The organism is Brucella sp. IR068, from assembly GCF_049065885.1.
GTDB classification, from domain to species: domain Bacteria; phylum Pseudomonadota; class Alphaproteobacteria; order Rhizobiales; family Rhizobiaceae; genus Brucella; species Brucella intermedia.
This window is the reverse complement of sequence record NZ_JBAKHE010000006.1, coordinates 115343-228441: the sequence shown is the minus strand read 5'-3', so window position 1 is coordinate 228441 and position 113099 is coordinate 115343. Positions and strand designations below refer to the sequence as shown.

Sequence of the window (113099 nt, the reverse complement as noted above, 5' to 3'; positions counted from 1 at the left end):
CTTCGGGCTGGTCCTGCTCATTCTGGAAATTCTGGCGCCCGGTTTTTTCTTCATCTGGTTCGGGCTTGCGGCTCTCGTGACAGGCGGCCTCGCCTTTCTCCTGTCTTCAACGGCGGCATTCGGCTGGCAGTTTCAGACCGTGGTGTTCCTTGTTCTGGCTGTCATCTTCGTGCTGGCGGGGCGCCGTTTGTTCGGCTCGCGCAGCACCGATGCCGACGAGGCCTTCCTCAATCGTCGCGGGGAGCAGTTGGTCGGCCGGCGCGCCACATTGACGGAACCCATCATCAACGGGCGTGGACGTATCCGTATCAACGATACGATGTGGCGTGTGAAAGGACCCGACCTGCCAGCCGGCACGAAAGTCAACGTGATTGCCTTCGATCCGCTGTCGCTGGAGATCGAAGTTGCCGAGTAAGACGGCACCGGCGTGTATCCGCCCGTCGAAATGCACTACGACTTGACGGTGCGATTAAGCATCTCCGTGAAATAACCGTGGAGATCGTTGTTCGCCTGCCTTTCGAACTGGAGACGTTCCCGTTCGATCTGGGCTTCTTTCGGCGTCATGTCGAAACGCGCACGAAAGCCGCGCAGTAGTTGGTTACCGCTCGAAAACCCTAAACTATAGGCAATCTGGCTGACCGAACGGGACTGCTTGGACGGCTTGGTCAATTGCTTGAACGCTTCATCCAGCCGCCGGTCGCGAATGATCTTCGCCACGCCGCCATCCTCTGCAAACGCACGATAAAGATGGGAGCGCGAAACCCTGAGCTTTTGCTGGATATGCTCGGGAGACAGCTCCTGCTCACCAATATTCTGATCTATGAAGGCCAGAACTCTCTGACGAAGAGCTATGCTCATGGAAGGGTAATCGTCCAGGGACTCGGGCGCGTCCCCTTTCAGGGCTCCCGCCAGAAGCGCGATCAGTGCTTCCTCCGATGCGAGAACCTCCACCGGCGAAAGGGAGTGTTCAAGAGACCGTATCCCCTTGACGTAGGTTGTGATCAGTCGGGTCATTGGCTGGTCCCGGCGCAGGACGACCCCGTGGAGGCTGCGTGGCCCGACCGCCTTTTCAAGATCGCGCCGGGAGATTGCAAGCGAAAGCCTGGAACCCGCAGCGGCCTCGCTCTTGAAGGCCTTCGCAAGGTCAAGAAAACAGATATCGCCAACGTCAGCGTGCACGCCGAGACCATTGAAATCGCCGTTCATCTTTCCCGATGTAAAGACCTGGATAAGATAATAATCCAGACCGCTGTGCACGATCGTGCGGTGATCGCGGATATATCTCTGGCTGTTGAACGATGTCGACCCGATTATCATCGAACCCAGCGGACGAGAACTTATCGTTCCCTCCAACGGTTCCTTGCTGTCTGGTGAAAGTGGTGAGGTGTCGAATACGGGCCGAGTCGCCTCGCGCCAGAAATCACTGCGCGCGTCGACTTCCACCATAGCGGTCGAGATAAAGGTTTCGTTACTCATTGCCCCTGCCATCATGCAATGCGCCGCCAAGACACCGATAACAGACCGTAACGCCAGCCGACGCTCATTCCCGGCGCGGGATGAGAGCAAAGCCTTCGTTCGCACGCGTGACCGCTAAAACTACAAATAGCGGGCACTTATTTATGCAAGCGCAGGCACGTTAAAGCACACTCGTGAGATAAAATGAAGAATAAAATGAGACGTCACGTCGTGAGAACTTCTTCTAACTGATACAATTGCTTGTTTTGTTATGAGATGAAATCCAAGGACACCCAACCGAGCGAAACGCTTTCGCTTAATGAGGGAGGTGTCACCGCGGGCAACACGACAGCCGAGGTTCGGCACAGACAATCAACCGGACACCCACAACGTCTTATCCACATACAATGAGGACTAGTACAAATGATGCAAAGGCGAGCCTTTAAAAAGTTTACGTCCATCGCCGCAGCCTGCGCCTTGATGCTGGGAAATGTAATTCCGGCAGCTCAGGCGTGCACCGGCATCAGGTTGATCGCGGCAGACGGCAGTGTCGTTTACGCACGAACCCTCGAATTCGGCCTCGACCTCAAGTCAGAAATCATGATGGTGCCGCGTGGCTTTTCGCGCACCGGCACCACCCCTGACGGCAAGGGCGGCCTGAAATGGACTGCCAAATACGCATCTGTCGGCATGAATGGAGCGGGCCTGCCCGACCTGTTCGATGGCCTGAACGAAAAGGGACTGGGTGCGGGAATGTTCTATTTCCCCACTTCCGCAGGTTATATGCCCTATACGGCTGAGGTTTCTGACCGAACAATTTCCCAATGGGAATTCGTGTCTTATGTCCTCGAAAATTTTGCTACCGTTGATGAAGTTAAAGAAAATATCGGGAATATCGTGGTAGCGTCCTCGGTATTTTCCCAATGGGGCTTTGCCCCGGAAGCACACTATATCGTGCATGATGCTACCGGTAAAAGCATCGTCGTTGAATATGTCGGCGGCAAGCTGAATGTCTATGACAATCCCCTCGGCGTTATCACGAATACACCGGGCTTCGATTTCCATATGAACAATCTGCGCCAGTACACGAACTTTTCCATGACGGGAAAGCCTTCGATCAAGCTCGGCTCGGTTGAAATTGTCCCGACGGGTCAGGGCTCGGGCATGCTTGGCTTGCCCGGCGATTTCACGCCGCCATCGCGCTTCGTTCGCGCGGTTGCATTCTCACAATCGGTATTTCAGCCAAAGACAGAACAGGACGCCGTCCTGCAGGTCTTCAAGATTCTCAACCAGTTCGACATTCCTAGAGGCTCGTCGCGAGACGGCGAAAAGGATGCGAACGGCAATGTAATGGCTGACTATACGATCTGGACAGGCGCCAGCGATTTGAAGAGCAAGCGCTACTTCTTCCGCACTTACGACAACAGCCAAATCCGTTCTGTTGATCTCATGAAGATGGATATCGACGGGAAGGACATGGTGAAAGTGTCGATCCAGGGCGATGAGAAGATCGAGGACGTTACCCCCGCAGGCCGTCCCTGATCTTGGAACCATCGTCGCCCCGTCGGCTTGCTGGCCGGGCGACGAATGCGGATAGTTCCCAAAAATGAGCCTCTATGAGGCTCGCAAATCGACCTTCACGCAATCCGGCTATCGTTTCGATGGCCGGATTGCGGGCCGCATTGGCGCGAAAATAAACGGCTTGAACGCCTTGTCAGGCTGCGCCTATCCGCAGCAGATCGTGGAAATGCACGAGCCCGATCGGGCGACCGGCCTCGACGACGATCAGCGCACCGATGTGATTTTCGTTGATCGTATTGAGGGCTGCGGTCGCCAGCATGTTCTGGTCAACCGTCTTCGGCTTGCGCGTCATGATTTCATCGACCGACAACGCGGCAAGGTTGCGGCTCAGATTGCGCGAGATATCGCCATCCGTGACAATGCCGGCCAGATCGCCGCCATCATCCACAACCACCACGCAGCCAAAGCTCTTCTGGGCCAGTACCTTCATCGCATCGGGCATGGAGGTGCCCATCTTTACCAATGGCAGGCGCTCGCCCCGATGCATGATATCGCGGATATGGATCAGACTTGCACCCAGGGAGCCGCCGGGATGAAAAGTCTTGAAGTCGCTCGGGGTAAAGCCGCGCGCTTCCAGCAGCGCAATTGCCAGCGCGTCGCCGATCGCGAGCTGCATCATCGTCGAGGTCGTGGGCGCCAGACCATGCGGACAGGCCTCGGCGGTCTTCGGCAGCAGCAACACGACATCCGCCGCGCGGCCGAGGGCCGAATTCTCGCCTGCAGTGATCGCGATCAGCGGAATACGGAAGCGCTGCGAATAATTGACAATGCCCTTCAGTTCCGCCGTTTCGCCCGACCATGAGATGGCCAGAATGACATCATCGCGGCCGATCATGCCGAGATCACCGTGATTGGCTTCTGCCGAATGCACGAAAAATGCCGAGGTGCCGGTGGAGGCAAAGGTGGCCGCAAGCTTGGAACCGATATGGCCGCTTTTGCCGACGCCGGTCACGACCAGGCGTCCGCGCGAAGCGACGATTAGCTTCACCGCTTCGACGAATGGGGCGGAAAGGCCATTGTTCAGCGCGTCTTCCAGCGCGGCGAGACCCGCATTTTCGGTTTTTATGGTACGCAACGCTGACGCGATGGCCGCTTCTGCGTTTGCCGGAGGGGTGATCTGATCGAGCTTTTCCATGGTCGCAAGGGTTAGCTTCTTCGCAGGCGCTTGTCCAAACATTTGTGTGGCCGGAACCGTCGTGATGCGGGCCGCAGCAACCAAGAATTAACCATGTGCCTTTACCGTTCATCCACCACGTTGCGACGGTTTGAAAACACGACATGCTTTTTGCCAAGGCCCCATCTGGCGGTTCGACGCCCATTGCCCGCAGGCTGCGATGCCTGTTTTTGTCGGGCGTGGCGCTGGCACTTTGTCATAATTCTGCATTTGCCCAGGAAGCCTATCTGCGCGGAAGCGTTGCTGAGGACGTGCTTTCAGCCTCTTCGCCGGAGACACTGGCAAATCGCGGACTTGCCGCGCCGGGAAATGATGACGGCGCTGGCGAGACGACCTACAACGACAGTTACACCCCGCTTGAAAACACCACGGCGGCTGACCCCGCCACTACAATCCAAACCGTTCCAACGGTTCCCGTGCCGCAGGACCGCCAGCCCATTCCACCTGACAACATGCGTGTCGGCTCGGTCGATACCGAAGCGGGCGAGGAAACGGGCCGGGCACAGCGCGAAAACCTGCGGCAGTTGCCCGAGCAGGGGCGCGGTTCTACACAGGACGCCGATCCGTTCGCACCGCTCGGCATTCGCACCGGTTCGTTTGTCCTGCGACCGTCGCTCGAACAGGGTATCCGGGCAACCACCAACGGTGACAATAGCGCTGCCGGTTCCAGCGCCGTTCTCAATGAAACAACATTGCGGCTCAATGCGCAGTCGGACTGGGCGCGCCATCAGGCAACGCTCGACGCATCGGGTACGTGGTCCAAGTCCATTTCGGGAGAAGACGTTTCCGAACCGCGCGTTGATATTCAGGGTAAGCTTCGGCTCGATCTCGGCGACCAGACGACGGTCAATACCGGTGCCGGTTATCAGTTGCGTCGTGAAAGCGCGTCCAGCCCGAATGGGGTGGTCGGCGCGCTGCAACGCCCGCTGGTTCATACCATCAATGGAAGTCTCGGCATCGAACGCGATATGGGCCTGCTCTTCGGCAGCGCCACGGGGCGGGTCGAGCACAATATCTATGGCGACGCCGAACTGTCGTCCGGCGGCACTGTCAGCCAGAAGGACCGCGACAACACCTATGCCAGCATTACGCTGCGCGGCGGCTTCAGCCTGTCGCCGGCGATCAAACCCTTCGCGGAAGTCGAATTGGGCAAGCGCGTCTTCGACGAGAAAGTGGACAGCAACGGCTATGAACGCAGCGGATCGCAGTTCGCACTGCGCGGTGGCCTGATGCTCGATATGGGCGAAAAGCTGAGCGGCGAGTTCGCTGCCGGATACATGCGCGCCAACAGCGATGATTCCCGTCTCGGCGACATCAGCGGTCCGTCTGTCAATGCTGCGCTCAACTGGTCACCGCTGCGCGGAACCGATGTGCGCCTTTATGCCCAGAGTACGGTCGATACTTCCACCACGCCGGGTATTGCCGGGTCGCTCCTGCATTTCGCAAGCCTGGAGGTGAGCCGCCGCATACGTTCCGACCTTAGCCTCAATGGCAGGCTCGACGCGAATATCCGGCAGAACAAGGACGGGACCGGCACCGACTACACCCTCGGCGCGCAAATTGGTGCAACCTACTGGATCAACCGGTTCGTCGGACTGGATGCGCGCCTGCGTCACGAATTCCTGACGAGCCGGATCTCCGACCGTGAATATAAAGCCGACAGCGTCTATCTTGGCGTAAAAGTTCAGCGCTAGAAAAGAGAACGGCATCCCTTCCGGGATGCCGTGTCGTGGTGCGTTCAGGCGAGCCAGAACAGCAAACAGGCGATGCCGAATCCCAGAAGCCCTATAAGGGTCTCCAGAACTGTCCATGTTTTCAGCGTCGTCTTCACATCCATGTTGAAGAAACGTCCGACCAGCCAGAAACCGGAATCATTGACGTGGGACAGCATGACAGAACCTGCGGCAAGGGAGATCACCATCGCCGCGGTTTCAAGCCCGTGATATCCGGCAGCCTGAACCGCAGGCTGAACAAGCCCGGCAGCAGTGATCAGCGCCACTGTCGCCGACCCTTGTGCTACACGCAGAATCGTCGCGAGCAGGAATCCCGCCACGATGACGGGCAATCCCGTATTCGCGAACGCGGTGGACAAGGCATCGCCAATGCCGGAAGCACGCAGGACGCCGCCGAACATGCCGCCTGCTCCCGTGATCAGGATGATGGAGCAGACCGGGCCCAGCGCAGAATCGAGAATGCGTTCCACGCTGGCTGCATCCGTGCCGCGCCGTGGTCCCAGTACGTAGGAAGCCACCAGCACCGAAATCAGGAGAGCAACCGGCGTCGATCCAATCATGCGCGCCAGCTGATACCAGTTTGCATCGGCGTTGACCCAGCCTTGCGCGCGGGCGAAGTCGAGACCCGTATTGATGAAAATGAGGACCAGCGGCAGAAGAAGAAGCAATACGACCAGACTGGAACTCGGAGGGTTCGCCGCCTCTTCCACGTCCCTCCCGGCATCGAAATTGTCGGGGATGGGAAGATTGATTCGCTTGCCGATCCACGCACCGAAAAGGTGCCCGGCGATAAACCAGACCGGGATGACGACGACGATCCCGACGAGAATGAGAAGCCCCACGTCAGCGCCCAGAAGCTCGGATGCCGCTACCGGACCCGGATGCGGGGGCACGAAAACATGCATCACCGAAAAGGCTGCGGCAACCGGGATACCATAGAGAAGCAGGCTTCCCTTGAGGCGCCGCCCGACCGTGAAGACCACTGGGAGCATCACGACCAGCCCCGCGTCGAAAAAGATCGGAAAGCCGAAAATCAGCGATGCGATGCCAAGCGCCATGGGTGCGCGTTCTTCGCCGAACCGTCGGATGAGATCATCGGCGAGCGCCTGCGCGCCGCCCGATATTTCAAGCAAACGGCCCAGCATCGCGCCAAGGCCGACCAGAAGCGCCACCCCGCCAAGGGTAGATCCGAAGGCCGATGTGATGGTGGTCAGGATGTTGCCCGCCGGGATGCCGGTCGCGAGCGCCGTTAAAAGGCTGACGATCACAAGCGCCACGAAAGCATGAACGCGAAACCGGATGATGAGCAAAAGCAATAAGAGGACAGCGCCAACCGCTATCGAGATGAGCGCACCCGCACCCATCGTCTGCTGGAATTCCTGCATGCTTTATTCCTTATGTGGGGAGGAGCCCGTTTATCATTGCGCCCAAAAGGTGTTTCACACTTTTTGGGATGCATACTAGGCAAAATACCTACTATCGTCGTCCGGAAAAGCAAATTTCACGAAATAGTGCTCCAATCACAAAAAACGCCCCCTTTTCAGGGGGCGCGACCAGAGTCCAGACCGGATTTAATCACGCTGGCTTGATTGTATTCAGCAGATGGCCGATCGAGCCTTCTACCGAGGGGCGAATATCGTTGCGCCACAAGGCGAAAGCGACATTGGCTTCGATGAAGCCGGCCTTGGAGCCGCAGTCGAAGGTGAGACCCTGATAATTGAAGCCGAAGAATTTCTGGGCGTCAGCAAGCTTCAGCATCGCATCGGTCAGCTGGATTTCATTGCCGGCACCTTTTTCCTGCTTGCTCAGAAGCTCGAAGATTTCCGGCTGCAGGATGTAGCGGCCATTGATGTAGAGATTGGATGGCGCTGTGCCCTTGGCTGGCTTTTCGACCATCTGCGTGATCTCGAAACCGCTGCCGATGGTTTCGCCCTTGCCCACGATGCCGTATTTATGCGCCTCTTCCGGATCGCATTCCTGCACGGCAACGACATTGCCGCCGGTCTTTTCGTAAAGCTCGACCATTTCCTTCAGGCAGCCCTTCTTGGACTGCATGACCATATCCGGCAACAGCAATGCAAACGGCTCGTCGCCGACGAGTTCGCGCGCGCACCAGACCGCATGGCCAAGGCCGAGCGGCACCTGCTGGCGCGTGAAGCTGGTCGTCCCCGGCTGCGGCTGGATATCCTGGAGATGCTCCAGTTCCGCCGTCTTGCCGCGCTCGGCGAGCGTGGAATAAAGCTCCACCTGCGCATCGAAATAGTCTTCGATAACTGCTTTGTTGCGTCCGGTGACGAAAATCAGATGTTCGATACCAGCTTCGCGCGCCTCATCGACTACATACTGGATGACGGGCTTGTCGACGACCGTCAGCATTTCTTTCGGGATCGATTTGGTGGCGGGCAGGAAACGGGTGCCAAGACCTGCGACAGGGAACACGGCCTTGCGAATTTTTCGGATCGAACTCATTCCTCTCCTCGATTTCACTATTTCAGATTTGCTATCAAAGCATTGAAACGACTGAATTTCAAATAAGGCCTTTTCATTAAAGAACGACGAAATTGCGGGACCGATCCCATCACATTCAATGACCCGCCCTTAATGTTGCTTGATTCAAAAATTTTTCGAAACTTCGGGCAAATTCTTACCTGAATCGGCGATGGTAAACCAATTGCTAACCGACAGGTTCTAATTTGAACGTTCAACGGTTCGACCAGGAATTTTCCGCTGGCTCAAATTCAACACAGGATGGTATTAATTGATTAATGCAATCCGGGGCGAGCAGAATCCAGGTCGAAGGGAAACGCGCCGGTATCGGCTAAATTTGATTGCAGAAGGGAAACACAGAATGCTGCGATTTCCATTCACGGTGAGCCCGTCAATGAAGCTGAAAGCTGCAACGGTTGCGATAGCTGCGCTCGCCTCAACGCTTACAACCGGTTCTGCACTGGCTGATGCGCAATTTCGCCAATGGGTCGCGAGCTTCCGTCCTGTCGCCATAAAGGCAGGTGTTTCGCCTTCCACGTTCGACCGCGCATTTCGCGGTGTGGATGCGCCGGACCCGGTGGTGCTGCAGAAGGCGCGCTATCAGCCTGAATTTACCGAGCCTGTCTGGAACTACATCGACAATCGCGTGAACGAGCAGTCGGTCTCCGTCGGCCAGAGCATGGCCCGCAAATGGGGTCCGTGGCTCCAGCGCATCGAGCAGCGTTTTTCGGTTGACCGCAATATCCTGCTTGCGATCTGGTCGATGGAAAGCAATTACGGCGAAATCCTCAAGCGCGACGACGTCATGCGGGATGCAGTGCGTTCGCTGGCAACGCTTGCCTATGCGGACCAGCGCCGTGCCAAGTACGGCCGCACGCAGCTCATTGCCGCAATGAAGATTCTCCAGACCGGGGATATCGACCGCGGCCATCTTTCCGGCTCGTGGGCCGGTGCGCTCGGCCACACGCAATTCATCCCGACCAGCTACCAGGCTTATGCCGTAGACGTGGACGGAAACGGCAAGCGTGACATCTGGAACTCGGTTCCCGATGCGCTTGGTACGGCTGCGAACCTGCTGCATCGCAATGGCTGGCAGCCCGGCCGCACCTGGGGCTACGAAGTCGCCCTGCCGCAGGGACGCAAGTTTCCCAACGGATCGCTCTCGATTGCCGAGTGGCAGCAGATTGGTATTGTCCGGGCCAATGGACGCCCGTTCCCCGATCCCAATGAAAAGGCGACATTGAAAGTTCCCGATGGCCGTCAGGGGCCAGCTTTCCTGATGACGAAGAACTTCTTCGTGTTGAAGCGCTATAACAACGCCGACAAGTATGCGCTGGCCGTGGGCCTGCTCGCGGACCGTATCGGCGGCTATCAGGGGCTTCGGCAGGACTGGAACCGCCCGTTCACGCCCATCTCCATGAATGAGCGGCTGGAATTGCAGACCCATCTGAAGGCGCTCGGTTATTATGACGGCAATATCGACGGCAAGATCGGCTCCACCTCCCGGGCCGCCATCGAAGCCTTCCAGCAGCGGAATGGACTTCAGCCGGACGGCCATCCGAGCAAGGAAGTTCTGTCGGTCCTGCGCCGCCGTTAAACTGGCAAACTGATCAAATGGGCGCGCTTCAACAGAAGTGCGCCCATTTTGTTTTTCAACATCGTCGAGCTAATATACAGGCATGAAGGCGAGACGAATGCACGAAAGTCGAAAGTTGCGAAAGCTGATGAAAGCTGCTGGCATGGTGCTCGCGCTGGCAGCGCTGCTGTTTTCAGCCGTCGCCACCGCCTCTGCCCAGGAGCGCCCGCGCACGCTTTTCGATCTGTTGTTCGGCCCCCGGCAAGCGCAACCGCAGCGGCAATATCAGCAGCCTGCTCCGCAGCGTGCACGGCCTAAACCGAAACGACCAAAGGCGGCATCGCCCGCATCACGCCCGACACCGCCGCCAGTGGCGAGCCCCGCTGTCGAATTCGTGGACAAGAAGCCGGATGCCAGGAAGATTCTGGTTGTCGGAGATTTCATTGGCAATGGTCTTGCGGAAGGGCTCGACCTTGCCTTCGCTTCGGACCCCGATCTCAAGGTCGTATCGCGCATAAACGGCTCTTCCGGCTTTGTCCGCAATGACCATTTCGACTGGCCAGACAACATCGGCAAGATACTGGATGAGGAGAAGCCTGCTGCCCTTGTCGTGATGATCGGCTCCAATGACAGGCAGGCAATGACAGAGAAGGGCGTGAGCCTGCCGCCCCGGTCACCCGAATGGAACGAAGAATACCAGAAGCGCGTCGCGGCTTTCATCAAGGCGATCGGTGACCGGCACGTCCCGTTCGCCTGGATCGGCCAGCCGCCTTTCCGCCCGAAGGGCATGTCGCAGGACATGCTGGCGCTCAACGAAATCCACCGCACCGCCACCGAGAAGGCGGGAGGCAAATTCGCCGATGTCTGGGATGGTTTTGTCGATGAAGAAGGCAATTTTACCCAGACCGGCTTCGATATCAACGGCCAGACCGCGCGCCTGCGCGGCAATGACGGCATCAACATCACTTCGGCAGGCAAGCGCAAGCTTGCTTTCTATGCCGAAAAACCGCTTCGCGCCTATCTCGGCGGGGCGAAGGAAGAGGATCAGCCCCTGCCCGCGGCAGGCGCCCACGATCCGTCTAAACCGGTTGATCGCGTAGCCCCGGTCAGCATTCGCGATATCGACAAGGATGAAAGCGGCGTCCTGATGGGGGGCAACCTCGCAGCGCGCCCGCAAGCCGCACGCCTCCCCCGAAATGACGGCAAGCCGTCCCCCGGTCGGGCAGATGATTTTTCCTGGCCGCAGAAGAGCGCAAATCCCTAATTTCTGCACCCATACCAGTATGATTGAACTATCCCCCAACTGACAGCCAGCGGCTTCCTCTACCCAATATGATTCTAATTGCTACATTCCGCGCTGTTTCCAGAAGCGTCTGCATCGTCTATCAGGAGGCACCGTCGGCCTGAAAAGGCTCAAGGGAGGGCGCAATCACTCGCGTGAGCGGGGAATTGTTCTTGGCGTCCGTCAGAAAACAAGAGGCGTTTGAATGAATATTGCATCAAAGCCTTCTGTCGATCCACATCGGGAGGAGGAACCCCATCTTGCACGCAATCTGTCCAACAGGCACCTTCAGCTGATTGCCATTGGCGGGGCCATCGGCACCGGCCTTTTCATGGGCTCAGGCAAGACCATTTCGCTGGCGGGCCCTTCTATCCTGCTCGTCTACGCGGTGATCGGCTTCATGCTGTTTTTCGTCATGCGCGCACTGGGCGAAATCCTGCTGTCCAATCTCGAATATCGCTCCTTCGCGGATTTCGCTGGCGATTATCTGGGGCCCTGGGCGCAGTTCTTCACCGGCTGGACCTATTGGCTTTGCTGGATCGTGACCGGCGTGGCCGACGTTGTCGCCGTTTCGGGCTATGTCTCGTTCTGGTTCCCGGAACTGGCGCTCTGGATACCGGCCCTCGGCCTGATTTTTACACTTCTGGCGCTCAATCTGCCAACGGTGCGCAATTTCGGTGAAATCGAATTCTGGTTCGCTCTCATCAAGATCGTTGCCATTGTCGGCCTGATTATTGCCGGCGTCTACATGCTCTCGACCGGCTTCACCCTGCCGAACGGCAGCCAGGCATCGGTCGCGCATCTTTGGAACCATGGCGGGTTCTTCCCCAATGGTTTCCTTGGCTTTGTCGCCGGTTTCCAGATCGCGGTCTTTGCTTTCGTCGGCATCGAACTGGTTGGCACCGCCGCTGCGGAAACCAAGGACCCCGTGCGCAATCTGCCCAAGGCGATCAATTCCATTCCGATCCGCGTGGTGCTGTTCTATCTTGGCGCGCTCTTCGTCATCATCACTGTCATTCCCTGGGATCAGGTCGACCCGAGTTCAAGCCCGTTCGTCGCCATGTTCTCGCTCGCTGGTCTCGGCATCGCCGCCCATGTCGTGAATTTCGTCGTGCTGACTTCCGCAACGTCGAGCGCGAACTCGGGCATTTATTCGACGTCGCGCATGATCTACGGTCTCGCCACGTCCAAACTCGCGCCAAAGGCGTTCGGCAAGCTGAACAAGCGAAAAGTACCGGTCAACGCGCTGTTCTTCTCGTGCATTTTCCTGCTCGCAGGCGTGGTGCTGCTTTATGCTGGCCAGAGCATCATTGAAGCCTTCACCATCGTCACGACGATTTCGGCGTTGCTCTTCATCTTCATCTGGTCGGTCATTCTGGCGTCTTATCTTCAATATCGCCGCAAGCGCCCAGACCTGCATGAAAAATCCACCTTCAAGATGCCCGGTGGACGCGCAGCCGTGGTGATGGTTTTCGCCTTCTTCGCCTTCATTCTCTGGGCATTAGCACAAAAGCCGGATACTGCGGCAGCACTGAAAATCACCCCGGTGTGGTTCGTGCTTCTCGCCGTCGCTTATCTGGTGATGAAGTCACGACGCAGCCAAAGTTAAAAGCAAAAAGCCCGCCAATCGGCGGGCTTTTTCAATTCCATATTGTCTTATCAACGTGGTAAGACCGAACTCCCCATCAGATCGGCATCGATGGCGTGTGCTGCCTGACGGCCTTCGCGGATGGCCCAGACGACGAGCGACTGGCCACGGCGCACATCGCCCGCCGCATAGAGCTTGTCGACATTGGTGCGGTAATCGCGTTCATTGGCCTTGACCGACTTTGAACCACGGCGGTCGGTGGCAATTTCAAGCTTGTCGCCCAGTTCCTTGACCACGCTGTTTTCTGCCGGGCCGGCAAAGCCGATCGCGATGAAGGCGAGGTCGGCCTTGATGAAGAACTCAGAGCCAGCAATGGGTTTGCGCTTTTCATCGACCTGACAGCACTTCACATGGGTCAGACGGCCGTCTTCGCCGATGAATTCCAATGTCGCCACCTGAAACTCACGCGATGCACCTTCCGCCTGGCTGGAGGAAGTGCGCATCTTGGTCGCCCAATAGGGCCAGACGCTGAGCTTGTCTTCCTTTTCCGGGGGCTGCGGGCGAATGTCGAGCTGGGTGACGTTGACCGCGCCCTGACGAAACGCGGTGCCCACGCAATCCGAAGCCGTATCGCCGCCGCCGACCACCACGACGTGCTTGCCGCCAGCCAGAATAGGAGCCGAAGCCCAGGCGACGGATTCGATATTTTCGCGGCCCACCCGGCGGTTCTGCTGCACCAGATAAGGCATGGCATCATGCACGCCTTCCAGATCAGCCCCCGGAATGCCCGCCGGACGCGGCGTTTCCGAACCGCCCGAATAAAGCACGGCATCATAGGTATCGAGGAGGCCGCGCAGCGGCTTGTCCACGCCGATATTGACGCCGCACAGGAAGCGGACGCCCTCGCCTTCCATCTGTGCGATGCGGCGGTCGATCAGGTGCTTTTCCATCTTGAAATCGGGAATGCCGTAGCGCAGCAGGCCACCGGGACGGCTTTCGCGCTCATAGACATCGACCATGTGACCGGCGCGGGCCAGTTGCTGCGCGGCCGCGAGACCAGCCGGGCCGGAACCGATGATGGCGACCGACTTGCCGGTCTTGTTGGCGGCGGGCTGCGGTACGATATAGCCCAACTCATATGCCTTGTCGCCCAGCGCCTGTTCGACAGTCTTAATCGCAACCGGCGTATCTTCAAGGTTCAGGGTGCAGGCTTCCTCGCAGGGCGCAGGACAGACGCGACCCGTGAATTCCGGGAAATTATTGGTCAAATGCAGGTTGCGGATCGCCTGATCCCAGTTGTTGTTATAGACAAGATCGTTCCAGTCCGGAATCTGGTTGTGCACCGGGCAGCCCGTCGGCCCATGGCAGAACGGAATGCCGCAATCCATGCAGCGTGCCGCCTGCTTCTGCACTTCACCATCCGTCATTGGAATGGTGAACTCGCGGAAGTGACGGATACGATCCGACGCTGGCTGGTACTTTGCCACCTGCCGGTCGATTTCAAGAAAACCAGTTACCTTACCCATATTATTCTCCTCTCGCTGTGCGAGGCTCGCCGTGCCGTGCGCCATTCCAGGCGCACAAGCACTGCGTTTTAACGATAGCACTTACTCAGCCGCGACACCGATCCGCATACGCTCCATCTCTTCCAGAGCGCGGCGGTATTCGACCGGCATGACCTTCACGAATTTTGGGCGATAGCTCTCCCAATTGTCGAGAATGTCCTTCGCCCGCGTCGAACCGGTGTAATGCAGGTGATTGGCGATCAGCTGCACGAGACGTTCCTCGTCATGATGGGTCATGTTGGCGGAAACGTCCACACGGCCCTTATGCATGAGGTCGCCGCCATGGTGATGCAGCTTTTCGAGGATGTCGTCCTCTTCCGGCACAGGCTCGAGCTCAACCATCGCCATGTTGCAACGCTGGGCGAAATCGCCTTCCTCGTCGAGCACATAGGCGACACCGCCTGACATGCCCGCCGCGAAGTTGCGGCCCGTCTGCCCGATGACCACGACAACGCCGCCGGTCATATACTCGCAGCCATGGTCGCCTACGCCTTCGACAACCGTCACCGCGCCAGAGTTGCGCACGGCAAAACGCTCGCCCGCCACGCCGCGGAAATAGCACTCACCTTCAAGCGCACCATAGAGCACCGTATTGCCGACGATGATGGAATCTTCGGCAACGATACGCGTGTCTTCCGGCGGACGGATGACGATGCGACCGCCCGAAAGACCCTTGCCGACATAATCATTGCCGTCGCCGATCAGCTCGAACGAGATGCCACGCGCCAGAAACGCGCCGAAGGACTGGCCAGCCGTACCGCGAAGCGTAACGGCGATGGTGTCTTCCGGCAGACCCTTGTGGCGGAAGCGCTTGGCAACTTCGCCGGAAAGCATCGCACCGGCAGAACGGTCGACATTTTTGATCTCCACGTCGATCTTCACCGGCTGGCGGTCTTCCAGCGCTGACATGGCCTCGGCAATCAGCTTGCGGTCAAGAACATCCTCGATCGGGTGATGCTGGCGTTCGGTCCAGTGGATTTCGTGCTTCTCCGCCTCGGGCTTATAAAAGATGCGGCTGAAATCCAGACCCTTGGCTTTCCAATGATCGATCATGGCCTGCTTTTCGAGCAGCTCCGTTTCGCCGATAATCTGTTCCAGCCTGGTGAAGCCCATTTCGGCCAAAAGCGCCCGCACCTCTTCCGCCAGATAGAAGAAGAAGTTGATGACATGTTCCGGCGTACCCTTGAAGCGCTTGCGCAGAACCGGATCCTGCGTGGCCACGCCCACCGGACAGGTGTTCAGATGGCACTTGCGCATCATGATGCAGCCAGCCGCAATCAGCGGTGCGGTCGAGAAACCGAACTCGTCGGCACCGAGCAGCGCGCCGATGATGACATCGCGCCCGGTACGCAAGCCGCCATCCACCTGCAATGCCACGCGGGAGCGAAGCCCGTTCAGCACCAGCGTCTGGTGGGTTTCGGCAAGGCCGATTTCCCAAGGCGAACCAGCATGTTTGAGCGAGGTCAGCGGCGAGGCACCCGTGCCGCCATCATATCCCGACACGGTGATATGGTCGGCGCGCGCCTTGGCGACGCCCGCGGCAACAGTTCCGACGCCTACTTCCGACACCAGCTTGACCGAAATATCAGCAGCCGGATTGACGTTCTTCAGGTCGTAGATCAGCTGCGCCAGATCTTCGATGGAGTAGATGTCGTGGTGCGGTGGCGGCGAAATGAGACCGACGCCCGGCGTCGAATGTCGGGTCTTGGCAATGGTCGCATCAACCTTGTGACCCGGCAACTGACCGCCCTCACCGGGCTTTGCGCCCTGTGCGACCTTGATCTGGATCAGGTCGGAATTGACCAGATATTCCGTGGTCACACCGAAACGGCCCGATGCCACCTGCTTGATTGCAGAGCGTTCCGGGTTCGGCGTGCCGTCGGGCAGCGGATAGAAACGATCCGGCTCCTCACCGCCCTCACCCGTGTTCGACTTGCCGCCAATGACATTCATGGCGCGGGCCAGCGTGGTATGCGCTTCACGCGAAATCGAGCCGAACGACATCGCGCCGGTGGAGAAGCGCTTGACGATTTCCGCCGCCGGTTCAACCTCATCGATGGAAACCGGCTTCAGACCGCGTTCTTCGGCGAAGCGGATATTGAACAGGCCGCGAATGGTCTTCGCCTGCGCCGACTTGGAGTCAAGCATGGAGGTATACTCGGTGAAGGTCTCCGGGTTGGAGGTACGCACCGCATGCTGCAACCTTGCCACCGCATCCGGCGACCACAAATGCGCCTCGCCGCGCATGCGGTATGCATATTCACCGCCCACTTCCAGCGCGGTCAGCAGAACCGGGTCGTTGCCGAACGCGTCGGTATGACGACGAACGGTTTCTTCCGCGATTTCTTCCAGACCAACGCCTTCGATGCTCGTTGCCGTGCCGAAGAAGAACTGATCGACAAAGCGTGTCTGCAAACCGACCGCATCGAAAATCTGGGCGCCGCAATAAGACTGGTAGGTCGAGATGCCCATCTTGGACATGACCTTGAGAATGCCCTTGCCGATGGACTTGATGTAGCGCTTGACCACTTCATGTTCATCGACTTCCGGCGGAAATTCGCGGCGGCGATGCATGTCGAGCAACGTGTCGAAGGCGAGATATGGGTTGATCGCTTCCGCACCGTAACCTGCAAGGCACGCGAAATGATGCACTTCGCGCGGCTCACCTGATTCAACAACCAGACCAACCGACGTACGCAGGCCCTTGCGGATCAGGTGATGGTGCACAGCAGCCGTTGCCAGCAGAGCTGGGATCGGAATGCGATCCGGGCCCACCTGACGATCCGACAGGATGACAATGTTGTAACCGCCATGCACGGCAGCTTCCGCACGGTCGCAAAGGCGCTCAATCGCACCATGCATACCGGCAGCACCTTCGCCAACATTATAGGTAATGTCGAGCGTCTTGGTGTCGAAGCGATCTTCCGTATGACCGATGGAGCGGATCTTTTCCAGATCGCCATTGGTCAGGATCGGCTGACGCACTTCCAGACGCTTGCGGCGCGACGTGCCGACAAGGTCGAAGATGTTCGGGCGCGGGCCGATGAAGGAGACAAGGCTCATCACCAGTTCTTCGCGGATCGGATCGATCGGCGGGTTGGTGACCTGCGCGAAGTTCTGCTTGAAATAGGTGTAGAGCAGCTTCGACTTGTCGGACATGGCCGAGATAGGCGTGTCCGTGCCCATCGAACCGATGGCTTCCTGACCGGTCGTGGCCATGGGAGCCATCAGTATCCGCGTGTCTTCCTGTGTGTAGCCGAAGCTCTGCTGGCGGTCGAGAAGGCTTACGTCCTTGCGGAGCGCACGCGGCTCGACCGGGTTCAGCTCTTCCAGAATGAGCTGCGTATTGGCGAGCCACTGCTTGTAAGGGTGCTTCTGCGCGATCTGCGACTTGATTTCCTCATCCGAAACGATGCGGCCTTCTTCCATATCGATGAGCAGCATGCGGCCCGGCTGGAGACGCCACTTCTTGACGACCTTCTTTTCCTCCACCGGCAGCACGCCTGCCTCCGAAGCCAGAATGACGAAATCGTCGTCGGTGACGATATAGCGTGCGGGACGCAGGCCATTGCGGTCGAGCGTCGCGCCGATCTGGCGACCATCGGTGAAGGCAACGGCGGCGGGGCCGTCCCACGGTTCCATCAGTGCTGCGTGATATTCGTAGAATGCGCGGCGCTCATCCGACATCAGCTTGTTGCCGGACCATGCTTCCGGGATCAGCATCATCATCGCATGGGCAAGGCTGTAGCCGCCCTGATGCAGGAACTCGAGCGCATTGTCGAAGCAGGCCGTGTCCGACTGGCCTTCATAGGAAATCGGCCACAGCTTGGAAATGTCGTTGCCGAACAATTCCGAGTCGACAGAGGCCTGACGCGCCGCCATCCAGTTGACGTTGCCGCGCAGCGTGTTGATCTCGCCATTATGCGCAACCATGCGGTATGGATGCGCCAGACGCCAGGATGGAAAAGTGTTGGTGGAGAAACGCTGGTGCACCAGCGCCACCGCGCTTTCAAAACGCGGGTCCTTCAGATCCTGATAATAGGCTCCGACCTGATAAGCGAGGAACATGCCCTTGTAGACGACCGTGCGGGCCGACATGGACACGACATAGAAGCCCTTATCGTCGCCGTCGTTTTCCTGATAGATGCGGTTGGAAATGACCTTGCGCAGAACGAACAGGCGGCGCTCGAAATCGTCATCCGTCTCCAGCATCGGATTGCGTCCGATGAAGACCTGAACGTGAAACGGTTCGGTTGCGGCGATGTCAGGCGCCTTGGAGAGCGATGAGTTGTCGACAGGAACCTCGCGGAAGCCGATGAAGGTCTGGCCTTCGGCAGCGATCACTTCCTTGACGATCTCTTCAATATGGGCGCGCAGTTGCGCATCGCGCGGCATGAACAGATAGCCGACGCCGTAGTGACCCGGCTGCGGCAGATCGATGCCCTGACGCGCCATTTCCTCGCGGAAGAAGCGATCTGGAATCTGCACCAGAATGCCAGCGCCATCGCCCATCAGCGGATCGGCACCGACCGCACCGCGATGGGTGAGGTTTTCCAGCATCTGGAGGCCGCTTTCCACGACCTGATGCGACTTCTTGCCCTTCATATGCGCAATGAAACCAACGCCGCACGCATCATGTTCATTGCGCGGATCATAAAGTCCTTGCGCTGCGGGCAAACCCGCCGCTTTCGTTTTTCGCGTCGTTCGGTTGGAAGCGGTCGTCGCAGCTTTGACCGTTCCGTTCTGTACGTTGTGAGAAACCACAGTCGATACAGATGGCGTCAAATGCGTCATCGTCATTCCCTCCGTTTGGCCCTCATCATGAGGTGCGCGATCAGTATATACCGAGATGGTGTGACAACCATCCCGCCGTTGCTTTGCATATAAAGGAAGCCTTATCGACAAGGCGTTGGACGAGGTTCCGGACGAGCGGCAAAGCCGATGCGAGGAACGATGTTTAGCGCCTTATTCTCATCAGGCTTGGACAGACGACACCCAGCCCGCCGGAACGGCGCACTCGAATTCCTCCTGTCGCGGTCGGGGCGCCTGTTACCGCCAAGCGATCTGCCTGCCGGTTCCGGCGCCTCTTTCTGAAACTTTCGGAGAGCGTTGCGTCGCTTCCGTTCGCATCAGCTTCTAATTGGACAGCATTGCTGTCCTAATTACGTATGACAGAATTCAAATTGCCTCACAAGATGGAAACGCAATTTTTCTCGGCAACTTCCGTAATAAAATATCAAAAGCGGTGATTTTGTGGGCTTTAAATTGCGTTTGGCGCCTTTTGCGTCAGTTTGGCCCCACGCAGTTTTCTTCTTTGATGCCTAAAAAATAGGCAGAGTGACGGCATTTTTATCACAAGCAGACCCAATCGTTGTCGCGGAACGTTGCGCGCCCACGGATACGCTCGAGCGCAGGAACCCAATGAAATCGGCGCGTCGTGCTTTCCGAAAAGTGATTCCGATTCTCCAAACGATGCTGTAGACAGCCATAAACACGAGGGCTGGCGACAGCCTGATTGAACGCATCCGGAGGAACACGTGCATTTTGCGTCAGACAACTGGGCAGGTGCCCATCCGAAAATCGCCGAGAGCCTTTCATTGCATGCTGCGGGTTTTGCGGCAGCCTATGGCGCAAGTGAAATCGACAAGCGCGTCGAGCAACGGTTCAACGAACTGTTCGAGCGTGAAGTTGCCGTATTCTTTGTCGGAACCGGCACCGCCGCCAACTCGCTGGCGCTTGCCAGCGTCAACCGGCCCGGCGGCGTTTCGCTGGTACACCGCGAGGCACATGTGATCGAGGATGAATGCGGCGCGCCGGAATATTTCACCGGCGGGGCCCGTCTGCATCCGATTGACGGCGCACATGGCCGCATCGACCCCGAGCTTCTCAAGCGCGAACTGAAGCGGTTCAATCCGGCCTTCGTTCACGCCGGGCAGCCCATGGCCGTCAGCATCACGCAGGCGACCGAAGTCGGCACACTCTACCAGCCCGAGCATATCGCCGCCATCTCCAATATCTGCCGAGATGCAGGCCTGCCACTGCATATGGACGGTGCCCGCTTTGCCAATGCACTCGTTTCCCTGGACATGACGCCTGCCGAAATGACCTGGAAACAGGGTGTGGACATTGTTTCCTTCGGCGGCACGAAAAACGGTTGCTGGTGCGCCGAAGCTCTGGTCTTCATGGACCCTGCACGCGCCAGGGACCTGCCGTTCATCCGCAAGCGCGCGGCGCAGCTTTTTTCCAAGACCCGTTTCGTGGCCGCCCAGTTCGATGCTTATCTGCAAGACAATCTCTGGCTGGAACTGGCGCGTCATTCAAACGCGCTCGCAACGCGCCTTGCCGGCCATATCAATGCGTCGAGCCAGATGCGCCTTGCCTGGAAACCGGAAGCCAACGAGGTGTTCGCCATCATGAAACAGTCGGTCTATGACCGCCTGCGCAATGCCGAAGCGATTTTCTACGACTGGAACCCGCCGCATTCGGAAGTGAACCGCATCAGCGACGGCGAGATTTTCGCCCGTTTCGTCACGAGCTTCGCCAATACGGAAGAAGACGTGGACCGCTTCGCCGAGTTGATTGCCTGACGCTTTCCAATAAGCATGAAAACAAAGAAGGCGGCGCTTTGAGCGCCGCCTTTTTTTGTACTCAGCTGGAAATGCTTTAATGCGCGGTTTTCGCCTCGATCTGCTGGGCGCTTTCCGAGCCAGCCTTGGTGACTTCGATCTTGCGCGGCTTCATCTGCTCCGGGATTTCGCGCTTGAGATCGATGTGCAGGAGGCCATTCTTGAGGCTCGCACCGGCGACTTCCACGAAGTCGGCAAGCTGGAAACGGCGCTCGAAAGCACGTGAAGCGATACCGCGATAGAGAACTTCACCGATATCGGAAGCATTCTCATCGGCCTTCTGACCCTTCACGGTCAACTGGTTGCGATGTGCTTCGATTTCGAGTTCGCTTTCGGAAAAGCCCGCAACCGCCATGGTGATGCGATAGGTGTTTTCACCCGTGCGCTCGATATTATACGGCGGGTAGGACTGGTTACCTTCCGGCGAAGCGAGCGTATCAAGCATGGTGAAAAGACGATCGAAACCGACCGTGGAACGATAAAGCGGGGAAAAATCTACGTGACGCATGTATTAGCCCTCCTTTAGAGCGACAAGATGCTTGTTCAGCATGATCTCTTCCGAACAGCGCCAGACGCGTCCGGGATCATGCAGGGCGGCGAAATTCCCTTATGGCGAATTCCTTGTTGCCGGCGGCCCCTTCCAGGCGACCGCAAAACTCATTTGGGAACGGTTCTTTTTCATTTCAAGACCAGTAGCGCGCGAAGATTCACGAAACACGGGCTGTCACGCTGCGTAATAACTCCTGATCGATAGGGGGCTACATTCTTGAGGATTCGCCGCACAATGAACCCAAAATGAACATCATCTTTGGCGAGCGTTCAGCCGCTTGGGGCTAATGTCCCACCATGCCTGCTGCAAAGCGGGTTCATCAAAGGATCACGGTTATGAAAAAAGCTGTTCTTGCTTTTGCCGCACTTGCCACCTTCGCGACCGGTTTTGCGACGCCCACCCTCGCAGCCGATAGCGGCCTGCGCGTTCAGGTTCAGTATTACGATGATGACGGCTATCGTCCGCCGCGTCCTTATCCGGGTCCCCGTCCCGGTTGGGATGGTGGCCCGGACCGCCGCCCGGGCTGGGGCGATGACTACGGTCGCCGCGACATCATGAGCCCGCGCCGTATCGCGCGCTCGCTGGAACGCCGCGGCTATGATGTCGGCGATATGCGCCTTAACCGCGACACTTATTTCGTCCGCGCCACGCGGCCAAATGGCCGTCGTGTCATCGTTATGGTCGACGCCTATTCAGGCCGCATCGTCGGCGAACGTCGTCCGGGCGGTTACTGATCTCTCTCTATGTTTCTGAACAGATCAGCTGGCGTAACGTCCCTTGCACTGGCTGTTCTTTGAACCGGAAGTTCGCTCTCGAACTTCCGGTTACTTTTTGTCATCAATTGCTCCATTATGCTGGCAGCGCATATCCCAACCGAACAGAAAGGCCCGCAATCGGATGTCGGAACTGCTTTTCGAAACCGATGCGAATCCCGTCCCGCATGGGATAAGAGCCGGACTGCTTGAAGCACATGGGGGCAAGACGCTGCGCTATGCCATCTTGAAAGTCGAGACAAGGCCGATGCGGGGAACGGTGCTCCTGCTGCAAGGGCGCAACGAGTTCATTGAAAAATACTTTGAAACCATGGCCGACCTGAGTGCTCGCGGTTTCACGGTCCTGACTTTCGACTGGCGCGGACAAGGCGGCTCGACCCGACTGCTGAAGGATCGCCAGCGTGGCTATGTCCGCAGTTTCGACGACTATTCCGACGATCTCGATCTGATCCTGAGCCAGATCGCTTTGCCTGACTGTCCGCCGCCCTTCTACGTCCTCGGTCACTCCGCAGGCGCGCTCGTGGCGCTCGCTTCAATGGGCAGGCTGACATCCCGTGTCAGCCGCATGGTGCTCTGTGCACCCTTCATGGGGCTCGATGGCCAAAAACTCAGCGACGACAACGTGCGCCGCATCGCCTCCGCCTTTCGATGGCTCGGCCTCGGGCGGGTTTATGCCTCCGGCGGACGCAGGCTTGCTTCCCGCCCCTTTGCAGGCAATCCGCTGACCAGCGACCCGGAGCGCTTCATGCGGAATATGGAAATTCCACGTCTTCACCCCGACCTTGCGCTTGGCGGTCCGACAGCCCGCTGGCTCTGGAGCGCGCTCGAAACATCGCGGCGGATCAACCAGCCCGATTTCTACGAAGGACCAACGGTGCCGGTTCTTATCGTCGCCGCCGGCGCGGATCGTGTGGTTTCCACGCCGGTGATCGAACGTTTTGTGGCGCGAACGCGCAATGTCTCACTGACGACGATTGCCGGCGCACGTCATGAAATGCTGCAGGAAGCCGATTTTTATCGGGAGCAGCTGTGGGCTGCCTTCGATGCGTTCATTCCCGGATCGTCGGAAGTCGAGACCATGCCGGAGACCATTGAACCCGTGGCCTCCGGTATTTAGCTAGCTGTTGAGCAGATCGAGCGCTGCCCTGTGCAGTTCGGGAGAAGCGGCGGCGACAATGTCACCGCCCTTTTCCGCCGGGCCACCATCGCGTTGCGTCACCACACCGCCCGCCTGTTCAATCAGCGGGATGAGGGCAACGATGTCATAGGGCTGCAAACCGGCCTCGACCACAATATCGGCAAAGCCGCTTGCCAGCATGGCGAAGGCATAACAATCGACCCCGTAACGCGACAGACGGACAGCATTTTCCAGCCGGTCGAAACCTCTGCGGTTGTCTCCCTTGAAGAGAGCAGGTGTCGTCGTGAACATCGTCGCATCGGCCAGGGCGGCGTTCTTGCGCACCGACAAACGGCGCGGCACATCTTCACCGCTGTGGCGGGCGAGATAGGCGCCATTGCCGTCGCTGTAGAAAAGTTCGCCGGTAAACGGCTGCGACATCATTCCCGCCTTGGCATCGCCGTCGACGGTGAGGCCCAGAAGCGTGCCCCACACCGGCAGGCCAGAAATGAAGGCGCGGGTTCCATCGATGGGATCGATAACCCAGACATGGCTGCGGTCGGTATTCTCCGGTCCGTATTCTTCCCCCAGAATGCCATGGTCTGGAAAAGCCTCGCCAATCACCGCCCGAATCGCGCGCTCCGCTGCGCGATCTGCTTCGGTCACCGGATCGAAGCCAACGCTATATTTGTTGTCTATTTCCGTCAGTTGGCGAAAACGCGGAAGCGTTTCAGCAGCCGCAGCAGCAGCCACTTCGGAAAAAAATGCCTTGTCGATCAGCAACCCCGAACTCCTGTTTCCAATGCATGGCGCGCGCTTGTGCAAACCATGCTAATTTTGCCTATATAATGAGCATGATAAAATCAGCTCAAAAAATATGCTTGTTTTCTTGACGTTAGCGCCGTTCAGACGTAATTTAAATTCCTGACAGGTTTTCCTGTCTATGCCTTTCGGGGCATTTCCTCCCTAGTCTTTGGCCGCGCTCGTATCGTTCGGGCGCGGTTCTTTTTATCTGCGAGAGGAGCTTAAAGGAACGGCTTATTCCGCCGCCAGAGGAGGCGCGACAAAGAGATCATCCGGCAGGGATGTCAGGTCGCTCAGAAATCCATAGAGATCGGTGCAGAGCGTTTCAAAACCGGCAAGCTTGTGCAGGCTCTGTTCATTCACATAGAGGCTTCGGTTGATCTCGATCTGGAGAGCATGGCAAGCGGTAGCTGGCCGTCCATAATGCTCGGTGATGAAGCCACCCGCATAGGGCTTGTTGTGCGCAACCGTGTAACCCAGGTCCTGGAGGAGATCGATGGCAGCCTGCGTCAGCCTTTCGCTGCACGAACGGCCGAAACGGTCGCCGACGATAAAATCCGGTCGTGACCCGACTTCACCGGGACGTGCGCCGCCCGGCATGGAGTGGCAGTCTATCAGCACCGCATAACCAAAACGCTGGCGCGTGGATTGAAGCAAAGCATCAAGCGTCTGGTGATAAGGCTTGTAGAGATCTTCAATGCGGTAAAATGCTTCCGCGAGGGAAATTCGGCCCGGATAAATCAACTGGCCCTCGCCGACCAGACGGGGCACCGTGCCAAGCCCGCCAGCGACGCGCGCCGACTGGCTGTTCACGAAAGGCGGCAACGGCTCGGCGAACATGCGCGGATCGAGCTCATAGGCTTCACGATTCACATCCAGAAAAGCCCGCGGGAAATGCGCCTTGAGCAGGGGCGCCCCGAGCCGCACCGCCGAAGCAAACAAGTCATCGACGTAACAGTCTTCCGAATGGCGAATGCTCAAGGCATCCAGACGCGACGCTTCGATGAAGGAATGCGGGTAATAGCGCCCGCTATGCGGGGAATTAAAGACGAACGGAATGCGCTGTTCCGCCGGAGCGCATATCTCGAAGGGCGGTATCAGACTAAAATCGCGCTCCAAACTCATTCTTCACCCGTTCTCGACCGCAATAGTCAGGCCATTCGCCAACGATCCACGTTAATAACGTAACAAATTACGTCAGACAGCCCATGCGCGCAAATGGCCGGAAGACGAATCTTTCGAACCCTTCCCGGTGTCCATATGCGACAATCCTGTCACACTGAACAGCTTGTTGCCAAATACGCGCCATAACAATTAACATTCGTGCGAGCATTCATTCCATATTTACCAAAGAAGCGTTTTCTACGGTGGATATTGAGTCGTTAAGGGTCAGCTTTTGAGCGATGAACACGACACAGAATTCGGACGGAACAATGAAGAGAATCCTTCTAGCTGAAGATGACAATGATATGCGCCGCTTCCTCGTCAAGGCGCTGGAAAAAGCCGGTTATCACGTGACGCACTTCGACAATGGTGCGAGCGCCTATGAAAGATTGCAGGAAGAGCCCTTCTCGCTTCTGCTGACCGACATCGTCATGCCGGAAATGGACGGTATCGAACTGGCGCGCCGCGCGACAGAAATCGACCCCGACCTGAAGATCATGTTCATTACAGGCTTTGCCGCTGTCGCGCTCAATCCCGATTCGGACGCACCGCGCGACGCAAAGGTGCTCTCCAAGCCGTTCCACCTGCGCGATCTGGTGAATGAAATCGAAAAAATGCTGATCGCCGCCTGAGGCGATCCGGTGGATTTGCGGCCCTTTGTTTTGTCATCAACAAAAAGACGAAAAAACTTCATAAAAGGGCATTGACGGGCGCAACGCGATATGGTGTATGCGCCACATCGAATGGGCGTGTAGCTCAGCGGGAGAGCACTACGTTGACATCGTAGGGGTCACAGGTTCAATCCCTGTCACGCCCACCATTCGAACTCCAAACAAATCAATTGGTTATGGAAAAGTAGCGCTGCTGATATGTAGCGCACTTCAGGTTTGTCGACCCTGAAATGAACCTATTGGTTATTCGACCAAATCCACACGCCCAATAGCTTCAACCCATGCCCGCATGATGTGGTTCGCCTCCATCAGGGAACGCTGTGGACCGCGCGGTATGCACCGCGAATGGGTGTTGGGGGGCGCCAAGCCGCCCCTCGAGCTTCAAGGCCAATCAAAATTGGCGGATCGTCTCACGCACCTGTTCATCAATAAGATCCGTGACTTTCTGGGCGGCTTCGCGCTTTTCAACAGCCCGAGCGATACTCGTTTCGCTCTCTTCAAGAATTTTCAGATACTTGGTTTTCAAGTCGCTATTTTCAGGGACGGCACCGATGTTTTCTCGAATGCGCTCCTGCTCTCCAGCAAGGCGTTGGATATCTTCACTGGATTTTTCCAATTCCCTGTGCGCATCGACCTGCTTCCTGCGTGCCTCGGCAAGCTGTGCAAGCTTTTCCGCCACCCCCTTGTCGCTGGCGGACGACGACCAGCCCAGCAGAACGTCCGGTTCCGCGTCAGCCAGTGTGTAGCTGTTACTTAGGAGTAGTTCGTCTACCGCGGTGATGGAAGCTTCGCCCCCCGCTTCAACATTTGTCTGCAACCGGTGATGCGTGGCGGTTCGACCGTTTTCTGCCTGCGATACAAACGACCAGCCCTCACGAACCGGATGCTCGATCACGATTGTCCGTTCACCATCCAGAGCACCCGAAATCGTATAGGTCGTGGTTTCCAGCAGTTTTTCTGTCGTGCGGATCGCCCCATCCACGACTTTGATATCCACGATCTTCTGCGTTGGCTTGCGATCCTCGGTTACGGTCACTTTCCGGTCCGTGGCAAAACTTGCCATGCGTGTATCGCCCTTGGGCAAGCCCGCGAGTTCGGCATCACCAATATAGCCTGCATTGGCATCATAAACGGTCAGGATACCGCCCGTCATGCTTGCGCCCGTCGAATTGCTGATCTTGATCGCCGCAATCGGATGGCGCAGCTTGCTTCCCGCGGTATAGACAGAAACCATCTGTGCCTCCACCGAGGCATCCGCAATAGGAACCGAGAGGGTATCGCCATTTGTCAAATCGTAGCTGCCGGGCAAATCGAAGGTGGCTGAAGTGTCGCTTTCGGTGGCAGTTGCGCCAGTCTCCGCCTCCCCTGTCCCACCACCATAGTCCGCGGGAGCCGGCGCTACTGCCGCCTGCTCCGCTACAGTCTCCATGGCTGGCGCCATCATGGCTTTTTTATCGGAAGCGGCGCGCGTCCGAACTCGATTTAACAAGTTGCCTGTATCGGGTGCCGCCACATTATCCGACGCCGTGTTGACGACGACTTCTGACCGCTCTTTCCAGTAGAGCTGATGCAAGCGCTGTTTCAACGTAACGGGATCGGCCGAGGACAGCGCGATCTTCACACCTTTCCAATCTACTCCGCTGGCATTTTCAAGTATGGCCCACGCCTGAAGACGAGCCTTGGCGTCCTTGCCGACAACCACCCGATAGGCTGTCTTCCAGATCGGCGCGGCGATCACATAGTTAAGCCGGACTTCTTGTCCACCAGTTCCGGCAATATGCACATTAACGACACGTGCACCGTCATTCTTTGCGCGTCCCGTCGCCGCAACGGCGTCGGCCAGTTTCTGGCGCATTTCAGGATCTTCGACTGTCAACGCGGCATCGTCGCCAAGTTTGAGTGTGTCAATCCGGTCGTCCTTGCCAAGCACTGTCAGCAGTGCACGTTCCGCCGTTTTCTCGCTGTCGCGCGTTTCCACGCCAAGAACCTTGCCCGTCACTGTTTTTCCGCCACTCGTGACCGATACTACCGTACCTTGCATGGACGCGAGAAGTGCAGGCGCTGACGCTAAAGTTTCAGGCGTGAACGGCAGGCCCTTGAAAGTTTCCTCGAGAGGCCTTGGTCCGGCGAGCGATACCCGATCGATCGTTCCAGCGTTGCCATTCAAGACCAGGCTTTTCAGAATGTCGTCGACCTGGTCGAAGGGCACTTCGATCTGTATCGTTCCGTCAGCCGTTGGGACGGCTTTTCTGGAAATTTCCGCCAATCCGCCAGAGGATAACCGGATCGCGTCGATCCCACCGCCATCACCCGCTACGGCGATACCGGAAAGTGCAGTACCAAGGAGCAGTGCGGCAGCCCCGGCTACATGGATGCGTTGGAACACTGTAAATCTCCTCAGAACAGAATCGGCGCAGGACCTTATCGTTTTCGGAATTTCGGTCAAAACTTCGGCTTCGTCGTGGCTTTTTAAGCCATACAGACGTTAATCATCCATTTGATCCTCGGATAGGAAGCCTGCACAGCCATCCACAAGTGTCTTATGGAGGATGGCGAAGCAGTCAGCGAATGATCCCTCTCCGGCCCGGCTACGACGGAAGGCGGGACGGGCGACCTTGTTGGTTATGCTTTCAGCATGATCGTGTGCACAGTCGCAGACCACTCCACCGGCTTCTCTCCCATCAATGACACGCATTCTGCCCAGCAAACGCTTCATCTTTCCTCGTGAAGCTGTCAGAGACAGGTTACCGAGTACCGAGATTTTCGACCATCAGCGGTCGATTAGTGGCTAAAGGTGAAATCGCTCGCATTCGCGCCCTTCCAGCCCAGTTTCGGCGCGTTGCATTTTTCCTTGAAAGTTTCACCATGCCCTGCAAGAGCACATTCTGCAACGGAAACGTCTTTTTGCCCGGAACTGACGCAGCCAGCTGCGAGTACCACCACAGAAACAAGTAAAAATCCTCGGACGACCTTCATCATATTTCAAAACTCTTGTTTTCTATTTTAAACGCGGAACAGGTAAGTTCAATTTCGACACTTTATCGCCGAAATATTATTCACGTTCATTGTTGTTGACGATTTATACAAAATATGTGAGTGTTTACTCGCATTGTCTACTCGCATTAGGAAAATCGAGGATATGAGCAAGTTCAGCGCCACAACCCCCAGAAAATCGGCCTCGCAAGAGAGATCACGGATGACTGTCGAGGCGATACTGGATGCCACTGCTCGCGTTTTGGTGCGCGAAGGATACGCTCGAACCAGCACAAATCGCGTCGCCGCCGTGGCAGGCGTGAGTATTGGATCGCTCTATCAGTATTTTCCCAACAAGGAGTCGCTTGTGGCTGCGCTCGTCGCCAGACATAATCGTGAAATCCTGGCTCTGTTGGGAAACGCGATGCAGGCATGCGCCTCAGACGACCTGAACAGCGCCATGCGGGAGCTAATTCGCGCGATGATCGCTGCACACCGCGTCGACCCGGATCTCCACCGCATCTTCAAGGAAGAAGTGCCCAGAATTGGAAAACTCGCCGAGGTGGAAGCCATCCGAAAGGATACGCTGGATTTGGTTCGGCATTATCTCGAAAAATGCAAGGACGACATTCAGCTCAAAGATCTGGATACGGCCGCATTCATTTGCGTGACTACTGTGGAGACGTTGACCCATGCCATCGTTCTCAATGACTGCGGCCACTCCCTTTCCGATGAAGCGGATATTGTGGAACATATCACCCGGATGGTTGCCGGATATCTCGGCACAGCACCCCAGCCTATCCGCGCAATTTTAAAAGAAGCAGCCTGATCTCAATGGTACAAGGCGCGCTTGAACCGAGCGCTGCCGTGAACTGTAATGGCTGTCTCGCCAGAAGCGAGTTCGGTCCCCGGCCGATGCGTCTACCTCGCCGAGGTGGTCAATCACAGTTTTCCGCACGCGATCGAAATCAGCCTCGGTTGGCAGCCTTTTCTGTACTTACGAGATGGCCAGGCTGGAACGCCACCCGGGCGGTCGTGATCGGGCCCAGCGCGTTCCAGGTCGTGCGGTGCATGATCAGCAATGCCTGCCCCGGTTCAGTCTGCAGTAATCTGGCATCGCGGCGATTGGCATTTTCGGCTGAAAATGTCAGGTCAGCTCTCAAATAAGGCGCGTTGCGCACCAACCATTCATTGGCATTCAGTTGCCAGAAGTCGGCCTTTTCAAGTTCTGGTGACGCGCGCAGATTGACCCAGCGGTCCTCCAGCTGGAAGGGCTGGCCATTGCCGTAATGCACAGCCCTCATATGAACGAGAATTTCCCCTTCCGGAAGACCGAGCCGCGCCGCAACCTCTGCCGGGATCGGACTTTTCCGCTGCGCCACGACGCGATAACTATAGACCATGCCGGCCTGTTCAACCTGTTCACGCACAATCGAGATTGAGACTGTCGCCTTGCGCACCGGATCAATCGCGATACGAGTACCGGCTCGGCGGCGGCGGTCCAACAATCCTTCGTCAGCCAGCAGCTGCAATGCCTTGTTGACGGTCGCTCGCGCGGCGTCAAACTCGATCGCAAGATCGGCCTCGTCCGGAATTCGGTCGCCCTGACGCCATTCAAGTTCAACGATGCGGCGCCGCACTTCGCTGGCAATTTTCTGTGCTTTTGGAGACGTTGAGCCCAGATGGCCGCCAGATCGCTTGTCGATCACATGCACTCCTGCAATCCGCCGATAGAAATCAGGTAATCAGCGATCATACGATCATGGTCAAGATGCATGCCATTTCGCACCCCATGACGCCTCGCAGTCCGGACGTCGCTGGCTAGCCTGTTTGGCATCGAATTTACGTCCTGCAGCCGTCGCTCCTGCATCAATCCCCAGGACACACAGCAGCAATTCAACATGCTCAGCGCCGAACGATACATGTCCATTCCGACTTTCGCAATACGAACACCCACGCCGTGTCCGCCAGTTTACCGCATCGATAAGTTTAAACATATAAAGAAATAAGTTTAGACATATACAATTTTTTATGATTAGCTCACAAAAAATAGCGAGGCTTTCGGGAGCAAGCCCAGATGCAGATTTTGAAGCATGCCACCGCGCGTATGGAGGGAAAGCAGAGGAGCTGTCTCCCTGCAGAACGTACTTCCATCATTATCGAAGACGATCGAATCGAACGGATCGAAATCCCGGGCCAGGAGTGGAAAATATGAGCGGCCCGCTGACGGGAATCCGGGTGCTCGATCTGTCCCGCGTTCTCGCGGGGCCGTATTGCACGGCACTGCTCGCCGATCTGGGCGCGGAAATCATCAAGCTGGAACCGCTTTCGGGCGACGACTATCGACATGTCGGGCCGTTCAAGGAGGGTGAAAGTGCCTTGTTCACGCTCAACAATCGCGGCAAAAAAAGCATAGCACTCGATCTTAAAAACCAGGCTGACCTTGAACTGGCGCAGACACTCGCAGCCCGCGTGGATGTAGTCGTTGAAAATTTCCGCCCGGGCGTTGCCGCCCGGCTTGGACTTGGCGCAGCCGCCTTACGCGAAGCCAATCCCCGGCTCATCTATTGTTCCATTTCCGGTTTCGGGCAGGAGGGGCCGTTCAAGGACCTTCCAGCCTATGACCTGGTAGTGCAGGCCATGTCCGGCCTGATGACAGCAACCGGCGAAGAAGGCGGCGCGCCACTGAAAACCGGCGAAAGCATCGCCGACCTGATCGCGGGCCTGTTTGCCAGCTGGTCGATTATGGCCGCACTGGTTCAGCGCAATGCGACGGGGCATGGCGCGACGCTCGATGTTGCCATGTATGACGCGCTGTTTTCGATGTTGACCACCAGTCACGCCCAGCATTTCTACAGCGGCGTTCTGCCAAGCCGTGTCGGCAACCGACATCCGATATCCACGCCTTTCGGCTGTTTCAAGACAAGTGACGGAGAGGTGGTAATCGCAGTGCTGAACGGAGGGCAGTTTGGAAAACTGGCAAAACTCATGGGCAAACCGGAGATTGCGGACGATCCGCGTTTTGCCAGCGACAGCAGCCGTACCGAACACGAACCGGCTCTAAAGGCATTCATCGAGGAATGGTCGGGCAGCATGACCACTGAAGATGCGGTGACGGCGCTGGCGGCGGAAGGCCTGCCCGCGGCGCCAATCTGGAACATCGCACAGGCAGCTGATAACGAACATGCGACCGCGCGCGGCCTTGTTACCCAGCTTGCCCATTCGGTTCTGGGCCAGGCGCCAGTGGTTGGACAGCCAGTTCGTTTCGATGGACACAAGCCCGTCGCTGCGACCGCCGCACCACGGCTTGGCGGCGACATCGCCACGGTGTTGAAGGAATTCGGACTGAAGGAGCGCGCATGACGCAGATCAATGATCCCTGGCATATGCTGGCCGAAGAAGAGAGCATGTTCTGCGATGTGCTGGAGCGGATATGTGCTGACAAGATTGCGCCGCTGGCGGCAGAAACCGACGAGACATCGCGCTTTGTCGACCGGCAGATCGCCACACTCGGCGAAGCGGGCATGATGGGAGCCAACTTGCCGGAAGCCTATGGCGGCAGCGGCATTTCCGCGCCGGCCCTGCTGCGAGCCGTGTCGATCGTGGCGGCCGCCTGCGGGTCCACGGCCTCGGCACTGACAGCGCATTATCTGGCAACCGATTCCATCCTGATCGGCGGCACGGAGGCTCAGAAACAGGAGTGGTTGCCCAAAGCTGCCAGCGGCGAAGCGCTCGCCGCCTTCGCGCTCACCGAGCCGACGGCGGGCTCCGATCCTGCGGACATGAAGACACGTGCCAGGCGAATAGAAGGCGGCTGGCATCTCAAAGGCACAAAGTGCTTTATTTCGAACGGCGGTGTGGCCGACTTCATTGTGGTTTACGCAGTGACTGATCCTGAAAAGGCGCATCGTGGCATTTCTGCTTTCATTCTGCCGAAGGATACGCCTGGTTTCGAGGCGGGTCCGGCGGAAAAGACAATGGGGCTCAAAGGCGGCCATGTCTTCACGCTCAATCTGGACTGCACGCTTCCCGAACATGCTTTGCTCGGTGAAGAGGGCAAGGGCTTTCGAACTGCCATGCAGGTGCTCGACAATGGCCGCATTGAAGTGGCCGCCCAATGTCTCGGCCTTGCTGGCGCGGCGATGAATGCCGCCATCGCCTACGCGAAAGAACGCATCATCGGCGGCATGCCGCTGTCGGAGCGGCAGGGCATCCGATGGATGATCGCCGATATGGCCCTTGCATATCATTCTGCACTTTTGCTGTCGCAGGAAGCCTCGCGCCAGCGCGATCTGGCGCATCACCAGGGTGGACGCTTCTCGCTGGCAGCATCCATGGCCAAGCTCGGCGCTTCCGAAGCAGCCGGGAAAATAGCCGATATAGCGCTGCAAATACACGGCGGTTACGGTTACACGCGTGATTTCCCCATAGAGCGGATCAATCGCGACCTGCGCATCATGCGTATCTATGAGGGGTCCAGCGAAATCCAGCGCATGATCATCTCCGGCAATATGCTGGCCTGACGGGTTCGGTTATCATCCCGCTCGACTTTTCTGTGAGCGGCCATATCCGGCGCCGCGTGAAATGTGCTTAATAACGTTCTGTAGGGCGAACATCGCCACGCAGTTTATCTGGGAGAAAATAAAATGACGTTTTCGGGAACATTGAAATCCGCCCTCCTCGGTATCGCAGTGCTGGGCTTGACCATGCCTGCAATGGCCGACCAGCTGTCGGATATCAAGGCTAAGGGCAAGATCGAAACAGCTACCGATATGCACTATGCGCCGTTCGACATGCTGACCAACGGCACGTATGAAGGCATGACGAAGGATCTCTTCGACGGTGTCGCCAAGGAACTCGGCGCAGAGCCGGTTTACCAGGATATTCCGTGGACTGCGGAACTTCCCGGTCTCGAGGTCAAGAAGTTCGATATCGTGATCGCGCCCGTCACCATCACCCCCGAGCGTCTCGAACGCTACGCCTTCAGCCTGCCGATCGCCGACGCCACGGTGGCGCTGGTGCACGCTGCCAGCAACACCGAACTGAAGAAGCCAGAGGATATCAAGGGCAAGACCGTCGGCGTCCAGCAGGGCACCGCACAGTTCAAGCAGTTGCAGGCCTTCGGGGAAAGCCTGGGCGGCGTCAACGTCAAGGAATACGGCACCACCGACGAGGCTTATGCCGACCTGGCGGCCGGACGTCTGGATGCCGTCGCCGGCTCCTTGCCCAACCTCACCTATCTGGTGAAGACACGGCCGGAAACCTTCGCGATGTTCGACAAGCCGACCTTCGGCAACCCGACCTACTTCGCCTGGGTCGCTCGCAAGGACGCCGACAGTGCAAGCTTCATCAAGGCCGTGAATGACGCGATCCTCAAGATGACGGATGACGGCCGCATCAAGACCATTCAGGAGAAGTGGCTGGGCACCTATACCGAACTGCCTCGCGAAGTTCCGACCAAGTGATACGACATGCGGGCAGGAGAAATCCTGCCCGCCACCAAACGGAGCAGCGATGTTTTCCACCTCGACCTTCCTGGCCAGTTTCGGGCCGCTCTTCTGGGCGGCGCGTTTCACGCTGCTGATATCCCTGCTGGGTATCGGACTGGGACTGGTGATCGGCGCGCTGATCTGCGCGGCGGCACTTTCCCGCAGAGTCTGGCTGCGCAGGTTTGCTGCACTCTGGGTTAGTTTCCTGCGCGGTGTGCCGCTGCTGGTGCAGCTTCTGCTTTGCTATTATCTTCTGCCCGTCATCGGCATCAATGTTCCCGCGCTGGTCGCCGCCGTGGTTACGGTCGGCATCTGTTCCAGCGCCTATGTTTCGGAAATCTGGCGCGGTGCGATCATCGCCCTGCCGCCCGGACAGGCAGAAGCCGCAACCGCCATCGGCATGGGGCCGCGCGATATCTGGACCCGGATCATCCTGCCGCAGGCGGCCAGGCTTTCACTGCCAGCCCTTGTCAATGAGATGATCCTGCTGGTCAAGGCTTCTTCGCTGGTTTCCGTGGTCGGCATACTGGAAGTCACACGCGCCAGTCAGGCACAGGCAGCAACCACTTTCCGTCCTCTGGAAGTGTATGTTGCAGCCGCGTGCATCTATCTGCTCATCAATCTCTGCCTCGCCGCAGTGGGGCGCTATCTCGAACACAGGATGAGCGCCACATGAGCCTGACGATCCTGGAACAATATTGGCCTATCCTGTCGAACGGCTTTGCGCTGACGATCCTGTGCTGGGCGCTGGGTACTCTCTTTGGCATGGCGCTGGGTCTTGTCATTGCGCTCGTGCAGCGCTACGGGCCGCGCCCGGTGTCCTGGCTGATCCAGGCCTATATCGAGATCATTCGCGGCACGCCCTTTCTGGTGCAGCTCTTCGTCCTCTATTATGGCGGCCCGCTGATCGGATTGCGGCTCGAGGCGCTGACTGCCGGGCTTGTAGGCCTGACGGTTTACGGCAGCCCCTATTTCGCCGAAATCTTCCGCGCCGGCTTCCTCGCCGTGCCGGCGGGACAGCTGGAGGCCGCCCGAGCCATCGGCATGTCGGAACCAACCATCGTGCGTCGGATTCTCCTGCCGCTCGGCCTCGTTTCGGCCCTGCCCGCACTGGTCAATTTCTCGATCATTCTGACCAAGGAAACAGTGATCCTGTCGATCATCACGGTGCCTGAACTCATGTATTCAGTGCAGCGCATGTCCACGGAAACCTTCCGCTATCTCGAAGCAAATCTCGTGCTGGCGCTGTTTTTCTGGGCACTGGTCGAGACAATCTCACGCGCCGGCCGTTGGCTGGAAGCGCGCATAACGAAACATCTGGTTGAAAGGACGTAAGATGCTCGCCGCGTCATCCGTCGAGATCCGCAAGGTCAACAAATTCTACGGCCCCTTTCACGCGCTGAAAGATGTGAACCTGTCTATCCTGCCCGGCAAGGTCACCTGTCTGATCGGGCCGTCCGGCTCGGGCAAGTCCACATTGCTGCGCTGCATCAATTTTCTGGAGGAATATGATTCCGGCGAGATCAGCATCGATGGGCAGATGATCGGCTATGTCAGCCCCGGCGGCCGCAAGATGCCGGGCAGCAAGCTGCGGGAGATGCGCCGCTCCATCGGCATGGTGTTCCAGCAGTTCAATCTGTGGCCGCACATGACCGCGCTCCAGAATGTCGCCGAGGGACTGCTGCGCGTGCGTGGCCTGCCGAGGGCGGAAGCAGAGGCGCGCGCTGCCGAGGCATTGAGAAAAGTGGGATTGTCTGACAAGACAGCGAGCTTTCCTTCCCGCCTGTCCGGCGGCCAGCAGCAACGGGTGGCCATCGCCCGCGCCATCGCCATGGAGCCGCGGCTGATGTTATTCGATGAGCCTACATCGGCGCTCGATCCTGAACTGGTTGGTGAAGTGCTGAGCGTGATGAAGACGCTTGCTGCCGAAGGCATGACCATGGTCGTGGTAACCCATGAAATGGGATTTGCGGCCCATGTCGCCGATCAGGTGGCCTTCATGGAAAAGGGCGAACTGGTGGGCGTGGACGCTCCTGCCAAAATTCTGCATCAACCTGAAGACGCCCGTATCCAGAGCTTCCTGCGCACTTATCACGAACGTAACAGCTTCTGATCTCGGTTCGTACATCTCAGAGACGCGGCATGACTGCGATGCGCGTGTCGAACGAAATTACCGTTCGACACGCTCCGCACCAATTATACGCGAATGGTGAAAACATACCTTCCGGAGATGTCTAGCTCCCTGTCTGTTCGTCAGGAGCGCTGACGGGCTTGGATTCCGGCGAACCTTTTTCGCGCAGGAAGATGGAGAGGACTACAAGGACTGCCGTGGATAGGAATTCCGACTGCCAGTTCTGGAAGGATTCAAACCATAATTCGGCGTCCAGCAAATATTGCAGGTAACCTGTCGAAGCGGCACCGTGGCGAGCCATATCCATTTCCGACGCACGAGCACTGCCGAACCAGTGCAGCAAAAAGCTGGCAATAAACAGCCCGAACAGCGTCAGCCCCAGCGAATGCGAATAAAGAAAAGACGGCTGCCCGATCCGCTCCTTCTCCGGCTTTTCCTCGTCCGGGTCACGCGATTCCGCCGAACCGCGCTGAAAGAGCCATGCTGTCAGCACAACATAGACCCCCATCTGCAAAAACTCGCTCTCCCAGTTTTCAAAAAGGGCCGAAAGAAATTGTCCGCTTATCAAATATTGCAGGAGGGGGAGAGGAGCCTCTCCGTGTTTTGCAAGCTCTTCGTTGTAGCTTGCAAAGCCTGCCGCTGCCATGCCGAGGATCGATATGCCGAAAAAAATGGCGAGCGCAATCGTCAATCCGTTGTCTCTGAGAAACGAACGCATTCCATTCCTCCATTGGACTAACGGTCCTGCTGCAAGCCCTGGTGTGTCGTATTGATCCTGGTGTTGGCCTGCTGGCCTTGTTTTCCGGATTTATTATCCTGGGGCGACAGGCTGCTTTTCAGCGGAACATGTTTCTGTTCGCCGGTGCCTTTTCCGCTGCGGTTGCCTTTGGGTACAGGGGGAAGCTTTGTGCTCATTGTCTATCTCCTTTGATAGACCTAACTGCGGAGCATCAAATCTTGTTCCTCAAAGGAGATTGAACCGCCTGCCGCGTTCTTGCAGATACGCCGCATATCCAAGCGAAATGGACGGAGACGCTCGCCGGTTCAGCCAGAGGCTTCACTTCTTGGTCGCGGGATTGTGCGTATGGTGGATGTCCCTTTCTCCGCCACCGCCGGAAACCTTGCTGCGGCGGCCTTTGGTTTCCCCATCGGCTGGCGGTTTGGTAATCTTCAGATCGTTTTTTGCATTTTCATGAGCGGCTCCGGGGCCGCCCTGTCGGATCGTGTTTGGAGATTTCGTTGACGTAGACATATTTATGAACTCCGATTAGGCCCCTCGCCGATGGTTCAGTCGGGTGGATCGGTCTGCAGGGAATGCGGTGGGCTCTGCCCATTGTCCGCACCCGGACCAATGCCACGCCAAAGCGCCCCCGCCACCAGCAGGAGCACTATTCCAATAACAATCATGAAAACGGTTCTCATCGACATCACCGCAATGAAGCGCCTCCGGTGCTCTCCACCCTCGGGTCCACATCGGCCGCGCGCGCCGGGTCGGTTTTGACGTTGCCGCCGGATGCCTGGCCTCCGTTGGAAGCAATCTCGCGCTGCTTGTCAGCGCTGGACGCAAAACTGCAGTTCGCCGTCTGATTAGCCATTGGGCTTCTCCTTTGCTTGAGGTTTCCCCTTTCGAACAATGTTCGCAGAAGGGTGTTCCCCAAACTTTTTATTTTTCGAAGCCCTGTCGAATACAGCGACAAGACGTTCGAGGATTAACGGCAGGGGCTATCTGAATAGAGATCGAAAATTCCAAGTTCAGAAAGCGGAACAATCGCGAGTTGCCTTTGTTACGACGCGGTGGGGCTGAAAACGGAGGAAGATAGATGAACATTCCAGCTATTCTATTGGCAAGCGCACTCATAATTGTTCCAACTGTCGGCAGCGCTCAGGATGCGACGACGACGCCGAACACGCCATCCACCAATGCGCCTGCGCCCAACGCCAATGCGCCTACTTCCGCTACGCCGACGACACATGACGACAAGGCGCCCGATGCAGGCCAGAACAGCTTCACCGAAGAGCAGGCCACCGAACGCTTTACCAAAGCCGGCTATACCGGAATTTCCAATCTCAAGCTGAACGACAAGGGATTGTGGGAAGCGTCAGCCATGAAGGGGACCGAGACCGTCATGGTAACGCTCGATGCCGACGGCAACGTAACGGCGCACTCCATGTGAGTGCCAGTTCGGCAGAAGCATGCCGGAACTCAATCGTCAGCAGCTCTTTCTTGGCACTCGCGGCAGAGGAATTTGCCGCGAGTACGCGACGAAACAACATCCTTATCAAGGGCGACCGGGCTGGCAGCTCGGGCCCGGCTGCAAGAGCACAGCCCTTACAGCCCATGGAGGTAAAAATGGAATATCGGGACAAAAATGTTTTCACCGAATGGAAAGAAACGCCGGACAGCGGCGTAAAGGTCCAGACCGATTACCAGTGCTATGCCTTTCTGCTCATTCCCTCACCGGGAGACGACAATGAGCTTGCTCCCAAGCATGGAACGGCTCTGGTTTCTGCCCGCTCCGAGGCCGATGCGAGAGTAGTCGCCAGCCAGGGAGAGACGGAGGCCTTCCGGGGACAGGTAGCAATAGGGGATACCGACCTTACGACCAACGATTTCAGTGCATTTCGCAACGAGAAATCCTATCAGGTGCATCGCGTCAGTGACGAGCCGATAGACACGCCACGAGGCGTCATCACTATGGAACGAAACGGCTCCAATGACTGAATCAGCATTGCTGCTTTTGCCGGGCGGGGGCTCGCGATCCGCATTGCATTCGGCATCGCCATATTGAGCGCCGCACGCCGCCAATCGCGAGCCCTTCCCGCTTATTCGTTGAGTTCTTCGCCATTTCGAGATGATGCTCCAGCGCGGGCCGGGTTGCATTGGCCCAGGCCCGCAGGTCGGCATTCTCGCCGCCTTCTCCATATCGCTTGAACAGATCGACAGCGTCTTCGTGCACCTCTTCCTGATCGCTTCGATACTGCTTCGTGAAATCCTCGCCTTCGAGCCCCTTCAGCTTGTCCAGCATTTCCTGATGATCATCGGAAAGCGCGGTCGGGGCCTTCACCGAGTTCACTTTCGTGCTCAGGAGCGCTTTCAATTCCTCGCTGGTCTTTTGATGATCGGTGATCATCTGCTGAGCAAAGCTCTTCGTGGTGGGATCGGCCTTTGCGAGCGCGAGTTTGCTCGATTCAATCTCGAACATGTCGCCGCTTCCGCTCAGTGTCACGAAATCCTGGGTGGACGGCGCTGATCCGACGAGAGAATTGATCCCTGTCTTTTCGCTCGTCGACTGGGCATATACCGGAGCCGACATGAGAAGAATTGCCGAGAAGGCAAGCAATACTGTTTTCATGATCCTGTTTCCTTTCCCTTGAAAGAAATTCGAACCCACGCCGGAGAATTATGTTCCGGCCCATCGCGCGCAGGCAATGGAGGGACAAGCTTCATGGGTTCTCAAAGATAGCGAACGAGCAAATCCGCCTGTTCCCGCAGGGTTTTTGCGGCGTCCTGCGGCGTTTCGGTGTCGAGCAGAGCGCTGATTGCTGCTTCCAGTATCAGCATATTGCGGGCTCGTAGGTAGCGAAGGCGCGCCTTTTCGGCGATGATATCCAATTCGCGCGTGGCTTTAGCACCCATCGTGAAATTCCTTGAAAAGAACGCTCATTCCTGCGGAGAGGCGTGCAAGGCGGCCCGAAGGCCGCCCTGTCTGTTTGCCGGTGTCCAGAGCATTTCCTGTTCCAAAACCGGGTTTCCGCTTTGGGGAACTCATGCTCTAGCGACCGCGACGGTTGTCGTAATCATCGTCCCGGCGCTCTTCCCAACCCCTGCGGGCAGCTTCCGCATGGCCGCGAGAGTCGCCGAACCAACCGCCATGACCCCGACCGCCGCCCGAGCGACGATCATCGTCCCGGCTCGAATATCCGCGGTCATCGTCGCGGCTGGAATATCTGCGACGGTCGTCATAATCCTGGTCGCGTCGCTCGTCCCATCCGCGCCGTGCGGCTTCCGCGTGGCCGCGGGAATCGCCATACCAACCCCGTCCGCGGTCATCGTCATCATATCTGGAACGGCGATCATCGTAGTCGTCTTCGCGGCTGGAATAGCGGCGCCGGTCATCATAGTCACGATCGTCCCGACGCTCGTCCCATCCGCGACGGGCAGCTTCAGCATGGCCGCGGGAATCCCCGAACCAGCCTCCGTGGCCGCGGCCGCGGTCGTCGTCGTCATAACGGCTGGAACGGCGGTCATCGTCATCCCGGCGGCTGCTGGCATATCTGCGGCGATCATCTCCGCCCCGACCCCGGTCGTCATCGCTTACGAAACGGCCCTGATCGTCACGTTCTGGCATATTGCGTGGCATTTCATCCTCCAATTGTTGTGAGTTTTCGCGCCCCAAGGCGCATGAGCCCCGCCAGGGGCTCATCTCCGGCTGCGTTCTCCAGCCGCGAGTTTCAAATTTCAGGCAGTACCCTTTGACGAAGCCGATGTTGCTGAACGGATTTTGATGTTGTTCTGAACATCAACAACGCCGGCGCACATTTCTGCGCATTCTTCTGCTCTGCGCTTATCCTGACGATTTCCAACCTGCCCCTGCAGGATCACTTCGCCCTTCTTGACCGTCACCTCAATGTCGGATGCATCGAGTTCCGCATCTTCCATCAATGCGTCCGATACGTCTTCCTTGATGCGGTCATCGGAGCGTGTGTATCCCTTCGGTCCTTTTCCCCGATGCTGGCCGCCTGACGCGTAGCTGCTTCTGGATTGGCCTTCCGTCCGCTGACGGTACCGGTCACTTTCCCGCTCGCGGTTTGGCTCTCGCCGGGAAGCATATCGTTCGTCATTGTCGTCGGAATAGCGTCCCCGGGCATAATCGCTTGAGTAGTGGTCATCATAGCCTCGGTAGTCACCTCCCCGCGCTTCATAATCCCGGTAGGGTTCGTTGTAGTAATCGTCACGATCTTCGTTCTGATATCGACCTGGCATGAGATTGCTCCTCTTCACAGTCGTGATGACAGCACTCCGAACCGCACTCGACCGGGTTTGTTCCTGAAGCAATTCGATTTAATGAAGAGCGAGCCGCACCCATGGATTTCAGCGCGTTATTTGGATAGAGACACAGGACCGACGGTGTGGGGACGCGAACAACGATCCCCGAGATCGGCTACGGTAAAACCAAACCGTTGAAACGATGCACTGGAAAATGGAGAAATCACTTGGCGGTCGGTCGTCAATCCATGCCTCCCCTCAATGCGCTGGTTGCCTTCGACAGCGCCGCCCGGCTTGGCAGCTTTTCGCGCGCCGGTCTGGAACTCGGCCTCACCCAGAGCGCCGTCAGCCGCCAGATCGGCAAGCTGGAAGCGTTCATCGGCTCTAAACTGTTCAACCGCCTGCCCGCAGGTGTGCAGCTGACTGCCATCGGCGAAAGCTACGCTTCCGAAGTGAGCCGTCTCCTGGGTGACCTCAGTGCCGTCACCGATGGCCTTCGTGCATGGATCGGGCCCCGACAGATCACCATCGCCTGCTCGCGCGGGATCGCCGACCAATGGTTCCTGTCGCGGATCGGCAAGCTGAAAGCCGATATCCCCGGCATCGAAATCCGGCTGCGCGTAACGGATGACGTAGCACATCTGCGACTGGACGAGTTCGATCTTGCCCTGTTCTACCGCAAGGAGCGGCCCATCGGAGTCAATCTGACGGTGCTGGGTCGGGAGGAAGTGGTGCCGGTTTCGGCACCCGGCGCTCCCGGCATCATGGAGCAGGAAGCACCGGTTCTGCTGGCGATCGAGGATACAATGCGCGAATGGCAGGGTTGGCCGGAATGGTGGCACGATGCCAGGCTCTCGCCGCCGCCCGGTGCTCTGGAATGGCGGCTCGGGGATTATGGCCTTTGCGTCGCCGCCGCAGCACAGGGGATCGGCATTACGCTCGGCTGGACATGGCTGATCCGGGAACAGCTCGCCAGCGGAACACTGGTGGCCGCCCATGACCATATGATGCGGTCGGACGCCTATTTCTATCTGATGCGGCCTGCTGATCGCCACCAGCGGAAAATCGTGCGCGAGGTCTCGGAGTGGCTGATCGCCAGCAACGGAACCGATCCGATCACATAAAGATGATCGGATCTCCGGCTCGCTTCATTCCTGCGGAAGTGCGGAGCGGCGACGCGAAACCAGGCGAAAACGGATGTAACCGATAACGGTAATGATGAGCCAGGCGACCTGCGAGATGAAGGAACCGAGGTTGAAATTCCAGGCGAGTGAATAAATCAGGGCGACCCCCCCCAGAACATTCAGCAAGGGAATGACCGGATCGTCGACGGTAAAAATACGCAATTGAATCAGCGCGTAGCCCAAAAGGTAGAAGAACGCGCCCACCAAGCCGATAATATCCGGCAAACCCATTTTTGATCTCCAGGATCATCCAAATCCGAAAAGGCAGCGACCACGTTCCTCAAAGAAAGCGCCCTGCCATCACTGTTGGACGCTCCTTTATTCTTGTTCGCGCAAATGCCAACACACACATTTCGCATGGGGGTATGCACAAAAGTCATACCCATCAACCGGACATCAACCCTTGAAAACAAGGGGTGCGGTAAGTTACCCACCCCTAAAAGCCAATAGGCTATGACTTAAACACAGGGGTACGAAATGCCTGAGCAAAAAAGCCAGTTTCAATTGACGCGTCGCTCTTTCATGGCGGGTGCAGCCGGCATCGGCCTGATCAGCCTCAGCGGCATGGGCGGTCTGATTACTTCGCCAGCTGCCGCAGCAGGCGACGGCACGCCCAAAAAAGGCGGAATGCTCAAGCTCGGCATCGGCGGCGGCTCCACCACCGACAATTTCGACCCGCGTCTCTTGAAGGATTGGGTTCCGGTCAATCAGGCCTACATGCTGATGAACGGCCTCGTGGAAATCGACGCCAACAACAAGGCTGTACCCGAACTGTTCGAGAGCTGGGAACCGTCAGCCGACGCCAAGGAATGGACCTTCAAGGTTCGGCAAGGCGTGACTTTCCACAACGGCAAGACACTGGACGCCGATGACATCATCTATTCCATTAACCTGCATCGCGGCGAAACCACCTCGGGTGCTCGCTCGCTCGCATCGGAATTCACCGATGTCATCAAGGTTGATGCCGGGACGGTCAAGATTACGCTGAAGAGCGGCAATGCCGATCTGCCTTACATCCTCTCCGATTATCACTTCCTCGTGGTTCCCAAGGACTGGACGGATTTCAACAAGCCGGTCGGCACCGGACCTTTCGTCTTCGAGCGTTTCCAGCCGGGCGTGCGTTCGCGTTTCACGCGCAATGAAAGCTATTGGAAGCCGAACACGGCCTGGGTCGATGCGGTGGAAGTCATCGTCATCAATGATGTTTCCGCCCGAACCAATGCCATGATGTCCGGTCAGGTGCACGCCATCAACCAGCTCGACTTCAAGACCGTCGATCTGTTGAAGCGCAACCCAAACCTTAACATCGTGCAGTCTTCCGGTGGCCAGCATTTCTCCTTCCTGATGGATTGCACGCAGGCACCGTTTAACGACAACAATGTCCGCCTCGCCGTCAAGCATGCCATCGACCGCGAACAGCTACTCAAGACAGCCTTGCGCGGCTACGGACGTCTGGGCAACGACAACCCGATCCCGAGCACTGACCCGTTCTTCGATACCGCTCTGCCGCAGCGCGCCTATGATCCTGAAAAGGCCAAGTTCTATTTGAAGCAGGCCGGCATGGATTCGCTGAAAATTCAGCTCTCGGCTTCCGATGCGGCCTTCACCGGTGCCGTCGATGCAGCGGCGATCTTCCGCACCGCCGCGGCCAAGTCAGGCATCGAGATCGATATCAAGCGCGAACCGGCTGACGGATATTGGGACAATGTCTGGATGAAGGCACCGTTCTGCATGTCTTATCGTGGTGGTCGTCCAACCGCCGATCAGGCCCTGTCGGTCGCTTATGCCTCCAATGCATCGCAAAACGACACGCATTGGAAGAGCGCTGATTTCGACGCCAAGCTGCTCGAAGCCCGCGCAATGCTCGATCAGGCCAAGCGGAAGGACATCTATGCTGAACTGCAAGCCATGATCAGCAATGATGGCGGCGCGCTTATTCCAATGTTCGGCGACTATCTCGACGCCACCTCCAAGAAGCTCAAGGGCGTGACCACGCATCCGATGTTCAATCTGATGGGTGCGCGCCTTGCCGAAAAAGTCTGGCTGGAAGCATAAATGTTCGTTCTAATTCTCAAGCGTGTGGGGCTCGGGCTCCTCACGCTGTTCCTCGTGTCGGCGTTGATTTTCGCCGGCACGCAGATCCTGCCGGGCGATGTCGCATCAGCCATTCTCGGTCAGAATGCCACCCCGGAAGCGCTCGCCACGCTGCGCGAAAGCCTCGGGCTTAATCAACCGGTCCTTGCGCGCTATTTCTCGTGGCTCGCCGGGTTTGTTACCGGCGATCTGGGCACCTCGCTTGCCAACCAACAACCGGTAGCTGATCTCCTCTGGCCACGTTTCTGGAATACGATGGCGCTCGCAGCCTTTGCTGCCGTCGTCAGTGTTCCTGTCGCCATTCTTCTCGGTCTTGTCACTGCGGTAAAGCGCGGCGGCCTTTTCGACCGGGTGATAAATATCGTGGCGCTGGCTTTCGTGTCCCTGCCTGAATATTTCCTTGGCCTGCTGCTGATCCTGTTTTTGTCGATCCGCTTCAACCTGCTGCCAAGCCTTGCCGACACCTATGAGGGCATGACATTCCTCGAATGGGTTCAGGCAACCGCCCTGCCCGCACTGACGCTGGTGCTCGTGACGGTTGCCCAAATGATGCGCATGACCCGCACCGCCGTTTTATCGGTCATGGATCAGGCTTATGTCGAAACGGCATATCTCAAGGGTCTTCGCACCAAGCGCGTTGTGACCAAGCACGCACTGCCGAATGCAGCGGCTCCAATCGTCAATGTGGTGGCGTTCAACATTGCTTACCTCATAACTGGCGTGGTGCTTGTCGAAGCTGTCTTCAACTATAACGGCCTTGGCCGCTTCATGGTTGATGCCGTTTCCAAGCGTGATCTTCCGCTCGTGCAGGCAGCGGCCCTCGTCTTCGGTGCGGCCTATGTCATTCTCAATATCATCGCCGATGTCGCTGCCATCGCGCTCAATCCGCGCCTGAGGCACCCACGATGAAGACTATGAAGAAATCTATTCCCCTGACGGCATGGGTCGGTCTCGCCATCGTCACCATCTGCCTGCTGATGTTCCTGTTTGGCCCGCTGATCGCGCCCTATGGTCAGGAAGAAATTGTCGGCGCACCATTCGATCCGCCGTCGGCACAGTTCTGGTTCGGGCTCGACCAAAACGGCCGCGACATGCTTTCGCGGCTGCTCTTTGGTGCGCAAATGTCCATTGGCGTTTCGCTTGCCGCATCGCTCCTGTCGTTCAGCGTCGGTATGCCGCTCGGCTTCCTTGCCGCCATTTTCGGTGGCTGGGTCGATACGGTTCTCTCACGCATTGTCGATACCGTCATGTGCATTCCGGTGCTCATTTCGGCCCTCGTCATCCTGCAGGCGCTCGGCTCGTCATTGCCGGTGCTGATTATCACCATCGCATTGCTGGATTCCACCCGCGTGTTCCGTCTGGCGCGCATCGTGGCGCAGGGCGTCAATGTGTTGGAATACGCAGAAACCGCGCGTCTTCGCGGTGAAGGTCTGGGCTGGCTGATCTGGCGTGAAATCCTGCCGAACACATTGCCGCCGCTGATCGCGGAATTCGGTCTGCGTTTCTGCTTCACCTTCCTTTTCGTTGCCGGCCTGTCGTTCCTGGGGCTTGGCATCCAGCCGCCATTCGCGGACTGGGGCGGCATGGTGAAGGACAACCAGCAGGCTATTCTCTACGGCCTCTACGCACCGCTTTTCCCGGCGGCTGCGATCGCTATCCTCACTGTTGGCGTCAACCTCGTTGTTGACTGGCTTCTGGCCGGACGCACAACCACGCAGGGAGCGGACCGATGAACAAGGATATCGTTCTTTCCATCTCCGATCTTGTCGTCCAGGCACCCAACGGCGCAACGCTTGTCGATCATGTCGATGTGACGCTGAAGCGTGGCGAAGTGCTGGGCCTGATTGGCGAGTCCGGTGCGGGCAAGTCCACCATCGGGCTCGCTGCAATGGGTTATGGTCGCGGCGGTTGCAGGATCGCTGAAGGCACCATCGTCGTCGACGATGTTTCGCTGATGGATGGCACCCGCGAAACGCGTGAAAAGGTGCGCGGCGCACGCATCGCCTACGTGGCGCAGAGCGCGGCAGCGTCGTTCAATCCCGCGCATCGCATCGGCGACCAGATCATGGAAGGCCCGCTCTATCATGGCCTCATGACCAAAGGGGAAGCCAAGAGCTGGATGCTGGAACTGCTGCACGCGCTGCAACTTCCGGACCCGGATAATTTCGGCGACCGCTATCCGCATCAGGTCTCCGGGGGTCAGCTGCAGCGCGCCATGGTGGCCATGGCTATGTCCTGCCGCCCGGATATTCTGGTTCTGGACGAGCCTACCACAGCGCTGGACGTGACAACCCAGATCGAAGTGCTGGCACTCCTGCGCAGCCTGATCCAGCGTTACAACACCGCTGCACTTTACATCACGCACGATCTTGCTGTGGTGGCCCAGATCGCTGACCGCATCATGGTTCTGCGTCATGGCAAAATGGTTGAGCTTGGTTCTGCGGAAGAAATCCTGGAAGCGCCAAAGCAGGACTACACGCAGCGTCTGGTGTCCGAACGCGAAGCCAGCATTTCGGGCGAACAGGCCGAGCACAAGATGGGCGAAATCCTGCTCGAAGTGAAGACCGCGACTGCCTATTATGGCAAGAAGCTCGTTCTGACCGATGTAGATTGTTATGTCCGTCGCGGCGAAACGCTTGCCATCGTTGGTGAATCCGGGTCGGGCAAATCCACGCTCGCGCGGATTATTGCGGGCCTACCACCCCATTCGAGCGGCATCATTTCGCTCGCCGGACAACGTCTGGAAGCAAGTTACAAAAAGCGCAGCCGTGAAGAACTGCGCCGCATCCAACTCGTCTATCAGCTTCCGGACGTGGCGCTGAATCCGCGCCAGACTGTTGGCGAAATCATTGGACGTCCGATGAAGTTTTATTTCGGCATGAATGAGGATCAGCGTGAGATCGAGGTCAGGCGCCTGCTCGAACTCATCGGTCTGCCTTCCGATTTTGCAAGCCGCCTGCCCGGCGCGCTTTCGGGCGGGCAAAAACAGCGCGTGTGCATCGCCCGGGCGCTGGCGGCAAAGCCGGATCTTATCATCTGCGATGAAGTCACTTCGGCGCTCGACCCGCTGGTCGCGGAGGAAATCCTGAAGCTTCTGCGCAAGTTGCAGGACGAATTGCACGTGTCCTATCTCTTCATCACCCACGACCTTGGCGTCGTCCGTCGGCTCGCCGACCGCACCATGGTGATGCAGAAGGGCAAGGTGGTCGAAACCGGCACCACGAAGGCAATCTTCGAACCGCCTTACGAGCCCTATACGGAGCAGCTCATCACATCCGTTCCGGAGCTGCGCCGTGACTGGCTGGACGACATCCTCAAGGCTCGCGCCGCCGTCTAGCACCAGTCGACCTGTCGATGCGGCGCCAATGCCGCATCGAAACTCTCATTGAACAAGTGGAACCCATCATGACCGTAAACGTCACCGAGCATCTGTGGATCACCCTCAAGGATGGCACCCGTCTTGGCGCGCGCCTGTGGCTGCCTGAAGGCGCCGAGGAAAATCCCGTTCCTGCCGTGCTCGAATATATTCCGTATCGCAAGCGTGACGGTACGCGTGGCCGCGATGAGCCGATGCACGGCTATTTCGCGCAGAACGGCTATGCCGCAATCCGCGTCGATATGCGCGGTACGGGCGAATCCGATGGTCATATGGCGGACGAATATATCCAGCAGGAACAAGATGATGCGCTGGAAGTCATTGCCTGGATTGCGGCCCAGCCCTGGTGCAGCGGCAATGTCGGCATGATGGGAAAAAGCTGGGGCGGCTTCAACGGCCTTCAGGTCGCCGCCTGCCGTCCACCGGCACTGAAGGCGATCATTACCGCCTATTCGACCGATGACCGTTTCCGCGACGACATTCATTACATGGGTGGCCTGCTGCTCAACGATAATCTGTGGTGGGGCACGATCATGCTCGCCTATCAGTCGCGTCCGCTCGATCCGGCGATTGTGGGCGCTGGCTGGCGCGATGCCTGGATCGAACGTCTGGAACGCCTCCCGTTCTTCCCTGCCCTTTGGCTCGAACACCAGCATTACGACGAATATTGGAAGCATGGCTCTGTCTGCGAAGACTGGTCTGCGATCCAGTGCCCGGTTCTGGCCATCGGCGCATGGGCCGACAGCTACACCAATGCCGTTCCGCGCCTGCTCGAAAACCTTCAGGTTCCAGCGCGTGGCATTATCGGCCCTTGGGGTCATGTCTACCCGCAGGACGGCTTGCCAGGGCCCGCTATCGGCTTCCTGCAGGAAGCAGTGCGCTGGTGGGACCAGTGGCTCAAGGGCGAAGAGACCGGCATCATGGATGAGCCGAAGCTCCGTGCCTATATCTGCGACACCATCGAACCGACCGGCTCGCGCGACTTCACCAATGGTCGCTGGGTTGGCGAAAAGAACTGGCCATCGTCCGAAATCGCCCTCAAGCCTTTTGCTCTTGGCGCAGACTTCACGCTCGGCGAGGCCGATGCCGTGCACGGTGTGCTTTCGATCTCTTCACCGAACAGTCATGGCAAGGCAGGTGGCGAATGGATGGCTACGGGCTGTCCTGGTGAGCACCCGACCGACCAGCGCCTCGACGATGGCGGCTCGCTCAACTTCGACACTGCTGTTCTTATCGAAGATCTCGAAATTCTTGGTGCACCGGTTGCGCGTCTGAAGTTTACTGTTGATCAGCCGGTTGCGCAGGTTTCGCTGCGTTTGAGCGATATTCTACCCGATGGCCGTATCACCCGTGTCAGCTATCAGGTCTTCAACCTCAATCACATCAATGGCCACGACAAGCCGGAAATGCTGGTGCCGGGCAAGACCTATGAAATCGCGATCAAGCTCAACGACAGCGGCTACAGCTTCAAGAAGGGACATCGCATCCGTCTTTCGGTTGCCACCGGCTATTGGCCGATGGTCTGGCCATCGCCAAAACGTGTGACACTGACACTCGATACCGCAGCGTCGGTCCTCGATCTGCCGCTACGTCCGGCTTCCGCCGACGATGCAAAGATTTCCTTCCAGAAACCCGCTCATGGACCTGCGACGCCGATCACCCAGCTTGATCCGGGCAGCGTGCGCCGCTGGACCGAGCAGGATCACGTCACCGGCGAAACGCTTTATGTGACGGAGGGCATCGGCGGTCTTTTCGGTGAGGGAATTCTGCGCTTTGACGATATCGGCACTCAGTTGAGCCACAGCCTCAAGCGTGAACTGCGCATCAATGATAACGACCCGCTGTCCGCATCCTACGTGCTGACACAGGCCTATCAGATGGGCCGCGAAGGGTGGCTGATCGACATCGACAGCACCACGAAAATGCATTCGGATGCCGAAAACTTCTATATTTCCGGAGTTCTGACGGCAAAGGAAAACGGCGAAATTGTCACGACCCGCGAATGGAACCAGACCATTCCGCGCGATCATCTGTAAACACTCCCGTGGGCGTCAGTTCGCTTACCGGATTGACGCCCACCCCCTGTCGCCGAAACTTGGGATATCGCGCGCTGCATCTGGCGGCATGCATGCTGACCAGCGTCCGACGGAACCATTCGAACCATTGCTTCGTTAACTTCTTTTCTCCGGCATTTGCATCAATGGTGGCTCGGCTTCATCTGGAGCCGTGCGGCCTCGAGCAGATCGACCATGGGTACCCGTTGAATTCGGGCCCATCGAGTTTGCCGGAGACAGGCCGCGACGGGAGACGACCATGGTAGAAAACGGGTACAAACTTCAAAAGAATGGCGATGGCACCTGGTCGGTGATCGATGCCTTCAAGGGCAACCCCATCACGTTCGAGGGGCGGTTGCAGATCGCCTTGAACGAAGAGGAGGCGCAGCGGGTTTTCGATTGCCTCAACCGCCAAAACCTTGAGCGCCATCCCGAACAAGGAAGCGGCCGCCTGCCGTGAGCCCAGGCAGCACCGAAATATGAAGTGATCAATCGTGCCTATCTTAAATAATTAAGAAGCGTATTGTTGATGTGTCCCGAAGGAGGATCGTATGCCGCTCTTCAACGAAGCGAGCCGTATCTATAAGCCGGAAGAAGTGACCTTCATGCGCAGTTGCTTTTCCCATGCCGCGATTATTCTTGAGGAAAGCGACAGGGAATATGCTGCGACAGATCTTTCTACCGCCATCATAATGCTTTACCAGAACGGCCTGAGGGACCTGAACTACATTGCCGAACTGGCGTCGCGACTTGCCCACAAGCGATATCAGGACCGCCACGCAGAGACACCCGCCACCGGCGGATCTTGTCGTGATCGCGTGTGATCTCAGCCATTGTTCTATCCTTCCGCTTTAAACTTCTTCGCTTCTTCAAGCAGCTTTTCCCTGTCCCTGCCGAAACGTTCGATCAGCTGGCGCGCCTGAAGCGGTGAAACATCGGAATTCTCGGCAAGAAACTTTACGTCTTCATCATCCGTAAGCGGGGTGGTTGGTTGCTTGTTCATGACGACCTCTTTTTTGATCTCCGTTTCCGCCCTTCATTTCTGCCCTTCTGGCGGATTGGTCGGCTGGTCGCCTCCCGTGCCCGTCTGCGGCCGCTGGTTTTCGACCGGCGGATTCTTGTCCGGCTGGTCGCTGGAATCCGTCGCGGGGGGCGTCTCTATGCCCTGCTGCTGCGATACCGATCCGCCGCCGGTCAGGCTCCATCCAAGGAACAGAAGCAGCAGAACCGCCAATATGACCAGGGCGAAGCGCGGAAAGTATCCGAGCGTTCGCGAAGGCTCGGCTCTTTTGTCTTGCTCAGGTTTCGATTGCATATTCATCGCCACACCCATGAGATTATGAAATAACCGATGACGACCATCGCGATGATGAACCACCAGACGAGATAGACAGGGCCTTCCCTCAGTGGGGCTTTTCCTCTTGCGGTTTGCGGGTTTCCTTCGGACGACCACGCCCGCAGGCCGGATGCATGGCTGGAAGCGTTGCTGTCATCAGCCTTCGCGGGCTGCGGCTGGGGCTTGCCAGCAGGCTGGGAACTGCCGCCTGCCTCGGCGTCCGTTTCCATAGGAGCTGCCGCAGGATCGAAACCGGGAACCTTGTCGCCGGTCTCGCCCCGTTGGATCGCGCCTCGCGTGCGGGCGCCAATGCTTTTGTCTTCTGAAACTGTCTTCATCGCTGTGGACCTCTGGGTTCCAACCATGAGGCGGGCCAATTGTTCCGGAACTTTATCTCGGCAATTGTGCCGCTTGCCTTCACGCAGCGTTCGCGTCGTTCAACGAAACAATCAGGCGTTTGCTCGGTTGGGGATGAGTTTCAACAAATGGAGGCTGCAATGAAACACGACCCGAAAGCCGGCACCACGGACCAGAAGCCGAAATGGGAAGGCCCGCCGGAAAACAGGCCTCGCGGCTATGAACCCGCCGTTGATGACCCGGCAAAAAAGCGCGACGCCGCCGGACACAACCTGTCCGATCCCGACCGCAAGAACCTTTCCGATGCGCTGAGTGAGCCGAAGCATGCGGGACGGAATGACGACGACGGATGACGACCGTCGCTCCATTCACCCCGATGCTTCTTGCTGCATTGTCGGCTGGTCCGGACTTGCCGGACCGCGCGAAGGATGTTCGGGCATCGGAAGCGGCGGTATCTGTTCCGGTTCGTCGGGGCTGAACGGTCCCTTGTCTGGTTGCGGAATGGTTTCAGGCGGCTCGACGGGAATGCCTTCCGGCTCCTTTTCGGGTATTTCCGGTGGGTCGGAAGGCAGCTCAGGGTCTGCGGACAGGACGAACCTCAATGCCGCTCCCCTTTCTTCGATATGAATTTTCATGCGATTTCTCCCTTCAGCGGGTGTCAAGCGTGGTCCGGCTTGCCGTAGGCCTTGCGCAGTTCGCCCTTGGCTGCTTCCAGCACATGCCTGCGTTTTTCCGGTAGATTCTTGCCCGCGCGATTGATGTAGAAAGTCAGCATGGACATTGCCGAGCGGAACGGCTCCGCCTTGCGCTTATGGCTCTTGTCGGCTGAGCGCTTCAGGGAAGCTGCAATTTTCTTCGGATCGTCCTGTTCGAACACATGCGGCTCCAGATCGAGGGCGTCGCTGTGTTCTGTTACTTCGCCTGACCATTTCCTTGTCTGGGCCATATCAAAACTCCTCTCTTGCGGGTTTCGATAACTGCCGAAGGCTGCCCATGTTCCTTTTACCTGTCCGCGACATCGACCGGTTTCGGTGCCTCGATGGAACAAACTGCTCGCAAGCCGGTTCGGAGGCACGTTCAGCCGTCATGACACCCATGGGCACTCCATGGCACCCAACTGGAGGAACCGTCATGTTCTACGATGCCGCAAGCATCCGATTTCCTTACTTCGACAAGGATCGCGTCGGGGCGGGCGAACCGTCCGAGCACGAACCACGCGATCATCAGGCGCGGCCGACGCATGAGCAGTCGAACGCGCCGGGCAACCCGCGCCAGCCGCAGTCGGACGACCCGCAAACGGATTTCGATTTCGACAGCCCCAACGGCAAGCGTCCGAATGATCTGGCCAACCCCAGCGCGCGTGAACTGCGGCGGGAAAGCCGTGGAACCGAACAGAACTGACCATCACAGGAGGTGAAGATGCCTGCAAAATCCAAAGCGCAGCAACAGGCTGCCGGTGCGGCTTTGGCGGCGAAGCGCGGAGACAAGGCAAAAAGCGAACTGCGTGGAGCGTCCAAGGAAATGGCCAAATCCATGAGCGAAAAAGAGCTCGAGAAGATGGCCTCCACCAAGCAGAAGGGCAAGCCCGAGCACAAGTCGAAATCCTGACGGGACGTAACGATGACCACTTTGAAATGGCTTGCCGTCGTGATGTTCGCCGTGGCGCTGCTGGGGTTGGGCAGCCTGTTCATCACTTCCGACAAGGGGGACGTCTCGCCGGAGAGCCCAACCCAACCGGCCCGCTCTCCCACGCAGCCCTGACGTTTTGATTTTTGTCCAACGGGCGAAACAAAACGATCGCTGGGGAGTTAGGTGTGCCGTCGTCGGGATTTTCAGCCGCACGACAATGACAGTTTCGGAACCATAGGAGGAGCCTGAAATGGCCAGCACCAAGCAACGCAATCTCGAAGATCTTTTCTACGATACCCTCAAGGACATTTATTACGCGGAGCGCAAGATTCTGAAAACGCTTCCGAAGATGTCCCGCGCGGCCAATGATGAGAAGCTGAAGAGCGCGTTCGAAAAACACCGGGAACAGACCGAAGGACATGTGGAACGTCTGCAGCAGTGCTTCGAGATTCTCGGCAAGCGTGCGCAGGGCAAGACCTGTGACGCCATTGAAGGCATCATCGCCGAGGGCGAGGAGATCATGGAGGAATTTTCGAACAGCCCTGCGCTCGACGCGGGTTTGATCTCCGCTGCCCAAGCCGTGGAACACTATGAAATCACCCGCTACGGCACGTTGAAGCGCTGGGCCGAAACCCTTGGATACAAGGACGTGGCGAATATCCTCGATCAAACCCTGCAGGAAGAAGGCCAGACCGACAAGGACCTGACCAAGCTTGCCGAAACCTCCGCCAATCTCCGTGCGGAAGCGGCCTGATCGCAGCCTGTGCGCAACCGCTAGCCCGGGATCGACAGCGAGGTGACGACATGGAAAGCGCCCTTTTGCGGGAAGACCCCATGCGGAAAATTCGCGTCGTCTGCCGGGCGTCGGACAGCCACCACACCGTAGCCAGCGCGGAAGCGCTGGCTACGCGTCTCTCGGCCCTCACAGGCCGGCAACTACTTCCCACTGGGCAAGACTTCGACGAAAATGGCGAAACGTTTTTTATCCCGACCTACGCCCTCGCCCGGCAGGAGGGGAACCCCGACATGACCGTGGATCGCTTCTATGGCGGCATCGTTCATCGCGGTTTCATGGCGACAAAGCTCGTTACCCATCCACATTGGCACGACCACGACGACCTGCCCGAGGGATGGACGGGACAGTTCGCGGCATGTTTGCAGGATTGCGTTCTGCCGGGCTTCTCGGTGTTCTCGCACCGCCACGCTCTGGAAGCGGCGAGTGCCTTGCTGAAAAAGCACAAAATTCGGTTCAAGAATCCCTATGCGTCCGGCGGCGAGGACCAGAGCGTCATCGACACCGTCCGCTCGCTCGACAGTTTTCTCGCCGAGGTTTCAGAGGTCGATATCGCAAACGGACTGGTTCTCGAAGAGGATGTGGACAATTCCACGACCTATTCCGTCGGGCAGATCCAGCTTGGAAACCATGTCGGAACCTATCTGGGCCGTCAGTACAGTTCCCGCGACAAGGCCGGTAAGGAATTTTATGCCGGTAGCCGGTTGCGCGTGGTGCGCGGCGACTGGGATGCGCTTCTTCAGCTTCTGCAATCGCCAACTGCACGCAAGGTCGTGGAGAATGCCCGGCGCTACGATGAAGCGGCCCGCGAGCATCTTGGACTGGTCGCGTCACGCAGGAATTATGACGTGCTTGTCGGGCCGATAACCGAAAATGGCGTGCGCTGTGGAGTGCTTGAACAGTCGTGGCGCGTGGGAGGCGCTTCCCCCGCTGAACTGCTGGCAATGGAAAAACTGATGCAGGATGAAACCGTGACCGCCGTGCAGGCCGTTCTGCACGAGAGCCGCGACGAAGCGCCGACGTTCCGGGACGATGATTTCATCGTCTATTCCGGTGAGGACGATCTCGGTCAGCCCCTGCATAAATATGCGAGAATCGAGAAAATCTATCATGATCCGTAACGATACCGCCGTCCGTGTCGACCAGTATGAACTGGCCGCGACAGTAATCTCTCCAGACACTACCATTCCCGGCGTCCTTTTTCTTCATGGCTGGGCCGGCAGCCAGGAACGCGACATCGAAAGGGCGAATGCAATATCCTCGCTCGGCTGCGTTTGCCTCACCTTCGATATGCGCGGCCACGGGGATTTGCTCTCCGGCAACAAGACCGTGACGCGCGGCGAAAACCTCGACGACGCAATCGCCGCCTATGACAGCCTGGCCAGCCTCAAGATGGTCGAGGACGACTCCATTGTCGTCATAGGCAGCAGCTATGGCGGATATCTCGCGACATTGCTGACAGAATTGCGCCCCGTTCGCTGGCTGGCGCTCAGAGCACCTGCCCTTTATCGTGACGAGCTCTGGCAGGTTCCCAAGGCAAGGCTCGATCGCAGGGACCTGCAATCCTATCGCTCGGCACTGGTCAGTTATGACGACAACCGCGCCTTGCGGCAGGCACGGGAATTTCGCGGCGATGTGCTTCTGGTCGAGTCCGAGCATGACGTCATCGTTCCGCATCCGACAGTGGCGAGCTATCAAACCGCCTTCATCAATGCCCGTTCGCTGACCGTTCGCATGCTGGACGGCGCAGACCATGCCCTCACGGAAGAGCGCCATCAAAAGACCTACAACCAGCTCCTGACCCGCTGGATCAGGGAAATGGTTCTCGGTGCCCGTTGAAATTCCAAGGGAACATTCGATCGGCTCGTTGGTTGGGACAGTCCCCAGAAACAAGGGAGCCTACGATGAAACAGTCTATTCGATATTGCGCAAGCGCGGTTTTCCTGCTGGTCACACCGGCAGCTTTTGCCCAAACCGCCGCCCCCTCCAGTGACCCGCAAACACCTGCTGTGACGACACCCGGAGAGAAAAACCCCAAGGCGCCCGTGCCGGGGCAGAACAGCTTTACCGAAGATCAGGTGAAGGAACGCCTGACCGAAGAAGGCTATACCAACATCATGCACCTTCAGCTTGGCGAGGATGGCGTCTGGCGCGCCGATGCTGCGCGTAACGGGCAGCCCGTGAAGGTTCTTTTCGATTTCCAGGGAAACATCACCACGCAGTGATCCGGCTGTAACCGGCAACCGAATTAAAGGAGATGAAAATGGCTTATATCACAGGTCTGTTCGACAATTATGACGAAGCAATGGACGCCGTTCGTTCCCTTGAGGAAGCGGGGATCTCTTCGGACAATATCAGCCTGATTTCGAATAATACCGATGGTCGATATGCAGGCGATGCCGCGGAAGGGGACGGGAGCACCGTGACGGGCGTCGAAACCGGGGCCGGTCTCGGCGCGGTCGCAGGCGGCGGTGCCGGACTGCTGACCGGGCTTGGCCTTCTTTCCATTCCCGGCGTCGGCCCGGTCGTGGCAGGTGGCTGGCTCACCGCTACGCTGGTCGGGCTTGTTGGCGGCGCGACAGCCGGCGGCGTCGCAGGCGGTATCGTGGGCGCCCTCGTTGATACGGGCATACCCGAGGAAGAGGCGCAGGCCTATAGCGAAGCCATTCGCCGGGGCAGCGCTTTGGTCGCGGTCCGCTGCGACGAAAGCGAGCGCGAGAAGGTCGAAGCCATTCTGGAAGACTGGGGACGTGTCAATATCGGCCAGCGCCGCGACGCTTATCTCGAGGAAGGATGGGAGAGCTTCAATGCGTCGGCTGCGCCCTACACGGCAGACGAGATCGAACGCGAACGTCAGCGCTGGGGCTAGGTGGATCGGCCGATGAAAGAGGTGGATCCGCGCAAGGCCCGTCAAGGTTTGAATGGAGGGCGTATCCTCACAATCCTCGTTTCCAGCCTGATACTGGCGATGATTGTCTGGGGTGCGGTGGAACTTTACGGACAAATGCGTCCGGGGCGCGGTTTCATGGATGACAACAGCACACCGCCTACATCCACGGAATCGCAGCCGCCGCCTTCCGCCACGGAGCGGCAATGACAAGCCCCGCCCCGGCAATTTCACATCGCCAGCCTACCCTTGAGCAAGTCTGCGCGGAAGCGCAGACTTGTCGGCGTTGCGAGCTCTACAAGGATGCGACACAGACCGTTTTCGGGGAAGGCCCTGTCGGGGCCGGAATTTTCTTTGTCGCCGAGCAACCCGGCGACAAGGAGGATATCGAAGGGCGCCCGCTGATCGGTCCTGCGGGCCAGGTCTTCGACGCCTGTCTCGCCGAAGTCGGCATCAAGCGCGAACGGTGCTACATCACCAACGCCGTTAAACATTTTCGCCACATCCAGCGCGGCAAGAGACGCCTCCACCAGCGCCCGTCGACCAGCCACATAGAAGCCTGCCGCTGGTGGCTTGAGCAGGAAATCGAACAAGTGTCGCCGCATATCATCGTTGCGCTGGGAGCCGTGGCCGCCCGCGCCGTTTTTGATAAGCCTGTGAAGATAGCCGCCGTGCGCGGCCGTTGCCTGCAGCACGAAAACCGCCACGTCTTTGTGACCATCCACCCCTCCTATCTGCTGCGGCTGCGCGGCAGGAGCGGTTACGACCGCGAACGGGCGATGTTCCTGAAGGAACTTGGCCAGGTTGCAGAGTTCGGGCGCGCGTCCGAAACGTGAAGTTTGTTACAGGCTTTTTCTTGGAACATCCTCCGGGCCTCAAGGTTAGGCTTATGTCACGCGCGACAAACTCCACTCCCAAAATCATTGGTCTGGAACCACTGAAAGGAAAGAGAATGGCACAGAATCACACGCAAGGTGGCACACACGAACAACACGTGAAAGCCGGCCAGCAGAGCCACAAGAACGATGGCAAGCAAGCAAGCAGCGGAGGCGGCGGCGACAAGCAGCAGTCATCTTCGCGTGGCGGAAGCCACGAACAGCATGTGAAGGCAGGCCAGCAGAGCCATAAGAATTCGTAAATTAAAGGGGCGGCCTTGTGCCGCCCCATCCTCTAACCGGACGTTGGTTCGGAAAGGCCACTGCGATGTCGTTCACCCCCGATCCCGACTACATGCTGGAGCCGGAACATCTCGTTGAGATGATACCGGCGCTTCGCGCTTTTTCCCGCACATTCTACAGCCAGAAGGAAGACGCGGAAGATCTCGTTCAGGAAACCCTGATGAAAGCCCTGGCCAACCGGGAAAAGTACACGCCTTATTCGCCGCTGAAATCGTGGCTTTTTACGATCATGCGCAACACGTTCTGCACCCGGATTCGGATTCAGAAACGCGAAGCACCAGGCGCCGTCGAGTGCGTCTCTCCGATAGTCTCGGTGGAAGCCTCGCAGGAACTGACCCTTGAAGCGCATGATGTGCAGACCGCGATGGCGACCCTGCCTCATAAATATCGTCGGGTACTGGCGATGGTGGTGTTGGAAGGCAAAAGCTATGAGCGCACCGCAGAGCTTTGCGATTGCTCCATCGGCACGGTGAAAAGCCGCCTGCACCGCGCGCGACACAAACTGCACGATATCATGGAGGGAGCCTAGATAGTGTTTTTCAGGCGTATTGTCCCGCGCTATCGTGTTTTGGCCCGTGATGTGAATTCAGCACGAGGCATCTTGTCATTTGGTCCCAGACATGGCCAACTGTTTGTAATGAATAAGTCTAATGATGATATTATGCGTCTGTTCTCGGGAAAACGCATTCTGGTTTTTGAAGACGGGTTCCTGCTATCGGAAGAAGCGGCAGCCAGGCTGACAAATGCCGGAGCCATCGTGCTTGGTCCGGTCAGCACTGCCATCCAGGCGCTGAATTATCTGGAAGGCGGCGTTGTGGACGCCGTTGTCATGGATGTCGCGCTGGAACCGGACGCGGTGCTCCCGCTCATCGACCAGCTGGAACGCGGTGCCATCCCCTTCATATTCGCCCTGCCCGAAAATCCCAGACTGGACAGCCAGCGCTTCGCCGGTTTCGTGCTGAGCGCTCGCCACAAGGATCTTTCGACAATAGCCGAGGCATTGTTCCTGAGACCCGCCATGGAACATTGACGCCCCCTCCAAATATCGATTGTCCGGGGTTTTCCCCGCAACTCGTTCCGAAAAGCGTGTCACACTTTTCAGATGCGCTCAGGTCACGGAAATTCCCGCCTGTTCCGAGCCAGATGCGACCCAGAATGCCCTCCCGCAACCATGGGATTTCCCACCTTCCAGCCTTTCCTTACACTTCCTGCGTGCAAAGCCGGTGGTAGAGTGTCCCTTGCTGCGCACAACCCCAGCGCAGCAACAGCACCGGGGTTCCTTTTGCCCGCCTGCTTCCAGCTCCGGATTAAAGGTCCCAACTTTTCCCCCTCAAATTGTTGCGATTGATTTGCAGGTGAGAAAGGTGCTTTCTATCCATATTGATAGCACGAACAGATTAGGACTCCGTTCAGCCTCAGAATACTATTTTGATTATTGGTTTTCATGGAAGCGCTTCCCCTCAGTTGCTTCCACCCATCACTGTGCATCCCTTACCCCTACGCCCTCGCGTGGGGGATTTTTTAATGCGAACTGAAGCGCGCTGTCACATTGGAAGCTTCCGAAATCTCCGCCTACGAATCCAGTGGGCCCTCTGCCGCCGTCCCGTATTGCAGCCGCGATTTGCCATGCATCCTGTCCCGGTAAAGAAAGCGGAAGAAGAAGGCATCGCCCGTTCCGCGCAGAAGCCTTGCGAGGACTGCAACCAGCAGAACCGAGAAAATCAGGCGGCCAAACAGGACCACGTAGATATCCGCACCGAGAGCCACGACTATCAGCGTATCTTCGATCAGGCTGTGGCAGAGCCCCATGAAGCTCGACGCCAGAAAGACGTCGCGAGGCTGGATATGGCCGCGCTGCGCTTCACGAATGATGAGGCCCCCGCCATAGGAAAGTCCCAACACCAGCCCGACCACCGTTAGCGGAGCGGCGTCCTTCGCTATGCCGAGCAGGCGCAGCAATGGCGAAAGAAGCAGGTTGAGGAAGCGCGTTACATCGAGGGCATCCATTGTTCTCAGCACCGCGACCAGACCGAGCAGGACAATGAATATCCAGACCAGCGTGGAGGCCGTATCCGCCACGAAACTGGTCCAGCTCGCATCGTAATGGCCCGGCACCCAGTTCGGGGCAGCCGGTTCCGCGAGCCATCCGGTGCGGCTGGAAATCAGGTTAATTCCCCAGGCGAAGAAAAGCCCACCGCCAACCCGGATCAGCGTCGAGACGATCAGGCGCGGACCCGCCTTCTGCACAATACGCTGTTCGATGGGAAGAGCATGGGCAAAGAGGAAAAGCGAACCGAGGATTGTCACCTGTGCTGTGGTCAGTGTGTCGACCGGCAGGACGGCGAACATCACCACGGCCCCGCTCCAGATGCCGACAGAAGGTTCATCGCCCAGACGAAACCTGCCTCCGGCGGCAGGCCCACGAACTGCATGACCGGGGCGAAGGCGGGCGAGATGGCCTTGATCAACCCCATTTCGATAGCCAGTTGTGTCAGCACCATCACCGGCAGCATGATCTTGATCAGCGTCCAGTAGACGCCGACCGCTTCACGCAGAATAACCATACCGAATGTTATCAGTCGCTTTGCCGGGCTCGCGGCCATTCTGTCCCCTCCGCATTATCCCGAGCATGCGACGTTTCGGGCCGGTTCGCGCGGGATGGACCGCCCACCGCAGGTCACGGTGCCGATTTTCGTCTGCGATACAAGCGTGTCAGAAAATCCGCAGATGCGGTGTTCCGCCGGCCACGAAGCCGTCGATGCGTCGGCTTTGGCGAGCAGAAAATCAGCCCCCGCGCCCCGATGCAAGCCATATTCCTTGAACGGCACGGCTTTTGCAGGGATTGCGGCGATCAGGGCGCGGGCGTCGGGGAGGTGCCGTTGGGCACATAAAGGCAGGGCCGGACAAGGTCCGGTCCTGCCTGTCATTTTACTTGGCTTCGATAGCCTGAAGACCGGCAAGGGCGCATTCCGCGTCAATCGCGCCGGACGGTGCGCCGCCGACCCCGATGCCGCCGACCAGCGCGTCGCCGATCTTGATCGGCAGGCCGCCCGCCTGGATAACAAAGCGCGAATCCATGTCGCGCATGCCGTTATTGGCTGGCTTCGAAGCGATGAACTCCGCAAGCTCGCCCGAGTCGCGGCCCAGAGCGGCTGCCGTAAATGCCTTTCCTTCGGCACTGTTGCCGGTATGCGGGCCGGAAAGATCGGCCTTGAGCAGAACCTTGGTTGCCCCGTCGCGCGCCACGACCGCGACGCTCACATTGCTGCCCTTGGCGACGCAGGCATCCAGCGCAGCCTGTGCGGCCTTGGTTGCCAGATCGAGCGGCAGGTAAGGCGTGGTGGGGAGGGTCTGGGCGAAAGCGGTAGCGGGAGACATCGACAGGGCGACAATTGCAAGTTTACGGATCATGGTCGTTCCTCGGTTGTGATGAGGAACATTTAGTTTTCGTCGGCGAGCGGCGAAATCCGTAGCTCTTACAAACTTCTCGGTAGTTCTACGGAGTGGACTGCCCTTCCAGCCACAAGCGCGTCATTTCCGCCTGCGAGGTCGTGCCCAGTTTCGCCCCGATGGCCGCGCGATGGCTGTCGATCGTGCGCGGCGACAGTTCAAGCCCATCGGCAATCTGCCGGGTCGTGAACCCCTGCGCGATACGGCCAAGCACTTCACGCTCGCGCGCCGTCAGCGTGTCCAGCAGCGCCAGTGTTTCGGCCCGCAGCGCCTTGCTGCCGAGCCGCTGATCCAGCAGTTGCTGCGCCTTCTGGATTGCATCGATGAGATCCTGCTCATCGACGGGCTTGGAAAGATAGTCCACCGCGCCGTTTCGAAAGGCACGGCGGCAGGCTTCGATGTCGCCATGGCCCGAAATGATGATCACCGGCCAGTCGATTTCCTGTCCGGCCAGAAGTTCCTGGAGTTTCAGGCCGGTCATGACCGGCATGCGAATGTCGAAGATCATGCAGCCCGGCTTCAACCGGGGCAGCTGTGCCAGAAATGCAGACGGATCGGCAAAACTCCTGACCTCCATGTCTATGGTCGACAAAAGCAGGCTGAGCGACTTTCGCACTGCTTCATCGTCATCGACAAGATAGACCGGCTGAACCATTCTCTTAACTTCCTGTCTCTTCGGCGATTGGCAGCACAACGCGAAACAGCGCGCCGCGCTCCCGTGGGATATAGGAAATCTCTCCGGCAAAACGTTCCACCAGCCGCTGACTGAGGGCCAGGCCGAGGCCGGTCCCTTCAGGACGGCTTGTGGTAAACGGGGTAAAAAGGCGGGGCAACAGGTCCGGCGCGACGCCGGGACCATTATCCGCAATTTCCAGAACCGCCACCGCTCCATCGGCTTTCAGGGACGCGTTGACGCGCCGGTCCTGATCGTCCTCATGAAAGGATTCGATCGCATTGCGGAGGAGATTGAACATGACCTGTTCCATTTCCACCGGATCGACCGCTGCCATCACCGGTGTCTCCGGCATCCCAAGCTCGACCTTGACGCCCCGGCGGGCAGCTTCCGAGGCGAGCAGGGTCTGCACGTTTTGAAGCGACAGGCGCAGATCGGCACGTGTCGTCTGCCGGCGCTGCGGACGAGACCAGTTGCGCAGGCGGTCCAGAATGGCGGATGCCCGGCGCGCCTGTTCCACCATATCGTCCAGCGCTCCGGCGAGAGCCGCCGTATTGTTGCGGCTCAACAGGCGGCGCCCTGCCTGCGCGCCGGCAAGAAGGGCGGTCAGGGGTTGCGTCAGCTCATGCGCCGTGCCGCTTGCCATCTCGCCCATCGTATTGACCCGCGAGGCATGGGCGAGCCGCGCCTCGAAGCCGCTCAGCTCCGCGCGGCGTTCCGCATGGCGGGTGCGTTGCGTCTGGCGAACGATGATCAATCCGCCGAAGAACAACAGGTTGGTGAGGATGAGAAGCGGTATCAGCTGGTCAAACGGCAGCAGGTCGCCCCAGCTCATGGCAAGCGCAGTCTGGAAAAGCAACGGCTGCGAGGCACTGCCGAGCTTCTTGGAGAAATCGACATCGTCAAAGGAGGCCGGTTGGCTGAAAAGAACCGTGCCATCGGGCATGAGGATGCGTCGCGCGACACCTTTGCCGCTCCAGAACGCATCGTCGGAACCGATGAGGCTCCCCGCATCGATCGACAATGTGAGACCGTCATGCGGATTGTCGGTATTGGGGCTGCGTTTTACCATCATGTAGTGGCCGGGCCGCGCGGATGGCGCCAGCAATTCCGGCAGGCCGCGGTAGGAACGGACGGCCGCCCGTATGGTGTCGGCCAGCTCCGGTTCCAGCGCTCTGGTGCCGGCCACGGGCAGAGCCGGGTCCATCGGCACCAGTTGAATTTCGTCGATGCGCGGATAGAACCGGGTGATCGTCGCCGCCACTTCGAGGAAGACATCGTTCTGCGAAACATCGGCGGTTCGCGCCTTGGACTGGGCTATCGTGGAAAGCGCGGTCAGATGGGCATCGTGCTGGCCTGCGCGCTGCGAGGCCTCGCGGTGCAACGTGAAACTGGCGGCCTGAAGCTCGGACAAAAGTGCGGCGCGCTGGTAGATCACAAGGCCGCCCATCGCCACGAGATTGAACAGCAGCCACACGAAAAACGGCAATAGGGCAGAGCGGAAATTTCCCCGGGTGCTTCTGTTGTTGAAGTTCATGAATTGCATCCCGGTATCAGCCTGCCCAGGCAGAATATCGCATCGGCTATGTTTATCATTCGATCGGCAGGTGCAAAACTATTGGAGTTTCCCACCGCTGGCAAATGCCGTCCCGCAAGCCCGGTAATAGCGAATTAGCGGCCGGAACTCCAAAGACCGGCTTGCTTCACGCAGCTTTGCGCGCTCATATAAAAATCGCACCGCTGTTTAGAATCATCTGGAAAAGTCGATACTGAACAACACACCACCGAAGGTCGGTCGCGTCGTCAGCAAGGGAATGCAGCCTCATGAACACATACGGAAAACTATTTTCAGCCGCGCTGGTCGCGGCTGCGCTCAACAGCACGGCAGTTGGACAGGTCTTCGCCAAGACATTGATCTATTGCTCCGAGGCATCTCCCGAAATGTTCGACGCGGCGCAGACGACATCCGGCGCCGTCTATGATGCTTCGGCGCGCAATGTGTCCAACGGGCTCATCAAGATCAAGCGCGGCTCGACCGAGCTGGAGCCCGGCCTTGCGGAAAGCTGGGACGTTTCCGCCGATGGCAAGGAATATACGTTTCATCTGCGCAAGGGCGTGAAGTTCCACACCACAAGCTTCTTCACCCCGACGCGCGAATTCAATGCAGATGACGTGATCTTCACGTTCGACCGCCAGGGAAACAAGGACAATCCCTATTATAATCAGGGCACGTGGCCGCAGTTCGGGGCCTACTCCTTTCCTTCCCTGATCGAGAAGATCGAAAAGATCGACGATCACACCGTCAAGTTCGTGCTGGCGCATCCGGAAGCGACGTTCATCTCCACGCTGTCGCTGACATTTGCCGTCATCCAGTCCAAGGAATATGCCGACAAGCTCGTCGCGGAAGGCCGCATTCCCGAGTTCAGCCAGCAGCCGGTCGGAACCGGTCCCTATCAGTTCGTCGCCTATCAGAAGGATAGCGCCATCCGCTATCAGGCCAATCCCGATTATTGGGCGGGCAAGCAGAAGATCGACAATCTGATCTTCGCGATCACGCCGGATGCGGCTGTGCGCTACCAGAAGCTGAAGTCCGGCGAATGCCATGTCATTGCCGCGCCGAACCCGGCCGACATTGCGGAGATGAAGAAGGATCCGGCTGTCGAAATGCTGCACAAGGAAGGGCTGAACCTCTCCTTCCTCGCCTACAACACCCAGCAGAAGCCGTTTGACGATGTGCGTGTCCGCAAGGCGCTGAACATGGCGGTCAACAAGGCCGCGATCATCGATGCGGTCTATCTGGGCTCGGCTGTCCCTTCGGTCAATCCGCTGCCGCCAAGCGTCTGGGGCTACAACAAGAACGTCAAGGACGACGCTTACGATCCCGAACAGTCGCGCAAGATGCTCGACGAGGCAGGCGTCAAGGACCTCAAGATGAAAATCTGGGCCATGCCGGTGCAGCGGCCCTATATGCCCAATGCGCGCCGCGCTGCCGAACTCATCCAGTCCGATTTCGCCAAGGTGGGCGTAACGGCCGAAATCGTTACCTATGACTGGGGCGAATATCTCAAGCGTTCGCTGGACAAGGACCGCGATGGCGCCGTCATGCTTGGCTGGACCGGCGGCATTGCCGATCCCGACAACTTCCTCGCCGCGCTTCTGAGCTGCAAGGCCATCGGCAGCGCCAATCGCGCCAACTGGTGCGATCAGGATTTCGAGAAGCTCATTCAGGCGGCCAAGCTGACGACGGATCAGGCCGAGCGCACCAAGCTCTACGAACAGGCGCAGGTCGTGTTCAAGGAACAGGCGCCGTGGCTGACGATCGCCCATCAGATCGTCGAGCAGCCGATCAGCAAGAAGGTCCGGGATTTCCGCATCGATCCCTTTGGCGGCTATCTCTTTGAAGACGTCGACATCGAGGAATAAGGCTTGTCCCCGCTTGCCGGATGACTGGCCGGATGACCGGCGATGAACTCCGGTTGGTGGGCATGGAGCATGATCCGACCGGAGTGAACGGGATCGATCAGGATCATGCTCCAGAATGACAGGTTCAGAGCGCCGATCGGATTCAACCAGATCGAAGCGCGCTTTGAACGCCCGCTATCTTCTTTGGGCCCCGGCTGAATCCGGGGCCGCATCTGACCAATATTCGAGAGAATGACATGGATATCGTAGACCGCTTTCTAGCCTATACCCGCATCAACACGACCGCCGTACCCAATGCGGGGAAACTCCCGTCGAGCGCCGGACAAACCGATCTCGCAAAGCTGCTCGCCAGCGAAATGCGCGCCATGGGCATGGAGGTTGAAGAGCGTGACCACTCGATCGTCGTCGGCACCTTGCCTGCCAATGTCCCAAACGGTGACCAGCGGTTTCCGACAATTGCCTGGGTCGCCCATCTCGATACGTCGAGCGAATATACGACCGACACCCGCGCTCATGTCGTCGATTATCAGGGCGGCGATATCGTGCTCAACCAGGCCACCGGCGCTACCATGCGGCTCGCCGAGTTTCCTGAACTCGAACGCTATGTCGGTGACAGGATCATCGTGACGGACGGCACCAGCCTGCTGGGGGCCGACAACAAATCCGCCATCGCCGAGATCATGCATGCCATGCAGGTGCTGACCGGCAATCCCGAAATCGAGCACGGTACGGTCAAGGTCGTTTTCGTGCCCGATGAGGAAATCGGATTGCTTGGCGCCAAGGCCCTCGACGTCGCTTCCCTCAATGCCGATTTCGCCTATACGCTCGACTGCTGTGCGGTTGGCGAGATCGTTTATGAGAACTGGAATGCCGGTGAGTTCCGCCTCACCTTCAAGGGCCAGCCGGCGCATCCGATGTCGGCCAAGGGCAAGTTGCGCAATGCCATTCTCTACGCCCAGCAATTCATCGCGATGATGCCGGGAGGCGAGCGTCCCGAATATACGGAAGGCACCGAGGGCTATTATTGGGCGAAGGGCATTCAGGGGTCCGTAGCCGAGACAACCCTTGTCATCGATATCCGCGATTTCACGAAGGACGGATATGAGGCGCGCCGCGTCTTCATTGAAAACCTCGCCGCAAGCTTCAACCAGCTCCATGGCGAGGGTACGGTTCACGTGGACTACAAGGCCGTCTACCGCAACGCAGCCGAGAGCCTGCAAGGCGAAAATCGTTATCCGGTCGCGCTGGCGCTGGACGCCATGAAGGCAATAGGTGTTGAGCCGACGCCGCTGCCGATGCGTGGCGGTTATGACGGCGCGGTGCTTTCGGAAAAAGGATTGCCCTGCCCCAACCTGTTCTGCGGCGCGCACAACTTCCACTCGATCTACGAGTTCCTGCCGGTCGGTTCGCTCAACAAGGCCTCCGAAATGGTCATCGAGATTCTGAAGACTGCGCGGATCAACGGCAAAAACGCCGGTTGATCCGCTATAGTTCAGATGCTGAGGAGACGTGAATTGTCTCGTCTCCTCGTTTCAACGATCAGGCGCCGGAGTGGTCCGGGTTAGAGCATTTCCAGCAAACGGAACCGCTCTAATAGCCGATGGCGGCACCAGCGACGGCACGGCTGTCTATGGCGCCGTAATAACGGTTGTCGCCGCCCTTTTCGATGGCCGCCATGTTCTTGCCGCCGACGAGAATGCCTGCCGCCTCGCCCCAGACCGGCCAGTTATGGTCCTCGCCGACTGTATAGCCCATGCCGGTCAGCAGCCGGATCGTATCGGGCGAAAGCGCGTTCGCTTCCATATAGACCCGATCAGGCAGCCACTGGTGGTGGATGCGCGGGGCGTCAATCGCCTCCTGAATGTCCATCCCATGATCGATGACATTCATGATTGCCTCGAGCGTGATCGTGATGATGCGCGAACCGCCGGGACTACCGATAACCATGAACGGCTTGCCATCCTTCGACACAATGGTCGGGCTCATCGAGGAAAGCGGTGACTTGCGCGGCTCGATGGCATTGGCTTCGCCCTGGATGAGACCATAGAGATTGGCCACGCCCGGCTTGATGGTGAAGTCGTCCATCTCGTTGTTGAGCAGAATGCCGGTGCCTTCGGCCACCTTGGCCGTGCCGAACGAACCGTTCAGCGTGTAGGTCACCGCGACAGCATTGCCGTCCTTGTCCACGATGGAATAATGCGTTGTTTCGTTGGATTCCTTGAATTCGGCTGGTTTCAGTGCTTCGCTGACACCGGCGCGATAAGGGTCGATACGACTGCGGATTTCTGCGGCATAGGCCTTGCTGGTGAGCTTCTCGATTGGATTATCGATGAAATCAGGGTCGCCCAATGCCGTGTTGCGGTCCACATAGGCATGGCGCATCGCTTCCACCATCAAACGCGTGGTTTCCGCCGAGCCATAGCCGAGATAGGAAATCGGATAACCCTCCAGCACGTTGAGGATTTCGCAGATGATCAGTCCGCCGGAGGAAGGCGGCGGCGAGGACACGATATCGTAGCCGCGATAGCTGCACTTGACCGGTTCCAGCTCTCGAACCTTGTATTGCTCGAAATCGGCCTTGGCGAGAATGCCGCCATGTTCCTTGCTCGACTTGACGATCAGATCGGCGATATCGCCCTGATAGAAGGCTGCCGGGCCTTTTTCCGAAATGGCTGAAAGCGACTTTGCCAAATCCGGCTGGACAAGCTTTTCACCCAGGGGAAGCGGCTTGCCGTCTTTCAGGAAGATACTCGCTGCTGCCGGGTCTTTCGCCAGTCTTTCGTTGCCATCGGCAAAGGAGAGAATATCGCCCAGTTCAAGTGTGAAACCATTTTTGGCGAGTTTCAGCGCCGGGTCGATCAACTCCTCGCGCTTGCGGGTGCCATATTTTTCGCGTGCTTCCTCAAGGCCAGCCACCGTACCTGGTACACCGATGGCGAGATAGGTTTCAGTGCTGGCGCCATCGACCGGCTTGCCATCCTTGTCCAGATACATGGTCTTGGTGGCGGCGAGCGGCGCGCGCTCTCGAAAATCCAGAAAGGTGCTCTTGCCGTCCTTGAAGCGGATCGTCATGAAACCGCCGCCGCCGAGATTGCCGGCCGTCGGATAAACGACCGCCAGCGCGTAGCCGACCGCAACTGCCGCATCGACGGCATTGCCGCCGTTCTTAAGCACATCGATGCCGACCTGCGAGGCGAGATGCTGTGCCGTGACCACCATGCCGTTCTGGCCTTCGGCCGGGGCTGGCGATGCCGCATAAGCTGAAGGCAGATGACCTGCAACGGCAATGGCCGCGGCAAGGGAAAGCGATTTCAGTCTGTAATGCTGCATGTCTTTCCTCCCTTGTGTCCTCCCCGATGGGAGGCAAGACCACAGCGTCTGCAAAATCTTTCCCAAAAGCAAGTGTAAGAAATTGGCTCTATTTCAGCTTGCCGATCAGGCGTTGAACGATAATAATAATATGCAATATTCGGTTCAGGCGCTGCCACAGTTGCAGCCGGTTTCAGAACCTTTCCGAGCTCCTTTCCGATCATCTCCCCTTCCCCACGATGCAATCTCACATGCAGGAGAAATCGATGACCTATGCTCAATGCGCTTGCGGAAATCTGAAAGTAACACCTCACGAACCGCCCAAACTGACGGCCCTGTGTCACTGCTTCGCCTGCCAGCGAAGGACGGGCGCGCCGTTCAGTGCGAATGCCTTCTACTCGGGAGGTTGTGTTGAAATTTCTGGTCAATCGACGGAATTCGTTCGGACAGCCGAAAGCGGCCGCAAAGGTTCGGATGCATTTCTGCCCAAGCTGCGGCTCAACGGTCTATTGGCTGCCAGAAGGTGCCCCGTCCTTGATAGGGGTGGGCGTCGGCCTGTTTGCCGACCCAGCGTTTCCACCACCCTCCCTATCGATATTCGAGCAGTCGAAGCATGAGTGGGTGGCACTCGACAAGAATATGAAACATTTTGCACTTATGCCTGATCAGGAATAGCCGGAGCGCAAACCCCGTGCGTTTACGCCGTCATGCGTCGAACATGGCCAGGGTGCGTAACAGGTGGGCGAATGTAACGGAGCGGTTCGCATCGGACTGGCTGTCGCCGGTGCCGTCATTTCGCGGCAGGGCTTTGCGGACATTGGTGGGGCTGTAGCCGAAATGTTGCGTGAAAGCCCGCGTGAAATTGGCCGCGGTCTCGAAGCCCAGCAATTGCGCAATATCCGACACTTTGCGGTTTTCCGAGGCATCGGCCAGCATTTCATGCGCCGCGAACAGCCGCTTCTGGCGGATATAGTTGAGCACACCGCCCGAGCCCTCGAACAGCTGATAGAGATGCGTGCGCGAGATCGCCAGCTCCCTGCTGAGCGCATCGGGCGTGAGATCGCGGGACATGAGGTTTTTCTGGATAAAACGCCGGGCGCGGGTCATCAGCCCCAGAGAAGCGCCGTGCGCGTTCGCATCGCTCTCCCTCACCAGCGGAACGATGGTGTCGAACACGAGCTGGCGCAAGGCGTCGCGCAATTCTGGCAGGTCTTCGGCTGTTATGCGGTCCAGCCCGGTCTGGATTGTCGATACGAAATCGATGAGGAGCTTGGCGCGATAGCCTCCGAGCGTCGCATTGTTGCAGGCTTCCGGCATGCCGCCGAGGCCCGCGAACTGGTCGACCGGAATAATCAGCAGCACGGCTTCGGTCGCGAGCGCCCGACCGCGAAACGGGTAGCCGAACGAACGGATGTTGATCATGCCGGGTTCGTTTTCCGCCACCCGGCCATCCACGGAGGTCCACGAGCGGCCACTGCGCAGGAAGCTGATCTGCCAGTGATCAATGGGGCTGAAGCGAACTTTTTCCGGTGTGCGCTCGTAACTGAACGGAGGGGCTGCCTGTTCGATCAGCAGCATCCCACGCAGGTCCCAGACTTTCTGGCTGACGGCAAAGCCGTCCCGGGCAGTGACGCCTTCCGGCAAGCGCACATCATAGAGGGGAGCCACATGCTGCTGCCATGCGGAAAACTGCGCGGAGCGGTCCAATTGTTCGGTCGTAAAGACCAGCGGGGCCAGAATATTGGTGCTTCGGGCTTCTTCTCCAAGCCTCGCAAGCGGCACTCGCGCTGACTGGCGGCGCTCCACAAATTCCGGCTTCAGATCACTCGTGGCCTTGTCGCTCGGGGATGTCACGGCAACTCCCAAAACCAAACCGGGGGCCAGGGCGCGCAGACCGCATCCCAAGACCATGGCGTGATATTAGCATTTGCGCGTATAAAATCAAAATAAGCCGGAACATTATCTGTCAGCTATCCGTTGGAAGCGGCAGCCGGTATCCTCATGCACAGCGAAGACCTGCTTTTCCGCCTTCGCCCGGAACTGACCGGAATTGGTCTGTGACGGAAGATCATTGCATCCCATTTGATGAAAATTTTCATGAAAATCCGGCCAGAATATTAAAACGCATCCGATAGAAAGCACGGTAATAACAACCGGAGGCAATCGCATGAACAATGTATTTGCATATACTGTGCGCCGCGAAAGCTTGAAATGGGCTGCCGCTATAGTGGTTGGACTTTCCGCTTCATTATGCCTGACGGCGGGTGCAGAAGCCAAGGATGCCCGCAAGCAGAAAAGCGAAACGATTTCCGTTTATCGTGCCAAGGTCGAGACAAACGGGCAGGTTCGCTACAACAAGCCGGGATCGGCGAAAGTCATGAAGGTTTCCGCCTCGCAATATGCGAGCGGTACGTCCCTTGTGTGCACGCCGAGCGGTTTCGGGCAGAAATCCCGCTGCTTCAACCGCAACTAGGGTGAAGCGCGCAACGCGCCAGTCACACCGGCTCGCCGGAACTCCATACAGATCGGCGAGCCGGCATGTTCGCCTCGCGATCAGCTCGCATCGGCTTTCATGCGCGCCAGTCCCTTGCTTATGCGGTCGCCCCGCAGGAGCTTGGCGGCCTCGTCGGTCGGGCGCTGTGGATTGTTGCGGAACACGTACCATGTGCCACCCAGCGAGCGCTTCTGGTAGATGACGCCGTTCTTCTCGCGATGGAGGAAGCAGGTCGTGTCACCGCCGCCGCTCATCTTGTTGACCCAATAGGCCTGCAGGCAGAGCTTGCCGTTGTCGGTGGCATACCAGCGCCCCTCGGCATAGGACCATGCCCGGCCCTTCTGCGACCAGGCCGTGAAACGATGCCTGTCGGCGGAGAAATAGCCGCCGCCATCCTTCCATTTCCATGTTCTGCCGGAATAAAGCGCCTCAAGCGCCGTGGCTGACAGGGGCGATGCCGCCGCAGCCTCGATGGCGACCGGATCGTCGGCCTTCGGCTTCGGCGCTGCTTCCGCAGCACTTGCCACAAGAAGCACGGCCAAAGGGAGTGCAGCCCGGAAAACGGACTGTGTCGTGCTGACGGTTCTAAAACGGATCGAAAACATTGTCGTAATCCTGTTCAGACGTTGGAGCATTTCCAGCAAAGGTGCGAAGCGGTTTCTCATCCGGACCGCACTCGCTTCGCCGGATCAGTCAAGCGGATGGTTTGCAACCCGCCAGTCGGGCCGTCCCACACCACGTGGCCACGGATAGACTTCGCGGTCATTGAAGTAGACCGCCGCGGTCAGCGCGGGAAATTCGGCCTGCGGCTTGTTGGTTTCCTGCGCCCAGGCGCGGACATAGGCGTCGCTTCCTTCATAGCCGAGTTCGGCAATGACAATCGGCTTCTTGAAACCCACCACCCGGTCATAGCCCGGTTTGGCGCGTTCCACGAAGGTGGATGGCCGTCCCAGTTCCAGCATGTCGTAGGGCTCGTAACCGAATACCGAAAGGCCGATCACGTCGACATAACCATCGCCCGGATAATAGGCGTCCAGCCCCTCCTCCCCCTTTGGCGACCACATATATTTGGCGTGCGGCAGGGATTTGCGGCAGACATTGACGACATGCTGATAGGCGCGGATATAGCCCTGCGCAGGCCAGTAGGACCAGGTGAACTGGCCTGTCTTGTCGTCCATTTCCTGCGCCCAGCGAATGGTGACCGGGCTCTTCAGCTTCGAGGCAGCGGAGCAGACCGCGGCCATGTTTGAATCGTAACGGCCACCCACAATGCCGCTCAGCAGATCGTCCGGCGCCACGCGCCAGTCGCGTGCCCACGACCACGGTTCCACGGTGATCAGCAGTTCGCGGCCCCGTTCCTGCGCATAGGCGTCCGCCGCCGAAAGGCTCGTCAGGTCCACATCCTCCCACGGCAGGAACAGATGCTCGATGCGTGAATTGGGATCGTTGGTGAAATCCCCGTGCGGATCATAGGCTCCGAAGGTGATGGATTGCGGAGTGATGACCGGGCGCTTGTCGTGGAACATGCTGCGGGTGTCGACAGTGGCACCCGAAACACCGCTGGCGGCGTAGACGGCTGTTGAAAGCAGCGCGCCGCAAAGAATGGCTGTTGCTAGTTTGTATGAGGTTTTCATCGCCGCCTCCTTTATTGCGTTGGCGATTGGGCAACGGGCAGCGCCAGATTCAACGCTTCCCTGTCCGGTGTTATCGTTTCGATGGAGATGAGCTTGCGCGCCTCGTCATCCTTGTTTCCGCCCGCATGGCGGAAGACATACCAGACGCCGTCCGGCTCTCGTTTCTGATAGATGGTCCCACCGGCGATGCGGTGGGAGAAACAGGTCTTGTTGGGGAATACACCCTCATCCATATGCCACTTCGCATCGAAGCACATCTGCCCCGACCTTGTGATGCGCCAGCGGCCTTCGGCCCAGACCTTGCCCTTCTCGCCATCGACCCGCGCGGTGAACCGGCGGTTCTGGCTTTCCATGCGCCCGGAACCATCGGTCCACTGCCAGCTCTTGTCGTGATAGAGCATGTAAAGCTCGGCGGGCGTCATCGGGCGAGCGCCGTCGGGCAGCCCATCCTTTGCGGATGGCGACGCACCGGCTGGCGCGCTGATCCCGGCAAGCACGATGAGGAATGGCAGAACGCGCCTGCTCCGCAACGAGAGGGTCCGCCCACCCTCAAACATCGCCCCAAACTTCGCCTCAAACTTCAAATGTTTCATTTGAACCTCCCACGACCTTGAGGTTGCGCGCACCCGTCAAAGGTTCTTGCGATTGACGGATGCGCGCCTGCGGCAGAACGTTTGTTGCTCTTCTTTCCTGCCGCTGTTGAACAGGATGGCCGATTGTCGAAATCCGGAAACCCAGGCTCCCGGCAATCGCCGGTGAAAAGACATTGCGCAGGTCGATGATTACCGGGTCCCGCATGGTCTGCTTCATCCGGACGAGGTCGAGCTTGCGAATACTGTCCCATTCGGTCACGACCACGGCGGCGTCGGCCATGTTCAGGCAGTCATAGGGGTCGTCATGGAACTCGACGTCGCTGAGAAGGCGGCGGGCATTCTCCATCCCCGCCGGATCATAGGCGCGAATGCTGGCGCCAAAACGCTGCAAGGTCTCGACAAGTGGAATGGACGGTGCGTCGCGCATGTCGTCCGTGTCGGGCTTGAACGTCAGGCCGAGGATGGCAATCGTGCGGCCTTCGGCGCTGCCGCCAAGCGCATCCAGCACCTTCAGCGCCATGCGGCGCTTGCGCGCTTCATTGACCGTGACCGTTTCCTCGACCAGCCGCAGGGCCACCCCGTGGTCCTGGGCGGTGCGCAGAAGCGCAAGCGTATCCTTCGGAAAACAGGAGCCGCCATAACCCGGCCCCGCATTCAGGAAACTCGTCCCGATACGCTTGTCCAGCCCCATGCCGAGCGCCAGTTCGCTGACATCGCTGCCGACTTCCTCACACAGATCCGCCAGCTCGTTGATGAAGGTGATCTTGGTGGCGAGAAAGGCGTTGGCGGCATATTTGATGAGTTCCGCCGTCCGCCGCTGCGTGATGAGGATCGGCGTCTGCCGGGGTTCGAGCGGCGGAGCGTAAAGGGTGACCAGCATGGAGCGCGCGCGCTCATCCTCGACGCCGATCACGACGCGATCCGGCTCCAGAAAATCGCTAATGGCCACGCCCTCGCGCAGAAACTCCGGATTGGATGCGACGGAGAAGCTTCCCGGCCTTTTGACCGAACCGATGATCTTCTGCACCACATCGCCAGTGCCGACCGGAACGGTGGACTTGATCACCACGACGCTATGATCGTCGATCAGCGGCGCGAGTTCACGAGCGGCCATATAGACGAAGGACAGGTCGGCATCCCCGTGGCCAGCGCGCGCAGGCGTTCCCACGGCAATGAAGACAACCGACGCGCCCTTGACGGCCTCCGCCAGATCGGTCGTGAAACGGAGCCGCCCAAAGGCGAAGTTGCGTTCCACCAGCTCCTCCAGCCCCGGCTCGTAGATCGGCACGATGCCGCGTTCCAGCCGGACGATCTTCCGCTCGTCCTTGTCGACGCAGACGACTTCGTGTCCCCAGGCCGCGAAACACACGCCACTGACCAATCCGACATAGCCCGTACCGATGACAGCGATCTTCATAATCGTCGCGCCTCTTTCGCCTAGTTTACTGCGCTGGGCGCACCGGTGCGCCAGCGTGGGTTGAAGACTGTCCGGTGAACGTCGCGCCCGCCTCTGCCAGCCCCTGCAACCGAGAAGCGGTCGTCAAAGAGCGTGAAGCTTTTTGTGCCCCAGCTCAGAGCCTCGATGCCGTCGCGCCCGCGTTCGGCAGTGGTGAAGCCTGTCAACGCCACCAGCGCCGTGAAACTGCATGCCATTGCCGGCCGATAGAGGCGGTTCGTCATGCGCACCTGATTTTCCCGCGTGTGCTGGATGACGATCATCGCCATCAGGAACAGGTAGAAACACGCATTGATGATGGCGAAGATGAAGAAGCCTCGCGTCTGATCGGCACCGCTGACCACGAGGACAGGCAGAATGGACACACCGGAGATCAGCGCATAGGGCGCGATCACCCGCAGTGGCACCGGATCGACCTCGGATGAGCCTTTCGGCGTGACACGAAAATCGACAAAGGAACCGGTCAGCCAGTCACGGAAGGCTGCGAAGGTTCCAGCCAGAACCCAGGGCCAGCGTGCCAGCAGGAACAGCATCGCTTCCCAGCTGAAAATCCTGCCGTCGACAGGGCGGAACGTCTCGCTCGACCGCCACCAGAATGCCAGCGCCAAAATCACGAGCGATTGCGGCATGAAGTGCATCAGGAAAGCGGGATAGGTAACGCTGGCGAAATTATCACCATAAGCCAGAATGGCTATCGGCAGAACGAATGTCAGCGCCAGAAAGAAAGCATAGAGAGGATACCAAAGCTGCGAGAACAGAAACTGGATCTTCAGGCGCAGCGGCAAGCGACCGATCAGCTTCGGCGTATATTGCAACAGGATCATCACGAGGCTGCGCGACCACTGGAATTCCTGCGTCACAAGATCGGCAAAGGTGCGTGGACCGTCGCCATGGGCGATGGCATCCAGCGCATGAACGCCGCGCCAGCCATGCGCATTCATGAACAGGGTCGTGGAATGATCCTCGGCCAGTTCGGGTCCAAGGCCGCCGATTTCCTTCAGCGCTGCCGTGCGTACCGCATAATGAGAGCCGATGCAGACCGGGGCAAAGCCTCCGTTGTAACCGGCCTGCAGCGAGCCATGCATGCTGGCTTCCACATAGAGACGCCCGCGGGCCGACCAGCTTTCATGCGCATTGCGATCACAAATGCTTGGCGCGGAAACATAACCAACCGCGGGATCGGCGAAGGGCCGCAGAATGTTGAAGAGATAGCCCGGCTCAGGCACATGATCGGCATCGAGCTGCGACACGAAATCATAGCGCTCATAGCCATAGTGATCGTAGAAGAAGGCGAGATTGCCTTCCTTGCACCGGGTGCGGCGCGGCCAGCTTTGCCGATGATAATCGGCACGTCCCCTGCGCGTGGAAACGTACACGCCATGTTCCCGGCACCAGGCAAGCGTCGCGGGCGAAGGGTCCTCATCGGCAAGCCAGGTATCGTGCGGCACATCCTGCGCCAGCATGGCGCGCAAGGTTTCAGCCACCACCTCGAACGGCTCAGACGGCGCCTTGGTGACGACCATGGCAACGCGGCTTCCAGCAGGGATGCGAAGCGGGCCGGTGGGGCGCGCCGCGTGGAAGAAAATGGTGATGAAATAAAGCGGCAGGATCGTGATCCAGGCCAGGAGCGCCGTCACCAGAATATAACCCGCAAGGTGATTGGGCGTGGCGCTGATGAGCCACCATTGCCAGAAATAGGCGAGGGCGAGGGCCCAGAGGACAATGCCAACCACATACTCCACCCGCTTGCGGCCAGTGAAGATGGGCGTCAGCAAGGGTTCCGTTTCGCCTGTATCGCCACCAGTGACTGGGTGAAGCTCGCGCCGTGTCATGTCCGCATCTCCAGCCCAAAGAAGGGCGCAGCCGTGCGGATGATCGTATCGAGATCGGAATGGAGCGTGCGGAAGCCGAGCTTTGCCGCAGCCTCCGATGGATCGGCATAAAGCACGGGCGGGTCGCCCGCCCGGCGCGGCCGCATTTCGACGGGCACCCTGCGGCCGGTCAGCCGGTCTATCGCATCCACGATTTCCCTGATGGATGTTCCGCGCCCGGTTCCCAGATTGAGAACGAGGTTTCCACCGCCATTCAGAAGATGTTCGACCGCAAGCACATGCGCCCGCGCCAGATCGACGACATGAATATAGTCGCGGATGCAGGTGCCATCCGGCGTTTCGTAATCATCGCCGTAAACTTCGAGGCAATCCGCCTTTCCCGCCGCAGCCAGCATGGCGCGCGGTATCAGATGGGTTTCGGGATCGTGCCTTTCGCCCAGTTCGCCATCCAGATCGGCGCCGCAGGCGTTGAAATAGCGCAGTGCCGCATAGGGCAAGCCATAGGCTGCCGAATAGTCGGCCAGCATATGTTCGGCGATCAGCTTCGTGCGCCCATAGGGGTTGATGGGGCGCTGCATTTCACCCTCGCGGATCGGCAGCGCATTCGGAATGCCATAGGTGGCGCAGCTCGATGAAAAGATGACAGAGCGTCCGCCCGTCAGGCGGCTCGCCTCCAGAACGGACTGGATGCCGCCGACATTGTTGCGATAATATTTCGCGGGGTCCGTGACGGATTCCCCCACATAAGCCGAGGCCGCAAAGTGGATGATGGCTGCCGGATCAAAGCTCGTGATGGCAGCGACAAGCTGATCCTGGGAAAGCGTGTCGCCCTCGACAAACTCGCCCCAGCGAACGGAAGACCGGTGACCCGTCGACAGGTTGTCATAGACGACCGGCGAGAATCCGCTCTCATGCAGAAGCTTCGCCGTATGGCTTCCGATGAAGCCTGCACCGCCGGTGACGAGTATGGTCGGCCGTGTCATCTCGCCACCTCGAAAAGCTCGCCCGTCGGCCTGACAAGCTGGCGTTCGAAATAGGCGATCGTCTGCTTCAGCCCTTCGACAAGCGCTATCTGCGGTTCCCAGCCAAGCTCGCGCTTGGCGAGCATGATGTCGGGACGGCGCTGGCGCGGATCGTCGGTCGGCAGCGGACGATAGACGATCCGCGATGACGAACCGGTCAGTGCAATGATCTGCTCGGCGAGTTCACGCACGGTGAACTCTCCCGGATTGCCCAGATTGACGGGCTTGCGGACCTGGCTGTTCATCAGCCGGCTGAAGCCTTCGATCAGATCGTCGACATAGCAGAAGGAGCGGGTCTGCGAGCCGTCGCCATAGATGGTGATGTCTTCACGCTTGAGGGCCTGAACGATGAAGTTCGACACGACGCGCCCGTCGTCGGGCCGCATGCGCGGGCCATAGGTGTTGAAGATGCGCACGATGCGGATATCGACGCCATACTGCTTGTGAAAATCGTAGAACAGCGTTTCGGCGGAGCGCTTGCCTTCGTCGTAGCAGGACCGGGGACCGAAGGAATTGACATTGCCCCAATAGGCTTCCGGCTGCGGATGCGTCTGCGGATCGCCGTAGACTTCCGAAGTCGATGCCTGAAAAATCCGGGCCTGGTAATGTGCTGCAAGCTCAAGCAGGTTGAGCGAGCCGATGACGCTCGTCTTCATCGTATGCACCGGATCAGCCTGATAATGCGGCGGCGAAGCCGGGCATGCCAGATTGTAGATCTCGTCCACCGGCAGATCGATCGGGTTGACGATATCGTGGCGAACGAAGCTGAACGTGTCGTAACGCAGGAGATTGCGCAGGTTCTCAAGCCGTCCGGTCGAAAAATTATCGACGCAGACGACGAAGTTTCCTTCGTTCAGAAGACGTTCGCAAAGATGAGAGCCAAGAAACCCCGCGCCACCGGCGACAAGGATGCGCCGCGTCGACATGCGCGTGGCAGATATACCCGATGATCTGAAGTTTATACTCACGAGAACCTCCAACGCCAATTCTTCAACAAGCGATCCCGCAAAAACACAAAGCATCTTCATCAACACGCTTGAATAGAAACGTGCCGTTCGGTGATTTATGCTTGCTCTACCAGATGATTGAAGATAGCGGCGCTGGAGACCAGAGTCGTTAGCGTAGAATCCGGAAACTTATCCTTGCGTCCATTTTTGAAGATCCTTTATTGCTCTAGTTCCGCGCCTGCAACTGCGCGAAATGGGCAAGCATCCGGTCCGGATCGGCTTTGATGCCACTGAAGAGCTCGAATGCGCCGACCGCCTGAAACACAGCCATCCCGCCGCCGTCGAGCACGCGGCATCCGCGCTCCTTCGCAAGCCGAACCAGCGGCGTCTGCAATGGAAAATAGACGATATCGGAAACCCAGAGGTGAGGCTGTACCAGCGCGGGCGCGAGCGGCAGGCCGGGATGCGCATCCATGCCCGTTGGCGTCGCGTGGACCAGACCAGATGCCCCCGCCAGCGTTCCCGCGAGATCGGAACCTGCAATGAAACTGCATTGCGGCTGCACCGCAACGAGCTTGCCGATGACCGCATCGACCTTCGCGGCGTCGAGGTCGAAGATGTGCACTTCCAGCGCCCCCATCTCGGCGAGCGCGTAGGCAACGGCGACCCCGGCCCCACCCGCACCGAGCAGCACCACACGCGCAAGCGACGCACCCGGCAGGCCGCGACGAAACCCTTCCGCATAGCCCCACCAGTCGGTGTTGTGGCCGATGCGCCTGCCATCGGAAAACACCACCGTGTTGATCGATTGCAGGGCAAAAGCATGGGGCGAAAGTTCATCGACCAGCGCCACCGCCGCCTGCTTGCAGGGGTGGGTGATGTTGAGACCGGAAAAACCCGCAGCCTCCGCCTCCGCGACAAGCGCGGGCAGATCGCTGGCTGAACGCCCCTTCTCGGCAAGATCGATAATGTCGTAGCGATAGGCGAGACCCGCCGCCTCGCCTTCCCGCATATGCATCGCCGGTGAGAGCGAACGCTGGATATTCGCGCCGATCAGGCCCACATGAATACGGCGTTTCGTCACTTCACTTCTCAATTCCATTCTCCACAGGATCGGACGGCGCGCCGACCCCCGCTATTCCGGGCTTTTCAAAAGGGCGATGATCGTGTCGCTGATCAGGCGGCGATGCCGCGCCTTCACGTCTGAGGCCATGAGGTCGGTGCCGAAGATCGCGCCGAATGTGTGCCTGTTGGACACGCGGAAGAAGCACTGCGCGCTGATCAGCATGTGGAGGTCGAGCGCGGAAATGCGTCGCTGGAAAACGCCCTGCTCGCGCCCGCGTTCGAGGATTTTCTCGATCGTTTCCAGAATGGTCACATTCTGGCGCGACAGGACATCGGAGCGCTCCATGTGTTCGGCGCGGTGAATGTTTTCCACCGCGACCAGCCGCACGAAATCCGGATTGGCGTCGTCATGGTCAAAAGTGCTTTCCACCAGACTGCGCATGGCGGATTCCGGGTCCTGATCGTCGAGCGACAGCGAGCTTTCCAGCGCACGTATCTTTCCATAGGCGCGTTCCAGCACGGCGAGATAAAGCCCCTCCTTGCTGCCGAAATAATAATAGATCATGCGCTTGGACGTGCGGGTCTGCGCCGCGATCTCGTCCACGCGGGCGCCGGAAAACCCCGATGCCACGAACTCCCGCCCCGCAACGTCGAGAATATTTTCCCGCGTTGCATCCGGGTCGTTCTTGCGCGTCTGCGCCTTGGCGAGCGCCTTTGCCATGGTTTCCTCTCCCCCAGCGATCAAAGTGCCGCTGCACTTTTCGGCATGCCCGCCGGGCGCATGTAGCGCCGCAGCGCCGCAATGCGGAAGATCGCATTGGCCGCGCCATACCCCTTGTAGCCCTGCCTTTGCACGACTTCGAAAAAGAAGCCCTGATCGTCGGTCGGGCTATAGAGCTGGAAATATTCGCCGCTCTCGTCGCGGTCATAAAGCACGTTCGCAGCCTTGAGCCGGTCGGTGAATTCCGGGTCGAGACCGAGCCGCGCTTCCAGATCGTCGTAATAATTCGGCGAGATTTCCAGCGTGTGAAAGCCGTTGTCGCGCAGGGCCGCAGCCGTCGCGAAGATATCGTCCGTGGCGAAGGCCAGATGCTGGATGCCCGAGCCGAAGGTTTCGGCGATGAAGCGACCGGCCAGTGTGCGACGGTTTTCCGCGCCGTTGAGCGTGATGCGCAGCGTTCCCTCATCGTTTTCCACCACCTGGCTGCGAACGACGCCGCCCGGATCGACGATATCGACCATGGGCGATTTCCGCGATTCCGTGAGCGAGGTATAGAAGAGGAGCCAGGTCAGAAGCTCATCGAACTTCATCGTCTGGGCAACATGATCGATGCGGGTGAGGCCGACACCGGCACCCGTTTCATTGCCTGCAACCGGCTCGAACTCGATATCGAAGATGCGGGCCAGATCGGTCTTTTCGTCAAGAAAATAGACCAGCCCGCCGCCAACGCCACGAATGGCGGGCATGGCGATTTCGCCCGGATCGAGCGGTTGTTCAAAATTCTCCGCACCCATGGCAACGGCGCGCGCATGGGCTTGCGCCGCATCGTCCACGACGAGCCCCATTGCATAGGCTGCGGTGCCGTGAACGGCATAGGCCGAGCTTGCAAAGCCGCGCGTATCGGTATTGATGACGAGATTGATGTCACCCTGCCGGTAGAGCGCCACTTCTTTCGTACGATGCCTGCCAGCGAGCCTGAAGCCCAGCGCGCCGACAGCGGCCACCAGTCGCTCTGCATCTTCGGCATGGGTGGCAAACTCGACAAAGCCGACCCGGTGCACCTTTGCGCGGGGCGGCATGGCGGGGACCGTCAGCCTGTTGTCCGGCTCGACCCGGCGAACCTGATCGCCAAGATAGATCAGCGAACGGCGTCCGTCGGCAGCGATCATGGCGGGCGATCCGCCACGGAACTGGTCGTTGAAGATTTCCAGCGAGAAATAGCCGTCATAGCCGGTCGCGGCCACCGCGCGCATGAAATCCAGCACCGGCAGGTCGCCCTCGCCCGGCATGTTGCGATAATGGCGGCTCCAGTAAAGCAGGTCCATGTCGATCAGAGGCGCATCCGCCATCTGGATAATGAAAAGCTTGTCCTTCGGAATGGAGCGGATCGAATTCACGTCGATCTTGCGCGCCAGCGTGTGAAAACTGTCGAGGATCAGCCCGACATTGGGATGGTCGGCGCGGCGCACGATCTCCCATGCATCGCGGTGGTCGCTGATATGGCGGCCCCAGGCGAGCGCCTCGTAACCGACGCGCAGATTGCGCCGCGCCGCCCGCTCGCCAAGCTCGCGAAAATCATCCGCGGCGCGGTCAATGCCGCCAATGGCAGCTGGCGACACGTTGGAGCAGACCAGAACGAGATCGGTGCCCAGCTCCTGCATCAGGTCGAACTTGCGTTCGGCGCGGTCGAAAGTGCGGCTGCGTAGAGGTTCGGGCATGCCTTCAAAATCGCGGAAAGGCTGGAAAAGCGTGATCTCCAGCCCCAGGTCGCGCGCCATCTGGCCCACCTGACGGGGGCTTTCGTCAAAGGTGAGAAAATCATTCTCGAAAATCTCCACCCCGTCGAAACCGGCCTTGGCGATGGCTCCCAGTTTCTGCTGGAGATCGCCGCTGATGGAGACGGTTGCTATCGAAGTCTTCATGTCACGCTCCTGTCTCCGGCCTGACCGGAGTTTCCTGCCAGTCCCGGGCAAACCCGCCCGGAACCGTTTCATTCAGTATCGGCCTGCACCGTACTGTTTTAATTTCCGCCGCGAACCTTCTTCAATTCGGCAAACAGCTCATTGACGGTTTCCGCACCGATTTCGGCACTGAACTTGTCGATGATCGGCTTTACCGCATCGCGCAGGCGCGCGGTTTCTTCCGGCGTCAGTTCGGTCACCTGCATGCCCGTCTTCTTGATCTCGTCGAGTGCGATTGCATCCTGCTCACGCGAAACCTTGCGCTGATAATCGCGCGCCTCGACCGCCGCCTGTTCGATCACCGCCTTTTCCTCATCGTTGAGGCGATCCCAGAACTTCTTGCTGATCATCACGATCTGCGGATTGTACTGGTGGCGCGTCAGCGTCAGATATTTCTGCACTTCATAGAACTTGGCATTGATGATGTTGGCATTTGGATTTTCCTGCCCGTCGACAGTGCCGGTTTCAAGCGCCGTGTAAAGCTCGGTATAGGGCAGCGGCACCGCATTGGCGCCAAGCGTATTGAACAGGGCGACAGGAACCGGCGATTGCAGGGTGCGGATCTTCAGCCCGGCAATATCCTCCAGTTTCGCGACCGGATGGCGGTTGTTGGTCAGGTTGCGGAAACCGAGTTCCCAATAGGCAAGCCCGACCAGCCCCGTATCGGGCAGGCGCTTCAGGAGGTTGGTGCCGAACGGGCCATCCATGACCTTGTCGGCTTCCTCGCCGCTGTTGAACAGGAATGGCAGATCGACAGCCTCGAATGCCTTGACGGTGCTGGACAGGATGCCCGCATTCATTACCGTCATTTCCACCACGCCGCCCTGCAAGCCGGAAAGCGTCTGCGGATCGCTGCCCAGCACACCGCCGGGAAACAGTTTCACATTGATCTGCCCGCCGCTCTTTTCCTTCACCAGCTCGGCAAATTTCTCCATGCCCGTGACCTGCGGATGGCCCTTGCTGTTGGCGGCGGCAAACTTGATGGTCTGCGAACGGATTTCGGCCATGGCCGTGGTCGTCATCAGGGCCAGCGGCAGAACCATGCCCAATGCCATTGTCTTCAGTATTTTCTTCATGTCTTCCTCCCACTCGTTATTTCAATGTCTTCAGGGCCGCATCACGCGGCCCCCGTTCTTGATTCAATGAAACCAGCCCATCGGCACCGTCACCAGCTGCGGAAACAGCACCATCAGGAAAAGCACCACCAGCTGCGCGATCAGGAACGGCAGCACGCCCGTCATCACCTTTTCGAATGGCAGGCGCGCGACGCCGCACACCACATTCAGCACCGTGCCGACAGGCGGGGTGATGAGGCCGATGGAATTGTTGATGATGAACAGCACGCCGAAATAGACCGGATCGATGCCTGCCTCCTTGATGATCGGCATCAACACCGGCGTCAGGATCAGGATCGTCGGGGTCATGTCCATCGCCATGCCGACGAGAACAACCATCAGCATGATGGCAAGCAGCAGAAGCGTCTGGTTATCCATCAGGGGTCGCACCAGATCGGCGAGTTCCCCCGGCACATCGGCAACGGTTATCATCCAGGCCGAAACGCTGGCGCTGGCAACGAGGAACATCACCACGGCGGTCGTCTTCGCAGCGTCCACCATGGCCGGATAGAGCCGGGAAAGCGGCAGTTCCCGATAGATCACGGTTGCCACGAACAGCGAATAGACGGCGGCGACCACGCCCGCTTCCGTCGGCGTGAACACGCCGAAGCGAAGGCCGACAATGATGATGACCGGCAGCATCAGGGCCCAGATACTGTCGAGGAAAGCCCGCATCCGCGCACCGGGCGCGGCCTTCTTCGGCAGGTCGAACTGTTCGCGGCGGGCAAGGATGAACCATGTCACGCACAGCGCCACGGCAATCATCAGGCCGGGAAAAATACCCGCCAGAAACAGCTTGGTGATCGAAACGCCGCCGATCACGCCAAACAGGATGAAGCCGATGGATGGCGGGATGATCGGCGCGATGATCGAAGCCGAGGCGATCAGCCCGGCGGCGCGGCCCGGCTCATGTCCGGCATTGCGCATCATCGGAAACAGCAATGCGCCGAGCGCCGCCGCGTCAGCGACCGCCGAACCCGAAAGGCTTGCAATCACGCAGGCCGCGAAGATCGCGACGAAGCCGAGACCGCCGCGCACATGGCCCACCATGACCAGCGCCAGATTGACGATGCGGCGCGAAAGGCCGCCCGCATTCATGATTTCCCCCGCAAGCAGGAAGAACGGGACGGCCATCAGCGGAAAACTGTCCGCGCCGTTCAGCACGTTCTGCGCCACGATCTGAGCGTCGAACAGATCCATATACATCATCAGCGCCGCGCCGCTGATGATGAGCGCGAAGGCCACCGGAACGCCGAGCGCCATCGGAACCAGAAGGGCGGCAAGAAAGATGAGCAAGGTCATTGTCAGCGCGCCCTATTTGCGATCTTCATCGGTCGGGACGGGTGTGACATGCTCCTCGCTGTCCGTCACGAAATGCGTGCTGGCGACATCGATGCGCCCGGTCGCGATGCCGAAGCCGTTCCACGCGATGATGAGGAGCGCGGGCACGGCAAAGGCCAGCCCCGCGCCGTAAAACCAGCCCATCGACATGCCCGTCGCAGGGGCCAGCGTCGGGATATTGATGAGGGTCTGCGTCCAGCTTCCCGAAAGAACCAGCCAGGTCGCGCCGAACATCATGATGTGGCCTGCGACCAGCGCAATGCGCGCGCCCGCAGGCGACAAGCGGCGTACCAAAGAATCCACGCCCAGATGCGCATGGTCGCGCATGGCGACGACCGCGCCCAGAAAGGTAAGCCAGACGAAGAAGATGCGCGACAGCTCTTCCGAAACCGTTATGCCCTGATTGAAGGCGTAGCGCAGCACCACATTGCCGAACACGAGCACCACCATGCAGCCAAGTAGGCAGGCAATGGCGAACCGCGCCGCCGTAAAATAGAAATCGACTAAAGCTTTCACGTTCCTCCCCTCGGCCTCCTTCGGCCCTCCTCTGGGCGCATCGCTTGCGGACCGCTGTCCCTTTTCGGGTTTCGAGAGAAAGCAGCACCGCATCCTTGCAGGATGCCCATGCATCCGGCGGCGACTATACTTTCCCGCTGTCCGCGCCGGCCATCGCAACTAAAGGCGTGTCAGAAATCCGTCCGGTTCCCGGCAGTGCCCTGTCGCAAGCTGCAATCCGCTCCTCCTCGGTCCTCCACCTCGGTCCTCCACCTCGGAACGGAATGCATGATCGGCTGCGCTGTTTTCTAAAATGTACTAACTGGTTAGGATGTCAACGGGTTCTGTTTGAACAAACGCATGAAAACCCTTCATTGCGCGGCTGTCACGAATGTTCCATCTGGTTCAAAATTGCAGGTTTTGGAGCGCAACGCAGGCTGGAGCGGTTCCGGTTAAAAAGGAATTGCCGGAACCGCTTCAAGCATTTGTTTTGACGCGCATCTTTTCCGAAAACCGTTTCACACGTTTCGGAATGCGCTCCAATGGAGAAAATCAGCCGCCGTTCACCAGAGCCAGGATCAGCTGGTGGACGTTGCCACCATTGCCCATCTCCACCCGGTCGAAGGCGCGGCCTTGCGCGCGCTGCACATCGACCATATCGGTGATTTCCTTGATCAGCACCTTGCGGATCTTCTGGCATTTCGGGTCGTTAGGAACCGACAGGCCCACGGTCCGGCGCACGATCTCGCGCGTCATGTCCTTGGCGTGGTCGCCATGCACAAGCTCATGCCTGCGGATGCCTTCATAGAAGGTTTCCCAATGTTCCTTCACCGGCGAGGTCAGTTTCTGCGCGGGCTTCGGCAGCGTATAGGTGATCTTCAGTTTGGGCGTGGCCGACAGGATCGTGCAGGCATTGTTGGAGCGGTCGAACTGCCGGTCCCAGGTCAGCACATAGCTGGTATGGGCGATGACGCGGGTTTTGCCGCCGCCGATCTTCGGGCCGCGCTCGCCGATGGATTCATAAAGTTCCGGGCCGGTTTTCCCGGCGATGGCATAGAACTTGATTTCCTCGACGGGCTTCCAGTTGTCTTCGGCAAGCGCGGGTGCCGCCACCAGAATTCCAGATAATGCGAGTGCTGCCGCTTTTCTCACGCTTGCCCCGTTGCATCGATTTGCCGGATGATTTGCGCGCAAGCTACAATATCGGCAGGCGATGCGTAAGCGGTCCTGCAGCAAAAAGCCCGCCCCGGTCTCCCGGCGCGGGCCTTTTCGGATCACGATATCGATCTTACTTTTCGATGGTGCGGTTCCAGCGGCTGTTGAGCTGCTGGCGGCCTTCGTTGACGGCGTCCCAGTCGAGCGTCTTGGCGGTCTTCATGTAACCGTTGAAGGCGTCGAGCTTGGCCTGTGCTTCCGGCGAGCCGGCCTTGGCCTTCTGGTTCGACGGGATGACGTTGCCATGGTCGAGCGCCTTGCTCTGCGCATCGGCGGAAAGCAGATAATGCGCAAGCTTCTGGCTCAGCTCCGGCTCGCTGTTGCCTGCGAGCACGCATTCGGTCACGGCGAGGACCACGGAACCTTCCTTGGGCTGCGCATATTCAACCGGAATGCCCTTGTCCTTCAGGTTGTTGACGCCGGTTGGCGTCAGCGGGAAGATCGCCGCTTCGCCGGTCTGCACCATTTCCGAAATCTTGGCCGAGGACGGGATGAATTCCAGAACGTTCTTGCCGATCATGTCGGGGAACTTCTCGAAGCCCGGCTCGAGGTTCTTGTCGTCGCCACCCTGAATGCGGTTGAACATCAGGAAGGCATGCAGGCCGAAAGTCGAGGCAGAAGCCGACTGGAACACAACGGCATTCGCATATTTTTCGTCGGCGAAATCCATCCACGAAGTCGGGGCGGCCCAGCCCTTTTCGTCGAAAAGCTTCTTGTTATAGGCAATGCCGGTCATGCCCATATCGACGCCGATGGCCATGTCGTCCTTGAGGCGCGCGGCAGGCTGGATGTCGGCCAGAACCGGATCGTCGGAGATTTTCTGGCACAGGCCTGCATTGATCGCGCGCACCATGACGCCGTCGTCGAGCAGCATGACATGCATCTGCGGATTGTCTTTCTGCGCGGTCGCCTTGGCGAGAATATCCGCCGAGGTGCCCGGCACGACAACGACCTTGACGTCATTGGCCTTTTCAAATTCCGGCAGGACATGCTCGGTATAGGCCTTCTCCATATTGCCGCCATTCATGCCGATATAGAGCGTCTTGGTTTCAGCCGATGCGGCCGAAGCGAAGGCTGCCGACAGGCCGAGCGCCAACAGGCCGGTTTTGGTGATGTACTTCATGCTACTCCCCTTTGTGGTTTGAGTTCATATCGAACCGGTCGATGCGGAAGGCATCGATCGGCGTTTCCGTCTCGCCCTTTACGGCGAGATCGCAAAGAATGGCGCCCACAGCCGGGCCGGTCTGGAAACCGGCGCCGCAAAAGCCGAAGGCGTGAAAGAGATTGTCGACCCGGCTGCTTGGCCCGATGACCGGATTGTCGTCCGGCATTTCCGATTCAGTGCCAGACCAGAAGCGGATAACCTGGGCATTTTTCAGATGCGGGAACAGTTCGATGGCACGCAGCATCACGGATGAGGCGGCATTGACCGAAGGGCGCGAGAAGTCCGGGTTTTCAAGCGGCGCGCCGCGCCCACCGCCCATGACATAGTTGCCGCGCGTGACCTGACGGCCATAGAAACCGCCGCCCTCTTCGCCAAGGCTCATCGGCAGGCGAAACGGCATCGGCTCGGTAACGACCATCGAGGGATAGATGCGCTGGAGCGGCACCGGCTCGCCGAAAGAGGCTGCGAACCGGTCCGACCAGGCACCGGCGCAGTTGAACAGGAGGCGCGAGCGGATTTCGATCGTGTCAGTCGGTGAGCCACCGCCTGCCAGAATGGCAAAGCCGTCGCCGGTCTCTCGCGCTTCGATGACCGGCGTGTTTTCCAGCACCTTTGCCCCCGCCGCCAATGCCGCGCGGGCAAAGGCAGGCGCAACCAGACGCGGATTGGCATGGCCATCCTCCGCGCAGAGCGAGGCGCCCGCCACATCGCCCGGCAACCATGGAAAACGTTCGCGGATCGCATTGCCGCCGATCAGCTCGACATCGAGCCCGAGCGGCCTGACCTTCGCGGCATAGGCTTCAAGGCTTGCGAAATGCGCTTCCGTGCGGGCAAGCTTCAAATGGCCGCTGCGGACATATTCGCCGTCGATGCCGATGAGTTCCGGCAGGCGCGCCCACAATTCATGCGACCGTTGTGCAAGCGGCAATTGTTCCGGGGCGCGGCCCTGCCTGCGCACGCCGCCATAATTGACGCCGCTTGCCTGCGCACCGCAAAAACCCTTGTCGAGCAGGATGACCGACAGGCCGGCCCGGCGCATGAAAAGCGCTGCCGAGCCGCCGACGATCCCGCCACCGATAATGACCGCATCGGCCTGAAGACGCCTTGTCATGACGAAGCGCCCTCCCCGGCTCGAGCGCCGAACCCGAGCGGGATCGGCTTGACCGGCGCCTGAGCGCGGATGCGGCCTGCTTCGGCAGGCGTCTTGTCCTGCACCGACGCCAGAAGTTCCGCCGCCGCTGCCGTGCACATGCGGCCTTGGCAACGGCCCATGCCGACGCGGGTGAGTGCCTTCAGCCGGTTGATCTCGCGCACATCACCCTGACGGATCGCGGCCTGCGCGTCGCGCAGCGCGATTTCCTCGCAACGGCAGAGCGTGACGTCGCCAGCAATCGTGTCGAACCAGTCACGCGGGAACGGAAAGGCTTTTTCGACGATCAGGCGTTCGCGATAGATATGATCAAGCTTTGCGAGAAGAGCGCGTTCAGCACCTTCGTCAAACGGCAGGCCCCGATCACGCAGCAAGGCGATTGCGGCCAGTTGCCCGCGAATTTCGGCTGCATCTGCACCGGCAATGCCTGCACCGTCGCCCGCCACATAGACGCCGATGCGGCTCGTGCGGCCAAGCCTGTCGGCAGCCGGGAGCCATGCGCGGTCGCGTTCTTCAAAGCGGAAATCGCAACCGGCGAGATCGGCAAGCTGGGTTTCGGGACGCAAGGCAAAACCATAAGCCAGCGCATCGCACTCAACCTCGCGCACACGCCCGGCCGAGCGAAAGCGAATGCCATCGACATGCCCCTCGCCCAGCACCTCGTCGGGCCGCACATTGTAATGGATCGGCACGCCGCCAAGCTTCAGGCGCAGGCCGTAATAAGCGCCGAGCGCCACGATGCGCGGGGCATAAAATGCCAGATGCGCCAGATGGAATTTGGATGCGAGAGGCGCTGTGTCCAGCACCGCCACAACCTTCGCCCCGGCATGATGATATTGCCAGGCCACCAGATAAAGCAGCGGGCCCGACCCCATGAACACCACGCGTTCACCGACCGTGCAGCCTTGCGCCTTGAGCGCCGTCTGCGATGCGCCGAGCGTATAGACGCCGGGCCTGGTCCAGCCTTTGAACGGCAGCACCCGGTCGGTCGCGCCGGTGGCCAGAATGAGATGGCTGTAGGGCAACTGGCCGTGAACGCCATCGGTCAGCAGGTCGAGCCGGTCGGTTTCCCCGCGCGAAATATTCCAGACCAGCGTTTCCGGGCGATAGTCGATTGCGCCGCGCAATGCGTCGAAGCTCTTGTGCAGCGCTTCCGCCTTATGCGCTTCGGAACCATAGCGGCTGCGATAGCTGCGCCCGTCATCGAGCGGCGGGCGGCGATAGATCTGCCCGCCGGAACGGAACCCCTCGTCGAGCACGATGGGCCGGAGACCCGCCCGGACCAGCGTTTCGGCGGCGCGAACACCCGCCGGACCTGCGCCAACGATAACCGGATCGAGCACCGCGCTCATTTCGCAGGCTCCGTGACAAAGGCCATGCCGTCTTCCAGAAGCGTGGTACAGGCGCGAAGCCTGTAACCTTCGTCCGTCATGACGTGGCAATCCTGACATGCGCCGATGAGGCAGAAGCCCGCGCGCGGCTCGCCAGTGAACTCGGTATGACGCAACTTGCCCTGCACCGACAGAATGGCGGTCAGCACGGTATCGCCGCGACGACCCTCGAAGCGCACGCCGTCGAGCGAGAAGCTGACCGGCTGTTCGGCCAGCCGATACCGTCTGCGGAACTGAGCCGCCGAAGAAGAAACCGGGATCGTCATGGTCTGCCTGCTCAGCCCTTGCCCACCAGCAGCCGGTCGAGACCGAACATGCGATCGATGATAATCATGGTTGCGGTGGCGACGAGGATCATCAGGGCTGAAACCGCGGCCATCATCGGGTCGATGGATTCGCTGGCATACATATACATGCGCACCGGCAGCGTGACCGTGGATGGCGAGGTGACGAAGATCGACATGGTGAGTTCGTCGAACGAGTTGATGAAGGCAAGCAGCCAGCCGCCGGACAGGCCCGGCAGAAGCAACGGCAGGGTGACGCGGCGGAACACCGTCCATTCGCCTGCACCGAGGGTGCGGGCCGCGTTTTCCGCATTGCGGTCCATGCTGCCGAGCGAAGCGAGGATCAGGCGCAGCGCATAGGGCGTGACGACGATGGAATGCGCCGCGACCAGCCAGACGAAGGAGCCGGTAAAGCCCATCAGCGAGAACAGGCGCAGGAACGCGACGCCCAGAACCAGATGGGGAATGATGAGCGGCGACAGGAAAAGCGCGTTCAGCGCATCGCGGCCACGGAAATTATACTGCGCGATCGCCAGTCCCGAAGGCACGGCCAGAAGCGTGGAAATCGTTGCCGAGAAAAAGGCGAGCTGCACGCTGTTATAGAAGGAGGCCATGAAATCATTATGCGCGAACACGGCCTCGAACCAGCGCAGCGACAGGCCCGCATTGGGGCCGCTCCACGGCATGGTCAGCGTGTTTTCCGGCGTGAAGGCCACAAGGCACACCACTATCATCGGCGCCAGCATGAAGATGACGATCAGCGTGTGGAAGAAAAGGGCGAAAGGACCGTTCTTCGTCATGGCTCTATCCCAGCTTCTTCTTGGCCTGCCCTTCGAGCAGGCGGTTATAGGCGATCATGATCACCAGATTGGCGACCAGAACGATAATGGCGATGGCGGCGCCAAGCGGCCAGTTCAGTTCGATCAGGAACTCGTCATAGACGACGGTTGCCGCCATCTTGAGACGACGCCCGCCAAGGAGGCCCGGAATGGCAAAGGAGCTGGCCGAAAGCGCAAACACGATGAGGCTGCCCGACAGGATGCCAAGGACTGCCTGCGGAAACACCACGCGGCGAAGCGCCGTCAGGCGCGATGCGCCGAGCGTCAGCGCTGCGGCTTCCACCGCCGGATCGAGCTTTTGCAGCACGGTCCAGACAGGAATCACCATGAATGGCAGCATGATGTGCACCAGGCCGATGACAATCGCCGTTTCGCTGTAGAGGATTTGCGTCGTCGGCAGGCCCACCATGTCGAGCGCGCTGTTCACGAGGCCATTGCGGCCCAGCAGCATGCTCCAGCCGAATGTGCGCACCACGACCGAAACCAGAAGCGGGCCGATGATGACCAGCAGGAAGATCGAGCGCCATGGCTTGCGCATGTTGGAGAGAATATAGGCTTCCGGCACGCCGACCAGCACCGTGATGACGGTTGTGATCAGCGCCAGCTTCAGCGTGCGCCAGAAGATCGAGAGATAATAGGGGTCTTTCAGGACCTGCACATAATTGGCAAGCGTGTAGACGTTCTCGATGCCCTTGTCATAGCTGTAGCTGTTGAAGGACAGCAGCACGGTAAGGCCGAGCGGCAGCAGCACCAGCGCGAAGAACAGAAGCGTCGACGGCCCGACCAGAAAAAGCGGCGTCAGATCGCGCTGCCCCTTGGGCGCGGCGGATACATCCTGTGAGGTGACGGCCGACATGCTCAGTTCACCCCTGCGGTGAGGATGCGGCAATCCTCGTGGTTCCAGCTGAGGCCGACCGATGTGCCTTCGGATGGCGGTGGGTTGCCGAGGTTGGGAAGCGCCACCGAAAGCTGGCCGGCAGGCGTCGTCACGCCGAGCAGCCACTGCGCGCCCATGAAGTAGCGTGTCGTCACTTCACCGGCGATATGTCCCTCGCCCGCAGCAACGAGCTGCACCTTTTCAGGGCGGATGAAGACGGAAAGCTCGCCAGAGACCTGCTTGCCGTTGGCGGGGAAGCGGATCGCGGTTTCGGCCAGCGCGATCATGTCACCCTCGGCGCGTGCCTTGAGGAAGTTCGACTTGCCGACGAAATTGGAAATGAAGTGGTTATGCGGATGCTCATAGAGCTTGTAGGGCGCGTCGACCTGCGTGATGACGCCCTTTTCCATGACCACGATGCGGTCGCTGATCGACAGCGCTTCGGCCTGGTCATGCGTCACCATGATGGTGGTGATGCCGACTGTGCGCTGGATGCGGCGCAGCTCGAACTGCATTTCCTCGCGCAGCTGCGCATCGAGATTGGATAGCGGCTCGTCGAGCAGCAGGACCGGCGGATTGATGACCAGCGCGCGGGCAATCGCCACGCGCTGGCGCTGGCCACCCGACATTTCGCGCGGATAACGGTCGGCAAGCGCGCCCAGATGCACCAGCTCCAGCACGTCGCGCACGCGCTTTTCGCGTTCCGCCTTCGGCACATTGCGCATTTCGAGGCCGAAGCTCACATTCTGCGCCACGGTCATATGCGGAAACAGCGCATAGCTCTGGAAGACGACGCCAAGCTCGCGTTTGGCGGGGGCAAGGCGCGTGATCTCGCGCCCGTCGAGCGTGATCGCGCCCGCCGTCGGCGTCACCAGGCCGGCGATCATCTGCAAGGTCGTGGTCTTGCCGCAGCCGGAAGGGCCGAGAAGCGAAATGAACTCGCCCTTTTCAATCGCCAAGTTGAAATTGTCGACAGCCGCGAACTTGCCGTAGTGGCGGGAAATTCCGGACAGGGTCAAAAAGCTCATTGCATCTCCCTCTCGGCATGACTTCCGCGGAATATGCGGGGGGAGCGGAAGCGCCGTGATGTTGTCTCACGTCGCCTCTTCGTCGGGCTGGCTGGCGGGAGCGGCTTGACCGCGCTTGAAGCGCTGATCCGGCTTGTCCGTTTGAACGCATGACCGTCCGGCCGCTTACGCAGCCGCAGCGTTCCCCTTGATTACAAGCAAAACCGCCGATCCGCTTGCGGGCACTTCTCCAGTGCCTTGCCGGACCTTCCCATTGGCGACGGTTTTAAATGGCGGAAAAATCCGCAGGAATGCAAATTATAATTTTCAAATCCGGAAGAAATTATATATTTCTTTCAAAATGCAGAATTTGGAAGCAATTTTATGGATGATATATCTGAGAATCCGAAATCCGGCGCCGCGCTTAACTCAAGTCTGGTGAAGGCGATCCATATCCTGAAAGGTCTGGCCGCCAGCACGGATGACGGCGTGCGGCTCATCGATCTGGCGCGCGACCTCGAACTCAGCCAGCCATCGACGCACCGCCTGCTGAAGACGCTGATTGCCGAAAACCTTGTCGAGCAGCTTCCCGACAAGAAGGCCTATCGCCTGTCGCTGGAGTTTTTTGCGATGGCGGCGCAGGCGCGCCAGCGTGACGGTATATTGAGCATTGCCCGCCCCTCGCTCTTGCGCCTTTCGACCACGTTCAACGATACGGTCTTCCTGCTGGTGCGCAGCAATTTCGACGCGGTCTGCCTCGACCGCGTGGAAGGGCCGTTTCCGATCCGCTCCTTTACCGGCGATATTGGCGGCAAGGTGCCGCTCGGCATCGGTCAGGGGAGCCTTGCCATCCTCGCCTTCCTGCCGGAAGAAGAGCGCGAGGCGATCATCCGCTTCAACATGCCCCGCATTCTGGACAAGTCGGCTGTGGACGAGGTCGATTTGCGCATCATGATCGCGGAAGTGCGCGAAACGGGCGCATCCACTTTCAATTTCAACATGATCGACGGCATGGCGGGCCTTGGCGTCCCCATCCTCAACCGCGACGGCGAGGCGGTGGCAGCACTCAGCATCGGCACGCTTGCCGCGCGCCTGACCGAGAAGCGGCAGGAGACGGTGACCGAACTTCTGCGCAAGGAAGCGGCCATCATCTCGCAACGGCTCAATCCGTTCGACCCGACCCTGCGGCACCCAAATCAGGCTTTGTTGAAATAAACGAAAGCTTTATGAGCATTGTGCGCAACAGACCGGCTTTGTCCACAGCGGGCAAAAAGTTTGGCGATTGACTCGCAACCGCCGTCAGCGTTTGATCGCTGGCAGGTGTGGAGGTTCTGTGGGCGGAGGGCAAAATATCCAAAGCAGAAAATCCATCTCCATAACGCTACAATATTGGAGTTCTGTTGTGATCAAATCCACCAGACGGGGAATAATCCACCTTGCCTTTGCCCTTGCCGCATCGACGGCGATGGGCACCTTCGCCACCACGGCGGCTCAGGCACAGGACAAGATCCTGCTCATCATCAATGGCGCGCTTGGCGACAAGTCGTTCTTCGACAGCGCCGCCAAGGGCATGAAGATGATCAAGGACAAATATGGCGACGACGTCGAGACCAAGATTCTCGAAATCGGCGACGATCCGACCAAGTGGGAGCCGGTGTTCCTCGATGCGTCCGAACAGGACTGGGACCTGATCATCGGCGGCACCTACCAGATGTCGGAAACCGTCGGCTCGGTCGCCCAGCAATATCCGGACAAGAAATACATCCTCTACGATGCGAGCGTGCCTTATGAAGAAGGCGGCTATGACAATGTCTATTCTATCCAGTACAAGCAGAACGAAGGTTCCTATCTCGGCGGCATGCTGGCGGCGTCTCTGCTGAAGGAAGGCAAGCTCGGCGATACCGGCAAGAACCTCGGCTTCCTCGGCGGCATGGACATTCCGGTCATCAACGACTTCCTCGTCGGCTATATCGCCGGCGCGCAGGCCATCCAGCCCGATGCCAAGATCGCCATCTCCTATGCCGGTTCCTTCATGGATGCCGCAAAGGGCAAGGAGCTCGGCCTCGCGCAATATCGTTCCGGCGTTTCGCTCGGCTTCGTCGTCGCCTCGCAGACCGGCCTCGGCCAGCTTTCCGCTGCCAAGGAAACCGGCAAATATGTTCTCGGCGTCGATTCCGATCAGGAAGCGATCTTCAAGGACAGCGATCCGGCCATCGCCAAGCAGGTCGTCAGTTCCGTCCTGAAGAATGTCGATGTCAGCCTGCTGCAAGCCTATGAACGCTTCAAGGCCGGCGACCTGCCGTTCGGCAAGGCGGAAGCGCTCGGCCTCAAGGAAGGCGCTGTCGGCATCGTGCAGGATGGCAACATGGCTTCCATGGCCACGCAGGAAATGAAGGACGCCATCAAGAAGGCTTCCGACGAGATTTCCGAGGGCAAGATCACGGTTCCGACCGCATTCGGCATGAGCACCGAGGATCTCAACGCGATCCGCAACAAGGTTCGTCCCTGACCGTGGAAAATCCAGCTGAAAATAATGAAGGCGGCGATGCTATCGTCGCCTTCCGCCCAATCGTCGCCTTCCGCGATGTGAGCAAGGTCTATCCGAACGGCACGCAGGCGCTTCGCGACGTGTCGTTTTCGATCCGCGCAGGCTCCATCCACGCCATTTGCGGCGAGAACGGTGCCGGCAAATCCACGCTCATGAAAATCCTGTTCGGCATCGAAAATGCCACGGCGGGCGAAATCGTCGTCGATGGACAGCATATTGCATCCTGGTCGCCGGAAGATGCCGCGGCCAAGGGCATCGGCATGGTTCACCAGCATTTCTCGCTCGTGCCGACCCTGACGGTCACTGAAAATATCATTCTTGGCCATGAGCCGGTGAAGGCCGGGCTGATCGACCGCGCGGGTGCGCGCAAAATGGTCGAAGCGCTGATGCAGCAATACGACCTGCACGCCGACCCGGATGCGATCACCGGCGCGCTTTCCGTCGCCGCCCAGCAGAAGGTCGAAATCCTCAAGGCGCTGGCCCGCCGCACAAGGCTCCTGATCCTCGACGAGCCGACCGCCGTTCTCTCTCCGCCGGAGATCGAGGAACTGATGCGCAAGCTGAAATCGCTGCGCGACGAAGGCATTACCATCCTCTTCATTTCCCACAAGCTGAACGAAGTGCGCGAACTGGCCGAAAACGTGACGGTGCTGCGCGCCGGTGCCGTCGCCGGGACCGAAAAGCTCGCCGACGTGCCGGACGATGCCATCATGCAGATGGTGATGGGCCACGCGGTCGACATACCGCAACGCGCCCACAAGCATGGCGCGATGAAAACCGTTCTCGACATGAAGGACGTCACGACCAGGGCAGCCGATCCGGCTGACCGCATCAAGGATGTGAGCCTGACCATCGGCGCGGGCGAGATCGTCGGCGTTGCCGGTGTCGATGGGAGCGGCCAGCGTGGCCTCGTTTCCGTGCTGTCCGGCCTTGCTGAAGCGGCAAGCGGCGCGATCAGCCTCAACGGCAAGGACATGCTGCGCGCCGACACGGCAAGCTGGCGGAGGCAGGGCCTTGCCTATCTGCCAGCCGACCGCTTTTCGCAGGGCGGCGCGCCCGGCCTGTCTCTCGCCGAAAACGCGATAGCCGGAGCCGGATCGATTACCGCCGACAGGCAGATTTTCCGGGGACCGTTCCTGCGCTGGAACGCCATCAAGGCCCGCGTCAGCGGCATGATAAGGCAATATTCGGTGCGGGCGGGCGCGATTACCGAACGGCTCGATTCCCTTTCCGGCGGCAATGCGCAGAAGCTGATCGCCGCGCGCGAGCTTGCCACCAATCCGAAATTCCTGATCGCCGACCAGCCGACGCGCGGCATCGATGTCTCGGCGGCAGCCTTCCTGCATCGCCGCATCGACGAAGTGGCGCAGGGCGGCTGCGCCGTGCTGCTCGTCAGCGCCGATCTCGATGAATTGCTGCGCTTGAGCGACCGCATCGTCGTGCTCTTCAACGGACGCATCGTTGCCGTTCTGCAAAACGGACCAGACATCACACCGGCTGCTCTTGGTCCTTATATCCTGGGGACACGAGCATGATCCCAAAAAGTGTAAAACGGTTTTTGGATAAGATCATGCTCAAACAGAAAGCTGCCGCCTGATGCGCAGATTCATATCCTATCTCATTCCATTCTTCCTGACCGTGCTGGTGATCGGCGTCATCATGGCGGTGCTGCTGGTGCCGCTGGCGCTGATGCAGGACAATCCGGCGGCGATCCTCAAAACCTTCTTCCTCGGACCGTTCGGCAGCATTCGCCATATGGGCAATGTGGTGGAGGCGGCAACGCCGATCATGCTGACCGGCCTTGCGATCACCATCCTGTTCCGCTCCGGCCTGTTCAATCTCGGCGCGGAAAGCGGCTTCTTCCTCGGTGCGCTTGGTGCTGTGGCGGGTGCTGTCCTGCTTCCTTCGCTCGGCTGGTTCTCGCTGCCGGTGGCCATCCTCTGCGGCGCGGTCGCAGGCAGTTTCGCCTGCACCATCCCGGCGGCGCTGCGGCTGCGGTTCGGCGCCTCGGAAATGGTGACGTCGCTCGTCCTCAACTATGCCTTCCTGTTTCTCGGCCTCTTCGTCCTCAACTATGTCATCCGCGATCCGGCAGCGGGCGGGATGATGTCGCTCAAGATACCCCCGGACGCCAAGCTCGACCGCCTGCTTGCCGGGACGCGCCTCAACAGCGGCTCGATCATCGCGGTTCTTGCCTGCATCGCTGGCGGCATCTGGCTTTACTGGACGCGCTCTGGCCTCAATATCCGTATTGCGGGCTCAAGCCCCGGCTTTGCAAATCACCTCGGCCTGCCGCTGAAACGCATCGTCATGCGGGCGCAGATCGTCGGCGGACTGGTGGCCGGCATGGCCGGAGCGCTGGAAGTGCTGGGCCTTCATGCCCGCTTCGCCTGGCTGGACCTGCCCGGCTATGGCTGGACCGGCCTCGTCGTCGCCATCCTGGCGCGCGAAAACCCGTTCCTGCTCATTCCGTCGGCACTTTTCCTCGGCTTCGTGCAGGTGGGCGGCGATCTTCTGGCCCGCAACATGAACATCCCGACCGAAGTGGTGGGGCTGGTGACCGCGGCGATCATGGTGGGCGCGACGGCAAGCGTCATTCACAATCATCCGACCGTCTTGCGGCTGATCCGCAATCTTCGCAATCGCGATGCAGACCAGGCCGCAGTGCAGCCGGGAGTACAGGCATGAGCACCGTTCTTGCACAGATTTTCGACCCGCATTTCATCGGCACGATCCTGCGTGTGGCGACACCATTGCTGCTGGCCGCTCTGGGCGTGATGATTTCCGACCGGGCGGGCGTGCTCAATATCGGCATGGAAGGCATGATGCTGGTCGCGGCCCTCATCGCCGTTCTGGCCAGCGCCGCAACGGGAAGCCCGGCCATCGGCCTGCTGGCGGCGCTTGTCGTGGGCGCGCTTCTGGGCTGGCTCATGTCGCTTTCGGTCAACCGGCTCGGCACCGATCTCATCATGACCGGTATCGCGCTCAACATCGCGGCTGCGGCGGCAACGACGCTCGGGCTTTATCTCGCGACAGGCGACAAGGGCATGTCCGGCGCGCTGAAAAGCGGGGCCCTGCCAAGCCTTCCCGTGCCCTTCATCGGCAATATCCATGTGCTCACCTTCGCGGCCCTTCTGGCCGTCCCGGCGGTCAGTCTCCTCATGATGCGCACGCGCTTCGGCCTGCATCTGCGCGCCACCGGCGTCGATCCGAAATCGGCGCGCGCCGCAGGCATCCAGACCGGCCGCGTGCAGATGATGGCGCTCGTCCTGTCCGGCCTCTTCGGCGGTGCCGCCGGTGCCTATCTGTCGCTTGGTTATGTCACCTGGTTTGCCCAGAACATGACCGCCGGTCGCGGCTTCATCGCCATTGCGGCGGAAGTCATGGGACAGGGGACCGCATGGGGAACGCTCGTGGCGAGCCTGGTCCTGGCGGCGGCGGAAGGTTTTGCCATCACGCTGCAAAGTCTTGGCCTGCCTTTCGAACTGATGCAGATGATCCCTTATCTCGTCCCGGTCGTCGTGCTGACGGTCCATGCGGCGCGGCGCCAGCGCCGCGCCCGCCTGCTGAAGAAATCCTGATAATGAACATCGAAACGAGAATGACATGAAAGCTTGGGAACTGACCCGAGACCTGCTGCGCGACACGAAACCGGTGGTACGCACGGCGGAGGAACAGACCTGGGATGCGAGCGCCGTCATGAAGGCGCAGGACGATCTCATGGCCATGTTCTGGAAAAGCAATGTGCCGGGATCGGCTGCGCCTGAATGCCTGATGGCGGGTGCGCTGCAATCGCTGGAAAACAAGGGCTTTGTCCTTGCGCGTTATGAAGAACTGCTTCGCGACGGGCTCGCCGCACTTGAACGCGGCGACTTCGAGACGCTCTATCGCATCGACATGCGCCTGCGCGTCCTGATGCGCGCCGCACGTCCCGATCCAAACCATCCGTCGCAAAAAACCGTGCGCTATGGCACGTGGGACGAGTTCGACGCCGCCGTTCAATGGCCCGACGATGTGCTCTATGCCATCCAGTCCGATGATTTCCGCGACCGCACCGCCGCCGCCTGGATGGCGCAGCTTGTCGGTGCGGCGGCTGGCACGGCGCTCGAAGGCTATACGGCGGAAAACATCGCCGAGGTCTTCGGTCCGATCCGCGATTATGTGCGTGAGCCCAACACCTATAATGACGACATCACCTTCGAGATCGCCTTTCTGGAAGCCTTCGGCGACAAGGGTTCTGCCGTGACCAGCGCCGACATTGCCGAGCGCTGGACTTCGCTGATCCCGCTTGGCTGGTCGGCGGAGGCGATCGCGCTTTCCAACATGCGGCGCGGCCTCACCGCGCCTGAAACCGGGACGTCCGACAATCCGTTCGATGAGTGGATCGGCGCACAGATGCGCGGCACGATCTGCGGCATGGTCGTACCGGGCCGCGCCCGCGAAGCTGCCCGCCTCGCATGGATGGATGCGGAAATCTCCCATGCCGGAAACGGAATATTGGGCGAAGTTTTCAACGCCGTCATGGCGGCGCGCGCCTTTGCTGTTTCCGACACGCGCGAACTGCTCGTTTCGACGGCAGCACTTTTCCCGGTCGAGACCGAATATGGTGCGGTTCTGGCCTTCGCGCTCGATGCCTGCCGCTCCGCCGGCAACTGGCAGGATGCATGGGCGAAATGCGATGCGGAATATGCCGAATATAACTGGATTCACGTCTATCCGAATGCAGCCGCACAGGTCATCGCGCTCTGGTTCGGCGAAGGCGACTTCGACCTTACGCTCGAAATCGTCTGCGGCATCGGCCATGACGTCGACTGCAATGCGGCGCAGATTCTCAGCATGATCGCCATCCAGCACGGCTCCGGCATCATCGCCGAACGGTGGTCGAAGCCGCTTCTGGCCGACGACATCGTCACCTATATGCGCCGCCCGGCGAAAATCTCCTTCGACGCACTTGTCGACCAGACGGTCGATGCGGCGCGCAACGCAGTTTAAATCTTTTTACGCTTTTCCGGACGCAAAACCGCTTCACATTTTTGCTGGAAAAGCTTTAACGCAGAAAGACCCATCATGGCCCGTAAAATCATTATCGATACCGATCCCGGTCAGGACGATGCAGTCGCCATTCTTCTGGCTCTGGCAAGCCCGGAACTCGACATTCTCGGCATTACCGCAGTGGCTGGCAACGGCCCGCTAGCGCGCACCGAAGTCAACGCCCGCACCATCTGCGAAGTGGCGAAGAAGCCGGACACAAAAGTGTTCGCAGGCTCCATCCGTCCTCTGGTGCGCCCGCTCGTGACGGCTGAAAACGTGCATGGCAAGACCGGTCTCGACGGTTATGACCTGCCCGCCCCGACCATGCCGCTGCAGGCACAGCATGGCGTCGACTTCATTATCGAAACGCTGATGAAGGAAGAGCCCGGCACCGTCACGCTTTGCCCGCTCGGACCGCTCACCAACATCGCGTCCGCACTCATCCGCGAGCCGAAGATTGCCGGGCGCGTCAAGGAAATCGTGCTGATGGGCGGCGGTTATTTCGAAGGCGGCAACATCACGCCGTCGGCGGAATTCAACATCTATGTCGACCCGCATGCCGCATCGGTAGTGTTCAAATCCGGCATAAAAATCACCATGATGCCGCTCGACGTCACCCATAAGGTGCTGACCACCGAGAAGCGCATCGCCGCCATTCGCGGCATCGGCACCCATGTCGGCGAGGTGGTCGCCGCATGGCTTGAATTCTTCGAACGCTATGACGAAGCCAAGTACGGCACCGATGGCGGGCCGCTGCATGACCCCAATGTCATCGCCTATCTCATCAAGCCGGAACTTTATTCCGGACGTGAGTGCAATGTGGAAATCGAGATCAATTCGGAACTGACCATCGGTGAGACGGTCGTGGACTGGTGGGAAGTAACCGACCGTCCGAAGAACGCGCTCTTCATCAAGGATGTGGATGCAGACGGCTTCTTCAAACTGCTGACCGAGCGTCTCGCAACGCTTTGATTTTTTCAGGACACGATCCCGAAAACCGGAAGTCCACCTTTCGGGATCGTGTCTCAAATCACAATTTTGCCACAAATAAGCCGCGAGTGCCTTAATTTCGTTGTTTCTTCGCCATGTTTTAAGTGGTGTTTTCGAGCATTTTTTCGCTCAAATCGCGTGAAAGCGGCGCAAATCGCCGCCAATCTTCGCTTCGTCACAATTTGCGAAAGCCGGTTCAGGTCTGGCTTTGCAGAAGCGCTGCCACTTCCGCAGCGGTCGGCGCGGCGCTTCCCGCACCCGGTCTCGTGACCGCAACCGCACCCGCCGCCGAACCATATCGCACGCAATCGTGCAGGGAACGGTCCTGCGAATAGGCGACCGCGAAACCGCCATTGAAACTGTCGCCAGCGGCGACCGTATCCACCACATCGACCTTGAACGGCGCGAAATGTTTCACCTCGTCCGCTGTCACCAGCAGCGCGCCACGGCTTCCAAGCTTGACGATGACCATCTTCGGCCCGCGCTCCAGAAGATTTCGGGCTGCGGCTTCCGCCGAAGCCAGATCGGTCGGCTCGATGCCGGTGATTTCGGCGGCTTCCGTCTCGTTGGGCGAGATGATGTCGCTGAGCGCAATCAGATCGGCCATGCGGCCTGCATCGCCGACCGGGGCCGGATCTAGCAGAACGCTGCCGCCTGCCGCACGCGCGGCCTTCGCCACGGCCAGATTGGCTTCATGCGGAACCTCGCGCTGCAGCAGCGTGATCTTCGCCCTGGCAATATCGGCTGCATAGGCATCGATGTCTGCAGCCGACCAGCGCGCATTGGCTCCGGCACAGACCGCGATCGTGTTCTGTCCGGCTTCCTCGACCTGAATGATCGCCATGCCCGTATCGACACCGTCGATCACGCGCACGCTTTCGGTATTGAGGCCGAATTCCTGCATCTGCTTCACGGCCAGTTCGCCAAAGGCATCATTGCCGACAGCGCCGACGAAGCGAATGTCACCGCCAAGCTTTGCGACCGCAACCGCCTGGTTGGCGCCCTTGCCGCCGAGGCCGATGCCATAGCCCGATGCATTCACGGTCTGTCCCGGACGCGGCAGCGCGGCCATCCGCGCGCTGACATCCACATTCACACTGCCGAAAATAAAAATCTTCAACGGTTTTCTCCATAGCTTTGTCGCGGCACCTTAACCGGGCCGAAACAAAACTTCCACGCCGGGCTTGTCGCCATGCACAGAGAGAAAAGGGGCTCGCGCACCCAAGCCCTGTTCGTCAATGCGGCTCCGCCCCTGATTGCAGTTCCCGCTTCAGCAGTTTTTCGAGCCAGTCGGCAAAGACCTGAAGCCGACGGGAAAGATGCTGGCGGTGTGAATATAGAAACGTCATTCGCATCGGCGCGGCGCGCATATCGGCCATTACCTCGATCAGTTCGCCGGCTTCCAGATGGCGTCTGACGTCGTAGGCCGGAATCTGGATGAGGCCGAGACCGGCAAGACAACAGGCGATATAGGCTTCGGCGCTGTTGACGGTGACGCGGCCGCGCACCGGAATCGATCGCGTTGCGCCAGCTTCGCTCCACTCCCACGGCTCGACGCGCCCGCTCGACGGCGAGGCATAGTTGATGGCCCAATGGGCGGAAAGGTCATGAGGCGTTTCGGGAATACCGTACCGCTCAAGATAGGCGGGGCTCGCAACGTTGATCAGCGGAAGCTCGCCGAGCGATCGGGCGATCAGCCCGGAATCCGTCAATGGTCCCACGCGCAGAACGCAATCGACACTCTCTTCGACAAGATTGACGGCGCGATCAGTCACTCCCAGATGTATATCGATTTCCGGATAGGCATCCAGAAACTCGGGCAGGGCTGGCGCGATGATCAGACGTCCGATGCGGCCGGGAACGTCGATCCGCAACGTGCCGGATGGCGTCGCGGTATTCCGAAACAGATTTTCCGCTTCCTCCATATCCGCAATCAGACTCAGGCATCGTTCATAGAAGGCGGCGCCATCCTGCGTCGTCGACACGCTTCTGGTGGTCCGGTGGAGGAGCCTCGCCCCGAGGCGCCCCTCCAGCTCGAGAACCGCCGCCGAAACAGAGGAACGCGGCACGCCGAGCGTATCGGCGGCGCGCGTAAAACTCGAACATTCGACGACACGGGCGAAGATACGAAAGAGGTCGATGCGATCCAAGATAATCTGCCTCCATTGTCCGTCAAACCTGACAGGTGTTGTCAGAATGACGGTCTTTATAGCGCTATCCTAGACGATACTCTTCGGATTTGAAAGCGGCTGCATGGCGCAGCCGCATCGGAAAAGAAGGTTGAAGCCATGACGGACCACAGCATCAAGGGCAAAACGGTTATCATCGCCGGTGGCGCCAAGAACCTCGGCGGATTGATCGCGCGCGATCTTGCGGAACACGGGGCAAAGGCGATCGCAATTCATTATAACAGCGCAGCGTCCAAAGCGGACGCGGACGCCACTGTCGCCGCCGTGAAGGCCGCAGGCGCGCAAGCGGTTTCCTTCCAGGCCGATCTCACCACCGCCGGTGCGATGGAGAAACTGTTCGCCGATACGGTTGCCGCCATCGGACGTCCCGACATTGCCATCAACACGGTGGGCAAGGTTTTGAAGAAGCCGATCGTCGAAGTTTCGGAAGCCGAATATGACGAGATGACCGCCGTCAATTCCAAGTCGGCCTTCTTCTTCCTGAAAGAAGCAGGGAAGCATGTCAACGACAATGGCAGGATCTGCACACTGGTAACCTCGCTGCTGGGCGCCTACACGCCGTTCTATGCAGCCTATGCAGGCACCAAGGCCCCGGTAGAGCATTTCACGCGCGCGGCTTCCAAGGAATTCGGCGAACGCGGCATTTCAGTAACCGCCATTGGTCCCGGCCCGATGGACACGCCATTCTTCTATCCGGCGGAAGGCGAGGACGCGGTGGCCTACCACCGGACTGCGGCGGCACTCTCCGGCTTCTCCAAGACCGGCCTCACCGATATCGAGGACATCGTTCCCTATATCCGCTTCATGGTTTCGGAGGGCTGGTGGATGACCGGGCAGACCATCCTCGTCAATGGCGGCTATACGACCAAGTAGAGCATTTCCAGCAAAAGTGTGGAGCGGTTTTGCGCGGGATAATGCGTGAGAACGATAAGACAGAGCATTTCCAGCAAAAGTGCGGAGCGGTTTTGCGCAGGATAATGCGTGAAACAATGAGATGGAGCATTTCCAGCGATTCAATCCCAACTGGAAATGCTCCAGGGTCAATGGCGGCCTGCCGATGCAGGGACAGGCCGCCATACGGCTCGCTGAAAATCGAGGAAGGCCTATTCGGCCTTCGGGAATTCGCCCACTTCCAGCAGGACGAACTCATTGTCATCCACCTTGTCGAGCGCGCGGCCTGCCGAGAACGGCAGATTGTTGTCATTGCCGACGACGATATGCGTTTCGTCCACGCGGTCCACATTCTCGATGGTCAGGAACGGCATGTCGTAAATGCCCTCGCGTCCACCCTGACGGCGCTTGTTTTCCGGGTCGGCAATGGCGAGCAGGTCGATATAGCCGATCTTGCGCACGTCCTTGCCGACATTGCTGTCGTCGAAAGCGATCTTGTAGATGCGCTTCACCTTCGACGGCACATCGAAACAATCTGCCTGCGGCTTCTTCGGATCGGCGCAGGCCTTGTCCGCCGTGCCGACGCCATTATCGCGCTCGATGACCAGCGCCGTGGTTTCATCCAGCATGTTGAAATCGCCGATGGCTTCGCCGCCTTCGGCCAGCGGATAGAGCCAGGACCGGCCCGTCCACTTCTTGTCGGCGACGCTGAACTCGATGACGCGCAGGCCCGTCTTGCCGCTCTCGGTCTTTTCCGGCGCACCGTCGACGAAAAGCGGGCCTTCCAGAAGCCCATAAAGCTTCGTACCGTCCTTCGACATGGCAAGACCTTCGAAGCCGCCGGAACGCTTCAGATTATAGGCCGGGAGCTTGAGGCTCGGATTGGCGGGCAGAGCGAGCTTCGGATTGTCAGGCGAGACAATTTCCTTCTCGCCGACGAAAGTCGGGAACACATCGGTGAGTTTGCCGTCCGTGTCGAATTTCAACAGGAACGGACCGAATTCCTCGCCGACCCAGAAACCGTCCGCCACCGGCTGGATGGATTCCACGTCGAAATCCGCGCCCGTCAGATAGCGCTTTTCCGCGCCTTCCATGACGATGGGAAACGGAGCCTTCCTGTCTGGATCGCTCAGGAACACGGTCTTTACGCGCTCCACCGTTCCCTTGTCCCAGTCGAACTTGACATTGTGCAGCATCAGCATGGCATCCGGCGAATTGAGTTTTGAGCCGAAACCATTGTCGGACAGCGACCAGAAGCTGCCGTCTTCCATGGTCTTGATGCCGGAAAAGCCCTGCACCGGCTGGCCGTCGAACGGCACCGAAAGGCCGGTCTTGCGCACGCCGTCCTTGCCTTCAACCGTGCCGATGCCCTCGGCGCGCTTGCGGTCGGCGGTGGTGAACTTGCCGGATGTCTTCAGGTGTTCTGCCGCATCCTCCGGCGCAGCGATGATGGTGTTCGCCGGCAGGATGGCATGGGCCTTGAGCGTTGCGGGAAAAGCCTTTTCTTCAGCGGAGGCCGGAAACGCCAATGCGACGGCACCGGCAAGCATGGTAGAGGCGACAAGACGCGATATCATGATAAGTCCCCGTTGGATTGGAAATACAGGGATGGAATTAGGCTGGCTTTGTATCGCTGGCTTGACGCTTCCATGAAGCTTTGACGAAGGTCCCCGGCTTTCACCGGGGGCCACCGTCTCATCAGGTCATTTTACCAGGGCGCTGAGATGCTAACGCATCACGCCCTGAAAATGCCCAGTCGCCGCACGGGCTTAACCAAAACTCGATGAGTTTGACTCATCGAGTTTTGGTATTACACCGCGATCTTGCCGCCGCCCTGTTTGGTGATGGCCACCACGGCAGGCCGCACCGGCATATCGTCCTTGAAGTCCGGCCAGCGGGTGGACAGATCCTCATAATAGGACGGACGGCCATGACCGTCCCAGTCCTCGCCGCCATCGCCCGGATGCTGCACGGCGACAAAGGCCGTTTCATCGTCCGGTGCGAACAGCGGACCGCACATTTCCGCGCCCACCGGCACGCGGTAGAACAGTTTCGAGGTTGCGCGCGCATCGCCTTCCGTGTCGACGGCCCAAAGCCCGTCGGTGCGGCCTGTATCCTTGTTGCTGTTGCCATCGGTTGCGACCCACAGCCGACCGGCGCTGTCGACGGCGGCATTGTCCGGCATGCCGAACCAGCCATTGCGCGTCGTATCGGTGGAGAAGCTGGCGCCAACTTCGGCAACGGAAGGATCGCCGCATTTCAGCAGCACTTCCCACTTGCCGGTCGTGGCGGCAAAATCCTGCCCGTCTTCCTCGATCTCGATGATATGGCCGAAGGCGTTCTTGGCGCGCGGATTGGCGGCATCCACCTGATCGTCCTTGCGCTTGGTATTGTTGGTGAGCATGACATAGACGCGGCCATTGACCGGGTTCGGCTGCACGTCTTCCGGGCGGTCCATCTTGGTGGCGCCGAGAAGATCGCCAGCGCGGCGGGTTTCGATCAGCACATCGGCCTGGCTCTTGAAACCGTTCTGTTCGGTGAGCGGACCCTGTCCGAACACCAGCGGCATCCACTCCACCTTGCCGTCCTCATGGAACTTCGCCACGTGCAGCGTGCCTTCATCCAGCAGGTCCATATTGGCGGCGCGGTCATCAGGGTTGAACTTGCCCGCCGTCACGAACTTGTAGACATAATCGAAGCGTTCGTCGTCGCCCAGATAGAAGACCACGCGCCCATCCTTGCTGACGATGGATTCCGCTCCCTCGTGCTTGAAACGGCCAAGCGCGGTGCGCTTCTTCGGCATGGAGTTCGGATCGGACACATCCACCTCGACGATCCAGCCGAAACGGTTCGGCTCGTTCGGTTCCTTGGAAACGTCGAAACGGTCGTAGAAACGGCCCCATTCATACGAGCCTTCGGGAATGCCCATGCGCTTGTAATTGGCCGCTTCCGCGTGGCCTTCCGGCAGTTCACCAATGAAATAACCGTGGATGTTTTCCTCGGCCATGATGTAGGTGCCCCATGGGGTGACGCCGCCCGCACAATTGTTGATCGTGCCGAAGACCTTGGTGCCGGATGGATCGGCATTAGTCTTGACGCGATCATGACCCGCGACCGGCCCGCTCAGCACCATCTCGGTATTGGAGGTGATACGGCGGTTCTTCGCGCCGTCGAGCACCGGCTGCCATTTGCCGTCCTGCTTGCGGATCTCGACAATCGTGCCGCCATGGGCGGCCATTTCGATATCCACCTGCTCCTTGGAAAGCGGAGCCTGCTCCACCTTGCCATCGACGATCTTGACGAGACCGGGGAACATCAGGTGCGGATTGGTATATTCGTGGTTGACGACCAGCAGCCCGTGTTCGGGCGAACCGTCGATGGCGATATAGCCGACATAATCATTATTGTAGCCGAACTGGCGGGCCTGCGCCTCGGCGGACTGTTTCGCCGGGTCGAATTCCGGCGCATCAGCGAAAAGCCTGTCTCCCCAGCGCAGAAGCACATCGGCATCATAGCCTTCCGCGACATGATGATGGGCGTCCACACCGGCCTCGACTTCCTTGAACGAAAAGGCCGAACCGGATGCGGCGCGCGCATCGCCAGCACTCATGAGGGCGAGCGGGCTGACCGTTGCCGCAATGGCCGAGACGGCGAGCGATCCACGCAGAAAGCCACGGCGGGAAAAGCGGCGGCTGATGATTTCGCCCATGGTGGGGTTATCGGACGGATTGCGCGGATCGGCATCGGCTTCTTCCAACTGGCTGGTCTTGAACAGACTTTGCTGGGAAAGATTGTCTGACATTGCTGGCTCCCTATCGAACAGTGAAGCTGCAAATTAGAAGCAGTTCATGACAGACGGACGACATTGTCCCAGTCCTTGGTCCCAGTCCTTGGCCACAGTCCTTGCCTTCCCGTGATGCCGGGCTGCCAAGAAAACCTGTCAGGAATAATTCTGCGGACCAGTAGAATAATTTTGCTGGCGAAAGCGCTTTCCGATAAAACCGTCCCGATTTCGTCCTTTGAGGGGTTGACGATGACCGACATGACGGCCGCACGGCGCAATATTATTATCCTGACGATTGCACAGGCGCTTGGCGCCTCCAGCCCGCCCATCGTGATTTCGCTGGGTGGCCTGGTCGGCCAGAAACTGTCTTCCGATCCCGCCCTCGTCACGCTGCCCGTCAGCCTGTTCAATCTCGGCCTTGCGCTGGGCACGCTGCCAGCGGCCTTCTTCATGCGCCAGTTCGGACGCCGCAATGCCTATATGCTCGGCGCGCTTGTCGGCGCCTCGGCGGGCGTGATCGCAGCCGCAGGCATTTTTGCGGCATCCTTCCTCATCTTCTGTCTCGGCACGCTCACCGCCGGTTTTTATGCCGCCTATGTCCAGAGCTACCGCTTTGCCGCCACCGATGCGGCGACCGGCGACATGAAGGCCCGCGCCATCTCATGGGTGATGGTCGGCGGGCTCGTTGCGGCCATCGTCGGGCCGCAGCTCGTCATCTGGACACGCGATACCATTCCGGATGCGATGTTCGCGGGCAGTTTCCTCAGCCAGGCGGTTCTGGGCCTGCTCGCCCTCCCCGTCCTCTTCATGCTGCGTGCGCCTAAGATCCGCAAAGACCCGAACGTGGTCCATGATACAGGCCGTCCTCTCGGCGAAATTCTCCGCTCGCCGCGCTTCATGCTTTCCGTGGCCGCCGGCGTCTGTTCCTATGCACTGATGACATTCGTGATGACGGCTGCGCCCATCGCCATGGTCGGCCATGGCCATTCCGTCGATCATGCAGCCCTCGGCATCCAGTGGCACGTGCTTGCCATGTTCGCCCCGAGCTTCTTCACCGGAAGGCTCATCACCCGTTTCGGCAAGGAAAAGATAACCGCGCTGGGGCTGGTGTTGATCGCCTTTTCCGCCATCATTGCGCTCGGCGGCTTCGATGTCGGCCATTTCTGGGGAGCGCTGATCTTCCTCGGCATCGGCTGGAATTTCGGTTTCATCGGCGCGACCGCCATGGTGACCGACTGCCACACGCCGGCTGAACGCGGCAAGGCACAGGGCGCCAATGATTTCATCATGTTCGGCACCGTGGCCTGTGCTTCCTTCTTTGCCGGCTCGCTCCTGCATTCCTCCGGCTGGGAAACCATCAACTGGCTCGTTTTCCCGATCGTCGCCCTCGTTCTGGTGCCGCTCATCCTGCGCCTGAAGCCGAAAGAGGCTGTCGCAGAAGCCTGATCGGTCAAAAGCCCCGCTCTTTCATCCAGAGCCTGCCGCCTTCGGACACTGCGTCATAGACAGCGCCACCGAGGGCGGCGCCTATATCCGTATGCAAGCCTGCGTAGGATGCCCCGTCTCCCCGCTCACCAGGCGGCGCGGAAACCGCGATGCAATCCGTGCCGGTCCCTGTCGAGACCCTGCCGCCGACATCGAGCCCAAGTTCCATGATGGCTGCGGTGCGGGCCTCGGCGGCAATCGACATTGCCTCCAAATGGGCCGCGACCGACAAGGGCCTGTCGATATGAACCAGAAGATTGATGGTTCCGGCGGGCATAATCATCTGCGCGCGTTCCCCCACCCTCCCCGCATTGGTCAGGCCGACAGTGGCAAGGCAGGCGGCATGTGCCTCGCCGGAGCGCCGTGTTGCGACATGATGCTTCTCCACGTTGCGCGACGTCATCATCTGCACCGCTTCGCCATAGCCGGCTTCCGCCAGTTTCGCCTCAAGCAAACGCACCGGGTCCACATCCAGTGTCAGATCGTCATTGCGCACTTCCAGCCAGGCGACGGAGCGCGCCCGGACGAAACCCGGACGGGTCAGCGACCAGCTCAGAATGTCTTGCGGTTCGCGAAACTCAGCCGCGAGGACCGGGCGGAAACAATGGATCGTGAAAGGCAGCATGAGCAATCTATCGCAGATCAGCGTGAAGTGCGCGACCAGCGCCTTGTCGCCATTTGCCATCATCCACAGGACCGCCGCAGGGGCAACATAACCGGCGCGGCGATAAAGCACGGCTTCGTGACTTGGCCACCGTTGCGCAAGGCGATATGGATCGCGGAATATTGTTTCGCGCGTCTTGAAACGGACAAGCGGTTTGCTCTGGATTGCGTCATGATCAACGATCTCACCGATGAGATATTCTGGATATTCACCATCGGGTGCTGCATCCTTTTCATCATGCGCCTTCTGTCGCCTCCCCCACGTCACAAGACTGACCAGGCGCAGGACCTCAACACATTGCGCCCTCGCCGCCGTTCGCGTCGTCGTCGCTTTCAGGCACTGGACTGAGTTTTCTTCCCCGCCCATGCTTTCCGGCGCGTTTTATAGCGGTAGCCCGACGGCCCTGATCGACGCCTCCACAAGCGGCGCTGACAATTCTCAAGCAATGTTCAAAGCCAACAGCCCATGAACCTCCAAGGCGGGTTGGAAGCCTTCCCGGCCTCTTTTACGGTTCCTTGATCTTGTTAAACTTCATGAACGATACGAAACCTAAAAGGCAGTTCAGTTTTGTCATGCTGACTGGACTTTTTATGGTTAACGAACCTGTCCATTGAGCGCGGCCATCAGCATTGGCCTTATCGAGAAAGAGCCATTGGCAGCCTTTTCCGTCAAAATGCGCAGATAGCCTCCAGCAGACTGAATTTGCTCAAAGCGCTGCAGGATATAGGCAATCACGATCGACGCATTATAGGGTCCAAGAACCTTCTTTGCGAGATCATAGAGCTTTCCATCGATCCCGAGGAAGGAGCGTACTTTCTCTGCCGTATTGGCGAGATCCTGCCAATGCCGAATGGAACTGACCGCATAGGCCGTGATCTCCGGACAGGAGCGAAGCACCATGTCGAGCGAAACCGTGGGTTCTGTTGGAGCGCTGGTGATTTCATTTACGCGCTGGTCGATAAATTCAGCCGTTGCCTTTTCAAAATGGGAATCTGGATTCGATTCAATTTGCTGCCGCTCATTTTGAGATTCATTGCCGCGCAAATTCTGAACATTTTCATGAATTTTCAATGCGTTATCGATTTCCGTACGAATTGCCTGCAAGGATTCGACCAAAGCTGCCAGCTCTTCCTGCTCCGCACGGCGCGGAATGCTGTCGACGATCAGGCGAAAGCGGTGACGGATGTCCTGCCAGTTACCGGCAAGCTGTTCCTCGGCGGCGAATTCGACAAGCTTGGTGATATCGCGGCGCAGCAAGGTCAGCTGCTCGCGCATTTCACGCAATGCAGTCTTTCCCGCCCTCACCTGTTCCGCAGCTGTTTCCAGTTCACAGGCACGGGCCAGAAGCGGCGCCAGTGAAAAGCCGAAAGCAATCTGCACGTCTCCGCCCTTGGCGCGACGCGCATAACGCTTGCCATTCGGGCTGTCCTGCCGAAGGATGAAA

Annotated in this window: 113 protein-coding genes, 1 tRNA gene and 2 pseudogenes (2 of these 116 running past the window's edge); 56 read left to right on the top strand and 60 right to left on the bottom strand. The window is 59.0% G+C overall.

Annotation, left to right across the window (positions count from 1 at the left end; all coding sequences use genetic code 11):
* Window positions 1-415, top strand: the 3' portion of a protein-coding gene (locus ACOWVS_RS12605; protein WP_063621269.1) for an NfeD family protein. The gene continues 47 nt to the left of window position 1, outside the view; only the last 415 of its 462 coding nucleotides appear in the window; its start codon lies off the left edge, out of view; it ends in the stop codon at window positions 413-415.
* Between the two features lie 35 nt (window positions 416-450).
* Here ACOWVS_RS12605 and ACOWVS_RS12600 read toward each other — a convergent pair whose 3' ends face one another.
* Window positions 451-1476, bottom strand: coding sequence for a helix-turn-helix domain-containing protein (locus ACOWVS_RS12600; RefSeq protein WP_245670754.1), 1026 nt, complete (start codon window positions 1474-1476; stop codon window positions 451-453).
* 402 nt (window positions 1477-1878) lie between these two features.
* On the opposite strand from ACOWVS_RS12600, the gene ACOWVS_RS12595 reads away from it, so the two are divergent.
* On the top strand, window positions 1879-2997 hold the full coding sequence (locus tag ACOWVS_RS12595) for a linear amide C-N hydrolase (RefSeq protein ID WP_063621267.1): 1119 nt from the start codon (window positions 1879-1881) through the stop codon (window positions 2995-2997).
* 172 nt (window positions 2998-3169) lie between these two features.
* On the opposite strand, the gene ACOWVS_RS12590 is transcribed toward ACOWVS_RS12595, so the two are convergent.
* Window positions 3170-4171 carry a KpsF/GutQ family sugar-phosphate isomerase gene (locus tag ACOWVS_RS12590; protein WP_063621283.1) on the bottom strand — a complete coding sequence of 334 codons (1002 nt, stop codon included), beginning with the start codon at window positions 4169-4171 and terminating at the stop codon, window positions 3170-3172.
* A 143-nt stretch (window positions 4172-4314) separates the two neighbouring features.
* Between ACOWVS_RS12590 and ACOWVS_RS12585 the strand changes: the two genes are divergently transcribed.
* On the top strand, window positions 4315-5904 hold the full coding sequence (locus ACOWVS_RS12585; protein WP_063621264.1) for an outer membrane beta-barrel protein: 1590 nt from the start codon (window positions 4315-4317) through the stop codon (window positions 5902-5904).
* 44 nt (window positions 5905-5948) lie between these two features.
* Here the strand turns inward: ACOWVS_RS12585 and ACOWVS_RS12580 are convergent, their stop codons facing one another.
* On the bottom strand, window positions 5949-7328 hold the full coding sequence (locus ACOWVS_RS12580) for a GntP family permease (protein ID WP_025091787.1): 1380 nt from the start codon (window positions 7326-7328) through the stop codon (window positions 5949-5951).
* A gap of 190 nt (window positions 7329-7518) precedes the next feature.
* The gene (gene galU / locus ACOWVS_RS12575; protein ID WP_021585325.1) at window positions 7519-8412 is read right to left on the bottom strand and encodes a UTP--glucose-1-phosphate uridylyltransferase GalU; all 894 of its coding nucleotides are present in this window, start codon (window positions 8410-8412) and stop codon (window positions 7519-7521) included.
* A 379-nt stretch (window positions 8413-8791) separates the two neighbouring features.
* Here galU and ACOWVS_RS12570 point away from each other — a divergent pair, with 379 nt between their 5' ends.
* The 3 genes from ACOWVS_RS12570 to ACOWVS_RS12560 all read left to right on the top strand — a co-directional run bounded on the left by ACOWVS_RS12570 (window position 8792) and on the right by ACOWVS_RS12560 (window position 12897).
* Window positions 8792-10027: a lytic murein transglycosylase gene (locus ACOWVS_RS12570; RefSeq protein WP_006473356.1), complete on the top strand. Its 1236-nt coding sequence runs from the start codon at window positions 8792-8794 to the stop codon at window positions 10025-10027.
* Window positions 10028-10124: 97 nt separating this feature from the next.
* Entirely contained in the window at window positions 10125-11270 is a 1146-nt protein-coding gene (locus ACOWVS_RS12565; RefSeq protein WP_063621262.1) for a DUF459 domain-containing protein, read from the top strand.
* Window positions 11271-11493: 223 nt separating this feature from the next.
* Window positions 11494-12897 carry an amino acid permease gene (locus ACOWVS_RS12560; protein WP_006473358.1) on the top strand — a complete coding sequence of 468 codons (1404 nt, stop codon included), beginning with the start codon at window positions 11494-11496 and terminating at the stop codon, window positions 12895-12897.
* A 50-nt stretch (window positions 12898-12947) separates the two neighbouring features.
* Here ACOWVS_RS12560 and ACOWVS_RS12555 read toward each other — a convergent pair whose 3' ends face one another.
* Together ACOWVS_RS12555 and gltB are read right to left on the bottom strand one after the other, a co-directional pair.
* A complete protein-coding gene (locus ACOWVS_RS12555) occupies window positions 12948-14402 on the bottom strand; it encodes a glutamate synthase subunit beta (RefSeq protein ID WP_022570088.1) in 1455 nt (484 codons plus the stop codon).
* An 81-nt stretch (window positions 14403-14483) separates the two neighbouring features.
* Window positions 14484-19235: a glutamate synthase large subunit gene (gene gltB, locus ACOWVS_RS12550; protein ID WP_063621281.1), complete on the bottom strand. Its 4752-nt coding sequence runs from the start codon at window positions 19233-19235 to the stop codon at window positions 14484-14486.
* Window positions 19236-19978: 743 nt separating this feature from the next.
* Here gltB and ACOWVS_RS12545 point away from each other — a divergent pair.
* Window positions 19979-21028 (top strand): threonine aldolase family protein, encoded by a 1050-nt coding sequence (locus ACOWVS_RS12545; RefSeq protein WP_063621260.1) that lies wholly within the window; start codon window positions 19979-19981, stop codon window positions 21026-21028.
* Between the two features lie 76 nt (window positions 21029-21104).
* Here the strand turns inward: ACOWVS_RS12545 and ACOWVS_RS12540 are convergent, their stop codons facing one another.
* Window positions 21105-21575: an Hsp20 family protein gene (locus ACOWVS_RS12540; RefSeq protein WP_006469490.1), complete on the bottom strand. Its 471-nt coding sequence runs from the start codon at window positions 21573-21575 to the stop codon at window positions 21105-21107.
* A gap of 377 nt (window positions 21576-21952) precedes the next feature.
* On the opposite strand from ACOWVS_RS12540, the gene ACOWVS_RS12535 reads away from it, so the two are divergent.
* Window positions 21953-22351, top strand: a complete 399-nt coding sequence (locus tag ACOWVS_RS12535; protein ID WP_063621258.1) for a PepSY domain-containing protein — start codon at window positions 21953-21955, stop codon at window positions 22349-22351.
* 163 nt (window positions 22352-22514) lie between these two features.
* Complete coding sequence (locus ACOWVS_RS12530) at window positions 22515-23507, top strand: alpha/beta fold hydrolase (protein WP_063621256.1); 993 nt, start codon at window positions 22515-22517, stop codon at window positions 23505-23507.
* On the opposite strand, the gene hisN is transcribed toward ACOWVS_RS12530, so the two are convergent.
* Window positions 23508-24290 carry a histidinol-phosphatase gene (gene hisN / locus ACOWVS_RS12525; RefSeq protein WP_063621254.1) on the bottom strand — a complete coding sequence of 261 codons (783 nt, stop codon included), beginning with the start codon at window positions 24288-24290 and terminating at the stop codon, window positions 23508-23510. It lies immediately after the preceding gene.
* Window positions 24291-24545: 255 nt separating this feature from the next.
* Complete coding sequence (locus ACOWVS_RS12520) at window positions 24546-25436, bottom strand: N-formylglutamate amidohydrolase (RefSeq protein ID WP_063621252.1); 891 nt, start codon at window positions 25434-25436, stop codon at window positions 24546-24548.
* Between the two features lie 308 nt (window positions 25437-25744).
* On the opposite strand from ACOWVS_RS12520, the gene cpdR reads away from it, so the two are divergent.
* Complete coding sequence (cpdR, locus tag ACOWVS_RS12515; RefSeq protein WP_002966536.1) at window positions 25745-26107, top strand: cell cycle two-component system response regulator CpdR; 363 nt, start codon at window positions 25745-25747, stop codon at window positions 26105-26107.
* A 113-nt stretch (window positions 26108-26220) separates the two neighbouring features.
* A tRNA-Val gene (locus tag ACOWVS_RS12510) sits at window positions 26221-26295 on the top strand.
* Between the two features lie 242 nt (window positions 26296-26537).
* Here ACOWVS_RS12510 and ACOWVS_RS12505 read toward each other — a convergent pair.
* Both ACOWVS_RS12505 and ACOWVS_RS12500 read right to left on the bottom strand, forming a co-directional pair.
* On the bottom strand, window positions 26538-28592 hold the full coding sequence (locus ACOWVS_RS12505) for a DUF4139 domain-containing protein (protein ID WP_081375262.1): 2055 nt from the start codon (window positions 28590-28592) through the stop codon (window positions 26538-26540).
* A gap of 335 nt (window positions 28593-28927) precedes the next feature.
* On the bottom strand, window positions 28928-29125 hold the full coding sequence (locus tag ACOWVS_RS12500; protein ID WP_006469505.1) for a hypothetical protein: 198 nt from the start codon (window positions 29123-29125) through the stop codon (window positions 28928-28930).
* A gap of 160 nt (window positions 29126-29285) precedes the next feature.
* On the opposite strand from ACOWVS_RS12500, the gene ACOWVS_RS12495 reads away from it, so the two are divergent.
* Complete coding sequence (locus tag ACOWVS_RS12495; protein ID WP_036592426.1) at window positions 29286-29948, top strand: TetR/AcrR family transcriptional regulator; 663 nt, start codon at window positions 29286-29288, stop codon at window positions 29946-29948.
* Window positions 29949-30087: 139 nt separating this feature from the next.
* Here ACOWVS_RS12495 and ACOWVS_RS12490 read toward each other — a convergent pair whose 3' ends face one another.
* Complete coding sequence (locus ACOWVS_RS12490) at window positions 30088-30828, bottom strand: GntR family transcriptional regulator (RefSeq protein WP_006469507.1); 741 nt, start codon at window positions 30826-30828, stop codon at window positions 30088-30090.
* 502 nt (window positions 30829-31330) lie between these two features.
* Here ACOWVS_RS12490 and ACOWVS_RS12485 point away from each other — a divergent pair.
* From ACOWVS_RS12485 to ACOWVS_RS12460, 6 genes are all read left to right on the top strand, one after another.
* Window positions 31331-32482 (top strand): CaiB/BaiF CoA transferase family protein, encoded by a 1152-nt coding sequence (locus tag ACOWVS_RS12485; RefSeq protein WP_063621244.1) that lies wholly within the window; start codon window positions 31331-31333, stop codon window positions 32480-32482.
* A complete protein-coding gene (locus tag ACOWVS_RS12480; RefSeq protein WP_006469509.1) occupies window positions 32479-33642 on the top strand; it encodes an acyl-CoA dehydrogenase family protein in 1164 nt (387 codons plus the stop codon). The genes ACOWVS_RS12485 and ACOWVS_RS12480 overlap by 4 nt, the downstream gene beginning before the upstream one ends.
* Before the next feature lie 123 nt (window positions 33643-33765).
* Window positions 33766-34584, top strand: a complete 819-nt coding sequence (locus tag ACOWVS_RS12475) for a transporter substrate-binding domain-containing protein (RefSeq protein ID WP_006473203.1) — start codon at window positions 33766-33768, stop codon at window positions 34582-34584.
* Between the two features lie 49 nt (window positions 34585-34633).
* Window positions 34634-35284: an amino acid ABC transporter permease gene (locus ACOWVS_RS12470; protein ID WP_006469511.1), complete on the top strand. Its 651-nt coding sequence runs from the start codon at window positions 34634-34636 to the stop codon at window positions 35282-35284.
* Entirely contained in the window at window positions 35281-35943 is a 663-nt protein-coding gene (locus tag ACOWVS_RS12465; protein WP_006469512.1) for an amino acid ABC transporter permease, read from the top strand. The genes ACOWVS_RS12470 and ACOWVS_RS12465 overlap by 4 nt, the downstream gene beginning before the upstream one ends.
* Window position 35944: 1 nt before the next feature.
* Window positions 35945-36721, top strand: coding sequence for an amino acid ABC transporter ATP-binding protein (locus ACOWVS_RS12460; RefSeq protein WP_006473204.1), 777 nt, complete (start codon window positions 35945-35947; stop codon window positions 36719-36721).
* A gap of 121 nt (window positions 36722-36842) precedes the next feature.
* Here the strand turns inward: ACOWVS_RS12460 and ACOWVS_RS12455 are convergent, their stop codons facing one another.
* The 4 genes from ACOWVS_RS12455 to ACOWVS_RS12440 form a co-directional block, all read right to left on the bottom strand.
* Complete coding sequence (locus ACOWVS_RS12455) at window positions 36843-37457, bottom strand: DUF6766 family protein (protein ID WP_006469514.1); 615 nt, start codon at window positions 37455-37457, stop codon at window positions 36843-36845.
* A gap of 17 nt (window positions 37458-37474) precedes the next feature.
* A complete protein-coding gene (locus ACOWVS_RS12450; protein ID WP_006469515.1) occupies window positions 37475-37654 on the bottom strand; it encodes a hypothetical protein in 180 nt (59 codons plus the stop codon).
* Window positions 37655-37796: 142 nt separating this feature from the next.
* Entirely contained in the window at window positions 37797-37991 is a 195-nt protein-coding gene (locus tag ACOWVS_RS12445) for a hypothetical protein (RefSeq protein ID WP_006473205.1), read from the bottom strand.
* Window positions 37992-38166: 175 nt separating this feature from the next.
* The gene (locus ACOWVS_RS12440; protein WP_081252514.1) at window positions 38167-38334 is read right to left on the bottom strand and encodes a general stress protein; all 168 of its coding nucleotides are present in this window, start codon (window positions 38332-38334) and stop codon (window positions 38167-38169) included.
* Window positions 38335-38559: 225 nt separating this feature from the next.
* Here ACOWVS_RS12440 and ACOWVS_RS12435 point away from each other — a divergent pair, with 225 nt between their 5' ends.
* Both ACOWVS_RS12435 and ACOWVS_RS12430 read left to right on the top strand, forming a co-directional pair.
* A complete protein-coding gene (locus ACOWVS_RS12435) occupies window positions 38560-38913 on the top strand; it encodes a hypothetical protein (protein WP_006469518.1) in 354 nt (117 codons plus the stop codon).
* Between the two features lie 176 nt (window positions 38914-39089).
* Entirely contained in the window at window positions 39090-39461 is a 372-nt protein-coding gene (locus ACOWVS_RS12430) for a hypothetical protein (RefSeq protein WP_021585360.1), read from the top strand.
* 115 nt (window positions 39462-39576) lie between these two features.
* Here ACOWVS_RS12430 and ACOWVS_RS12425 read toward each other — a convergent pair.
* Both ACOWVS_RS12425 and ACOWVS_RS12420 read right to left on the bottom strand, forming a co-directional pair.
* Window positions 39577-40092, bottom strand: a pseudogene (locus ACOWVS_RS12425) (DUF4142 domain-containing protein); the annotation flags it as partial.
* Window positions 40093-40193: 101 nt separating this feature from the next.
* Complete coding sequence (locus ACOWVS_RS12420) at window positions 40194-40376, bottom strand: hypothetical protein (protein ID WP_006473209.1); 183 nt, start codon at window positions 40374-40376, stop codon at window positions 40194-40196.
* A 205-nt stretch (window positions 40377-40581) separates the two neighbouring features.
* Between ACOWVS_RS12420 and ACOWVS_RS12415 the strand changes: the two genes are divergently transcribed.
* On the top strand, window positions 40582-41121 hold the full coding sequence (locus ACOWVS_RS12415; RefSeq protein ID WP_155734105.1) for a hypothetical protein: 540 nt from the start codon (window positions 40582-40584) through the stop codon (window positions 41119-41121).
* Window positions 41122-41198: 77 nt separating this feature from the next.
* On the opposite strand, the gene ACOWVS_RS12410 is transcribed toward ACOWVS_RS12415, so the two are convergent.
* On the bottom strand, window positions 41199-41723 hold the full coding sequence (locus tag ACOWVS_RS12410; RefSeq protein ID WP_075041754.1) for a BON domain-containing protein: 525 nt from the start codon (window positions 41721-41723) through the stop codon (window positions 41199-41201).
* 230 nt (window positions 41724-41953) lie between these two features.
* Here ACOWVS_RS12410 and ACOWVS_RS12405 point away from each other — a divergent pair, with 230 nt between their 5' ends.
* The gene (locus tag ACOWVS_RS12405; RefSeq protein WP_006473213.1) at window positions 41954-42850 is read left to right on the top strand and encodes a LysR substrate-binding domain-containing protein; all 897 of its coding nucleotides are present in this window, start codon (window positions 41954-41956) and stop codon (window positions 42848-42850) included.
* Window positions 42851-42874: 24 nt separating this feature from the next.
* Here ACOWVS_RS12405 and ACOWVS_RS12400 read toward each other — a convergent pair whose 3' ends face one another.
* Window positions 42875-43141, bottom strand: a complete 267-nt coding sequence (locus ACOWVS_RS12400) for a CBU_0592 family membrane protein (RefSeq protein WP_006469522.1) — start codon at window positions 43139-43141, stop codon at window positions 42875-42877.
* A gap of 246 nt (window positions 43142-43387) precedes the next feature.
* On the opposite strand from ACOWVS_RS12400, the gene ACOWVS_RS12395 reads away from it, so the two are divergent.
* The 7 genes from ACOWVS_RS12395 to ACOWVS_RS12365 all read left to right on the top strand — a co-directional run bounded on the left by ACOWVS_RS12395 (window position 43388) and on the right by ACOWVS_RS12365 (window position 51258).
* On the top strand, window positions 43388-44965 hold the full coding sequence (locus ACOWVS_RS12395; RefSeq protein WP_006469523.1) for an ABC transporter substrate-binding protein: 1578 nt from the start codon (window positions 43388-43390) through the stop codon (window positions 44963-44965).
* Window positions 44966-45913, top strand: coding sequence for an ABC transporter permease (locus tag ACOWVS_RS12390; protein ID WP_006469524.1), 948 nt, complete (start codon window positions 44966-44968; stop codon window positions 45911-45913).
* Between the two features lie 5 nt (window positions 45914-45918).
* Complete coding sequence (locus ACOWVS_RS12385; protein WP_374846369.1) at window positions 45919-46737, top strand: ABC transporter permease; 819 nt, start codon at window positions 45919-45921, stop codon at window positions 46735-46737.
* Window positions 46734-48341: an ABC transporter ATP-binding protein gene (locus ACOWVS_RS12380; protein WP_006469526.1), complete on the top strand. Its 1608-nt coding sequence runs from the start codon at window positions 46734-46736 to the stop codon at window positions 48339-48341. Before ACOWVS_RS12385 ends, ACOWVS_RS12380 begins: the two co-directional genes overlap by 4 nt.
* A 68-nt stretch (window positions 48342-48409) precedes the next feature.
* Window positions 48410-50416, top strand: coding sequence for a CocE/NonD family hydrolase (locus ACOWVS_RS12375; protein WP_036565251.1), 2007 nt, complete (start codon window positions 48410-48412; stop codon window positions 50414-50416).
* Window positions 50417-50693: 277 nt separating this feature from the next.
* On the top strand, window positions 50694-50894 hold the full coding sequence (locus ACOWVS_RS12370) for a hypothetical protein (protein ID WP_006471830.1): 201 nt from the start codon (window positions 50694-50696) through the stop codon (window positions 50892-50894).
* A gap of 91 nt (window positions 50895-50985) precedes the next feature.
* Complete coding sequence (locus ACOWVS_RS12365; protein WP_006469528.1) at window positions 50986-51258, top strand: hypothetical protein; 273 nt, start codon at window positions 50986-50988, stop codon at window positions 51256-51258.
* A gap of 14 nt (window positions 51259-51272) precedes the next feature.
* Here ACOWVS_RS12365 and ACOWVS_RS12360 read toward each other — a convergent pair whose 3' ends face one another.
* Genes ACOWVS_RS12360 through ACOWVS_RS12350 form a run of 3 tightly spaced genes read right to left on the bottom strand, consistent with a single transcriptional unit; the run spans window position 51273 to window position 52108 of the window.
* Window positions 51273-51437 (bottom strand): hypothetical protein, encoded by a 165-nt coding sequence (locus ACOWVS_RS12360; RefSeq protein ID WP_006469529.1) that lies wholly within the window; start codon window positions 51435-51437, stop codon window positions 51273-51275.
* Window positions 51438-51470: 33 nt separating this feature from the next.
* Window positions 51471-51749 (bottom strand): hypothetical protein, encoded by a 279-nt coding sequence (locus tag ACOWVS_RS12355; protein ID WP_006471829.1) that lies wholly within the window; start codon window positions 51747-51749, stop codon window positions 51471-51473.
* Window positions 51750-51751: 2 nt separating this feature from the next.
* Window positions 51752-52108, bottom strand: a complete 357-nt coding sequence (locus ACOWVS_RS12350; protein ID WP_006471828.1) for a hypothetical protein — start codon at window positions 52106-52108, stop codon at window positions 51752-51754.
* A gap of 159 nt (window positions 52109-52267) precedes the next feature.
* On the opposite strand from ACOWVS_RS12350, the gene ACOWVS_RS12345 reads away from it, so the two are divergent.
* A complete protein-coding gene (locus ACOWVS_RS12345; RefSeq protein WP_025091822.1) occupies window positions 52268-52480 on the top strand; it encodes a hypothetical protein in 213 nt (70 codons plus the stop codon).
* Window positions 52481-52495: 15 nt separating this feature from the next.
* On the opposite strand, the gene ACOWVS_RS12340 is transcribed toward ACOWVS_RS12345, so the two are convergent.
* Window positions 52496-52762, bottom strand: a complete 267-nt coding sequence (locus ACOWVS_RS12340; protein ID WP_006471826.1) for a hypothetical protein — start codon at window positions 52760-52762, stop codon at window positions 52496-52498.
* Window positions 52763-52785: 23 nt separating this feature from the next.
* A complete protein-coding gene (locus ACOWVS_RS12335) occupies window positions 52786-53073 on the bottom strand; it encodes a DUF3175 domain-containing protein (RefSeq protein ID WP_006471825.1) in 288 nt (95 codons plus the stop codon).
* Between the two features lie 185 nt (window positions 53074-53258).
* On the opposite strand from ACOWVS_RS12335, the gene ACOWVS_RS12330 reads away from it, so the two are divergent.
* The 13 genes from ACOWVS_RS12330 to ACOWVS_RS12270 all read left to right on the top strand — a co-directional run bounded on the left by ACOWVS_RS12330 (window position 53259) and on the right by ACOWVS_RS12270 (window position 59644).
* Entirely contained in the window at window positions 53259-53528 is a 270-nt protein-coding gene (locus tag ACOWVS_RS12330; protein WP_006471824.1) for a hypothetical protein, read from the top strand.
* An 18-nt stretch (window positions 53529-53546) separates the two neighbouring features.
* Window positions 53547-53735: a DUF3008 family protein gene (locus tag ACOWVS_RS12325; protein WP_006471823.1), complete on the top strand. Its 189-nt coding sequence runs from the start codon at window positions 53547-53549 to the stop codon at window positions 53733-53735.
* Between the two features lie 12 nt (window positions 53736-53747).
* Entirely contained in the window at window positions 53748-53888 is a 141-nt protein-coding gene (locus ACOWVS_RS12320; RefSeq protein ID WP_006469537.1) for a hypothetical protein, read from the top strand.
* A 118-nt stretch (window positions 53889-54006) separates the two neighbouring features.
* Window positions 54007-54510 carry a ferritin-like domain-containing protein gene (locus ACOWVS_RS12315; RefSeq protein ID WP_021585381.1) on the top strand — a complete coding sequence of 168 codons (504 nt, stop codon included), beginning with the start codon at window positions 54007-54009 and terminating at the stop codon, window positions 54508-54510.
* Between the two features lie 80 nt (window positions 54511-54590).
* Complete coding sequence (locus ACOWVS_RS12310; RefSeq protein WP_075041753.1) at window positions 54591-55670, top strand: DUF3182 family protein; 1080 nt, start codon at window positions 54591-54593, stop codon at window positions 55668-55670.
* On the top strand, window positions 55660-56388 hold the full coding sequence (locus ACOWVS_RS12305) for an alpha/beta hydrolase family protein (RefSeq protein ID WP_006473428.1): 729 nt from the start codon (window positions 55660-55662) through the stop codon (window positions 56386-56388). The genes ACOWVS_RS12310 and ACOWVS_RS12305 overlap by 11 nt, the downstream gene beginning before the upstream one ends.
* A gap of 65 nt (window positions 56389-56453) precedes the next feature.
* The gene (locus tag ACOWVS_RS12300) at window positions 56454-56774 is read left to right on the top strand and encodes a PepSY domain-containing protein (RefSeq protein WP_036564767.1); all 321 of its coding nucleotides are present in this window, start codon (window positions 56454-56456) and stop codon (window positions 56772-56774) included.
* 38 nt (window positions 56775-56812) lie between these two features.
* Complete coding sequence (locus ACOWVS_RS12295) at window positions 56813-57418, top strand: hypothetical protein (RefSeq protein ID WP_006470799.1); 606 nt, start codon at window positions 56813-56815, stop codon at window positions 57416-57418.
* A 12-nt stretch (window positions 57419-57430) separates the two neighbouring features.
* A complete protein-coding gene (locus ACOWVS_RS12290; protein ID WP_006470798.1) occupies window positions 57431-57646 on the top strand; it encodes a hypothetical protein in 216 nt (71 codons plus the stop codon).
* Complete coding sequence (locus ACOWVS_RS12285) at window positions 57643-58272, top strand: UdgX family uracil-DNA binding protein (protein WP_006469542.1); 630 nt, start codon at window positions 57643-57645, stop codon at window positions 58270-58272. Before ACOWVS_RS12290 ends, ACOWVS_RS12285 begins: the two co-directional genes overlap by 4 nt.
* A gap of 116 nt (window positions 58273-58388) precedes the next feature.
* A complete protein-coding gene (locus tag ACOWVS_RS12280) occupies window positions 58389-58574 on the top strand; it encodes a hypothetical protein (RefSeq protein WP_006469543.1) in 186 nt (61 codons plus the stop codon).
* Window positions 58575-58639: 65 nt separating this feature from the next.
* Complete coding sequence (locus tag ACOWVS_RS12275) at window positions 58640-59143, top strand: sigma-70 family RNA polymerase sigma factor (RefSeq protein WP_006470797.1); 504 nt, start codon at window positions 58640-58642, stop codon at window positions 59141-59143.
* 132 nt (window positions 59144-59275) lie between these two features.
* A complete protein-coding gene (locus ACOWVS_RS12270; protein ID WP_006470796.1) occupies window positions 59276-59644 on the top strand; it encodes a hypothetical protein in 369 nt (122 codons plus the stop codon).
* A 542-nt stretch (window positions 59645-60186) separates the two neighbouring features.
* Here the strand turns inward: ACOWVS_RS12270 and ACOWVS_RS12265 are convergent.
* The 6 genes from ACOWVS_RS12265 to ACOWVS_RS12240 form a co-directional block, all read right to left on the bottom strand.
* Window positions 60187-60969: a nucleoside recognition protein gene (locus ACOWVS_RS12265; RefSeq protein WP_247644428.1), complete on the bottom strand. Its 783-nt coding sequence runs from the start codon at window positions 60967-60969 to the stop codon at window positions 60187-60189.
* Entirely contained in the window at window positions 60963-61217 is a 255-nt protein-coding gene (locus ACOWVS_RS12260; protein WP_247644427.1) for a hypothetical protein, read from the bottom strand. Before ACOWVS_RS12260 ends, ACOWVS_RS12265 begins: the two co-directional genes overlap by 7 nt.
* A gap of 15 nt (window positions 61218-61232) precedes the next feature.
* A complete protein-coding gene (locus tag ACOWVS_RS12255; protein WP_138920929.1) occupies window positions 61233-61541 on the bottom strand; it encodes a hypothetical protein in 309 nt (102 codons plus the stop codon).
* A 1-nt stretch (window position 61542) separates the two neighbouring features.
* Window positions 61543-62025: a GlcG/HbpS family heme-binding protein gene (locus ACOWVS_RS12250; RefSeq protein ID WP_006469547.1), complete on the bottom strand. Its 483-nt coding sequence runs from the start codon at window positions 62023-62025 to the stop codon at window positions 61543-61545.
* Window positions 62026-62110: 85 nt separating this feature from the next.
* Window positions 62111-62719: a response regulator transcription factor gene (locus ACOWVS_RS12245; RefSeq protein WP_006470794.1), complete on the bottom strand. Its 609-nt coding sequence runs from the start codon at window positions 62717-62719 to the stop codon at window positions 62111-62113.
* Window positions 62720-62723: 4 nt separating this feature from the next.
* Window positions 62724-64274 (bottom strand): sensor histidine kinase, encoded by a 1551-nt coding sequence (locus ACOWVS_RS12240; RefSeq protein WP_075041763.1) that lies wholly within the window; start codon window positions 64272-64274, stop codon window positions 62724-62726.
* Window positions 64275-64561: 287 nt separating this feature from the next.
* Here ACOWVS_RS12240 and ACOWVS_RS12235 point away from each other — a divergent pair, with 287 nt between their 5' ends.
* Together ACOWVS_RS12235 and pepT are read left to right on the top strand one after the other, a co-directional pair.
* The gene (locus ACOWVS_RS12235) at window positions 64562-66160 is read left to right on the top strand and encodes an ABC transporter substrate-binding protein (RefSeq protein WP_006469549.1); all 1599 of its coding nucleotides are present in this window, start codon (window positions 64562-64564) and stop codon (window positions 66158-66160) included.
* Window positions 66161-66396: 236 nt separating this feature from the next.
* Entirely contained in the window at window positions 66397-67641 is a 1245-nt protein-coding gene (pepT, locus tag ACOWVS_RS12230; RefSeq protein ID WP_006469550.1) for a peptidase T, read from the top strand.
* A gap of 109 nt (window positions 67642-67750) precedes the next feature.
* On the opposite strand, the gene ggt is transcribed toward pepT, so the two are convergent.
* Entirely contained in the window at window positions 67751-69490 is a 1740-nt protein-coding gene (gene ggt / locus ACOWVS_RS12225; RefSeq protein WP_006470789.1) for a gamma-glutamyltransferase, read from the bottom strand.
* Window positions 69491-69735: 245 nt separating this feature from the next.
* Here ggt and ACOWVS_RS12220 point away from each other — a divergent pair.
* Window positions 69736-70144: pseudogene (locus ACOWVS_RS12220) on the top strand (GFA family protein).
* Between the two features lie 30 nt (window positions 70145-70174).
* On the opposite strand, the gene ACOWVS_RS12215 reads toward ACOWVS_RS12220, so the two are convergent.
* On the bottom strand, window positions 70175-71323 hold the full coding sequence (locus ACOWVS_RS12215; RefSeq protein ID WP_036564795.1) for a helix-turn-helix domain-containing protein: 1149 nt from the start codon (window positions 71321-71323) through the stop codon (window positions 70175-70177).
* Window positions 71324-71636: 313 nt separating this feature from the next.
* Here ACOWVS_RS12215 and ACOWVS_RS12210 point away from each other — a divergent pair, with 313 nt between their 5' ends.
* Window positions 71637-71942 carry a hypothetical protein gene (locus ACOWVS_RS12210; RefSeq protein ID WP_006469554.1) on the top strand — a complete coding sequence of 102 codons (306 nt, stop codon included), beginning with the start codon at window positions 71637-71639 and terminating at the stop codon, window positions 71940-71942.
* A gap of 80 nt (window positions 71943-72022) precedes the next feature.
* Here the strand turns inward: ACOWVS_RS12210 and ACOWVS_RS12205 are convergent, their stop codons facing one another.
* The 21 genes from ACOWVS_RS12205 to ACOWVS_RS12105 all read right to left on the bottom strand — a co-directional run bounded on the left by ACOWVS_RS12205 (window position 72023) and on the right by ACOWVS_RS12105 (window position 94094).
* The gene (locus ACOWVS_RS12205) at window positions 72023-72568 is read right to left on the bottom strand and encodes a DUF995 domain-containing protein (RefSeq protein ID WP_022569387.1); all 546 of its coding nucleotides are present in this window, start codon (window positions 72566-72568) and stop codon (window positions 72023-72025) included.
* An 84-nt stretch (window positions 72569-72652) separates the two neighbouring features.
* Window positions 72653-73597, bottom strand: coding sequence for a glycoside hydrolase family 26 protein (locus ACOWVS_RS12200; protein WP_006470788.1), 945 nt, complete (start codon window positions 73595-73597; stop codon window positions 72653-72655).
* A gap of 11 nt (window positions 73598-73608) precedes the next feature.
* On the bottom strand, window positions 73609-74190 hold the full coding sequence (locus ACOWVS_RS12195; protein WP_006470787.1) for a DUF995 domain-containing protein: 582 nt from the start codon (window positions 74188-74190) through the stop codon (window positions 73609-73611).
* A complete protein-coding gene (locus tag ACOWVS_RS12190) occupies window positions 74171-75607 on the bottom strand; it encodes a UDP-glucose dehydrogenase family protein (RefSeq protein ID WP_006469557.1) in 1437 nt (478 codons plus the stop codon). Before ACOWVS_RS12190 ends, ACOWVS_RS12195 begins: the two co-directional genes overlap by 20 nt.
* A gap of 20 nt (window positions 75608-75627) precedes the next feature.
* Complete coding sequence (locus tag ACOWVS_RS12185) at window positions 75628-77478, bottom strand: glycosyltransferase family 2 protein (protein ID WP_006469558.1); 1851 nt, start codon at window positions 77476-77478, stop codon at window positions 75628-75630.
* Window positions 77475-78461, bottom strand: a complete 987-nt coding sequence (galE, locus tag ACOWVS_RS12180; protein WP_075041752.1) for a UDP-glucose 4-epimerase GalE — start codon at window positions 78459-78461, stop codon at window positions 77475-77477. Before galE ends, ACOWVS_RS12185 begins: the two co-directional genes overlap by 4 nt.
* Window positions 78458-79426 (bottom strand): UDP-glucuronic acid decarboxylase family protein, encoded by a 969-nt coding sequence (locus ACOWVS_RS12175; RefSeq protein ID WP_006469560.1) that lies wholly within the window; start codon window positions 79424-79426, stop codon window positions 78458-78460. Before ACOWVS_RS12175 ends, galE begins: the two co-directional genes overlap by 4 nt.
* 247 nt (window positions 79427-79673) lie before the next feature.
* On the bottom strand, window positions 79674-80549 hold the full coding sequence (locus tag ACOWVS_RS12170) for a shikimate dehydrogenase (RefSeq protein ID WP_006469561.1): 876 nt from the start codon (window positions 80547-80549) through the stop codon (window positions 79674-79676).
* A 33-nt stretch (window positions 80550-80582) separates the two neighbouring features.
* The gene (locus ACOWVS_RS12165) at window positions 80583-81233 is read right to left on the bottom strand and encodes a TetR/AcrR family transcriptional regulator (protein WP_006470784.1); all 651 of its coding nucleotides are present in this window, start codon (window positions 81231-81233) and stop codon (window positions 80583-80585) included.
* 20 nt (window positions 81234-81253) lie between these two features.
* Window positions 81254-83155, bottom strand: coding sequence for a bifunctional sugar phosphate isomerase/epimerase/4-hydroxyphenylpyruvate dioxygenase family protein (locus ACOWVS_RS12160; protein ID WP_006470783.1), 1902 nt, complete (start codon window positions 83153-83155; stop codon window positions 81254-81256).
* 98 nt (window positions 83156-83253) lie between these two features.
* Window positions 83254-84270 carry a TRAP transporter substrate-binding protein gene (locus ACOWVS_RS12155; protein ID WP_006469564.1) on the bottom strand — a complete coding sequence of 339 codons (1017 nt, stop codon included), beginning with the start codon at window positions 84268-84270 and terminating at the stop codon, window positions 83254-83256.
* A 63-nt stretch (window positions 84271-84333) separates the two neighbouring features.
* Window positions 84334-85611: a TRAP transporter large permease subunit gene (locus tag ACOWVS_RS12150; RefSeq protein WP_006469565.1), complete on the bottom strand. Its 1278-nt coding sequence runs from the start codon at window positions 85609-85611 to the stop codon at window positions 84334-84336.
* A gap of 12 nt (window positions 85612-85623) precedes the next feature.
* Window positions 85624-86166 (bottom strand): TRAP transporter small permease, encoded by a 543-nt coding sequence (locus tag ACOWVS_RS12145; protein WP_006470782.1) that lies wholly within the window; start codon window positions 86164-86166, stop codon window positions 85624-85626.
* 531 nt (window positions 86167-86697) lie between these two features.
* Entirely contained in the window at window positions 86698-87297 is a 600-nt protein-coding gene (locus ACOWVS_RS12140; RefSeq protein ID WP_022569311.1) for a DUF922 domain-containing Zn-dependent protease, read from the bottom strand.
* A 136-nt stretch (window positions 87298-87433) separates the two neighbouring features.
* On the bottom strand, window positions 87434-88483 hold the full coding sequence (locus ACOWVS_RS12135; RefSeq protein ID WP_006469568.1) for an ABC transporter substrate-binding protein: 1050 nt from the start codon (window positions 88481-88483) through the stop codon (window positions 87434-87436).
* A 1-nt stretch (window position 88484) separates the two neighbouring features.
* Entirely contained in the window at window positions 88485-89636 is a 1152-nt protein-coding gene (locus ACOWVS_RS12130; protein WP_006469569.1) for an NAD(P)/FAD-dependent oxidoreductase, read from the bottom strand.
* Window positions 89633-91027 carry an NAD(P)/FAD-dependent oxidoreductase gene (locus tag ACOWVS_RS12125; protein ID WP_063621226.1) on the bottom strand — a complete coding sequence of 465 codons (1395 nt, stop codon included), beginning with the start codon at window positions 91025-91027 and terminating at the stop codon, window positions 89633-89635. The genes ACOWVS_RS12130 and ACOWVS_RS12125 overlap by 4 nt, the downstream gene beginning before the upstream one ends.
* On the bottom strand, window positions 91024-91332 hold the full coding sequence (locus tag ACOWVS_RS12120; protein ID WP_006469571.1) for a (2Fe-2S)-binding protein: 309 nt from the start codon (window positions 91330-91332) through the stop codon (window positions 91024-91026). Before ACOWVS_RS12120 ends, ACOWVS_RS12125 begins: the two co-directional genes overlap by 4 nt.
* A gap of 11 nt (window positions 91333-91343) precedes the next feature.
* Entirely contained in the window at window positions 91344-92150 is an 807-nt protein-coding gene (locus ACOWVS_RS12115; protein WP_063621224.1) for an ABC transporter permease, read from the bottom strand.
* A 4-nt stretch (window positions 92151-92154) separates the two neighbouring features.
* Window positions 92155-93045 (bottom strand): ABC transporter permease, encoded by an 891-nt coding sequence (locus tag ACOWVS_RS12110; protein ID WP_025091857.1) that lies wholly within the window; start codon window positions 93043-93045, stop codon window positions 92155-92157.
* Window positions 93046-93047: 2 nt separating this feature from the next.
* The gene (locus ACOWVS_RS12105) at window positions 93048-94094 is read right to left on the bottom strand and encodes an ABC transporter ATP-binding protein (protein WP_025091858.1); all 1047 of its coding nucleotides are present in this window, start codon (window positions 94092-94094) and stop codon (window positions 93048-93050) included.
* Between the two features lie 363 nt (window positions 94095-94457).
* On the opposite strand from ACOWVS_RS12105, the gene ACOWVS_RS12100 reads away from it, so the two are divergent.
* The 7 genes from ACOWVS_RS12100 to ACOWVS_RS12070 all read left to right on the top strand — a co-directional run bounded on the left by ACOWVS_RS12100 (window position 94458) and on the right by ACOWVS_RS12070 (window position 102624).
* A complete protein-coding gene (locus ACOWVS_RS12100; RefSeq protein ID WP_006469575.1) occupies window positions 94458-95288 on the top strand; it encodes an IclR family transcriptional regulator in 831 nt (276 codons plus the stop codon).
* Between the two features lie 187 nt (window positions 95289-95475).
* Window positions 95476-96582: a BMP family ABC transporter substrate-binding protein gene (locus tag ACOWVS_RS12095; protein WP_006470777.1), complete on the top strand. Its 1107-nt coding sequence runs from the start codon at window positions 95476-95478 to the stop codon at window positions 96580-96582.
* A 2-nt stretch (window positions 96583-96584) separates the two neighbouring features.
* Entirely contained in the window at window positions 96585-98156 is a 1572-nt protein-coding gene (locus tag ACOWVS_RS12090; RefSeq protein ID WP_063621222.1) for an ABC transporter ATP-binding protein, read from the top strand.
* A 61-nt stretch (window positions 98157-98217) separates the two neighbouring features.
* Window positions 98218-99309 carry an ABC transporter permease gene (locus ACOWVS_RS12085; protein WP_006470776.1) on the top strand — a complete coding sequence of 364 codons (1092 nt, stop codon included), beginning with the start codon at window positions 98218-98220 and terminating at the stop codon, window positions 99307-99309.
* The gene (locus ACOWVS_RS12080) at window positions 99306-100202 is read left to right on the top strand and encodes an ABC transporter permease (RefSeq protein WP_006470775.1); all 897 of its coding nucleotides are present in this window, start codon (window positions 99306-99308) and stop codon (window positions 100200-100202) included. The genes ACOWVS_RS12085 and ACOWVS_RS12080 overlap by 4 nt, the downstream gene beginning before the upstream one ends.
* 25 nt (window positions 100203-100227) lie before the next feature.
* Complete coding sequence (locus ACOWVS_RS12075; RefSeq protein ID WP_006469580.1) at window positions 100228-101613, top strand: ADP-ribosylglycohydrolase family protein; 1386 nt, start codon at window positions 100228-100230, stop codon at window positions 101611-101613.
* 75 nt (window positions 101614-101688) lie between these two features.
* Complete coding sequence (locus ACOWVS_RS12070) at window positions 101689-102624, top strand: nucleoside hydrolase (RefSeq protein ID WP_006469581.1); 936 nt, start codon at window positions 101689-101691, stop codon at window positions 102622-102624.
* Between the two features lie 214 nt (window positions 102625-102838).
* Here the strand turns inward: ACOWVS_RS12070 and rbsK are convergent, their stop codons facing one another.
* A complete protein-coding gene (gene rbsK, locus ACOWVS_RS12065; RefSeq protein WP_235691713.1) occupies window positions 102839-103714 on the bottom strand; it encodes a ribokinase in 876 nt (291 codons plus the stop codon).
* Window positions 103715-103877: 163 nt separating this feature from the next.
* The gene (locus ACOWVS_RS12060; RefSeq protein ID WP_006469583.1) at window positions 103878-104792 is read right to left on the bottom strand and encodes a LysR family transcriptional regulator; all 915 of its coding nucleotides are present in this window, start codon (window positions 104790-104792) and stop codon (window positions 103878-103880) included.
* A 138-nt stretch (window positions 104793-104930) separates the two neighbouring features.
* Between ACOWVS_RS12060 and ACOWVS_RS12055 the strand changes: the two genes are divergently transcribed.
* Entirely contained in the window at window positions 104931-105704 is a 774-nt protein-coding gene (locus tag ACOWVS_RS12055) for an SDR family oxidoreductase (protein ID WP_006469584.1), read from the top strand.
* 230 nt (window positions 105705-105934) lie between these two features.
* On the opposite strand, the gene ACOWVS_RS12050 is transcribed toward ACOWVS_RS12055, so the two are convergent.
* On the bottom strand, window positions 105935-107299 hold the full coding sequence (locus ACOWVS_RS12050; RefSeq protein WP_075041751.1) for an esterase-like activity of phytase family protein: 1365 nt from the start codon (window positions 107297-107299) through the stop codon (window positions 105935-105937).
* A 233-nt stretch (window positions 107300-107532) separates the two neighbouring features.
* A complete protein-coding gene (locus ACOWVS_RS12045; RefSeq protein WP_006469586.1) occupies window positions 107533-109524 on the bottom strand; it encodes a PhoX family protein in 1992 nt (663 codons plus the stop codon).
* A 231-nt stretch (window positions 109525-109755) separates the two neighbouring features.
* Here ACOWVS_RS12045 and ACOWVS_RS12040 point away from each other — a divergent pair, with 231 nt between their 5' ends.
* Complete coding sequence (locus ACOWVS_RS12040; RefSeq protein WP_036564788.1) at window positions 109756-110952, top strand: MFS transporter; 1197 nt, start codon at window positions 109756-109758, stop codon at window positions 110950-110952.
* 4 nt (window positions 110953-110956) lie between these two features.
* Here ACOWVS_RS12040 and ACOWVS_RS12035 read toward each other — a convergent pair whose 3' ends face one another.
* On the bottom strand, window positions 110957-111616 hold the full coding sequence (locus ACOWVS_RS12035; protein WP_170873251.1) for an adenosylcobinamide amidohydrolase: 660 nt from the start codon (window positions 111614-111616) through the stop codon (window positions 110957-110959).
* 633 nt (window positions 111617-112249) lie between these two features.
* On the bottom strand, window positions 112250-113099 hold the 3' portion of the coding sequence (repC, locus tag ACOWVS_RS12030) for a plasmid replication protein RepC (protein ID WP_006469589.1). 332 nt of this gene lie beyond the right edge of the window; the window shows 850 of its 1182 coding nt (coding positions 333-1182); its start codon lies off the right edge, out of view; its stop codon occupies window positions 112250-112252.

Bases quoted from the DNA above. Each gene is read 5' to 3' on its own strand.
- ACOWVS_RS12600 (WP_245670754.1), bottom strand. From the start codon at position 1,476: ATGAGTAACGAAACCTTTATCTCGACCGCTATGGTGGAAGTCGACGCG.
- ACOWVS_RS12595 (WP_063621267.1), top strand. From the start codon at position 1,879: ATGATGCAAAGGCGAGCCTTTAAAAAGTTTACGTCCATCGCCGCAGCC.
- ACOWVS_RS12590 (WP_063621283.1), bottom strand. From the start codon at position 4,171: ATGGAAAAGCTCGATCAGATCACCCCTCCGGCAAACGCAGAAGCGGCC.
- ACOWVS_RS12585 (WP_063621264.1), top strand. From the start codon at position 4,315: ATGCTTTTTGCCAAGGCCCCATCTGGCGGTTCGACGCCCATTGCCCGC.
- ACOWVS_RS12580 (WP_025091787.1), bottom strand. From the start codon at position 7,328: ATGCAGGAATTCCAGCAGACGATGGGTGCGGGTGCGCTCATCTCGATA.
- galU (WP_021585325.1), bottom strand. From the start codon at position 8,412: ATGAGTTCGATCCGAAAAATTCGCAAGGCCGTGTTCCCTGTCGCAGGT.
- ACOWVS_RS12570 (WP_006473356.1), top strand. From the start codon at position 8,792: ATGCTGCGATTTCCATTCACGGTGAGCCCGTCAATGAAGCTGAAAGCT.
- ACOWVS_RS12565 (WP_063621262.1), top strand. From the start codon at position 10,125: ATGCACGAAAGTCGAAAGTTGCGAAAGCTGATGAAAGCTGCTGGCATG.
- ACOWVS_RS12560 (WP_006473358.1), top strand. From the start codon at position 11,494: ATGAATATTGCATCAAAGCCTTCTGTCGATCCACATCGGGAGGAGGAA.
- ACOWVS_RS12555 (WP_022570088.1), bottom strand. From the start codon at position 14,402: ATGGGTAAGGTAACTGGTTTTCTTGAAATCGACCGGCAGGTGGCAAAG.
- gltB (WP_063621281.1), bottom strand. From the start codon at position 19,235: ATGACGCATTTGACGCCATCTGTATCGACTGTGGTTTCTCACAACGTA.
- ACOWVS_RS12540 (WP_006469490.1), bottom strand. From the start codon at position 21,575: ATGCGTCACGTAGATTTTTCCCCGCTTTATCGTTCCACGGTCGGTTTC.
- ACOWVS_RS12535 (WP_063621258.1), top strand. From the start codon at position 21,953: ATGAAAAAAGCTGTTCTTGCTTTTGCCGCACTTGCCACCTTCGCGACC.
- ACOWVS_RS12530 (WP_063621256.1), top strand. From the start codon at position 22,515: ATGTCGGAACTGCTTTTCGAAACCGATGCGAATCCCGTCCCGCATGGG.
- ACOWVS_RS12520 (WP_063621252.1), bottom strand. From the start codon at position 25,436: ATGAGTTTGGAGCGCGATTTTAGTCTGATACCGCCCTTCGAGATATGC.
- cpdR (WP_002966536.1), top strand. From the start codon at position 25,745: ATGAAGAGAATCCTTCTAGCTGAAGATGACAATGATATGCGCCGCTTC.
- ACOWVS_RS12500 (WP_006469505.1), bottom strand. From the start codon at position 29,125: ATGATGAAGGTCGTCCGAGGATTTTTACTTGTTTCTGTGGTGGTACTC.
- ACOWVS_RS12495 (WP_036592426.1), top strand. From the start codon at position 29,286: ATGAGCAAGTTCAGCGCCACAACCCCCAGAAAATCGGCCTCGCAAGAG.
- ACOWVS_RS12485 (WP_063621244.1), top strand. From the start codon at position 31,331: ATGAGCGGCCCGCTGACGGGAATCCGGGTGCTCGATCTGTCCCGCGTT.
- ACOWVS_RS12480 (WP_006469509.1), top strand. From the start codon at position 32,479: ATGACGCAGATCAATGATCCCTGGCATATGCTGGCCGAAGAAGAGAGC.
- ACOWVS_RS12475 (WP_006473203.1), top strand. From the start codon at position 33,766: ATGACGTTTTCGGGAACATTGAAATCCGCCCTCCTCGGTATCGCAGTG.
- ACOWVS_RS12470 (WP_006469511.1), top strand. From the start codon at position 34,634: ATGTTTTCCACCTCGACCTTCCTGGCCAGTTTCGGGCCGCTCTTCTGG.
- ACOWVS_RS12465 (WP_006469512.1), top strand. From the start codon at position 35,281: ATGAGCCTGACGATCCTGGAACAATATTGGCCTATCCTGTCGAACGGC.
- ACOWVS_RS12460 (WP_006473204.1), top strand. From the start codon at position 35,945: ATGCTCGCCGCGTCATCCGTCGAGATCCGCAAGGTCAACAAATTCTAC.
- ACOWVS_RS12455 (WP_006469514.1), bottom strand. From the start codon at position 37,457: ATGCGTTCGTTTCTCAGAGACAACGGATTGACGATTGCGCTCGCCATT.
- ACOWVS_RS12450 (WP_006469515.1), bottom strand. From the start codon at position 37,654: ATGAGCACAAAGCTTCCCCCTGTACCCAAAGGCAACCGCAGCGGAAAA.
- ACOWVS_RS12445 (WP_006473205.1), bottom strand. From the start codon at position 37,991: ATGTCTACGTCAACGAAATCTCCAAACACGATCCGACAGGGCGGCCCC.
- ACOWVS_RS12440 (WP_081252514.1), bottom strand. From the start codon at position 38,334: ATGGCTAATCAGACGGCGAACTGCAGTTTTGCGTCCAGCGCTGACAAG.
- ACOWVS_RS12435 (WP_006469518.1), top strand. From the start codon at position 38,560: ATGAACATTCCAGCTATTCTATTGGCAAGCGCACTCATAATTGTTCCA.
- ACOWVS_RS12430 (WP_021585360.1), top strand. From the start codon at position 39,090: ATGGAATATCGGGACAAAAATGTTTTCACCGAATGGAAAGAAACGCCG.
- ACOWVS_RS12420 (WP_006473209.1), bottom strand. From the start codon at position 40,376: ATGGGTGCTAAAGCCACGCGCGAATTGGATATCATCGCCGAAAAGGCG.
- ACOWVS_RS12415 (WP_155734105.1), top strand. From the start codon at position 40,582: ATGGCCGCGAGAGTCGCCGAACCAACCGCCATGACCCCGACCGCCGCC.
- ACOWVS_RS12410 (WP_075041754.1), bottom strand. From the start codon at position 41,723: ATGCCAGGTCGATATCAGAACGAAGATCGTGACGATTACTACAACGAA.
- ACOWVS_RS12400 (WP_006469522.1), bottom strand. From the start codon at position 43,141: ATGGGTTTGCCGGATATTATCGGCTTGGTGGGCGCGTTCTTCTACCTT.
- ACOWVS_RS12395 (WP_006469523.1), top strand. From the start codon at position 43,388: ATGCCTGAGCAAAAAAGCCAGTTTCAATTGACGCGTCGCTCTTTCATG.
- ACOWVS_RS12390 (WP_006469524.1), top strand. From the start codon at position 44,966: ATGTTCGTTCTAATTCTCAAGCGTGTGGGGCTCGGGCTCCTCACGCTG.
- ACOWVS_RS12385 (WP_374846369.1), top strand. From the start codon at position 45,919: ATGAAGAAATCTATTCCCCTGACGGCATGGGTCGGTCTCGCCATCGTC.
- ACOWVS_RS12380 (WP_006469526.1), top strand. From the start codon at position 46,734: ATGAACAAGGATATCGTTCTTTCCATCTCCGATCTTGTCGTCCAGGCA.
- ACOWVS_RS12375 (WP_036565251.1), top strand. From the start codon at position 48,410: ATGACCGTAAACGTCACCGAGCATCTGTGGATCACCCTCAAGGATGGC.
- ACOWVS_RS12370 (WP_006471830.1), top strand. From the start codon at position 50,694: ATGGTAGAAAACGGGTACAAACTTCAAAAGAATGGCGATGGCACCTGG.
- ACOWVS_RS12365 (WP_006469528.1), top strand. From the start codon at position 50,986: ATGCCGCTCTTCAACGAAGCGAGCCGTATCTATAAGCCGGAAGAAGTG.
- ACOWVS_RS12360 (WP_006469529.1), bottom strand. From the start codon at position 51,437: ATGAACAAGCAACCAACCACCCCGCTTACGGATGATGAAGACGTAAAG.
- ACOWVS_RS12355 (WP_006471829.1), bottom strand. From the start codon at position 51,749: ATGCAATCGAAACCTGAGCAAGACAAAAGAGCCGAGCCTTCGCGAACG.
- ACOWVS_RS12350 (WP_006471828.1), bottom strand. From the start codon at position 52,108: ATGAAGACAGTTTCAGAAGACAAAAGCATTGGCGCCCGCACGCGAGGC.
- ACOWVS_RS12345 (WP_025091822.1), top strand. From the start codon at position 52,268: ATGAAACACGACCCGAAAGCCGGCACCACGGACCAGAAGCCGAAATGG.
- ACOWVS_RS12340 (WP_006471826.1), bottom strand. From the start codon at position 52,762: ATGAAAATTCATATCGAAGAAAGGGGAGCGGCATTGAGGTTCGTCCTG.
- ACOWVS_RS12335 (WP_006471825.1), bottom strand. From the start codon at position 53,073: ATGGCCCAGACAAGGAAATGGTCAGGCGAAGTAACAGAACACAGCGAC.
- ACOWVS_RS12330 (WP_006471824.1), top strand. From the start codon at position 53,259: ATGTTCTACGATGCCGCAAGCATCCGATTTCCTTACTTCGACAAGGAT.
- ACOWVS_RS12325 (WP_006471823.1), top strand. From the start codon at position 53,547: ATGCCTGCAAAATCCAAAGCGCAGCAACAGGCTGCCGGTGCGGCTTTG.
- ACOWVS_RS12320 (WP_006469537.1), top strand. From the start codon at position 53,748: ATGACCACTTTGAAATGGCTTGCCGTCGTGATGTTCGCCGTGGCGCTG.
- ACOWVS_RS12315 (WP_021585381.1), top strand. From the start codon at position 54,007: ATGGCCAGCACCAAGCAACGCAATCTCGAAGATCTTTTCTACGATACC.
- ACOWVS_RS12310 (WP_075041753.1), top strand. From the start codon at position 54,591: ATGCGGAAAATTCGCGTCGTCTGCCGGGCGTCGGACAGCCACCACACC.
- ACOWVS_RS12305 (WP_006473428.1), top strand. From the start codon at position 55,660: ATGATCCGTAACGATACCGCCGTCCGTGTCGACCAGTATGAACTGGCC.
- ACOWVS_RS12300 (WP_036564767.1), top strand. From the start codon at position 56,454: ATGAAACAGTCTATTCGATATTGCGCAAGCGCGGTTTTCCTGCTGGTC.
- ACOWVS_RS12295 (WP_006470799.1), top strand. From the start codon at position 56,813: ATGGCTTATATCACAGGTCTGTTCGACAATTATGACGAAGCAATGGAC.
- ACOWVS_RS12290 (WP_006470798.1), top strand. From the start codon at position 57,431: ATGAAAGAGGTGGATCCGCGCAAGGCCCGTCAAGGTTTGAATGGAGGG.
- ACOWVS_RS12285 (WP_006469542.1), top strand. From the start codon at position 57,643: ATGACAAGCCCCGCCCCGGCAATTTCACATCGCCAGCCTACCCTTGAG.
- ACOWVS_RS12280 (WP_006469543.1), top strand. From the start codon at position 58,389: ATGGCACAGAATCACACGCAAGGTGGCACACACGAACAACACGTGAAA.
- ACOWVS_RS12275 (WP_006470797.1), top strand. From the start codon at position 58,640: ATGTCGTTCACCCCCGATCCCGACTACATGCTGGAGCCGGAACATCTC.
- ACOWVS_RS12270 (WP_006470796.1), top strand. From the start codon at position 59,276: ATGCGTCTGTTCTCGGGAAAACGCATTCTGGTTTTTGAAGACGGGTTC.
- ACOWVS_RS12260 (WP_247644427.1), bottom strand. From the start codon at position 61,217: ATGGCCGCGAGCCCGGCAAAGCGACTGATAACATTCGGTATGGTTATT.
- ACOWVS_RS12255 (WP_138920929.1), bottom strand. From the start codon at position 61,541: ATGACAGGCAGGACCGGACCTTGTCCGGCCCTGCCTTTATGTGCCCAA.
- ACOWVS_RS12250 (WP_006469547.1), bottom strand. From the start codon at position 62,025: ATGATCCGTAAACTTGCAATTGTCGCCCTGTCGATGTCTCCCGCTACC.
- ACOWVS_RS12245 (WP_006470794.1), bottom strand. From the start codon at position 62,719: ATGGTTCAGCCGGTCTATCTTGTCGATGACGATGAAGCAGTGCGAAAG.
- ACOWVS_RS12240 (WP_075041763.1), bottom strand. From the start codon at position 64,274: ATGAACTTCAACAACAGAAGCACCCGGGGAAATTTCCGCTCTGCCCTA.
- ACOWVS_RS12235 (WP_006469549.1), top strand. From the start codon at position 64,562: ATGAACACATACGGAAAACTATTTTCAGCCGCGCTGGTCGCGGCTGCG.
- pepT (WP_006469550.1), top strand. From the start codon at position 66,397: ATGGATATCGTAGACCGCTTTCTAGCCTATACCCGCATCAACACGACC.
- ggt (WP_006470789.1), bottom strand. From the start codon at position 69,490: ATGCAGCATTACAGACTGAAATCGCTTTCCCTTGCCGCGGCCATTGCC.
- ACOWVS_RS12210 (WP_006469554.1), top strand. From the start codon at position 71,637: ATGAACAATGTATTTGCATATACTGTGCGCCGCGAAAGCTTGAAATGG.
- ACOWVS_RS12205 (WP_022569387.1), bottom strand. From the start codon at position 72,568: ATGTTTTCGATCCGTTTTAGAACCGTCAGCACGACACAGTCCGTTTTC.
- ACOWVS_RS12200 (WP_006470788.1), bottom strand. From the start codon at position 73,597: ATGAAAACCTCATACAAACTAGCAACAGCCATTCTTTGCGGCGCGCTG.
- ACOWVS_RS12195 (WP_006470787.1), bottom strand. From the start codon at position 74,190: ATGAAACATTTGAAGTTTGAGGCGAAGTTTGGGGCGATGTTTGAGGGT.
- ACOWVS_RS12190 (WP_006469557.1), bottom strand. From the start codon at position 75,607: ATGAAGATCGCTGTCATCGGTACGGGCTATGTCGGATTGGTCAGTGGC.
- ACOWVS_RS12185 (WP_006469558.1), bottom strand. From the start codon at position 77,478: ATGACACGGCGCGAGCTTCACCCAGTCACTGGTGGCGATACAGGCGAA.
- galE (WP_075041752.1), bottom strand. From the start codon at position 78,461: ATGACACGGCCGACCATACTCGTCACCGGCGGTGCAGGCTTCATCGGA.
- ACOWVS_RS12175 (WP_006469560.1), bottom strand. From the start codon at position 79,426: ATGTCGACGCGGCGCATCCTTGTCGCCGGTGGCGCGGGGTTTCTTGGC.
- ACOWVS_RS12170 (WP_006469561.1), bottom strand. From the start codon at position 80,549: ATGGAATTGAGAAGTGAAGTGACGAAACGCCGTATTCATGTGGGCCTG.
- ACOWVS_RS12165 (WP_006470784.1), bottom strand. From the start codon at position 81,233: ATGGCAAAGGCGCTCGCCAAGGCGCAGACGCGCAAGAACGACCCGGAT.
- ACOWVS_RS12160 (WP_006470783.1), bottom strand. From the start codon at position 83,155: ATGAAGACTTCGATAGCAACCGTCTCCATCAGCGGCGATCTCCAGCAG.
- ACOWVS_RS12155 (WP_006469564.1), bottom strand. From the start codon at position 84,270: ATGAAGAAAATACTGAAGACAATGGCATTGGGCATGGTTCTGCCGCTG.
- ACOWVS_RS12150 (WP_006469565.1), bottom strand. From the start codon at position 85,611: ATGACCTTGCTCATCTTTCTTGCCGCCCTTCTGGTTCCGATGGCGCTC.
- ACOWVS_RS12135 (WP_006469568.1), bottom strand. From the start codon at position 88,483: ATGAAGTACATCACCAAAACCGGCCTGTTGGCGCTCGGCCTGTCGGCA.
- ACOWVS_RS12130 (WP_006469569.1), bottom strand. From the start codon at position 89,636: ATGACAAGGCGTCTTCAGGCCGATGCGGTCATTATCGGTGGCGGGATC.
- ACOWVS_RS12125 (WP_063621226.1), bottom strand. From the start codon at position 91,027: ATGAGCGCGGTGCTCGATCCGGTTATCGTTGGCGCAGGTCCGGCGGGT.
- ACOWVS_RS12120 (WP_006469571.1), bottom strand. From the start codon at position 91,332: ATGACGATCCCGGTTTCTTCTTCGGCGGCTCAGTTCCGCAGACGGTAT.
- ACOWVS_RS12115 (WP_063621224.1), bottom strand. From the start codon at position 92,150: ATGACGAAGAACGGTCCTTTCGCCCTTTTCTTCCACACGCTGATCGTC.
- ACOWVS_RS12110 (WP_025091857.1), bottom strand. From the start codon at position 93,045: ATGTCGGCCGTCACCTCACAGGATGTATCCGCCGCGCCCAAGGGGCAG.
- ACOWVS_RS12105 (WP_025091858.1), bottom strand. From the start codon at position 94,094: ATGAGCTTTTTGACCCTGTCCGGAATTTCCCGCCACTACGGCAAGTTC.
- ACOWVS_RS12100 (WP_006469575.1), top strand. From the start codon at position 94,458: ATGGATGATATATCTGAGAATCCGAAATCCGGCGCCGCGCTTAACTCA.
- ACOWVS_RS12085 (WP_006470776.1), top strand. From the start codon at position 98,218: ATGCGCAGATTCATATCCTATCTCATTCCATTCTTCCTGACCGTGCTG.
- ACOWVS_RS12080 (WP_006470775.1), top strand. From the start codon at position 99,306: ATGAGCACCGTTCTTGCACAGATTTTCGACCCGCATTTCATCGGCACG.
- ACOWVS_RS12075 (WP_006469580.1), top strand. From the start codon at position 100,228: ATGAAAGCTTGGGAACTGACCCGAGACCTGCTGCGCGACACGAAACCG.
- ACOWVS_RS12070 (WP_006469581.1), top strand. From the start codon at position 101,689: ATGGCCCGTAAAATCATTATCGATACCGATCCCGGTCAGGACGATGCA.
- rbsK (WP_235691713.1), bottom strand. From the start codon at position 103,714: ATGGCCGCGCTGCCGCGTCCGGGACAGACCGTGAATGCATCGGGCTAT.
- ACOWVS_RS12055 (WP_006469584.1), top strand. From the start codon at position 104,931: ATGACGGACCACAGCATCAAGGGCAAAACGGTTATCATCGCCGGTGGC.
- ACOWVS_RS12050 (WP_075041751.1), bottom strand. From the start codon at position 107,299: ATGATATCGCGTCTTGTCGCCTCTACCATGCTTGCCGGTGCCGTCGCA.
- ACOWVS_RS12045 (WP_006469586.1), bottom strand. From the start codon at position 109,524: ATGTCAGACAATCTTTCCCAGCAAAGTCTGTTCAAGACCAGCCAGTTG.
- ACOWVS_RS12040 (WP_036564788.1), top strand. From the start codon at position 109,756: ATGACCGACATGACGGCCGCACGGCGCAATATTATTATCCTGACGATT.
- ACOWVS_RS12035 (WP_170873251.1), bottom strand. From the start codon at position 111,616: ATGCTGCCTTTCACGATCCATTGTTTCCGCCCGGTCCTCGCGGCTGAG.